109 protein-coding genes and 1 riboswitch are annotated in these 112,451 nt (G+C 61.0%); of the genes, 65 read left to right on the top strand and 44 right to left on the bottom strand.

Features of this window, described 5'->3' with window-relative positions; translation table 11 throughout:
- Positions 1-108: 108 nt before the first annotated feature.
- Positions 109-1,551 carry an aldehyde dehydrogenase family protein gene (locus HX807_RS15585; protein ID WP_177050407.1) on the bottom strand — a complete coding sequence of 481 codons (1,443 nt, stop codon included), beginning with the start codon at positions 1,549-1,551 and terminating at the stop codon, positions 109-111.
- A complete protein-coding gene (locus tag HX807_RS15580) occupies positions 1,548-3,173 on the bottom strand; it encodes a 5-guanidino-2-oxopentanoate decarboxylase (protein ID WP_177050405.1) in 1,626 nt (541 codons plus the stop codon). Before HX807_RS15580 ends, HX807_RS15585 begins: the two co-directional genes overlap by 4 nt.
- A 111-nt stretch (positions 3,174-3,284) precedes the next feature.
- On the opposite strand from HX807_RS15580, the gene HX807_RS15575 reads away from it, so the two are divergent.
- A complete protein-coding gene (locus tag HX807_RS15575) occupies positions 3,285-4,163 on the top strand; it encodes a LysR substrate-binding domain-containing protein (protein WP_008437911.1) in 879 nt (292 codons plus the stop codon).
- A 118-nt stretch (positions 4,164-4,281) separates the two neighbouring features.
- Here the strand turns inward: HX807_RS15575 and HX807_RS15570 are convergent, their stop codons facing one another.
- Together HX807_RS15570 and HX807_RS15565 are read right to left on the bottom strand one after the other, a co-directional pair.
- Complete coding sequence (locus HX807_RS15570; protein ID WP_102368311.1) at positions 4,282-4,896, bottom strand: NAD(P)-dependent oxidoreductase; 615 nt, start codon at positions 4,894-4,896, stop codon at positions 4,282-4,284.
- Between the two features lie 34 nt (positions 4,897-4,930).
- Positions 4,931-5,803 (bottom strand): MBL fold metallo-hydrolase, encoded by an 873-nt coding sequence (locus HX807_RS15565; RefSeq protein WP_102368312.1) that lies wholly within the window; start codon positions 5,801-5,803, stop codon positions 4,931-4,933.
- Positions 5,804-5,907: 104 nt separating this feature from the next.
- Between HX807_RS15565 and HX807_RS15560 the strand changes: the two genes are divergently transcribed.
- Positions 5,908-6,813, top strand: a complete 906-nt coding sequence (locus tag HX807_RS15560; RefSeq protein WP_003210653.1) for a LysR family transcriptional regulator — start codon at positions 5,908-5,910, stop codon at positions 6,811-6,813.
- Between the two features lie 100 nt (positions 6,814-6,913).
- Positions 6,914-7,090 carry a hypothetical protein gene (locus HX807_RS15555; RefSeq protein WP_162835184.1) on the top strand — a complete coding sequence of 59 codons (177 nt, stop codon included), beginning with the start codon at positions 6,914-6,916 and terminating at the stop codon, positions 7,088-7,090.
- On the opposite strand, the gene HX807_RS15550 is transcribed toward HX807_RS15555, so the two are convergent.
- On the bottom strand, positions 7,074-7,970 hold the full coding sequence (locus HX807_RS15550) for a helix-turn-helix domain-containing protein (RefSeq protein ID WP_003210655.1): 897 nt from the start codon (positions 7,968-7,970) through the stop codon (positions 7,074-7,076). The two genes, HX807_RS15555 and HX807_RS15550, sit on opposite strands and share 17 nt — an antisense overlap.
- Positions 7,971-8,159: 189 nt before the next feature.
- Here HX807_RS15550 and pobA point away from each other — a divergent pair, with 189 nt between their 5' ends.
- Both pobA and HX807_RS15540 read left to right on the top strand, forming a co-directional pair.
- Positions 8,160-9,344 carry a 4-hydroxybenzoate 3-monooxygenase gene (gene pobA / locus HX807_RS15545; protein ID WP_177046293.1) on the top strand — a complete coding sequence of 395 codons (1,185 nt, stop codon included), beginning with the start codon at positions 8,160-8,162 and terminating at the stop codon, positions 9,342-9,344.
- Between the two features lie 74 nt (positions 9,345-9,418).
- On the top strand, positions 9,419-10,930 hold the full coding sequence (locus HX807_RS15540) for an MDR family MFS transporter (protein ID WP_177050403.1): 1,512 nt from the start codon (positions 9,419-9,421) through the stop codon (positions 10,928-10,930).
- 144 nt (positions 10,931-11,074) lie between these two features.
- Here the strand turns inward: HX807_RS15540 and HX807_RS15535 are convergent, their stop codons facing one another.
- The 3 genes from HX807_RS15535 to HX807_RS15525 are packed head-to-tail and all read right to left on the bottom strand — an operon-like array spanning position 11,075 to position 13,111.
- Positions 11,075-11,914 carry a cache domain-containing protein gene (locus tag HX807_RS15535; RefSeq protein ID WP_177050402.1) on the bottom strand — a complete coding sequence of 280 codons (840 nt, stop codon included), beginning with the start codon at positions 11,912-11,914 and terminating at the stop codon, positions 11,075-11,077.
- Between the two features lie 55 nt (positions 11,915-11,969).
- A complete protein-coding gene (gene cynS / locus HX807_RS15530; RefSeq protein WP_003210659.1) occupies positions 11,970-12,440 on the bottom strand; it encodes a cyanase in 471 nt (156 codons plus the stop codon).
- 29 nt (positions 12,441-12,469) lie between these two features.
- A complete protein-coding gene (locus tag HX807_RS15525; RefSeq protein WP_008437919.1) occupies positions 12,470-13,111 on the bottom strand; it encodes a carbonic anhydrase in 642 nt (213 codons plus the stop codon).
- A gap of 112 nt (positions 13,112-13,223) precedes the next feature.
- Here HX807_RS15525 and cynR point away from each other — a divergent pair, with 112 nt between their 5' ends.
- Entirely contained in the window at positions 13,224-14,090 is an 867-nt protein-coding gene (gene cynR, locus HX807_RS15520) for a transcriptional regulator CynR (RefSeq protein ID WP_008437920.1), read from the top strand.
- Here the strand turns inward: cynR and HX807_RS15515 are convergent.
- Entirely contained in the window at positions 14,065-14,841 is a 777-nt protein-coding gene (locus tag HX807_RS15515; protein ID WP_008437921.1) for a transporter substrate-binding domain-containing protein, read from the bottom strand. The genes cynR and HX807_RS15515 overlap by 26 nt on opposite strands.
- A 387-nt stretch (positions 14,842-15,228) precedes the next feature.
- Here HX807_RS15515 and HX807_RS15510 point away from each other — a divergent pair, with 387 nt between their 5' ends.
- From HX807_RS15510 to HX807_RS15485, 6 genes are all read left to right on the top strand, one after another.
- Positions 15,229-16,602: a glutamine synthetase family protein gene (locus tag HX807_RS15510; protein WP_003210664.1), complete on the top strand. Its 1,374-nt coding sequence runs from the start codon at positions 15,229-15,231 to the stop codon at positions 16,600-16,602.
- Between the two features lie 145 nt (positions 16,603-16,747).
- Entirely contained in the window at positions 16,748-17,398 is a 651-nt protein-coding gene (locus tag HX807_RS15505) for a class I SAM-dependent methyltransferase (RefSeq protein ID WP_003210665.1), read from the top strand.
- Between the two features lie 122 nt (positions 17,399-17,520).
- Positions 17,521-18,654 carry a ribonuclease D gene (rnd, locus tag HX807_RS15500; RefSeq protein WP_008437922.1) on the top strand — a complete coding sequence of 378 codons (1,134 nt, stop codon included), beginning with the start codon at positions 17,521-17,523 and terminating at the stop codon, positions 18,652-18,654.
- Complete coding sequence (locus tag HX807_RS15495; RefSeq protein ID WP_003210667.1) at positions 18,651-18,944, top strand: YcgL domain-containing protein; 294 nt, start codon at positions 18,651-18,653, stop codon at positions 18,942-18,944. Before rnd ends, HX807_RS15495 begins: the two co-directional genes overlap by 4 nt.
- A gap of 117 nt (positions 18,945-19,061) precedes the next feature.
- Positions 19,062-19,994 (top strand): D-2-hydroxyacid dehydrogenase, encoded by a 933-nt coding sequence (locus HX807_RS15490; protein WP_177050401.1) that lies wholly within the window; start codon positions 19,062-19,064, stop codon positions 19,992-19,994.
- 209 nt (positions 19,995-20,203) lie between these two features.
- Positions 20,204-23,425: a hypothetical protein gene (locus HX807_RS15485; protein WP_256349487.1), complete on the top strand. Its 3,222-nt coding sequence runs from the start codon at positions 20,204-20,206 to the stop codon at positions 23,423-23,425.
- Between the two features lie 80 nt (positions 23,426-23,505).
- Here HX807_RS15485 and HX807_RS15480 read toward each other — a convergent pair whose 3' ends face one another.
- Positions 23,506-24,105 (bottom strand): nitroreductase family protein, encoded by a 600-nt coding sequence (locus tag HX807_RS15480; RefSeq protein ID WP_008437924.1) that lies wholly within the window; start codon positions 24,103-24,105, stop codon positions 23,506-23,508.
- A 153-nt stretch (positions 24,106-24,258) separates the two neighbouring features.
- Between HX807_RS15480 and HX807_RS15475 the strand changes: the two genes are divergently transcribed.
- Both HX807_RS15475 and HX807_RS15470 read left to right on the top strand, forming a co-directional pair.
- Positions 24,259-24,708 carry a YcgN family cysteine cluster protein gene (locus HX807_RS15475; protein ID WP_003210671.1) on the top strand — a complete coding sequence of 150 codons (450 nt, stop codon included), beginning with the start codon at positions 24,259-24,261 and terminating at the stop codon, positions 24,706-24,708.
- 12 nt (positions 24,709-24,720) lie between these two features.
- The gene (locus tag HX807_RS15470; protein ID WP_087692570.1) at positions 24,721-25,959 is read left to right on the top strand and encodes a hypothetical protein; all 1,239 of its coding nucleotides are present in this window, start codon (positions 24,721-24,723) and stop codon (positions 25,957-25,959) included.
- A 106-nt stretch (positions 25,960-26,065) separates the two neighbouring features.
- Here HX807_RS15470 and HX807_RS15465 read toward each other — a convergent pair whose 3' ends face one another.
- The 3 genes from HX807_RS15465 to HX807_RS15455 all read right to left on the bottom strand — a co-directional run bounded on the left by HX807_RS15465 (position 26,066) and on the right by HX807_RS15455 (position 27,616).
- Complete coding sequence (locus HX807_RS15465) at positions 26,066-26,416, bottom strand: DUF2892 domain-containing protein (RefSeq protein WP_003210673.1); 351 nt, start codon at positions 26,414-26,416, stop codon at positions 26,066-26,068.
- A gap of 69 nt (positions 26,417-26,485) precedes the next feature.
- Positions 26,486-26,953, bottom strand: coding sequence for an RNA methyltransferase (locus tag HX807_RS15460; protein WP_003210674.1), 468 nt, complete (start codon positions 26,951-26,953; stop codon positions 26,486-26,488).
- Positions 26,954-27,241: 288 nt separating this feature from the next.
- Positions 27,242-27,616 carry a YajD family HNH nuclease gene (locus HX807_RS15455; protein ID WP_003210675.1) on the bottom strand — a complete coding sequence of 125 codons (375 nt, stop codon included), beginning with the start codon at positions 27,614-27,616 and terminating at the stop codon, positions 27,242-27,244.
- A 148-nt stretch (positions 27,617-27,764) separates the two neighbouring features.
- On the opposite strand from HX807_RS15455, the gene HX807_RS15450 reads away from it, so the two are divergent.
- Together HX807_RS15450 and rarD are read left to right on the top strand one after the other, a co-directional pair.
- Positions 27,765-28,679 carry a ParB/Srx family N-terminal domain-containing protein gene (locus HX807_RS15450; protein WP_177050399.1) on the top strand — a complete coding sequence of 305 codons (915 nt, stop codon included), beginning with the start codon at positions 27,765-27,767 and terminating at the stop codon, positions 28,677-28,679.
- 573 nt (positions 28,680-29,252) lie between these two features.
- Positions 29,253-30,137: an EamA family transporter RarD gene (rarD, locus tag HX807_RS15445; RefSeq protein ID WP_023659097.1), complete on the top strand. Its 885-nt coding sequence runs from the start codon at positions 29,253-29,255 to the stop codon at positions 30,135-30,137.
- A gap of 34 nt (positions 30,138-30,171) precedes the next feature.
- Here rarD and HX807_RS15440 read toward each other — a convergent pair whose 3' ends face one another.
- A complete protein-coding gene (locus HX807_RS15440) occupies positions 30,172-30,858 on the bottom strand; it encodes a spermidine synthase (protein ID WP_063032534.1) in 687 nt (228 codons plus the stop codon).
- 78 nt (positions 30,859-30,936) lie between these two features.
- On the opposite strand from HX807_RS15440, the gene HX807_RS15435 reads away from it, so the two are divergent.
- The gene (locus HX807_RS15435) at positions 30,937-31,224 is read left to right on the top strand and encodes a hypothetical protein (RefSeq protein WP_003210679.1); all 288 of its coding nucleotides are present in this window, start codon (positions 30,937-30,939) and stop codon (positions 31,222-31,224) included.
- On the opposite strand, the gene HX807_RS15430 is transcribed toward HX807_RS15435, so the two are convergent.
- Together HX807_RS15430 and HX807_RS15425 are read right to left on the bottom strand one after the other, a co-directional pair.
- Positions 31,221-31,694, bottom strand: coding sequence for a cyclic nucleotide-binding domain-containing protein (locus HX807_RS15430; protein WP_003210680.1), 474 nt, complete (start codon positions 31,692-31,694; stop codon positions 31,221-31,223). The two genes, HX807_RS15435 and HX807_RS15430, sit on opposite strands and share 4 nt — an antisense overlap.
- Positions 31,695-31,776: 82 nt before the next feature.
- Complete coding sequence (locus tag HX807_RS15425; protein WP_134325909.1) at positions 31,777-33,831, bottom strand: S9 family peptidase; 2,055 nt, start codon at positions 33,829-33,831, stop codon at positions 31,777-31,779.
- Positions 33,832-33,852: 21 nt separating this feature from the next.
- Here HX807_RS15425 and HX807_RS15420 point away from each other — a divergent pair, with 21 nt between their 5' ends.
- The 3 genes from HX807_RS15420 to HX807_RS15410 are packed head-to-tail and all read left to right on the top strand — an operon-like array spanning position 33,853 to position 35,762.
- Positions 33,853-34,401 carry a hypothetical protein gene (locus HX807_RS15420; RefSeq protein WP_003210682.1) on the top strand — a complete coding sequence of 183 codons (549 nt, stop codon included), beginning with the start codon at positions 33,853-33,855 and terminating at the stop codon, positions 34,399-34,401.
- A gap of 30 nt (positions 34,402-34,431) precedes the next feature.
- Positions 34,432-35,208, top strand: coding sequence for a class II glutamine amidotransferase (locus HX807_RS15415; RefSeq protein WP_003210683.1), 777 nt, complete (start codon positions 34,432-34,434; stop codon positions 35,206-35,208).
- Between the two features lie 11 nt (positions 35,209-35,219).
- Positions 35,220-35,762 carry a DUF2937 family protein gene (locus HX807_RS15410; RefSeq protein WP_177040339.1) on the top strand — a complete coding sequence of 181 codons (543 nt, stop codon included), beginning with the start codon at positions 35,220-35,222 and terminating at the stop codon, positions 35,760-35,762.
- Positions 35,763-35,872: 110 nt separating this feature from the next.
- Here HX807_RS15410 and HX807_RS15405 read toward each other — a convergent pair whose 3' ends face one another.
- Positions 35,873-36,811, bottom strand: coding sequence for a LysR family transcriptional regulator (locus tag HX807_RS15405; protein ID WP_008437943.1), 939 nt, complete (start codon positions 36,809-36,811; stop codon positions 35,873-35,875).
- Between the two features lie 176 nt (positions 36,812-36,987).
- On the opposite strand from HX807_RS15405, the gene HX807_RS15400 reads away from it, so the two are divergent.
- From HX807_RS15400 to HX807_RS15390, 3 genes are read left to right on the top strand one after another with little or no spacing between them, the layout of a single operon-like run.
- Positions 36,988-37,731, top strand: coding sequence for a 5-oxoprolinase subunit PxpA (locus HX807_RS15400; RefSeq protein ID WP_087692567.1), 744 nt, complete (start codon positions 36,988-36,990; stop codon positions 37,729-37,731).
- On the top strand, positions 37,728-38,432 hold the full coding sequence (gene pxpB / locus HX807_RS15395; protein WP_003210687.1) for a 5-oxoprolinase subunit PxpB: 705 nt from the start codon (positions 37,728-37,730) through the stop codon (positions 38,430-38,432). Before HX807_RS15400 ends, pxpB begins: the two co-directional genes overlap by 4 nt.
- Positions 38,429-39,352, top strand: coding sequence for a biotin-dependent carboxyltransferase family protein (locus tag HX807_RS15390; RefSeq protein WP_008437952.1), 924 nt, complete (start codon positions 38,429-38,431; stop codon positions 39,350-39,352). Before pxpB ends, HX807_RS15390 begins: the two co-directional genes overlap by 4 nt.
- A gap of 136 nt (positions 39,353-39,488) precedes the next feature.
- Here HX807_RS15390 and HX807_RS15385 read toward each other — a convergent pair whose 3' ends face one another.
- The 3 genes from HX807_RS15385 to HX807_RS15375 all read right to left on the bottom strand — a co-directional run bounded on the left by HX807_RS15385 (position 39,489) and on the right by HX807_RS15375 (position 42,743).
- Entirely contained in the window at positions 39,489-40,667 is a 1,179-nt protein-coding gene (locus HX807_RS15385; RefSeq protein WP_003210689.1) for a VWA domain-containing protein, read from the bottom strand.
- A gap of 11 nt (positions 40,668-40,678) precedes the next feature.
- Entirely contained in the window at positions 40,679-41,524 is an 846-nt protein-coding gene (locus tag HX807_RS15380) for a MoxR family ATPase (RefSeq protein ID WP_003210690.1), read from the bottom strand.
- 142 nt (positions 41,525-41,666) lie between these two features.
- Positions 41,667-42,743, bottom strand: coding sequence for a DUF748 domain-containing protein (locus HX807_RS15375; RefSeq protein ID WP_134325912.1), 1,077 nt, complete (start codon positions 42,741-42,743; stop codon positions 41,667-41,669).
- Between the two features lie 123 nt (positions 42,744-42,866).
- Here HX807_RS15375 and cysK point away from each other — a divergent pair, with 123 nt between their 5' ends.
- From cysK to HX807_RS15360, 3 genes are all read left to right on the top strand, one after another.
- Positions 42,867-43,841: a cysteine synthase A gene (cysK, locus tag HX807_RS15370; RefSeq protein WP_010176514.1), complete on the top strand. Its 975-nt coding sequence runs from the start codon at positions 42,867-42,869 to the stop codon at positions 43,839-43,841.
- Between the two features lie 186 nt (positions 43,842-44,027).
- Positions 44,028-44,966 (top strand): aspartyl/asparaginyl beta-hydroxylase domain-containing protein, encoded by a 939-nt coding sequence (locus HX807_RS15365; protein WP_003210693.1) that lies wholly within the window; start codon positions 44,028-44,030, stop codon positions 44,964-44,966.
- Positions 44,967-45,382: 416 nt separating this feature from the next.
- Positions 45,383-46,243 (top strand): DMT family transporter, encoded by an 861-nt coding sequence (locus HX807_RS15360; protein ID WP_023659095.1) that lies wholly within the window; start codon positions 45,383-45,385, stop codon positions 46,241-46,243.
- A gap of 31 nt (positions 46,244-46,274) precedes the next feature.
- Here the strand turns inward: HX807_RS15360 and HX807_RS15355 are convergent, their stop codons facing one another.
- Together HX807_RS15355 and HX807_RS15350 are read right to left on the bottom strand one after the other, a co-directional pair.
- Positions 46,275-47,171, bottom strand: a complete 897-nt coding sequence (locus tag HX807_RS15355) for a DMT family transporter (RefSeq protein ID WP_177050398.1) — start codon at positions 47,169-47,171, stop codon at positions 46,275-46,277.
- A gap of 72 nt (positions 47,172-47,243) precedes the next feature.
- Positions 47,244-48,854 (bottom strand): methyl-accepting chemotaxis protein, encoded by a 1,611-nt coding sequence (locus tag HX807_RS15350; RefSeq protein WP_003210696.1) that lies wholly within the window; start codon positions 48,852-48,854, stop codon positions 47,244-47,246.
- 426 nt (positions 48,855-49,280) lie between these two features.
- Between HX807_RS15350 and aceK the strand changes: the two genes are divergently transcribed.
- The 6 genes from aceK to HX807_RS15320 all read left to right on the top strand — a co-directional run bounded on the left by aceK (position 49,281) and on the right by HX807_RS15320 (position 59,002).
- Positions 49,281-51,002, top strand: a complete 1,722-nt coding sequence (aceK, locus tag HX807_RS15345; protein WP_177035901.1) for a bifunctional isocitrate dehydrogenase kinase/phosphatase — start codon at positions 49,281-49,283, stop codon at positions 51,000-51,002.
- 70 nt (positions 51,003-51,072) lie between these two features.
- A complete protein-coding gene (gene hrpA, locus HX807_RS15340) occupies positions 51,073-54,984 on the top strand; it encodes an ATP-dependent RNA helicase HrpA (RefSeq protein ID WP_177050397.1) in 3,912 nt (1,303 codons plus the stop codon).
- Positions 54,985-55,339: 355 nt separating this feature from the next.
- A complete protein-coding gene (locus HX807_RS15335; RefSeq protein ID WP_003210699.1) occupies positions 55,340-56,461 on the top strand; it encodes a beta-ketoacyl-ACP synthase III in 1,122 nt (373 codons plus the stop codon).
- Positions 56,462-56,486: 25 nt separating this feature from the next.
- Positions 56,487-57,101 carry an RNA polymerase sigma factor gene (locus tag HX807_RS15330; protein ID WP_008437987.1) on the top strand — a complete coding sequence of 205 codons (615 nt, stop codon included), beginning with the start codon at positions 56,487-56,489 and terminating at the stop codon, positions 57,099-57,101.
- Positions 57,095-57,328: an anti-sigma factor gene (locus HX807_RS15325; RefSeq protein ID WP_003210701.1), complete on the top strand. Its 234-nt coding sequence runs from the start codon at positions 57,095-57,097 to the stop codon at positions 57,326-57,328. Before HX807_RS15330 ends, HX807_RS15325 begins: the two co-directional genes overlap by 7 nt.
- Positions 57,329-57,667: 339 nt before the next feature.
- Positions 57,668-59,002 carry an OprO/OprP family phosphate-selective porin gene (locus tag HX807_RS15320; RefSeq protein ID WP_177050395.1) on the top strand — a complete coding sequence of 445 codons (1,335 nt, stop codon included), beginning with the start codon at positions 57,668-57,670 and terminating at the stop codon, positions 59,000-59,002.
- Between the two features lie 33 nt (positions 59,003-59,035).
- Here the strand turns inward: HX807_RS15320 and HX807_RS31685 are convergent, their stop codons facing one another.
- On the bottom strand, positions 59,036-59,191 hold the full coding sequence (locus HX807_RS31685) for a hypothetical protein (RefSeq protein WP_158213529.1): 156 nt from the start codon (positions 59,189-59,191) through the stop codon (positions 59,036-59,038).
- A gap of 39 nt (positions 59,192-59,230) precedes the next feature.
- Between HX807_RS31685 and HX807_RS15310 the strand changes: the two genes are divergently transcribed.
- The 3 genes from HX807_RS15310 (at position 59,231) to HX807_RS15300 (ending at position 60,939) form a co-directional block, all read left to right on the top strand.
- On the top strand, positions 59,231-60,355 hold the full coding sequence (locus HX807_RS15310; protein WP_102605385.1) for a GNAT family N-acetyltransferase: 1,125 nt from the start codon (positions 59,231-59,233) through the stop codon (positions 60,353-60,355).
- Between the two features lie 79 nt (positions 60,356-60,434).
- Positions 60,435-60,713: a BrnT family toxin gene (locus HX807_RS15305; protein ID WP_177050393.1), complete on the top strand. Its 279-nt coding sequence runs from the start codon at positions 60,435-60,437 to the stop codon at positions 60,711-60,713.
- Positions 60,691-60,939 (top strand): BrnA antitoxin family protein, encoded by a 249-nt coding sequence (locus HX807_RS15300; RefSeq protein WP_003210705.1) that lies wholly within the window; start codon positions 60,691-60,693, stop codon positions 60,937-60,939. Before HX807_RS15305 ends, HX807_RS15300 begins: the two co-directional genes overlap by 23 nt.
- Positions 60,940-60,993: 54 nt before the next feature.
- Here the strand turns inward: HX807_RS15300 and aqpZ are convergent, their stop codons facing one another.
- The 5 genes from aqpZ to HX807_RS15275 form a co-directional block, all read right to left on the bottom strand.
- On the bottom strand, positions 60,994-61,692 hold the full coding sequence (gene aqpZ / locus HX807_RS15295; RefSeq protein WP_008437990.1) for an aquaporin Z: 699 nt from the start codon (positions 61,690-61,692) through the stop codon (positions 60,994-60,996).
- Positions 61,693-61,871: 179 nt separating this feature from the next.
- A complete protein-coding gene (locus tag HX807_RS15290) occupies positions 61,872-63,704 on the bottom strand; it encodes an ABC transporter ATP-binding protein (RefSeq protein ID WP_102605387.1) in 1,833 nt (610 codons plus the stop codon).
- 83 nt (positions 63,705-63,787) lie between these two features.
- Positions 63,788-64,351 (bottom strand): peptidylprolyl isomerase A, encoded by a 564-nt coding sequence (locus HX807_RS15285; RefSeq protein ID WP_003210708.1) that lies wholly within the window; start codon positions 64,349-64,351, stop codon positions 63,788-63,790.
- A 3-nt stretch (positions 64,352-64,354) separates the two neighbouring features.
- On the bottom strand, positions 64,355-65,158 hold the full coding sequence (locus tag HX807_RS15280) for an alpha/beta fold hydrolase (RefSeq protein ID WP_177050391.1): 804 nt from the start codon (positions 65,156-65,158) through the stop codon (positions 64,355-64,357).
- A 13-nt stretch (positions 65,159-65,171) separates the two neighbouring features.
- The gene (locus HX807_RS15275; protein WP_003210710.1) at positions 65,172-66,095 is read right to left on the bottom strand and encodes a LysR family transcriptional regulator; all 924 of its coding nucleotides are present in this window, start codon (positions 66,093-66,095) and stop codon (positions 65,172-65,174) included.
- Positions 66,096-66,144: 49 nt separating this feature from the next.
- On the opposite strand from HX807_RS15275, the gene HX807_RS15270 reads away from it, so the two are divergent.
- The 3 genes from HX807_RS15270 (at position 66,145) to HX807_RS15260 (ending at position 68,295) form a co-directional block, all read left to right on the top strand.
- Positions 66,145-66,459 (top strand): 3-phosphoglycerate kinase, encoded by a 315-nt coding sequence (locus tag HX807_RS15270; protein WP_177035903.1) that lies wholly within the window; start codon positions 66,145-66,147, stop codon positions 66,457-66,459.
- A gap of 151 nt (positions 66,460-66,610) precedes the next feature.
- Positions 66,611-67,210, top strand: coding sequence for an FMN-dependent NADH-azoreductase (locus HX807_RS15265; RefSeq protein ID WP_003210712.1), 600 nt, complete (start codon positions 66,611-66,613; stop codon positions 67,208-67,210).
- Positions 67,211-67,413: 203 nt separating this feature from the next.
- A complete protein-coding gene (locus HX807_RS15260) occupies positions 67,414-68,295 on the top strand; it encodes a carboxylate/amino acid/amine transporter (protein ID WP_087692555.1) in 882 nt (293 codons plus the stop codon).
- Here HX807_RS15260 and HX807_RS15255 read toward each other — a convergent pair.
- Entirely contained in the window at positions 68,240-69,145 is a 906-nt protein-coding gene (locus HX807_RS15255; protein WP_177040345.1) for a LysR family transcriptional regulator, read from the bottom strand. The genes HX807_RS15260 and HX807_RS15255 overlap by 56 nt on opposite strands.
- A 153-nt stretch (positions 69,146-69,298) precedes the next feature.
- On the opposite strand from HX807_RS15255, the gene HX807_RS15250 reads away from it, so the two are divergent.
- The gene (locus HX807_RS15250) at positions 69,299-69,943 is read left to right on the top strand and encodes a hydrolase (RefSeq protein ID WP_177050390.1); all 645 of its coding nucleotides are present in this window, start codon (positions 69,299-69,301) and stop codon (positions 69,941-69,943) included.
- A 50-nt stretch (positions 69,944-69,993) separates the two neighbouring features.
- On the opposite strand, the gene HX807_RS15245 is transcribed toward HX807_RS15250, so the two are convergent.
- Positions 69,994-71,292, bottom strand: coding sequence for a mechanosensitive ion channel family protein (locus HX807_RS15245; RefSeq protein WP_003210716.1), 1,299 nt, complete (start codon positions 71,290-71,292; stop codon positions 69,994-69,996).
- A 193-nt stretch (positions 71,293-71,485) separates the two neighbouring features.
- Between HX807_RS15245 and HX807_RS15240 the strand changes: the two genes are divergently transcribed.
- Positions 71,486-72,832, top strand: coding sequence for a DEAD/DEAH box helicase (locus HX807_RS15240; protein WP_063034035.1), 1,347 nt, complete (start codon positions 71,486-71,488; stop codon positions 72,830-72,832).
- A 46-nt stretch (positions 72,833-72,878) separates the two neighbouring features.
- On the opposite strand, the gene HX807_RS15235 is transcribed toward HX807_RS15240, so the two are convergent.
- The gene (locus tag HX807_RS15235; RefSeq protein ID WP_177050389.1) at positions 72,879-73,154 is read right to left on the bottom strand and encodes a hypothetical protein; all 276 of its coding nucleotides are present in this window, start codon (positions 73,152-73,154) and stop codon (positions 72,879-72,881) included.
- Between the two features lie 153 nt (positions 73,155-73,307).
- Between HX807_RS15235 and HX807_RS15230 the strand changes: the two genes are divergently transcribed.
- Entirely contained in the window at positions 73,308-73,697 is a 390-nt protein-coding gene (locus HX807_RS15230) for a hypothetical protein (protein ID WP_008438132.1), read from the top strand.
- 3 nt (positions 73,698-73,700) lie between these two features.
- On the opposite strand, the gene HX807_RS15225 is transcribed toward HX807_RS15230, so the two are convergent.
- The 3 genes from HX807_RS15225 to HX807_RS15215 all read right to left on the bottom strand — a co-directional run bounded on the left by HX807_RS15225 (position 73,701) and on the right by HX807_RS15215 (position 75,747).
- Positions 73,701-74,567 carry a DUF6279 family lipoprotein gene (locus HX807_RS15225; protein ID WP_008438133.1) on the bottom strand — a complete coding sequence of 289 codons (867 nt, stop codon included), beginning with the start codon at positions 74,565-74,567 and terminating at the stop codon, positions 73,701-73,703.
- Between the two features lie 66 nt (positions 74,568-74,633).
- A complete protein-coding gene (locus HX807_RS15220; protein WP_003210721.1) occupies positions 74,634-75,359 on the bottom strand; it encodes a TorF family putative porin in 726 nt (241 codons plus the stop codon).
- Between the two features lie 208 nt (positions 75,360-75,567).
- Positions 75,568-75,747: a hypothetical protein gene (locus tag HX807_RS15215; protein WP_003210722.1), complete on the bottom strand. Its 180-nt coding sequence runs from the start codon at positions 75,745-75,747 to the stop codon at positions 75,568-75,570.
- Between the two features lie 323 nt (positions 75,748-76,070).
- Here HX807_RS15215 and HX807_RS15210 point away from each other — a divergent pair, with 323 nt between their 5' ends.
- The 3 genes from HX807_RS15210 (at position 76,071) to HX807_RS15200 (ending at position 79,099) form a co-directional block, all read left to right on the top strand.
- Positions 76,071-76,907: a S1 RNA-binding domain-containing protein gene (locus HX807_RS15210; RefSeq protein WP_076014775.1), complete on the top strand. Its 837-nt coding sequence runs from the start codon at positions 76,071-76,073 to the stop codon at positions 76,905-76,907.
- A 142-nt stretch (positions 76,908-77,049) separates the two neighbouring features.
- The gene (locus HX807_RS15205) at positions 77,050-77,457 is read left to right on the top strand and encodes a DUF2177 family protein (RefSeq protein WP_177050452.1); all 408 of its coding nucleotides are present in this window, start codon (positions 77,050-77,052) and stop codon (positions 77,455-77,457) included.
- A gap of 199 nt (positions 77,458-77,656) precedes the next feature.
- Positions 77,657-79,099, top strand: a complete 1,443-nt coding sequence (locus HX807_RS15200) for an NCS1 family nucleobase:cation symporter-1 (RefSeq protein ID WP_087694816.1) — start codon at positions 77,657-77,659, stop codon at positions 79,097-79,099.
- Here HX807_RS15200 and HX807_RS15195 read toward each other — a convergent pair.
- A complete protein-coding gene (locus HX807_RS15195; protein ID WP_177050388.1) occupies positions 79,011-80,219 on the bottom strand; it encodes an MFS transporter in 1,209 nt (402 codons plus the stop codon). The two genes, HX807_RS15200 and HX807_RS15195, sit on opposite strands and share 89 nt — an antisense overlap.
- 104 nt (positions 80,220-80,323) lie before the next feature.
- On the opposite strand from HX807_RS15195, the gene HX807_RS15190 reads away from it, so the two are divergent.
- From HX807_RS15190 to HX807_RS15185, 3 genes are all read left to right on the top strand, one after another.
- Positions 80,324-81,217 (top strand): LysR family transcriptional regulator, encoded by an 894-nt coding sequence (locus HX807_RS15190; RefSeq protein WP_003210727.1) that lies wholly within the window; start codon positions 80,324-80,326, stop codon positions 81,215-81,217.
- A gap of 137 nt (positions 81,218-81,354) precedes the next feature.
- Positions 81,355-81,477 carry a PA1414 family protein gene (locus HX807_RS31680; RefSeq protein ID WP_003210728.1) on the top strand — a complete coding sequence of 41 codons (123 nt, stop codon included), beginning with the start codon at positions 81,355-81,357 and terminating at the stop codon, positions 81,475-81,477.
- 441 nt (positions 81,478-81,918) lie between these two features.
- On the top strand, positions 81,919-84,018 hold the full coding sequence (locus tag HX807_RS15185) for an FAD-dependent oxidoreductase (protein ID WP_177050387.1): 2,100 nt from the start codon (positions 81,919-81,921) through the stop codon (positions 84,016-84,018).
- A gap of 60 nt (positions 84,019-84,078) precedes the next feature.
- Here the strand turns inward: HX807_RS15185 and HX807_RS15180 are convergent, their stop codons facing one another.
- From HX807_RS15180 to speB, 4 genes are all read right to left on the bottom strand, one after another.
- Entirely contained in the window at positions 84,079-85,461 is a 1,383-nt protein-coding gene (locus tag HX807_RS15180) for a sodium:solute symporter (protein WP_003210730.1), read from the bottom strand.
- A 111-nt stretch (positions 85,462-85,572) separates the two neighbouring features.
- Positions 85,573-87,078, bottom strand: a complete 1,506-nt coding sequence (locus tag HX807_RS15175) for a cytosine permease (RefSeq protein ID WP_003210731.1) — start codon at positions 87,076-87,078, stop codon at positions 85,573-85,575.
- 21 nt (positions 87,079-87,099) lie between these two features.
- Positions 87,100-87,525 carry a nuclear transport factor 2 family protein gene (locus HX807_RS15170; RefSeq protein ID WP_003210732.1) on the bottom strand — a complete coding sequence of 142 codons (426 nt, stop codon included), beginning with the start codon at positions 87,523-87,525 and terminating at the stop codon, positions 87,100-87,102.
- Positions 87,525-88,475, bottom strand: coding sequence for an agmatinase (speB, locus tag HX807_RS15165; protein ID WP_003210733.1), 951 nt, complete (start codon positions 88,473-88,475; stop codon positions 87,525-87,527). The genes HX807_RS15170 and speB overlap by 1 nt, the downstream gene beginning before the upstream one ends.
- A gap of 244 nt (positions 88,476-88,719) precedes the next feature.
- Here speB and HX807_RS15160 point away from each other — a divergent pair, with 244 nt between their 5' ends.
- From HX807_RS15160 to HX807_RS15130, 7 genes are all read left to right on the top strand, one after another.
- The gene (locus tag HX807_RS15160; protein WP_003210734.1) at positions 88,720-89,613 is read left to right on the top strand and encodes a LysR family transcriptional regulator; all 894 of its coding nucleotides are present in this window, start codon (positions 88,720-88,722) and stop codon (positions 89,611-89,613) included.
- Between the two features lie 6 nt (positions 89,614-89,619).
- Entirely contained in the window at positions 89,620-90,216 is a 597-nt protein-coding gene (locus HX807_RS15155; protein WP_177050386.1) for a tRNA-uridine aminocarboxypropyltransferase, read from the top strand.
- A 100-nt stretch (positions 90,217-90,316) separates the two neighbouring features.
- The gene (cysM, locus tag HX807_RS15150; protein WP_003210736.1) at positions 90,317-91,219 is read left to right on the top strand and encodes a cysteine synthase CysM; all 903 of its coding nucleotides are present in this window, start codon (positions 90,317-90,319) and stop codon (positions 91,217-91,219) included.
- Entirely contained in the window at positions 91,219-92,571 is a 1,353-nt protein-coding gene (gene rlmD, locus HX807_RS15145) for a 23S rRNA (uracil(1939)-C(5))-methyltransferase RlmD (protein ID WP_008438175.1), read from the top strand. Before cysM ends, rlmD begins: the two co-directional genes overlap by 1 nt.
- 136 nt (positions 92,572-92,707) lie before the next feature.
- On the top strand, positions 92,708-94,951 hold the full coding sequence (gene relA, locus HX807_RS15140; RefSeq protein ID WP_003210738.1) for a GTP diphosphokinase: 2,244 nt from the start codon (positions 92,708-92,710) through the stop codon (positions 94,949-94,951).
- Positions 94,952-95,104: 153 nt separating this feature from the next.
- Complete coding sequence (gene mazG, locus HX807_RS15135) at positions 95,105-95,938, top strand: nucleoside triphosphate pyrophosphohydrolase (RefSeq protein ID WP_177050384.1); 834 nt, start codon at positions 95,105-95,107, stop codon at positions 95,936-95,938.
- Positions 95,939-95,963: 25 nt separating this feature from the next.
- On the top strand, positions 95,964-96,509 hold the full coding sequence (locus HX807_RS15130) for a DUF2058 domain-containing protein (RefSeq protein WP_177050382.1): 546 nt from the start codon (positions 95,964-95,966) through the stop codon (positions 96,507-96,509).
- Positions 96,510-96,715: 206 nt separating this feature from the next.
- Here HX807_RS15130 and HX807_RS15125 read toward each other — a convergent pair whose 3' ends face one another.
- From HX807_RS15125 to purM, 4 genes are all read right to left on the bottom strand, one after another.
- Positions 96,716-96,904 carry a hypothetical protein gene (locus HX807_RS15125; protein WP_008438187.1) on the bottom strand — a complete coding sequence of 63 codons (189 nt, stop codon included), beginning with the start codon at positions 96,902-96,904 and terminating at the stop codon, positions 96,716-96,718.
- A 253-nt stretch (positions 96,905-97,157) separates the two neighbouring features.
- Positions 97,158-97,871 carry a DUF3108 domain-containing protein gene (locus tag HX807_RS15120; RefSeq protein WP_003210742.1) on the bottom strand — a complete coding sequence of 238 codons (714 nt, stop codon included), beginning with the start codon at positions 97,869-97,871 and terminating at the stop codon, positions 97,158-97,160.
- An 8-nt stretch (positions 97,872-97,879) separates the two neighbouring features.
- Entirely contained in the window at positions 97,880-98,530 is a 651-nt protein-coding gene (gene purN, locus HX807_RS15115) for a phosphoribosylglycinamide formyltransferase (RefSeq protein ID WP_177050380.1), read from the bottom strand.
- On the bottom strand, positions 98,530-99,588 hold the full coding sequence (gene purM / locus HX807_RS15110) for a phosphoribosylformylglycinamidine cyclo-ligase (protein WP_003210744.1): 1,059 nt from the start codon (positions 99,586-99,588) through the stop codon (positions 98,530-98,532). Before purM ends, purN begins: the two co-directional genes overlap by 1 nt.
- 359 nt (positions 99,589-99,947) lie before the next feature.
- On the opposite strand from purM, the gene HX807_RS15105 reads away from it, so the two are divergent.
- From HX807_RS15105 to HX807_RS15085, 5 genes are all read left to right on the top strand, one after another.
- Entirely contained in the window at positions 99,948-100,988 is a 1,041-nt protein-coding gene (locus HX807_RS15105) for a DUF2066 domain-containing protein (RefSeq protein ID WP_177050378.1), read from the top strand.
- Positions 100,989-101,041: 53 nt separating this feature from the next.
- Positions 101,042-102,115, top strand: a complete 1,074-nt coding sequence (locus HX807_RS15100) for an AI-2E family transporter (RefSeq protein ID WP_177019653.1) — start codon at positions 101,042-101,044, stop codon at positions 102,113-102,115.
- A gap of 217 nt (positions 102,116-102,332) precedes the next feature.
- Positions 102,333-103,037: a DnaA regulatory inactivator Hda gene (gene hda, locus HX807_RS15095; protein WP_003210747.1), complete on the top strand. Its 705-nt coding sequence runs from the start codon at positions 102,333-102,335 to the stop codon at positions 103,035-103,037.
- 213 nt (positions 103,038-103,250) lie between these two features.
- Positions 103,251-103,880 carry a C40 family peptidase gene (locus tag HX807_RS15090; protein ID WP_177050376.1) on the top strand — a complete coding sequence of 210 codons (630 nt, stop codon included), beginning with the start codon at positions 103,251-103,253 and terminating at the stop codon, positions 103,878-103,880.
- A 144-nt stretch (positions 103,881-104,024) separates the two neighbouring features.
- Positions 104,025-104,567: a C40 family peptidase gene (locus HX807_RS15085; RefSeq protein WP_003210749.1), complete on the top strand. Its 543-nt coding sequence runs from the start codon at positions 104,025-104,027 to the stop codon at positions 104,565-104,567.
- 133 nt (positions 104,568-104,700) lie between these two features.
- On the opposite strand, the gene HX807_RS15080 is transcribed toward HX807_RS15085, so the two are convergent.
- Positions 104,701-106,014 carry a sorbosone dehydrogenase family protein gene (locus HX807_RS15080; protein WP_177040350.1) on the bottom strand — a complete coding sequence of 438 codons (1,314 nt, stop codon included), beginning with the start codon at positions 106,012-106,014 and terminating at the stop codon, positions 104,701-104,703.
- 99 nt (positions 106,015-106,113) lie between these two features.
- Positions 106,114-106,351, top strand: a riboswitch (cobalamin riboswitch).
- 79 nt (positions 106,352-106,430) lie between these two features.
- On the opposite strand from HX807_RS15080, the gene cobO reads away from it, so the two are divergent.
- Genes cobO through HX807_RS15050 form a run of 6 tightly spaced genes read left to right on the top strand, consistent with a single transcriptional unit; the run spans position 106,431 to position 112,412 of the window.
- Entirely contained in the window at positions 106,431-107,042 is a 612-nt protein-coding gene (cobO, locus tag HX807_RS15075) for a cob(I)yrinic acid a,c-diamide adenosyltransferase (RefSeq protein ID WP_003210751.1), read from the top strand.
- Positions 107,039-108,430 carry a cobyrinate a,c-diamide synthase gene (locus HX807_RS15070; RefSeq protein WP_177050374.1) on the top strand — a complete coding sequence of 464 codons (1,392 nt, stop codon included), beginning with the start codon at positions 107,039-107,041 and terminating at the stop codon, positions 108,428-108,430. Before cobO ends, HX807_RS15070 begins: the two co-directional genes overlap by 4 nt.
- The gene (gene bluB / locus HX807_RS15065) at positions 108,427-109,077 is read left to right on the top strand and encodes a 5,6-dimethylbenzimidazole synthase (protein ID WP_177050371.1); all 651 of its coding nucleotides are present in this window, start codon (positions 108,427-108,429) and stop codon (positions 109,075-109,077) included. The genes HX807_RS15070 and bluB overlap by 4 nt, the downstream gene beginning before the upstream one ends.
- Positions 109,074-109,982: an adenosylcobinamide-phosphate synthase CbiB gene (gene cbiB / locus HX807_RS15060; protein ID WP_087694822.1), complete on the top strand. Its 909-nt coding sequence runs from the start codon at positions 109,074-109,076 to the stop codon at positions 109,980-109,982. The genes bluB and cbiB overlap by 4 nt, the downstream gene beginning before the upstream one ends.
- Positions 109,975-110,964 carry a threonine-phosphate decarboxylase CobD gene (cobD, locus tag HX807_RS15055; protein ID WP_177050361.1) on the top strand — a complete coding sequence of 330 codons (990 nt, stop codon included), beginning with the start codon at positions 109,975-109,977 and terminating at the stop codon, positions 110,962-110,964. Before cbiB ends, cobD begins: the two co-directional genes overlap by 8 nt.
- Positions 110,961-112,412, top strand: coding sequence for a cobyric acid synthase (locus tag HX807_RS15050; protein ID WP_177050359.1), 1,452 nt, complete (start codon positions 110,961-110,963; stop codon positions 112,410-112,412). The genes cobD and HX807_RS15050 overlap by 4 nt, the downstream gene beginning before the upstream one ends.
- Positions 112,413-112,451 lie beyond the last annotated feature (39 nt).

Here is a 112,451-nt window from a genome sequence, read left to right as displayed (position 1 = left end):
GCTGGCTTGCCTGCGATAGCGGTGGCTCAGGCAACACATCTGTGTCTGATAGACCGCAATCGCAGGCAAGCCAGCTCCCACAGGGAACAGTGGTGCTCTTGAGTGTTTCTACACCGCCCGGATCACATGCTTGATCTCCTGAAACGCCTGCAACCCCCACGGCCCCAGTTCCCGGCCAATACTGCTCTGCTTGTAACCACCCCACGCCGTTTGCGGGAAGATCACCTGCGGCGCGTTGATCCACACCAAACCCACCTGCAAAGCATTGGCCACACGCTCAGCCGCTTCCAGGTTGCTGCTCAGCACGCTCGCGACCAGGCCAAACTCACTGTCATTGGCCAGCGCCACCGCCTCGGCCTCACTGGCAAAACTGCGCACGCACAGCACCGGGCCGAAGATCTCCTCGTTCCACAACGCGCTGTCCAACGGCACTTCAGTGAAGACCGTCGGGCGAATGAAATACCCATGAGGCAAATCCGCCGGGCGCCCGCCGCCACACAGCAGCTTCGCGCCGGCTTGCACGCCACGTTCGATATGCCCCAGCACCCGCTGGTACTGCGCACGGTTGACCAATGCGCCCATTTCCACGTCTTCGGCAAACGGGTCCGCCACGCGAATGCTCTCGGCCCTGGCCTGCAAGCGGGTGAGAAACTCGTCCGCCAGTTCGTCGGCCACCAACACCCGGCTGGTGGCGGAACACATCTGCCCGGCGTTGAAGAAACCACCGCCGCAGGCCAGTTCCACGGCCAGGTCGAGGTCGGCGTCCGCCAGCACCAGCAACGCGGATTTGCCGCCCAGTTCCAGGCTCACACCCTTCACCGTTTCGGCGGCGCGCTGCATCACCTGCACGCCCACGGCATTGCTGCCGGTGAAGGAAATTTTCGCGATCCGTGGGTCAGCCGCCATCGGCGCGCCCACCGCCAGGCCAGTGCCGCAGACCAGGTTGAACACACCGGCAGGCAAGCCCACCGAGGCGATGATCCGGGCCAGTTCCAGCTCTGCCAGCGGCGTCACTTCCGAAGGCTTGAGCACCACGCAGCAACCGGCCGCCAGCGCGGGGGCGAGTTTCCAGGCGGTGGTCACCATCGGGAAATTCCACGGCACAATCAGGCCGACCACGCCGCAGGCTTCACGGCGTACACGGGCGCTGAAGTCCTCAGTGGGCAGTACCACCGGACGGTCCTGGGTGGCGTCCATTTCGTCGGCCAGGTTCGCGTAATAGGCAAAGGTGGCGATCACGTCATCCACATCGATGCCGGCTTCAAACAGCGGCTTGCCGTTGTTGCTCGATTGCAGTTGCATCAGGTGTTCACGCTCTGCGCTCACACCCTCGGCGATCTTGCGCAACAGCGCGGCGCGGTCGCGGCCGGTGCTTTTTGACCAGCCCGGGAAGGCCGCGCTGGCGGCGCCGATGGCCTCAGTCACCGCGCCTGCATCACCCACGCTCACTTGGGCCAGGGTGGCCTCGGTGGCCGGGTTGATCACGTCCAGCACGTCATGGCCGGCACGCCACGCGCCATTGATAAACAGCCCATTCAATACCGCGCTCATACCGCCACCTCCTTCATCCAAAGCCCCTGGTCGATTTCAATCAGCGTCGGGCCCTGGCGATCAGTGGCGGCACGCAAGGCGCTGCGTAATTCCTCAACACCCTGGACGCGCTGGGCAGCAGCGCCGAGGGCCTTGGCCACGCCGATAAAGTCCGGGGTGTAGATGTCCACGCCCACCGGTTCGATGGCGCGGTTGACCATGTATTTCTTGATCTCCTCATAGCCCTGGTTATTCCACAGCAGCACGATTACCGGCGTGCGCGCTTCCACGGCGCTGGCCAGTTCCGGCAGGGTGAATTGCAGGCCGCCGTCGCCGATCAGGCACACCACCGGCGCGCCGTTGCCGCGCCCCAGCCACGCACCGATGGCCGCCGGCAAGGCGTAGCCGAGGGTGCCGTAGCCGGTGGAGGAGTTGAACCAGCGGCGCGGCTGGTCGAGGTTCAGGGTCAGGTTGCCGGTGTACACCGGTTGAGTGGAGTCGCCCACCAGTACGGCGTCGGGCAGTTCGTCCAGGACGGTGTTGAGGAACAGGGTTTGCGCGCGGGTGGCGGCGTCCCAGGTGGGTTCCAGTTCGCTCCACAGGCGGGCGACGCGGTGGGCGCCCCAGTTGCTGTCGCGGGCGGCCAGGGGTTTGTTGCCCAGCTCGGCAAGCAGTGCCTGCGCAGCGATTTGCGCGTCGGCTACCAGCGCGACTTGCGGCGGGTAATTGCGCACGGTCTGGTCGGAATCGATGTCGATGCGCAGCAGGGCACCGGGAATGTCGAAGCCGCCGGCGAAAGTCACGTCGTAGTCGGTTTCGGCCAGCTCGGTGCCGATCGCCAGCACCACGTCTGCCTCGGCTACCAGGGCACGGGTGGCGACCAGGGTTTGGGTCGAGCCGATCAGCAGCGGGTGGTTGGCGGCCAGCATGCCCTTGGCGTTGATGGTCAGCGCCACCGGCGCGCCGAGGGTTTCGGCCAGTTGCGTCAACTCGGGCGCTGCGTCGATGGCGCCACCACCGGCGAGAATCAGCGGGCGTTTTGCCGCCGCCAGCAACTGGCTCATCTGTTTGACCGCCGACGGCGCAGCGCCAGCGCGGGAAACGCTGACCGGTTCGCTGCCGAGCAACGCGTCGGCGTTTTCCACCAGCACGTCCAGCGGGATTTCGATGTGCACCGGGCGCGGTCGTCCGGCCTGGAACAGCGCAAATGCCCGGGCCAGTACACCGGGCAACTCGGCCGCCGACATCAAGGTATGGGAGAACGCCGCCACGCCCGCGATCATCGCGTTCTGGTTCGGCAGCTCGTGCAGCTTGCCGCGCCCGCCGCCCAGCTGGCTGCGGGACTGCACGCTGGAGATCACCAGCATCGGGATCGAGTCGGCGTAGGCCTGGCCCATGGCGGTGGTGATGTTGGTCATGCCGGGGCCGGTGATGATGAAGCACACGCCGGGCTTGCCGCTGGTGCGCGCATAGCCGTCGGCCATGAAACCGGCGCCCTGTTCGTGGCGCGGGGTGACGTGGCGGATGCTCGAGCGCGCCAGGCCCCGGTAGAGTTCCACGGTGTGCACGCCGGGGATGCCAAACACCTGGTCCACGCCGTAGCCTTCCAGCAGGTTGACCAATACTTCGCCGCAGGTCGCCATTGTCGTCGCTCTTATTGTTGATAAAGGCCCGTATTGGAACGGCTGGCCCGTAGCGGCAACAATCGATAAAAAGTCATACTAGCCATGTCCTCTCGTCATGGCTGCGCCCTTATGAAACGTCTTCCGCCGCTGCCGGCCCTGCACACCTTTTGGGTCACGGCCCAGTGCTGCAACTTCACCCGAGCCGCCGAGCAATTGCACATCACCCAGGGCGCGGTGAGCCGGCAGATCGCCGGGCTGGAAAGTCATCTGGGCTATGCGCTGTTCCAGCGCCAGGCTCGTGGCTTGAGCCTCACCGAAGAGGGCCGCGAATGGTCACTGCGGGCGCAGCAGGTGTTCGGCCTGATCGGCGAGGCGGTTGAGCAGATCGGCACCCGCCGCGAGACCTTGCAGCTCAAGGCCTCCACCTGCGTGATGCGCTGGCTGTTGCCGCGCCTGATGCAGTGGCAGCAGGAACGCCCGGATGTGCCGGTGGAGTTGACCACCACCGTGGCCTACACCGTCGACTTTCGCCGCGAGCAGTTCGATGCCGCGGTGATCTACGCGCCGATTGCCGAGCAGTCGGCCCAGGCCCGGCATCTGTTCGATGAGCGCCTGACACCGGTGTGTGCGCCGGCCTTGCTCGGTGGCTTGCACACGCCCGCCGATTTGCAGCAACAGGTGTTGTTGCACCCTACGCGGGATGAGCGCGATTGGGCGTTGTGGTTGAAAGCGGCGAATACACGCTTGAGCAATCTGGCCCAGGGGCATCATTTTGAAACCCTGGACCTGGCGATGACGGTGGCGTCCCAAGGCTCGGGCGTGGCAATTGGTGACAGTGCGCTGATTGGCGAGGACCTGAAGGCGGGGCGGTTGGCCACACCGTTTGAACTACGGGTGCCGACGGGGATGGGGTATTACCTGGTGTACCCGCCGGGCACTGAGCCCTCGGCGGGGTTGGAGCAGCTTATGGATTGGCTGGTGAGCCAGGCACAGTCGCCGTCACAATGAAGATCAAAATGTGGGAGCGGGCTTGCTCGCGAAGGCGCCGGGTCAGCCAATACATCTGTTGACTGACACACCGCATTCGCGAGCAAGCCCGCTCCCACATTTTTAGTGCGCGTCAGCCTTAGTAGCCGACGGTAAACCGCTGGCGTGAGTGCTTCGGTGTTTCCACTTCATCAATCAGCGCAATCGCAAAGTCGGCAAAGCTGATCCAGCTGCGGCCTTCACTGCTCACCAGCAATTCATCCTGGCCCAGGCGGAATGTGCCGGTGCGTGCGGTCTCGACGAACTCCGCCGAAGGCGACAGGAAGGTCCAGTCCAGGTCTTTTTCCTGGCGCAGGGTATCGAGGAAAACACTGCCGGCGCTGGCTTCGGCTTTGTATTCCTCGGGGAAGCCCGGGCTGTCGATCACTCGGCTGCCGCCCGGCAACAACAGCGAACCGGCACCGCCGACCACCAGCAGGCGCTTCACGCCGGCTTTTTTCACCGGGTTGATCACCGCTTCCGGCGGCAGGGTGGCGAAGTGCGCCGCACTGATCACCACGTCGTTGCCGCGGATGGCCTGTTCCAGCGCCTGGGCATCCAGCGCATCGACTTGCTTGGCGGTGACGCCAGGGCGCGCGCCGATCTTGTCGGTATTACGTGCGATGGCCGTGACGGTGTGCCCGCGACGCAGCGCTTCTTCCAGCAGTTGGCTACCGGCACGACCGGTGGCACCAATGATTGCGATCTTGCTCATGACGTTCTCCAGTACGGTTAAGGGTTGAATCAACTCACCACTGCATTTCGCCCTTGGCGACTTTGGCGCCCAGTTCCAGGGTGCTCTCGTCGCCCAGGTTCGGGTAACGCTTTTGCATCGCCGCAATCAGGGCGGCGGAGTCCTTGGCCTTGGCGGTTTCTTCGTCAAAGGCCTTGATGTAGTCGGCGGTGAACGCCACGGATTTGAGCGACGGCGTGCCCAGGTAGTGACCCGGAATCACCGTGCGCGGTTTCAAGTCCTGGATACGTTGCAGGGTGGCCAGCCAATCGGTGTGGGACTTCGCGGTCTGCGTATCGGCCATCCACACATGAATGTTTTCCGCGACGACTACACCACCGACCACCGCCTTGATCGACGGGATCCACACAAAGGTGCGGTCCGGTTGTGCGCCGTCGAGGCCGATCACCTCCAACTGCTTGCCTTCGAGGGTCAGGCTGTGGCCCTCAAGCACCTGGGGAATGACGGCTTTGCCAGGCTTGTCCGCGCCCAGTTTCGGGCCCCAGAACGCCAGTTTGTGTTCAACGGTGGCCTTGATATGGTCCACCACCGGCTGCGGTGCCAGGACTTTGGCCTGGGGGAAGGCGGCGGTCAGGGTATCGAGGCCGAAGTAGTAGTCCGGGTCGCCGTGGCTGATGTAGATGGTAGTCAGGCGCTTGCCGCTGGCGCGGATTTTTTGCACCAGTTGCTCGGCCTGGGTCTTGCCGAATTGGGCGTCCACCAGGATCGCATCTTTGTCGCCGCTGACCAGTACCGAGGTGACCGGCATCATCGCGGTTTCGCCCGGGTTGTAGGCGTCCAGAGTCAAGTCGGCCGCCATGGCGTGGGCGGCGAAGGCCAGGGAGGCGGCGGCCAGGGCCACGCGCTTGAGCGGGGAGAATCCAAACATGTGCAGCTCCAGTCATCGGTAAGGTGTGGACAGAGCTTAGTTGCACCAAACGCTACAAAAAATGCGATGCTTGGACATAGTTTGTTTCTAAAATCGGGCAAATCATGGATCGTCTTCAAGCAATGCGGGTGTTTGTCGCGGTGGTGGACTTGGGCAGCCAGTCGGCGGCAGCCGACCATCTGGACCTGTCGCGCCCGGTGGTGTCGCGCTACCTGGCGGAGCTGGAAGACTGGGTCGGCGCGCGCCTGATGCACCGCACCACCCGCAAGCTCAGCCTGACCGCCGCCGGCAGCGAAACCCTGCCCCGTTGCCGGCAGATGCTGGAGTTGTGCAGCGACATGCAGGCCGCCGTCAGCGAACCCGACGAAGCGCCTCGCGGCCTGCTGCGCCTGAGTGTCAGCACCTCGTTCGGCCAGGCGCAACTGGCCGATGCCATGGCCGAATACGTCAAGCGCTACCCGCTGGTCAACATCGATATGCAGATGCTTGATCGCACGGTGAACCTGGTGGATGAGCGCATCGACCTGGCGATCCGTACCAGCTTCGAACTGGACCCCAACCTGATCGCCCGCCGCCTCACGCTGTGCCGTTCGGTGATCTGCGCATCGCCCGCTTACCTGCTGGAGCATCCGCAACCGCGGCAGGTACAGGACCTGGCCCGGCACAATTGCCTGACCCACTCCTACTTCGGCAAAAGCCTGTGGCACTTCATGGAAAACGGCGAGCCGGTGTCGGTGCCGGTGCAGGGCAATATCAGCGCCAACGAGGCCAGTACCTTATTGCGGGTGACGCTGGCGGGAGCAGGGGTGTCGCGGCTGCCGAGTTATCAGGCGGGCGACTACATCCGCAGCGGCGAGTTGATCCGCTTGTTGCCCGAGGCCGAGCCGCAGCAGATGAACATCTACGCGGTGTACGCCTCGCGCAAGCATATGCCGGCGGCGCTTCGCAGCCTGCTGGATTTCCTGGTATTGAGGTTTCCGGAAGAGCCGGTGTGGGACGTCGGTCTCTAAGCCGACATAAACAGGTTGAATGTCGCCCGATAATGGCGACTTGCCCCAGCTGACCTATGCTTATCAAAGCACCTTCTTGATCGGATCAGAGGTCAGCATCATGTCGATCAAAACAAGAAAGTACCTGATGATTTTCACCCTGTGCGCCGCCGCCACCGCGCTCTATGGCACTGCCGCCTACCGCGTCGAACAGACCCGCATGCAGCCGGGCTTCGCCTCCAGCTGCAATCACGGTCAATGCGTAGGCCACATGGCCGCTTTCAGTTCGCTTCGCTAGCGTCCTGGTCGGCTTTCAACTGCTCCCGAAACGCCTTCGGGGAGAACCCGACGCGTCGGCGAAACAGCCGTGAGAAGTTGGTCGGGTCGGAAAAGCCCAACACCTCCGACATTTCATTGATGGTCATGCTGGTGTAGGTCAGCAGGCGCTTGGCTTCCAGCAACTGGCGGTCGTGCATGATCTGCAACGCAGGCTGCCCGCCCAACTCCCGACACGTACCGTTCAGGTGTGAGACCGAGATCCCGAGCTTGTGGGCCAGGTCTTCGATTTTCGGGTGCTCGCGATAGTGTTGCTCTACCAGCTGGGTGAACCGGCGGAAATATTCGCGGCCCCGCGGTGCCCGTGGATGGCGACGCTGGATGGCCTGGCGGCTGATCCACACCAGCAGCACGCTGACCAGGGCGTGCATCATCATGTCTCGCGCCGGTTGGTCGCTGGCGTACTCCTCCTGCAGGCGCGCAAACAGGCTGTTGAGGTAGTCACTGTCGTTGCCGGCAGGGTAGCTGCCCAGGGCATTCAGGCCATCCAGCGCCGCGCCCAGTTGCCCCTGCAGGTGCGCCATCAGCGGCGCGGCCAGGGTGACCACAAACCCCTCGACGTCTTCGGAAAAGCGAAAGCCATGCACGCATAACGGCGGCAGCACCTGCAGCGTCGATTCATTCAGGGTGCTGCGCTGCCCCTCGATCTCCAGTTGTGCCTGGCCTTTGTGCACGTAAAGCAACTGGCACAGGTCCGCATGCCGGTGGGGCTGGATTTCCCACTGGTACTCACGGCTGCGCCGGGAGATGGTTTCACAGTGCAACAAATCCGGGGTCGGCCATTGCTGGCTCTCACCGTAGAGTTTGAACACTGGAATCGCGGCACTGGCAGTTTTGGTCATGGCTTCATCCGATACTTCGGGAGAGTTGTGCGGTAATCGCCCCAATTGGCGAAAAGCGCAGCTTTGGGCTCAGTTTTCACCTTCTTATGCCGGGCACTCAAGTGAAAAATGCCAGCAACACCTTCAATGACAACTCTTTCACCGGATACGTTCGGATGAAGCTTGCGGGCCATAAAAATAATGAAAACGCTGAAAACCCAAGTCGCCATCATCGGCGCCGGTCCCTCGGGGCTGCTGCTCGGTCAACTGTTGCACAACGCGGGGATCGAAACCCTGATTCTTGAGCGCCAGACGCCGGATTACGTGCAAGGGCGCATCCGTGCCGGGGTGCTGGAACAAGGCATGGTCGACCTGCTGCGCCAGGCCGGCGTGAGTGCGCGGATGGATGCCGAAGGCCTGGTGCATGAGGGCTTTGAGCTGGCGCTGAATGGGCAACTGACCCATATCGACCTCAAGACGCTGACCGGCGGCAAGACGGTGATGATCTACGGGCAAACCGAAGTCACCCGCGACCTGATGGCCGCGCGCCAGGCCAGCGGCGCGACAACGTTGTATGAAGCCGGCAACGTGCAGCCCCATGATCTGAAGAGCCCGGAGCCGTGGCTGAGCTTCGAACATAAAGGCGAGCAGTACCGGCTGGACTGCGACTACATCGCTGGCTGCGATGGTTTTCACGGTGTGGCGCGCCAGTCGATTCCCACCGAGGCATTGAAAGTCTTTGAACGGGTCTATCCGTTTGGCTGGCTGGGCATCCTCGCCGACACCCCGCCGATCCACGATGAACTGGTGTACGCCAAGCACGAACGCGGTTTTGCCCTGTGCAGCATGCGTTCACCGACCCGCAGCCGTTATTACCTGCAGGTGCCGGCGGATGAGTCGGTGGACGACTGGTCCGATGCACGCTTTTGGGATGAACTGAAAACCCGCTTGCCCAGCTCACTCACCGAACAACTGGTGACCGGCCCGTCCATCGAAAAGAGCATCGCGCCACTGCGCAGTTTTGTGGTGGAGCCGATGCAGTACGGCCGCCTGTTCCTGCTCGGCGACGCCGCCCACATCGTGCCGCCCACCGGCGCCAAGGGCCTGAACTTGGCGGCCAGCGATGTCAGCACCTTGTTCAATATCCTGCTCAAGGTCTACCGCGAGGGCCGAGTGGAATTGCTGGAAAAGTACTCACAGATTTGCCTGCGAAGGATCTGGAAGGCTGAACGGTTTTCCTGGTGGATGACCTCGATGCTGCATCAGTTTCCTGAGGCAGACGGCTTCAGCCAGCGCATTGCACAGAGCGAATTGGAGTATTTCGTGGACTCAGAGGCGGGGCGTAAAACCATTGCAGAAAATTACGTCGGACTTCCTTACGAGGCTATCGAATAGTCAGCTATCTAGTACACTGACGAGCATTCCCGTGGGCCTCCTTTTCCCGCGGGCCCTTGCTCGCAGGTTCTGCCGTGACCAACCTCAATCAGCCCGCCACACCCGCCGTGCGCAGTGTCCTTGTCGCCTTGATGATGGCGATCTTTCTCGGGGCCCTGGACCAGACCATCGTCGCCGTTTCCATGCCGGCCATTTCCGCGCAGTTCCATGATGTAAACCTGCTGGCCTGGGTGATCTCCGGCTACATGGTGGCAATGACCGTGGCCGTGCCGATCTACGGCAAGCTCGGCGACCTGTACGGGCGCCGGCCAATGATGCTGATCGGCATGGGGCTGTTCACCCTCGCTTCACTGTTCTGCGGCATGGCCCAGAGCATGGAGCAACTGGTGCTGGCGCGGATCCTCCAGGGCATCGGTGCCGGCGGGATGATTTCGGTCAGCCAGGCGATTATCGGCGACATCATCCCGCCCCGTGAGCGCGGGCGCTACCAGGGTTACTTCAGCAGCATGTACGCGGTGGCGAGCGTGGCCGGCCCGGTGTTGGGCGGCTACATGACCGAGTACCTGTCGTGGCGCTGGGTGTTCCTGATCAACCTGCCGCTGGGCGCGGGCGCCTGGTGGGTGGCCCATCGCACGCTGGTGGGGCTGCCGGTGCCGCAACGCAAGCCGGTGATCGACTACCTCGGCACCTTGCTGATGATCGTCGGTTTGACGGCGCTGTTGCTGGGTATCACCGAAATCGGCCAGGGCCATCATTGGCGCGACGATGAAGTGCTGGGGCTGTTGGTCTGTGCCGTGGTGGCGTTGACGGTATTTGTGTGGCACGAGCGTCGGGCGCGGGAGCCCTTGTTGCCGATGCACCTGTTTGCCAACCGCAGCGCGGTGTTGTGCTGGTGCACGATTTTCTTTACCAGTTTCCAGGCGATTTCCCTGACGGTGCTGATGCCGCTGCGCTACCAGACCGTCACCGGTTCCGGTGCCGACAGTGCCGCCTTGCATTTGCTGCCGCTGGCGATGGGCTTGCCGATGGGGGCGTATTTTGCCGGGCGCATGACCTCGGTGACCGGGCGTTATAAACCGATGATCCTGATTGGCGCCTTCCTGAGCCCGATCGCGATTTTCGGCATGGCGTTGAGTGCGCCTCAGGCGGTGGCGGTCACCAGTCTGTTTATGTTGCTGTGCGGGATTGCCGCCGGGATGCAGTTTCCGACTTCCCTGGTGGGTACGCAGAACTCGGTGGAGCAGCGGGATATCGGGGTGGCGACCAGCACCACCAACCTGTTCCGTTCCCTGGGCGGTGCAGTTGGAGTGGCATGCATGTCGGCGCTGTTGCTGGCGTTGTTGCAGGACTCCAGTTTTGCGCACCTGGCCAGTGGGGCGCTGGTCGCGGAAGGGAGTTCGGGGAATGTGCTGCTGGATGGCTTGAATGCGGCGCCTGGGCAGGCGCAGGATGCCTTGCGGGGGGAGTTGTTGATTACCTTCAGGCATTTGCTGATGGTCAGTGCCGGGGTGTCGTTGTTGGGGTTGGCGGCGGCGATTGCCATGCCTAATCGGGTGTTGCGGGGGCGGGAAGACAAGGCCAAATAGTTGGACCAATGAAGATTAAATGTGGGAGCGGGCTTGCTCGCGAATGCGGTCTGTCAGCTGATAAATAGGTTGGCTGATACACCGCATTCGCGAGCAAGCCCGCTCCCACATTCGATTGCGTTCCAGCATTTAAATAGCTGACATTCACGGGCTGTAATACCCCACAGCCACCATGAAATGTCCGGTTTTGCGCAAATACGCATGCTTGTTCTCAACCTTTCCGGTCACCGGATTTTTCCAGCGGTACTTGTATTCCCCCTGATCCTGCTCGGCCATGACCGCCAGGATCGGCTCACCTACCGGCTTCCCGTCGGGATCCTTGATCTTGCTGAAATCCGTATTCACCAACCGCGGAGTCGTGCCATGGGCCACGTAGCGCTGGGTGTCGAGGTCAACCACAAACACATACAAATCGTCCTGTAGAAAACCACCCTGCATGGCGTTGATCGCCTTGAGCGTCCCGGCCGGGTCTTTCTCCAGCGCCTTGACGGCTTTGTTTCGCAGCGCTCTGGCATGTTCCGGCGTCGCCCGCGGCAGGTAGTAGCCAACGGCCAAAATCCGCTGCCCGACGCGCTGGTAATACACATGTTTGCGTTCCACCTTGCCGTCATTCCAGTTCTGCCACCGGTAATCGGCCTGCTGGATGCCACTGCCTTCCGGCACCGCCAACGCCTTCTTGAACGACTTGTTCAGATCCGGCCCCAGTACCTCGGAAACATTGCGCCCGATCAACGCAGAAGAGGGCCCGCCACTCGCTAGCAGTACGCCCTTGGTGTTGACCACGAACACGTAACGGTCCTGGTCGACGAATTCACCCTGGCGGCTGAACGCCGCAAAAGCCTTGTCACCATTCGTCTGGTAATACGCCAAGGCCTTTTCCAGCAAGGCCTTGGCGGCTTGGGCATCCGCCTCCTCAGCGGTGGCGGCGTGCACCTGGCCAACACATAACAGCAGCAGCCAGGTGGCTCGGAGCATTGCCTTCATTACCCGTCCCTCGATCTTGTTGGTGTGCCAAGAGCGTAGACGGTTTGCCGGCAAATCAGAACGGTTTGGTCGGCAGGTATTTGCCATCCAGGGTGATCACCGCGCGGGAGCCGCCGTCCGGGTCTTCGACCTTCTTGATGTCCAGCTTGAAGTTGATCGCGCTGATGATGCCGTCGCCAAATTGTTCGTGCACCAGGGCCTTGAGGGTCGAACCGTAGACCTGCAGCATTTCATAGAAACGGTACATGGTCGGGTCCGTCGGCACGCCGCCCGGAAAGCTGCCGCGCAGGGGCACGGTTTGCAGCAGGCGGCTGGCGTCCTGGTCGAGGCCAAGCTTGTCGCAGACCACATCGGCAGCGTCCTTGGGCAGCGGATGCTGGCCGAGCAGGGCGGCGGTAACGAACGCCAGGCTCAGGCCGGTGCCGTCGGTGAGGTCCTGCCATGACAGGTTCTTGCGCGCCTTGATGTCGATGACGGTGTCGGCCAGGGCCAGGCGTGGGGATTGGGCGAATTGGGATTGCAGCATGGTGATGTCCTCTTGGGTTTGAATAAGGTTCAGGCGGCGTAGGCACGGGTGGCCGGGTGGTCGAGCAGCGACACGAAGCGCCCGCTGCGGCCATCCAGGGCGTCGATGGCGCCGCTTTCGATGTCGTAGACCCAGCCGTGCAGGCTCAGCCGGCCTTGTTCCAGGGCCAGGGCCACGGAAGGGTGGGTCTTGAGGTTGGCCAGTTGGGCGACCACGTTTTCCCGGACCAGCGAGTTCAGCCGGTCGGCATCCGATGCGTGAGCGCGGGCGGCATTGATCACCTTGGCCGACTCGGCGTGGCGCAGCCAGTTGGCCACGGCGGGTAAGTGGTCGAGGCATTTGCAGGTGGAGATCGCGGTCATGGCACCGCAGTCGGAGTGGCCGCAGATCACGATGTCGCTGACGCCGAGAACGGCTACTGCGTATTCGACGGTGGCCGACACGCCGCCAGGCTCCGGCCCGTAGGACGGGACGATGTTGCCGGCGTTACGGATCACAAACAGGTCACCGGGTTCCTGCTGGGTCAGCAGTTCCGGGACTACGCGGCTGTCGGAACAGGACACGAACAACGTGCCGGGGTTTTGCGTGGTAGCCAGGTGTTTGAACAGGTCGCTGCGTTGAGTGAAGGCTTCACCCTGGAACTTGCGGAAGCCGTCGATGAGATCTTGCATGGTGGTTCTCCTTGCGTCGCTGATGGGGCAAGGATGGAAGTTTTCAGCTATAGCGTCCAAGACCGGCTTATTATGGTTTCTATAAGTTATGCCTATAGTTGGAGCGCCTTCCATGTTGCTGCGTCATATCCGCTACCTGCTGGCCGTTGCCGAGCACCGTAATTTCACCCGGGCGGCGGAGGCGCTGCATGTGTCGCAGCCGACCTTGTCGCAGCAGATCCGGCAACTGGAAGACACTCTCGGTGCGCCACTGCTGGACCGTTCCGGCAGAAGCGTCAGCCTGACCGATGCAGGCGAGGCCTATGTGCGGTTTGCGCGCCTGGCCTTGCAGGATCTGCAGGCCGGCACCCGCGCCATGCATGACGTGCAGGACCTGAGCCGTGGCAGCTTGCGCCTGGCGATGACGCCGACATTTACCGCCTACCTGATCGGGCCGCTGCTGGCACGATTTAACGGGCTGTATCCGGGGATTACAGTGAGTGTCGAGGAGCTGACCCAGGACCGCATGGAGGCGGCACTGACGGAGGATTTGCTGGATATCGGCATCGGTTTTACCGGCGAGCATTTGCCGGATATCGAGTGTGAAGGGGTGTTTGTCGAGGCGTTGAGCGTAGTGGTGAGCGCCGCTCATCCCGGCATTGATCGACAGTCGTGGCTCCAGCAGCCGTTGGTGCTGCTGAATGCCGGCTTCGCCACGCGTCGCTATATCGATGAGTATTTTCGCAGCCAGGCGGTGAAACCGCTGATCACCATGGAGGCCAATTCCATCAGCGCGATTATCGAAATCGTACGAAATACGCAGTTGGCGACCATCCTGCCCAGCGCGATTGCCCAGGTGCAGCCGGGGTTGCAGGCGGTGCCGCTAAGCCCGCCGTTGCCGCAACGCACGGCGGCGTTGCTCAGCCGCAAGGGAGGCTATCGCAGTGCGGCGTGCAGGGCGTTTGTCGAGCTGGTCAGGGCGCAGCCAGCCACTGATTGATGATGCCGTCATACACGCCGGTCACCGTGCTCAAGTGCAGCCACTGGTCCACGTAACTCTTCCATGCGACATCATCGCGGGGCAGCAGGAACGCTTTTTCGCTGTACTGCATGTACCGCTCGGGATTCACCGCGCACAGTCCCGGCTTGAGCTTCTGCTGATACCGCGCCTCGCTGGCGTCGGTGATCATCACGTCCGCCTTGTTCGCCAGCAGTTCCTCGAAAATCGTCACGTTATCCGGGAACAGCGTCAGTTGTGCCTTGCCCAAATGCGCCCGCGCAAATACTTCATTGGTGCCGCCCGCAGGCTCGATCACGCGTACCTGCGGCTGATTGATCTGCTCCACCGTCTGATAGCGCTGCACATCGGCGCAACGCACCAGCGGGATCTTGCCGTCGACGCCCAATGGTTGGCTGAAAAACGCCTTTTTCTGCCGCTCCAGGGACACTGAAATACCACCCACCGCAATATCACAGCGCTGGGCCAGGAAGTCCGGCATCAGGGTTTTCCAGGTGGTCGGCACCCACTTCACCTGCACCCCAAGGCTCTTGGCCAGGGACTGGGCCATCGAAATGTCGATGCCTTCGTAGCTGCCGTCCGGGCGCAAATAGCTGTAGGGCTTGTAGTCGCCGGTGGTACAGACGCTCATTTCGCCGCGCTGGAGCACTTCATCCAGGCGCGACGCAGGGCTGTCGGCCAGGGCCTGGGCAGACAGGCCGGCCAGCAGGGAAAGGGTCAGCAATGCTTTCATGCGGTCGGGTCCTTGGGCATGGGCAGGGCCGCCATTATTTGCAAATGTTTAGCCACGGCACAACCAAACTCCATCAAGACTGGATTTAACGGCTTAACCTCGCGTGTGAGGCTGCCCGGCATCTCTTTACTGTGAATCCCGCATGGACGGTTCCCCCGACACACACCCTGAGACATCGCCAGGCGCCACCGCGTCCAGCCGTCCGGATGGTCGTCGAGTCACCGCTGATGCCCTCCCTTCCGAACTCGCCTTCTGGGCGCTCTGGCACTGCCGCCACGCGCGCCCACCGGACACCTTTCTCCTACGTTGATTTGCCCGAATGGATGCCCCGCGCATCTGCCCGGCAGCGCCCGCGCGCCTGCCTGACGCGAACGTATGAGAATGCCCATGAGCACGCCCTTTGCCACCCTGCACGAAGCCCAGTCCTTTCTTGAGCAGAACCCGGATATCGAGATGTTCGAGCTGTTCATCCTCGACAACAACGGTGTGCCTCGCGGCAAACTGCTGCACCGCGATGAACTGCTGGCGGTCTATGAAAGTGGCCGGCCGCTGCCGAGTACCATCCTCGGCCTGACCATCAATGGCGACGACGTGGAGAACTCAGGGCTGGTCTGGGAAGTCGGTGATATCGACTGCCGTGCCTACCCGGTCAGCGGCAGTTTGCAGCGCATGCCGTGGCGCCTGATCCCGACGGCAGCAGTGCAAGTCAGCATGCACCCCACCGAAGGCATGCCCGCTACCGTGGCCGATCCCCGGCACCTGCTGGCCAGGGTGATTGACGACCTCAAGGCCGACGGCTATTACCCGGTGATGGCGGCGGAGCTGGAGTTCTATTTGCTCGACCAGAAACCCGACAGTAACGGCCGCCCGCAACCGGCGCGGGATGTCGACGGCGGGCGCCCGCGCTCGACCCAGGTCTACGGCCTGCGGGAGCTGGAGCAGATCGAACCGTTCCTCGCCGACCTCTACAGCGCCTGCAAACTCCAGGGCATCCCGGCGCGCACGGCGATTTCCGAATACGCCCCGGGCCAGGTGGAAATCACCCTGGAACATCGCAGCGATGCCCTGCAAGCCATGGACGAGGCGGTGCGTTACAAGCGCCTGGTCAAGGGCGTAGCCCACAAGCACGGGATGACCGCGTGTTTCATGGCCAAGCCGTTCGACGATCTGGCCGGCACCGGCATGCACATGCACGTCAGCCTGGCGGACCGCGACGGCAATAACCTGTTTGCCAGCGAAGCGCCCGACGGCACGCCGCTGTTGCGCCACGCGGTGGGCGGCATGCTCAGCACCTTGCTCGACTCGTTGCTGATGTTCTGCCCCAACGCCAACTCCTATCGACGCTTCCAGACCAACAGCTACGCGCCGCTGGCCGCGACCTGGGGCGTGGACAACCGCACCGTCACACTGCGGGTGCCCGGCGGACCGGCGTTTTCCCGGCATATCGAACACCGTATCTGCGGCGCCGACGCCAACCCGTACCTCGCGGCGGCCGCGATTCTGGCCGGTATCCACCGGGGCATCCGCGAACAGCGCGACCCCGGCGCGCCGGTGGAGGGCAACGGTTATGCCCAGGCCAAGGAGTTGCTGCCCACCGATTGGCTGACCACCTTGCGTGCGCTTGAAGGCTCGGTTTGGGCGCGTGAGGCGTTCGGCGGCGAATTCCTCGGCGTGTACCTGGCGGTCAAGCGGGCCGAATACCGTCAGTTCATGGGCGAGGTGGGCGAGCAGGATTGGCGCTGGTATCTGCACCAGGCCTGAAGATGAAGGCGCTGATCACAGACAGTTAACAGACAGGCAGCGGGCTGGATACTGGATCTGCATTAACGGCGAACAATCCTTCGACCTTTTTTTCACGAGACGGTGGTTAAGCTGCGAATGTCTGATCCATTAACAGAGTCGTGTGATGCCGTCGCAACCGCCGTCTTCCATCGAGATTGAATTTGCCGAACGCGCTGGCCAGCAGCATGCCCTGGTCTGCGCCGACACGCGTCCGCCGGGGCTGTTGCGGCGCCTGGGGTTGTGGCGCGATGAGCAATTGGTGCGCCGTGCACTGAAGATCGCCGGCGAGCCAGGGCTGATTCTCGACCTGGCGTGCGGCTCCGGGCGCTTTTGGCCGGTGCTGGCCGAGCACAGCAACCGGGTGATCCTGGCGTCGGACAACTCCCAGGACATGCTCGACCACGCCCGTACCCACCACGCGCCGGGCTTGCTCAAGCGGATCAAGACCTTCCAGGGCTCGGCATTTTCCATCGGCCTTTCGGCCAACGCGGTGGACTGCATTTTTTGCCTGGAGTTGTTTCGCCATGTGCCAACGGCAGAAGGGCGCCTGGCCCTGCTCGGTGAGTTTCATCGGGTAAGCCGCGACACGGTAATTGTTTCGGTCAACAGCGACAGCGGCTACCGGGCGTTGCAGCCTGGCCCGGCGGCAGTTGCCAGCCACCGGGCGCAAGTGGAGGCGGAGTTTCGCCTGGCGGGTTTCAAGGTCCTCGGTCAACAGGAGTTCATGCCCGGCTCAGCCATGTGGCGGGTGTATGTCCTGCGTAAGAGAGGATAAGTACCGACTGTCGGACTATTCTTCAGCTCCTATAAGAGTTTTCATGGCGGATGCTGTACTGCGAATGCTCGCAACTCCCTTTCGCGATATATACTGCGCGCCATTCTTCAAGGGAGAGCCGTGTGGCCATCGATATTCACTGGATCTGCGACAACGATAGCCTCGGCCAGCACTGCGCCGAATGGCAGCAGTTGCCATTCGTCGCCCTCGACACCGAATTCATGCGGGTCGACACTTTTTATCCCATAGCCGGGCTGATCCAGATCGGTGATGGCGCGCGCGCTTACCTGATCGACCCCCTGACCATCGACAACTGGCAACCCCTGGCCGCCTTGCTGGAGAACCCGGCGGTGATCAAGGTGGTACACGCGTGCAGCGAAGACCTGGAAGTGTTGCTGCGCCTGACCGGCAGCCTGCCGGTGCCGTTGTTCGACACGCAACTGGCGGCGGCCTACCTGAACCTCGGTTTCTCCATGGGCTATTCGCGGTTGGTGCAAGCCGTCCTCGATATCGAGTTGCCCAAGGGCGAGACCCGCTCCGACTGGTTGCAGCGGCCATTGTCCGAGACGCAAATCAGCTACGCCGCCGAAGACGCGGTGCACCTGGCAGAAGTCTACACACGCCTGCGCCCGAAGCTTTCCGACGACAAATACGCCTGGGTCCTGGAAGACGGTGCCGAACTGGTGGCCAACCTGCGCCGCGAAGTCGACCCGTACGAGGTTTATCGCGACGCCAAGCTCGCCTGGAAACTCTCCCGTGCCCAGCTCGCCGTATTGCGCGAACTGTGCGCCTGGCGCGAACAGCAAGCCCGTGCCCGTGACCTGCCGCGCAACCGGATCATCCGTGAGCACTCGTTATGGCCCCTGGCCAAATCCCAGCCGGATAACCTCGCCGCGCTGGGCAAGATCGAAGACATGCACCCGCGCACCGTGCGCCAGGACGGCGAGTTTCTGCTGGGCCTGATCAAGCGCGCCGGCAGCGTGCCCATGGACCAGTGGCCACCGGCGGTTGCCGAGCCATTGCCGGTGGACGCCGCCACGCTGATCAAGCAACTGCGCGCCCTGGGCCAGGCCGAGGCCGAACGCCTGGACATGGCGCCGGAACTGATGCTGCGCAAGAAAACCCTTGAAGCCCTGGTCAAGAGCGGCTACCCCGAGGGGCCTTACCAATTGCCAGATTCGCTGCGTGGCTGGCGCCGCGAACTGATGGGCCAGGCGCTGCTGGACAGCCTGGCCACTGCCGGAGAACAGCCTTGAAACGTATCTGCTCCATCTATCGCAGCCTCAAACGAAACGAGATGTACCTCTACGTGCTGAAAAGCGATGCACTGGAGCGCGTGCCGGAAAGTCTGCTGGCCGCCTTCGGCAAGCCGCACCACGCCTTCGACCTGGTGCTGAGCCCGGAGCGCAAGCTGTCCCGCGAGGACATCACCGTGGTTCTGGAGAACCTCGAAAAGCAGGGTTACCACCTGCAAATGCCGCCGGCCGAGGACGAGTACATCGAACACTTGCCCGAAGAGCTGCTGCGACGCAATGACCCGATGTGATCGGTCAGTGCCCCGTCCGGGGCACATTCATCAATGGAATTCAATTTTTGGCGGCGGCCGCACGGTACAGTGAACTGGACCGGCGGCCGCCTGCAGTGTTTTTGAAAGGTTTGAACCATGCGCGTTCTGATTGCTGAACACGATCACCCGCTGTACGCCCGGCTGCTGCGCGAAGCGGCGCCGGACCTTGAGGTCATGACCAGCGGCGACTCCGCCGAATTGTCGCGCCTGGCGGCCGATTGCCCGGTGTGGCTGGGCCAGCCGGATCTTCTGGCCACCTTGCTGCGCCAGGGGCACCAGCCACAATGGCTGCAATCCACCTGGGCCGGCATTACGCCGCTGCTGGCCGACGGCCTGCCGCGGGATTACCGCCTGACCCGCGCCGTGGGCATTTTTGGCCAGGTGATGGCCGAATACGTGCTGACTTACATGCTTGGCCATGAGCGTGAAGTGCTGGCGCGGCTGGTCAGCCAGGTCGAGCGCAAGTGGGATAACCGCATGGGCCAGAGCCTGGCGGGGCGCAAAGTGCTGATCGTCGGTACCGGTGATATCGGCCGCAGCGTTGCGCAATTCCTGCAGCCGTTTGGCGTTGAGCTGTACGGCATTGCCAGTGAGGCCCGTGAGCAGGCGCCGTTTGTCGAAGTTGCCGGGCTCGAGGCGTTGCCGCGCCTGGTGGGTGAGGTGGACTACGTGGTCAACCTGCTGCCCAACACACCGAACACCCATGATTTGTACAATGCTGCGCTGTTCAAGCAGTTCAAGCCGACCGGGTTGTTTATCAACGCCGGGCGCGGCGTGGCGGTGGTCGATGCAGACCTGGTGGAAGCGTTGAAGGAAGGTCATCTGGCCGGCGCGGTGATCGACGTTTGCCGTCAGGAGCCATTGCCACAGCGCCATCCGTTCTGGACTGCCTGGGGCTTGCTGTTGACCGGCCACAGCTCGGCGCCGACTTCGCCGGGGATGATGGTGCAATTATTTGTCGAGAATTTGCGCGCGTACCAGGCGCAGGAAACGTTGCGCGGCGAAGTGAGTTTCGAGCGCGGTTACTGACAGCGCGAAGGCCCGGCAACGCGTGTTGCCGGGCGCTTACAAATTTCTGCAAACACTAATCAGATGTTCGTTTCGCAGGCCGTATGTGAGGCTCGTACCCCTCTCCAGATGGGTACATTCTCATGTTGAATGCTGGCACTGTGTCTCTCCCTCCACGGGTAACTCCGCAACTTTCCCTGCTTTCTACCGAGCCGGCGGCGCTCCCTCTATTGCCCTCTGCTCTGGGTGCTACGGCCGATCGCGATACGCAGGCCCTCGCCCCAGTCCCCCGGCAATCCGGTCTCACCGCGGCGTTGGGCGACCGCGAGAATCTGCGGACACTGGGCCAGAAGCTCAACGAAATCGCCAGCCGTCTTGGCGTGAATGCCAGCCCTCAAGCGGTGCTGGCCGCGCTGCAAACGACACCGATGCAAATACACCCCGACTCGTCCTACCCGACCCAGGCGGGTAAAGCGGCGACGGTAGAGACCTTTCTCGGAAGTATCGGCTTGGGGTTGCCCACCAATCATTTTCAGCTGACCGGTCATGCCCATGCGGTGAGTGACAGGGCACTGGAGCATCCGCTCGGCAATTTTGGCGGCGGGTTGTCCTGGCCTGTTCCCATGAGCGCCGCTGAACAGCGCAGGGTACTGGCGGCGGCTACCGACCATGGCAGCCAGAACCCCAATGCACCACACATCGGCGCAAGCGTGGGTGTACTGGAATATCTGAACGCGAACCAGCCGTTGTCGGGCGAGGCATTGGCTGATCCTGCCAAGGCACTCGAAACCCTCGTCAGCTCCACCCGCGGGCAGGCACTGGGGCAAGCCATCCGGGATCAGCTCGGGGGCGTCGCCACCGATGCCAGCGTGAACGAATACGCACTGAGCGCAATCCACCTGCTGCTGGATCCCGAGTCCATTACGGCGCCGCACCGTAACCGTGTGGCAGGTTTCGACCTCGCGCAACACGCCCACTGGGGCAGGCCGGCTTCGGCAGTGCTCGAGCGCCTGAGCACTTTCCTGCACGAAAATCACCAGACCAGTCCCGAGATGGCCAAGGCCGGCGCCTATTTGTTACTGGCACGAAAGGCGCCCGAGTTTTTGATCAAGGACATCCCCGACCGCGTGACCTACGGCAGCCCTGCCTGGGTAAGCCTCGCGGTCGCAGCGGCGGCCATAGAGGCGCAGTTCCCCGGAAAGGTGGCGCACATGACCTTTGCCCAAGTCATGTCCAGCGCGGAAAACGCGATCCTGACGAATCGAGCCGCCGCCGAACATGCACAAAAGGCGGCATTGGTGGACTGGGCCGTGGTCAACGGGATCGTCACATGCCAGCCAGGTGATCGTTACAGCGACGATGAGATAGACCGTGCAAGGACGGCATTCAACGCACAACTGAAGTCGACGCTTGCGGCTACCGGTTTGTTGGAAGCCGAGATTCCAAGCCGTAAAGACATTGCGTTGGCCCATTTGAAGGAGCGGTTTGGCGAACACGTACCTTTTGAAGAGAAACGACTGAAGGTCGTTGACTCGAAACAACCGTCAGCCCAACCACTTTATGATCCGAACCGGGCGCCCGGCGGGCTTTTCTCGTTGTTGGACATCGCCATGAGCGGACTTGGCCAATACCCATGGGAAACCAGGGACTCGAGCATTGCCGAGGCAATCAGGAAAAACACTTATGAACTGGGCCTCGACTTCATCTCGAAAAAACGGCAGGGCGCGGAAAACAAACTGTGGGTCAAGGCCACCGGAAGGAATGGCAACACCGTTTATGAAATTGATTTGAACGCAGGTGCAATCAAGTCGGTGCCGGCCTCGGAGTTAACAACAAAACGTGAGCGGCAGGCCAACAAGGAGTTCAAGACGGAGCCCTTCAAGCCCAAGACCGTGAGCGAGGCTGCCCTTGGCCAAAAGAGCCAGGACGGCTTGTCAACGCCGCCCCCCAGTTTTTCCAGTGCGCGAACCCAGCACATCGCCGATGCCTTTGTTGAGCATCTTGATCTCGACAGTGATGACATAAAAACCTATGCCCGGGGTGTCACCTCGTTCGATAAACAAATGGCAACCGAGTGGAACGTCACCCACTTTTTTCTTGACCTGATTCCGCTCAGGTCAGCCATCGCGAATTTTTCCAGGGGCAACCACCTGGAAGGGGCCAGTGACCTGGCGCTGGATGTCTTTGGTTTCGTCACGGCGGGCGCGGGTGTGGCGGCGAAAGTCACGAAGGCGGGAGCCAAGGTCGCGAGCGCCGCCGCCAAGGCCATTCAAGTGGCAAAAGTCATCGGTGTGGCTGCCATTCAAGCATTCAACCCATTGGATGGCTTCAGCGAACTGGTCGCGGGCGGTGCCCGATTGCTGGGCAAAGGCGCCAACTTTGTACGCGCCACGGGTGCAGAGGTGGTCAACAAGCTCAGGGGCGCGAGCGGCAGCTATGACCTGTTGAAGGCTGCCAGTAAACACTATGACGCAGCAGCGACGGGTACCTTCAAGGTCGCCGGGCAAAGCGTTGATGGAGGCGCGGTACTCCAGAACGGTCGATGGTATGCGTTTGATGTGGACAGGATGCGGCCTTACGGCAGCCCTCTTGAAGGCTTCACCGCAAAAACGAGTGCGATGGATGGGGCGATCATCACCACGCCTGCCGAGCCGGGCAGCGCCCTGAACAACCGGTTGCTTGGCGACTACAGCGTGGCCGAATCGAAAATAGCCGGGCTTGCGCGCAACAGTCAGGGGATCTATGTGGCGGCGGACGGTCACTTGTCCCACATCCGCCATACCGATACTGCCGGCAACACTGCGGTCTACGAAGTGCGGCAAGTGACTCGCACCGCCGACGGTGCCGTACAGGCGCAGATTTATCACAACAACCGGCAAACGCCGCTGCTGGTGCAGCACCTGCAGGGGGACCAATGGCAGCGCCTGGGGGCACGCGGCGGTAACCCGCCTTCTGTGGCATCAGACCTGGGGCCGGAAATTGGCGGGGGCGGTGAGGGGACGATCTACGACAGTCTCGACGGGAAAAGTGTCTATAAGGACTATGGCCCTTCATCCATGACTTCTGCCGACGACTTTGTCGATAACGAGACCCTGTGCCTGAACAGCTATTACGGTGACGGCTTTGCAACCACGATATTTGAAAATGGTCGCCGTTATTTGAAAATGGGCAAGCTGGACGGGGTGGATGTAAATACCCTGGCAAGGGGAAGTTTGCCCCCAGAGGCCAGGCTTTTACTGGATGACGCATTTCGGCGCATGGAACAGAAAAATCTTTACCACAACGATCTGCATTTAAGTAATTTCCTGTATTCAGCGAGGGATAATAAAATCTATCCAGTGGACTTGAACGCAAACGGTCTTGAAGACATGACACCGTTTCTCGCCAATATGTACAAGCGTGATCGAGACGAGCTGCGCAGGGCCTATTACGCGCTGATCGCCAAGGCGTAGCTGCACTTGTGGCGGGTGTACCCTGCTGTGATCGCAGCAGCAGGGTTTTGACGTGACCGTCAACGACTGCCAGAGCGTGTTCAGTCCTGGTGGTTGAAGTCGCCTTCGGACACCAGCTCGTTCAATGGACGACGCGGGCTCGGGGTTTCCCGGGCTTGCAGGTAGTCGGCCAGGGTCGATTTGTCGCCGAGCTTGCCAATCGCCACCGCAGCGTGCAGGGCGTAACCTTCAGGAATCTTCAGTTCCTTGCGGGTCAGTTCCTGGTCGAAACCGGCCATGCCGTGGGTGTGCCAGCCGCTGAGGCTGGCTTGCAGCGCCAGGTGGCCCCAGGCCGAGCCGGTGTCAAAGGTGTGCCACAGGGCCGGGGTTTCTTCGGTGGCACCAGGCACGGCAAAAGTCGTCTTCGACGCGACGATCACCAGGGCTGAGGCATGCTGTGCCCAGCCACGGTTGAATTCGTTCAGCAGGCCCAGGAAACGTTCCCAGTTCGGCGTGTCGCGGCGCGCATAGAGAAAACGCCATGGCTGCGAGTTGTAGGCCGAAGGTGACCAGCGCGCGGCTTCGAAGAAGCTCAACAGGGTGTCCACCGGGATGCTTTCGCCGGTGAAGGCGCGCGGCGACCAGCGGTCGGTGAATTGTGGGTGGATCGGATAGTCGGCGACGCGTGGGTTGCTGCTCATTGGGCTGATCCTGATGAAAAACCGGGGTTCAAAACTACTTCGCCGCCGGGTGGCTGACAAGTCTTGTTCTACCGACAGTCGTAAGCGCTTGGCCCCGGGGGCCATGGGCACTAGACTGGCGGCCTTTTAACATACCGATATTGATGTAGAGCCATGGCCGCCAAAGTCGAACCTTTCTGGATCCGCAAAACCCTCGAACAACTCGACCAGGACGAGTGGGAGTCGTTGTGCGACGGCTGCGGCCTGTGCTGCCTGCAAAAGCTCGAGGATGAAGACGACAACAGCGTCTACTACACGCGCATCGCCTGCAAACTGCTGGACCTGAAAACCTGCCAGTGCACCGATTACCCCAACCGTCGCGCCTCGGTGCCCGATTGCATCCAGCTCACTCCGGGCCAGGCCGACCAGTTCAAATGGCTGCCGCCCACCTGCGGTTACCGGCTGGTCAGCGAGCGCAAGGATTTGCCGCTGTGGCACCACCTGGTCTGCGGCGATCGCGACGCTGTGCACCAGGAACGCATTTCCCAGTCCGGGCGCATGCTCAGCGAAGGCAGCGTGCCCGAGGATGACTGGGAGGATTACCTGATTTTTCGTGCAGGCTGAGAAGGAGTGTGTATGACGGTTGGAGCCAGGCTGGCGGCGAGCCTGCTGTTGTTGGTATTGAGTGCGCCGGCGTGGGCGGCGAAGAAAGTTGACCTGGACTATCACGTCAAGCTGTTGCCCCAAAGTGATCAGGCAGAAGTGCGCCTGAGCCTGTCCCAAGGCTCGGCGGTGCGCAGCCTCAACTTCGACCTGGGCCGCGACGGCGACTACAGCGACTTCAAGGCCGATGGCCAGTGGCAAGTGTTGCCGGGCAATACCCCGGGTGACAGCCGCGGCCTGTGGCAACCGAGTGCCGACAAGGCCAGCCTGACCTACCGTGTACGCCTCACCCACGCGCGCAAGAAAGGCGTCTATGAAGCGCGGATGACGCCGAGTTGGGCGCTGTTTCGCGGCGAGGACCTGGTGCCCACTGCACGTCTGGATCAACAGGACGGCATTGAACTGGTGTCGCGCCTGGTGTTTGAACTGCCTGCCGGCTGGAAAAGCGTCGAGACGTCCTGGCCGCGCATCGGCAAGAACAAATTCCGCATCGATAACGTTTCCCGCCTGTTTGACCGGCCCACCGGCTGGATGCTCGCGGGTACGCTGGGCAGTCGCAGGATGCGCCTGGGGGAAACCGAAATCACCGTGGCGTCGCCCAAAGGGCAAGGCATGCATCGCATGGATGTGCTGACCTTGCTGACGTTTGTCTGGCCGCAAGTGCAAGCGGCATTCCCACGGCACCCGGCGAAATTGCTGGTGGTGGGCGCCAGTGACCCGATGAGGCGCGGTGCGTATTCGGCGCGGGACTCGATTTACCTCAACAGCCGAACGCCGTTGGTCAGCGAGAACGGTAGCAGCCCGTTGATCCGTGAAGTGGTGCAGGCTATCGGCCGCTTCAACGACCACCAGGGCAGCGATTGGATCAGCGAGGGCTTGGCGCAGTACTACGCCATTGAGCTGATGCGCCGCGCAGGGGGGATCAGCGACGATCGTTATGCCGCCCTGCAGGCCCGGCTGGCCAGCGAAGGCAAGGACGTGACCACTCTGCGGGTCGAGCACGCCAGTAGCGCGACCGTCTCACGAGCGGTGGTGTTGTTGCAGGAGCTGGACCGCGAGATTCGTGTGAAAACCCACAACAAGCGTTCGCTGGATGATTTGACCCAGGCGGTGATGCGCTTGAACAGCATCAGCACAAAGGAATTCGTGCAGCTGGGGGAGAGCATTATTGGCGAGTCGTCGGTAGTACTCGATACCAAACTGCTGCACTGAAACCAAGGTGGGAGCGGGCTTGCTCGCGAAAGCGGTGTATCAGAAACACAGTCAGTGACTGACACTCCGCTTTCGCGAGCAAGCCCGCTCCCACTTTTGATCGGGGTTAACCCACAGTTTTGCTGGCGTTTTCAGCCGCCACTTCAGCCTTGGTCTTGAGGTTTTTCAGTTCCTCACCGGCGCGTTCGATCTTGGTTCGCACGCTGTTCATTTCCTGGCGGCTGCGCTCCAGCAACTCTTTCGCCGAGCTATGCCCGCTGATCCCGCGTGCCAGCGCTACGCCGCCAATCGCCACCTGGATCAAACCGAAAAAGCCGCCACGGCGCAGGCCTTTGCCCATCATCACCACACCGCCAGCCAGGGAGCCGATGCGTTCCCAGCCCTGGACGTTTTGCGTGGGTTGGGGCTCGAACGGGGTGGACCGGATAACGGGTCGCAGGGTTTTGCTGTCGCTCATGATCTGTCTCCAACAAGGGCTGATTGATATGCAGCTGACTGCACACAGGCCGCGGATGTTCCCAAAAAATCAGTATTTGGGGCCCGAACGGGTGTTGTTGCCCTTGGCCAGACGGTCGTAAAGCACCACGTTGACGGTGGCGGCGAGGTTCATGCAACCGGTGGTCGGGATGTAGATCACGTCTTCACACCAGTCGCGAATCTCTTTGTCGAGGGAGCCGTCTTCCGGACCGAAGATATACAGCGCACGGTCCGGATGGGTGTATTCGGGGAGAGGGCGGGCGCCTTCCACCAGCTCGACGGCGACGGGGATGCAGCCCAGGGGCAGGATCTTTTTCAGGTCGTCGATACCGATCAGCGGAATGTCGTGGTGGACCTTCTTGGTGTCGGTAATAAAGTCCCGGGCCCGCTCATAGCGCTTGCCGGTGTAGAACACCGAGGCCACGCCGTAGCAGCCGGCGGCGCGCATCACCGAGCCGACGTTTTCGGGGGATTTGGGGTTGTACAGACCGATGCAGCTGTAGCGTTTATTGCCCACGGGAAAGGGTGCCTTCGAGAAAAACCGCGATTATACGGGGATTGCTCGAAAGGCGGTCAGTTTGAGCGGCACGTGTTGCAACACTGTGGCGAGGGAGCTTGCCGTGACAAAAGAGCTTGCTGTGGCGAGGGAGCTTGCTCCCGCTGGAGTGCGAAGCGCTCCCAAAAAACGTGGGGCCGCTACGCAGCCCAGCGGGAGCAAGCTCCCTCGCCACAACAAGCCTTCTCCCACTGCGAGCCTCCTTCCACAGCGAGCCATCTCCCACAGCAGGTCGTTCATTACATCGCTTCAGTCGTCTTTCTTCATCAACCCGGCCAACGCCGCAAACGGGTTGTGCGTCGCCTTGGCGATCGTCGGGCTGCTGGTGGAGCCTTCGCCGAAATACTGCTGGTCGGTATAACGCGAGTGTTCGTTGTCGTGGCAATACAGGCACAGCAACTCCCAGTTGGAGCCGTCCTGGGGGTTGTCGTCATGGTTGTGGTTGCGGTGGTGCACGGTCAGTTCGCTCAGGCGCTTGCCGGCGAATTCACGGGCGCAGCGGCCACACACGTGGGGGTACATCTTCAGGGCTTTGTCGCGGTAGCCCATTTCCCGGTCGCGCTGGGCATCGGCGAGGATGCGGTCCAGCTTGGCGGTGTGGGAGGGCGGGTTGGTCGAGCTCATCATGGCTCCTGTCTTTTAGTGGATCACGGATAGCGTTGATTCTAGCTGCTTGCGGGCTAATAAACCTCCGGCTTTTTCAGGCGCGGTCATGCCGGTGAGGGGGATTGTTTGTAGTATCGACGAACTGAATTCATAAGGAGCGGTACTCATGCGGATGCATTCATGGTTGTGGGCGCTGCTGTTGTGCGCCATCAGTGTTCAGGTCCAGGCGTTTTCCACGCCCCAGCCGGGCGAGGTGATCGATGTGGCGCTGGAGCAGCTCCACCCGACCCAGGCCGTCATCGGTTTTGATCAGATACATTACAAGCTGGGGGTATTTGCCGAGTCGCCCAAAAAAGTGTTCGACGAATACTGTGAAACCAACGGCCAGGGCGGTGTCGACAAGGTGCCTGAAGATGCCGATCTGCATAAGCCGGGCAGCTTCACCTGCAAAGACCCGGTAGGCGCTCACCCGGCGGATATGAAAACCGTGGTGGTCGGTCCCGCTGGCCAGTTGTACCTCACCGACGGCCACCACTCGTTCAGTACCTTGTGGGACCAGCCAGGTGCCGGCGCCAAACTGAAGATGTGGGTGCGGGTCACCGATAACTTCAGCGACAGTCCCGACCTGGCGACTTTCTGGAAACGCATGGAGCAGGGCCGCAAGGTCTGGCTCAAGGACGGCCAGGGCAAGACCATCACGCCTGAGCAAATTCCGGCACACCTGGGCTTCAAGGACCTCGGCGACGATATGTTCCGCAGCCTGGTTTACTTCTCCCGCAAGGCGTCCTACGGCAAGCCGACCTCTGGTGAGGTGGTGCCGGAATTCCTGGAGTTTTACTGGGGAGGGTGGTTGCGCACGCAGATTGACCTCGGCGCGTTCAACCTGAACAAGCAAGGCGGGTATGAAAAGGCAATCGAGGCGGTAGCCAAGCGCATGGTCAGCCTGGCGCCCGAGGCACCGGTAGGGGACAGCGGCTTCAGCGCCCGGCAGTTGGGCGGCTTCACGTCACTTGACCGCAAAGAACTGAACGATACGTTCAAGAAGAAAGTGCCCTACGTTATCGACAGTAGAAGTAACTAAGTGACGAACCGGCAGGGGCGGCCTTGTGCTGTTTCTGTCGGGCGTATAACGGCTTAATATACAGTAAAGATCCGGCAAATATCGATTTAAATGCCGTGGGGCATTTAATTGGCTTCAGGGTGATAAAGTGTTGGACTAACTTTGCCAGTTTGTTTAATGTGGCGCCTCTTGGCCTACTGCCGTTAGTGTGTTCTGTGGTGGCGTCAGGTAGTCAATACGTCAGGTCTTTCCTGGCGACTGTCAGTTTCCCGCAAACCGGGCTTTCCTTTCACGATATCAACCCCCGTGGTTGACGTTGTGGCGTTTCAAATCAGAAGCGCTCATCCAGAGCGTACTGCTTCCAATAACCGAAGTCGGGTGGTTGAAGTGTCTGATGATCGTCGTGCAAATAATAAAAGATCGACGCGTTACCCTGTTGTTATAACTTGAAGGTTCGGGATAGGTGTCCCGTGCAAGTTGTAAGTTTATGGTGCCCGTTAATAAACTTCTGATGTTCATCTCACTGACATTCACACTGCGTGAATGCAACGGCCTGCTTCAATTGAATACATGCAATTTTTTGTAGAGGCTGTTGTGTCTAAAGGCGTTGTTCTGGCGGTTTCCGCTTCCTTCCTGTTTGGTGTGCTGTATTTCTTTACCTCCCTTCTTGAACCCTTGAATGGCCAGCAGATATTTGGCTGGCGAATGCTCATCTCGTTGCCCTTCATGACGTTGCTGTTGTGCCTGTCCGGGGATTGGAAGTGGGTGCCGTTGATCTACAAGCGTCTGCGGGAGAAACCCGCATTGCTGCCTTGTGTCGTGCTCACCAGTGCCCTGGTGGGTGTGCAGTTGTGGATATTCATGTGGGCGCCCCTCAATGGCCACGGCCTGGATGTGTCGCTGGGCTATTTCCTGTTACCGCTGACCATGGTCATCACCGGGCGCATCGTTTACGGCGAACGCCTTTCCCATCTGCAAAAAATTGCCGCAGCGCTGGCGGCGGTGGGCGTGGCCAACGAGCTGTATCGCACGGGCGGGTTCTCCTGGACCACCCTGGTGGTGTGCGTCGGTTATCCGCTGTATTTCGTGCTGCGCAGGCGTTGTGGCACCGACAACCTCGGCGGGCTGTGGCTGGACATGATGCTGATGATTCCGGTCGCGCTGTGGTTCGTCCTCGGTAGTGAGCCCATCAACGAGACCCTGGCGCAGCGCCCGGCGCTCTATTGGCTGGTGCCACTCATGGGGTTGGTCAGCGCGGCGGCGGGTTATTCCTACATCCTGGCCAGCCGGCTGTTGCCGTTCAGCCTGTTCGGTTTGCTCAGTTACGCAGAACCGGTGCTGCTGGTGGCCGTGTCGCTGATGCTGGGAGACGCTCTCAAACCGGGCCAATGGATGACCTACCTGCCGATCTGGCTGGCGGTGGTGGTGTTGGTGCTGGAAGGCTTGAGGCATTTGAATCGACTGCGCCGGTCGATCTGACCTACGACCCGCGCAGTGAATTCAGGCGGCTGTTTCAGCCCTTGAGTTTCTCGGCAATCCAGATGGTATGCCGCGTGCCCTTGTTGCCATGGGCAAACACTTGCACTTCCTCGGCCTTGAAGCCGGCCTTGCGCAGTTTGTCGCTGAACTGCTTGTCGGCGCTGGCCGACCATACCGCCAGCACGCCCTTGGGCCGTAGCGCCTTGGCGCAGGCGCTTAGGCCACCGGCGGAATACAGCCAGCTGTTGGCTTTTTGCGTCAGGCCTTCGGGGCCGTTGTCGACGTCCAGCATGATTGCGTCAAACCCCTGGGGCTCGGCCTGCAGCACCTTGGCCACGTCTTCCATACGGATCACGGTGCGCGGGTCCAGCAGCGGGCGGCCGGACTTTTCCCCCAGGGGCCCGCGATTCCACTCGACCACGCCGGGCACCAGCTCGGCAACCACCACTTCGGCAGTCTTGCCCAAATGCTTGAGCGCTGCCGCCAGGGTAAAACCCATGCCCAGGCCGCCAATCAACACCCTGGAGCCGGGCCGACCGGCGACTTTGCGGCACGGAATCTCCGCCAGCGCATCCTCGGAACCGTGCATGCGCGTGTTCATCAACTGGCCACCGTCACCGCCCTGAATCTTGATGACAAAATCCTCACCGTATTCGAACAGGCACAAGGCACCGCCGTTGTCGGGGATCGGAGTGGTGTCCAGCAGAACGAAACGTTTCATGGAAATCTCATTGGGAAGGGCATTCTTGCGCGGTTGGGAGTAGCCTTACGACTTTACGGTCAGGCCATGGAGCCATCGATGAAGTGCAGCATTCTAACGGTCATTGTGTGGAGCGCGCTCGCCCTTGGCGGTGTGGCCCAGGCTCAGGAGTCGCAAACCGTGCCGATTACCCCCGCGCCCACGGCGGGTTCACCGGGTACTGCAACGCCCACGCCTTACCCGCAAGTCACGCCACCGGCAACGCCAAAGGCGGCCGGCAGCGGTGAGCCATTGTTGGCGCCGATCGTGCTGCCCGCGCCGCCGAAGGACCAGACGATCCCCGGCTTGCAGCAAAACGACATCAAGCCCAAGACCCCAGGCGGCTAAAACTGCTGTGACAGCAATTGCCCGTCCGCCATGCGCAGGCGCCTGGACAGGGCGATAGCAATCGCACGAATGATCTTGGCCGCGATTTTCGGTGCATCGTTGAGCATCTTTTCCAGGGAATCCTTGCCCAGGTTCAACAGCACGCAATCGCTGGCCGCCACACAGCTGGCGGAGCGGCGCTCGCCGTCCAGCACAGCCATCTCGCCAAAGGTCCGCCCGCTGCGCAAGGTGGCGATAGTCAGGCGCTGGCCTGCATGGTTGGTCTTCTGCACCGCCACCTGGCCTGAGTGAATGATGCACATGAAGGTGCCCGCGTCGCCCTCGAGGAAAATCACCTCATCGCGGGCGATGCTGCTGATGTTGAAATAGCCCGCCGCTACGTGGAAGTCTTCCGGCAGCAACGGGTCGAACAGGCCGCAATCCATCAGCATGTCGCGGATTTCGTTATTGAGTAAGGTCGGTTCTGGCATGAGGCTTACAGTCTTTGTCCATAAATCGTGCAGGGCGCGCCCGGCGGTCAAGTGTTCAGACCGGCCCGCCAGGCGGAGTTCCTTAAATCAGCCCCAGCGCCTTGAAAACAAATGCATATTCGAGTGCTACGTCACGTAATCCCTGGTAACGACCACTCATGCCGCCGTGGCCGGCGCCCAGCTCGGTCTTGAGCAGCAACAGGTTGTCGTCGGTCCTGGTGTCGCGCAGCTTGGCCACCCACTTCGCCGCTTCCCAATACTGCACGCGGCTGTCGTTGTAGCCGGCGATCACCAGCGTGGCCGGATAGGCCTGGGCGCTGACGTTTTCGTACGGTGCGTACGCCTTGATCCGCTCATACACCTCGGGCTCCTGCGGGTTGCCCCATTCGTCGTACTCGGTGATGGTCAGCGGCAACTCGGGGTCGAGCATGGTGTTGAGCACATCGACGAACGGCACTTCGGCAATCGCCGCCTGGAACAGCTCCGGGCGTTGATTGAGCACCGCGCCGATCAACAGGCCACCGGCGCTGCCGCCGCTGATGGCCAGTTGCTTGGAGGTGGTCAGGCCCTGGGCGATCAAGTGTTGGGCGCAGGCGATAAAGTCGCTGAAGGTGTTTTGCTTGTGCTCCTGCTTGCCGCCGCGATACCAGGCCTCACCCAGTTCGCCGCCGCCGCGTACATGGGCAATGGCGAAGGCCACGCCACGGTCCAGCAGGCTCAGGCGGGCGTGGGAGAACCACGGGTCGAGGCTGTGGCCGTAGGCGCCGTAGCCGTACAGATACAGGGGCGTCGGCTTACCCAACTGGTCGCGTCGGACGACAAGACTGATCGGCACCTGAGTGCCATCGGCCGACGTTGCCCACAGGCGTTGGCTGACGTAGTCGTCGGCGTTGAACACGCCCAGCACCGGGGTTTCCTTGAGCACTTGTTGTGCGCCGCCGGCCAGTTCCAGCTGACGAACCTGGGCCGGGCGGTTCAGGGCCTCATAGCGCAGGCGGATCTTGTCGCTGGCAAATTCCAGGCTGTTTTGCACATAGAGGCTGTAGGCCGCGTCCGGTAACTCCACGCGATAAGCGGCTTGCCCCTGTGGGTGCACTTCGATGATCGGCAGGCCGCCGATCCGCAGGCTCAGGGTCATGGCCCGGGCATTGAGGCTTACGCCATCGAGCATTACCGCGTCGTCGTGGGGGATCAGGTTCAGCCAGTCGTCCTGGGTCGGCACACTGCCGGTGTCGGCCGCCTGGAACAGCGCAAAGTTGATGCCGTCACGGTTGCTGCGGATAAACCAGGTCCACTGGTCGTCCAGCTTGCCGTGGTCGACGTCATATTCATGGCCTTCGACCCGTGGCGCCATGCAGGTAAACGCCTGCTGCGGCTTTTCGGCGTCCAGGGCCCAGATCTCGCTGGTGGTCTTGCTGCCCAGGGCCAGCAGCAATTGACGCTCGGAGCTGGAGCGGTAGCAGTGCAGGAAGAAACGTCCGTCAGGCTCGTGGAACACTTCTTCGGCGGCAGTGCCGTCCAGGCGATAGCGATACAGCTTGTGCGGGCGATGGGTGTCGTCCAGCTCGGTGAAGAACAGGGTCAGGCTGTCGTTGGCCCAGGTCATGCTGCCATCGCAGTCTTCAAACTCCAGTTCGCTGACCTTGCCGGTGGCCAATTCCTTCACATAGAGGGTGTAGATCTCTTCGCCGCTGGTATCCAGGCTGTAGGCCAGGCGCTGGTGGTCCGGGCTGATGCTGAAGGCGCCGAGGGAGAAAAAGCCGCCATTGGCCAGTACGTTCGGATCCAGCAGCAGCTCTTCCGCGCTTTCGTCGACCTGTTGGCTGTCGTCCGCCGGGCGCGGGCAGCGGTAGTGGCGGGCGTATTCGTCGCCGGCGGTGGTGCGGGTGTAATACAGGTACGGGCCCCAGGGCGAGGGCAGGGACAGGTCGGTTTCGAGGATGCGGCCCTTGATCTCCTCGAACAGGGTCTCGCGCAGCGCCTGCTGGTCGGACAATTGTGCTTCTTGCCAGGCATTTTCCGCCTTGAGGTAATCGAGCACCTCGGCGCTGTCACGCGCTTGCAGCCAGGCATACGGGTCGGTGCCTGGGGCCTTGCGGGCGATCGGGGCGGCAGTGATGTGGGTCGATGGGGGCATGGATCACTCTCTGTCTGGCGGTTGGCCGACGGCATTGCAGCCTCGGCACTGAAAAGCCGTTATCATAGCGGCCTGTTTGCCTACCTTGCCATGGACACCATGACCGAGAACGACTATCTGATCGCTTGGGGCCTCTACGCCTTCGCAGCCCTGGGTTGCCTGTTGGTGTGGTTTGCCATGACCCGCTGGATGTGGCGCTGGCTGCGCGAGCCACTGCGGTTGCTGGTGGCGGTGCTGCTGTTCAGCCCGACCATCGTCGACCCGGTGAAGACCCAGTTCGCCCCGGCCGTGGCCATCACCGCCCTGGACCTGGTGCTCAAGGTCGGCAACAACGCCTGGCGGGCGATCTCCGATCTGTTCATGTATTGCATGATCGCGTTCGGCGTGTACCTGGTGTTCGTGCTGATCCGCTGGCCCATCGAGCGTGCCGCCAGGGTTCGTCGTGAGCAGAAGGCCGCCGCTGCGGCAGCCGCTGCTGCCGAGCCGGAGGATGACGACGAACCCTTCGCCGATGAGCGTTACGGTCGCCCGGCACCTGTCAGCGGTATGCGGGTCGAACCGCGCCTTTAACGTTGTACGCCCTGTATCGAGAAGCCTGGCATGTGTGAATTATTGGGCATGAGTGCCAACGTACCGACCGATATCGTCTTCAGCTTCACCGGGCTGATGCAGCGCGGCGGACGTACCGGGCCCCACCGCGACGGTTGGGGCATCGCCTTCTACGAGGGCCGTGGCCTGCGGTTGTTCCAGGACCCGGCGGCCAGCAGCGAATCGGAAGTCGCGCTGCTGGTGCAGCGTTATCCCATCAAGAGTGAAGTGGTGATTGGCCATATCCGCCAGGCCAATGTGGGCAAGGTGTGCCTGTCCAATACCCATCCGTTCGTCCGTGAACTGTGGGGCCGCAACTGGTGCTTTGCCCATAACGGTCAACTGGCGGACTTCAACCCCCGCGCCACGTTCTACCGCCCGGTGGGCGATACCGACAGCGAAGCGGCGTTCTGCGATTTGCTCAACCGAGTCCGTGAAGCGTTCCCGGAACCGGTGGACATCGAACAGGTGCTGCCGGACCTGATCGCCGCCTGCAGCGAATACCGCAGCAAGGGCGTGTTCAACTGCCTGCTCAGCGACGGTGACTGGCTGTTCTGCTATTGCTCGACCAAACTGGCACAGATCACCCGGCGTGCGCCATTTGGCCCTGCACGGTTGAAAGATGTCGACGTGATCGTCGATTTTCAGGCCGAAACCACCCCCAATGACGTGGTGACGGTAATTGCCACCGAACCCCTGACCGAAAACGAGACCTGGACCCGCTACGAACCGGGCCAGTGGAGCCTGTGGCGGCGCGGCGAATGTGTCAGCCAAGGTAAAACGGAATAAGGACGTCGAATATGTTGCTCAGCTATTTGCGACTGGTGTTGTTTGCCGTGGGGCTGTTGGTCGGTGTGCAGGTGCCGGGGTTTATCAGCGACTACGCCAAGCGCGTCGAAGCCCACTTGATCGAAGCCCAGACCGGCTTGCGCGGCTTCGATGCCACGGCGCAACAGTTCTTCAACGGTGACTTGCAGGCGCTGGTGGCCCATTACCGTGCCAGTGACGACCCGGTGTTTCGCAGCGATGCCAACAGCCTGGGCACCTTGCTCGACCGCCAGGCAGCGCTGGATAAGCAGTTCCAGGCGATGCAGGGCCCGTGGTACATCCGCGCGCTGCAAGTGGCGGTGGCCGCCGACCCGGCGATTCGCCAGGAAACCTGGAACGGCTACAGCTACATGCTGTTGCTGACCCCGGAAGCCATGGGCTGGGGCCTGGGCGGGGCGATGTTGTTGTCGTTCGGCATCGAGTGCCTGTTCCGCCTGATCGACTGGGTGGTGTTGGGCGGCAAGCGCCTGCGCCAGAGCCGACCGATTGAAGAGCGGGACCTCAAGGGGCTTTAAAGGCTGACGCGGTCAAATTGTGGGAGCGGGCTTGCTCGCGAATGCGGTGCGTCAGTGACATATGGGGTGGCTGGCACACCGCATTCGCGCGCAAGCCCGCTCCCACAGTTTTAAATCGGTTCCTTCAGTGGCATGGGTTTGCTCAACACCATCAAGTCCTCGCCCACCTTCTGCGCATACTGCTGCACCACGCTCTGGCACAGCGCCACAATCTCCTCCACCAACTCCACGCCCACTCGCCACGACACCACCACCTGCAGGTTCGGCGGCCGTTGTTCCATGGGCAGCATGGTCAATTCACCTCGTGCCAGCTCTTCACTGACCAATACGGGCGGGAACGCACCAATCCCGAACCCGTCCCGCAGCAGGCGGGTGATCGCTGACACCGAGTTCACACAGTTCATCCGTGGGGCGGATACGCCGTTAGCCTGCATCAGGCTGAGCACGTCCTGGTGCGGACAGGAGTTTTTCGAGTAGGTGATGATGCGCTCCTGGGCCAGTTCGGCGAGGGACGCGTAGTCGCGGTTGTAGATCGAGTGGCTGGCGACGATCCAGCCCATGGGGTGGCTGGCCAGTTCCAGGCTGCGCAAGGTTTCCTGGCGCAGCAGGTCGGTTTGCAGGATCAGGTCGAGAAAGCCTTTTTGCAACTGATCGCTGAGGTTCAGCGCGGTATCGGCGACCAACTCGATTTCTACCCGCGGAAAGTTGTCCGTCAGTTCTGCCACCAGCGCGCTCAGCCAAGTGTGGATCACCGTGTCCATCACTCCGATGCGGATACGCCCGACCTTGCTGCTGGTGGTTTCCAGGGACTGCTTGAGCCCTTGCATGGTCGCCATCATCTGCTCGGCATAATCGAGCACCTTCAAGCCTTCCGGCGTCAGGCTCACACCTCGGGAATCGCGCAGGAACAGCTTCACCCCCAACTCGCTTTCCAGCACGGCGATGCGGCTGGAGATCGAGGCCTGGGTGGTGAACAGCTTCTCTGCCGTGAGGCGAAAGCTCTTGAGCTTGGCCACCCAGACGAAGGTTTCGAGGAACTTCAAATTCATGGGATCAACTTTTCTTATGCATGGATTGTTTTTTATTAGTTGGACGCAGCGTGCCGCAACCGCCAAAAATCGAGCTGTCTCACGATAAGCGTCGTTGGGGCTCGGGACAACATCGTTGCGAGATCTTGGTAAAAGATCCCACACTACAAAAAAATAAAGCCTACAGGAGCCCTACCGTGAGCCGCCTGCTATTGAACTGCGACATCGGCGAAAGCTTTGGCAACTGGACCTTGGGTCTGGACGCCGAAGTCATGCCGTTCATTGATTGCGCCAACGTAGCCTGCGGTTTCCACGCCGGCGACCCGAGCATCATGCGCAAGACCGTCAGCCTGGCCTTCGAGCATGGCGTGCAGGTGGGCGCGCACCCGGCGTACCAGGACCTGCAGGGTTTCGGCCGCCGCTCCATGGCCTACACCCCGCAGGAAATCCAGGACCTGTTGCACTACCAGGTCGGCGCCCTCGACGGTATTTGCCGGGCCCAGGGCGGGCGGGTCAGCTACGTCAAACCCCATGGCGCGATGTACAACGACATGATGGCCAAGCCTGCGCAATTGCGAGCGGTGATCCAGGCCGTCGCGGCCTACGACGCCAGCCTGCCATTGATGCTGATGGCCACCCGTGACAACAGCGCCGCCCAGGCCTTGGGTGACGAATATGGCGTGACCCTGTGGTTCGAAGCCTTTGCCGACCGTGCCTACGACAGCGCCGGCCATCTGGTCTCCCGCCAGTTGCCGGGCGCGGTGCATCATGACCCGGAAAAGATCATCCAGCAGGCCTTGATCATCGCCCGGGGAGAACAGTTGGTCGCCAGTGATGGCAGTCCGTTGCACCTGCAAGCCAATACCTTGTGCGTGCATGGCGATAACGCCAGCTCAGTGGCTGCCGTGCAGCGCATCCGCGAGGCGTTGACCCCAGCATGAAGCCACGGATTGAAGTGGTGGCCATCGACTGCCTGATGGTGCGCCTGTTTGAGGTGATCGCCGAAGACAACATGCCCTGGATGCTCGCCGCCACCCGCCGTTTGCGCGAAGGTTTTGGCCCGGCGCTGGTGGACCTGGTGCCGTCCTACACGACCCTGATGGTGCACTACGACCTGCTGGCGCTGGACCCTGGCCAGGCACGGGCGTTGATCGACCAGGCGCTCAAGGAATTGCAGCCCGAACCCAAGGGCAGCGGGCGATGCCATGTGTTGCCGGTCTGGTATGACCTGAGTGTCGGCCCGGAGTTGGCGTTGCTGGCGCAGCGCAGTGGCCTGGCAGTGGAGGAGGTGATTCGCCGTCACAGCCAGCATGAGTACCAGGTATTCGCCTTGGGCTTCGCCCCGGGGTTTGCCTTTATGGGGCTGGTGGATGAACAGCTCGCGACACCGCGGCTCAACACCCCGCGCAAGCGGGTGGCGGCGGGCAGCGTGGGCATCGCCGAGCGGCAGACGGCGGCTTATCCGGTGGTCTCGCCAGGTGGCTGGAACCTGATCGGCCGCACACCGGCCAAGTTGTTTGACCGCGAACGCGACGGCTACAGTCTGATGCAGCCGGGGGACACCGTGCGTTACGAAGCGGTCAGCCATCGCGAATTCATCAACCTGGGTGGCGATGACACACCGTTGGAGGCCCAGGCATGAGCCGCTTGTTGATCGAGGCCAGCACCCCGCTCTGCTTGTTGCAGGACGCTGGACGTTTTGGCGTAAGGCACTTGGGCGTGACCCAGGGCGGCGCGCTGGATTGGGTGTCGATGTCGTGGGCCAATTGGTTGCTGGGCAATGCCCTGGATGCGCCGGTGGTGGAAATCACCTTGGGTGGCTTCACCGTGCAGGCCGAGGACTATTGCCTGCTGGCGCTGGCCGGAGCGGACTTGGGCGCGTATGTCGACGAGCGCGCGATCAGCCCGGGGCGCAGCTTTATTCTGCAAAAGGGCCAGCGCTTGCGTTTTACCCAGCCTTTCAGCGGTGCGCGGGCTTACCTGGCAGCGCCGGGCGGGTTTGATGCGCCGCAGGTGCTGGGCAGCTGCGCCACGGTGGGACGTGAAGAACTGGGCGGGCTGGATGGCTTTGGCCGGTCACTGGCCGAAGGTGCGCAACTGACCTATTCGGGCGTGGGCGGTGCGATGCAGGTGTTGTCCGCCGGGCAATTGCCGAAGCTGGATTCCAAGGCGCCACTGGAGGTGATCCTCGGGGCGCAGATCGGTCAGTTTGGCGGGCAGAGTCTGTTTGATGTGTTCAACAGCGAGTGGACCCTCGACAGCCGTGCCGACCGCATGGGCATGCGCTTGCTGGGTACGCCGCTGGAATATCAGGGGCCGTCGCTGATCTCGGAAGGCATCCCGCTGGGGGCGATCCAGGTGCCGCCGGACGGGCAGCCGATTGTGTTGCTCAATGACCGGCAGACCATTGGCGGCTACCCACGATTGGGCGCGTTGACGCCATTGGCGTTGGCGCGGCTGGCGCAGTGCTTGCCGGGGGAGAAGGTGAGGTTGGCGCCGGTGGTGCAGGAAACGGCGCATCGGCAGCAAGTGGAGTATTTGCAGTACCTTGCCAGAAACTAAAGATCGCCGCAGGACAAAATGTGGGAGCGGGCTTGCTCGCGAAGGCGGTGTATCAGCCAATATATTCGGTGACTGACACTGCGCTTTCGCGAGCAAGCCCGCTCCCACATTTGATCGTGGTTGTCTGGGAAACAACTTACTTCGACAAAAAGCGCATCCCTTCCTCAAGCCCGCGCAACGTCAACGGAAACATCTGGTCTTCGATCAAATCCCGGACAATCCCGGTGGACGCCGTATAGCCCCAGGTATCTTTCGGGTACGGATTAATCCAGATCAGCTTCTTGTACTTCTCCATGAACCGCTGCATCCACACATACCCGGGCTCTTCATTCCAGTGTTCGACGCTGCCGCCGGCCTGGGTGATTTCATACGGCGCCATGGCCGCATCGCCGATAAAGATCACTTTGTAGTCGGCACCGTACTTGTGCAGCAAATCCTGGGTCGAGGTGCGTTCCGAGCCCCGGCGCATGTTGTTCTTCCACACCGATTCATAAATGAAATTGTGGAAGTAGAAATACTCCAGGTGCTTGAACTCGGTCTTGCACGCCGAGAACAACTCTTCGCAAGTCTTCACATGGGCATCCATCGAGCCGCCGATGTCGAACAGCAGCAACAGCTTGATGGTGTTGCGCCGCTCCGGGCGCATCTGGATATTCAGCAGCCCGGCATCGCGGGCCGTATGGTCGATGGTGCCGTCAATGTCGAGCTCTTCCGCCGCACCCTGGCGTGCGAACTTGCGCAGGCGGCGCAGGGCGATCTTGATGTTGCGCGTGCCCAGTTCCACCGAATCATCGAGGTTCTTGTACTCGCGCTGGTCCCAGACCTTGACCGCCTTGCCCTGGCGCTTGCCGGCATCCCCCACGCGAATGCCTTCGGGGTTGAAGCCGCCGGAGCCGAAGGGGCTGGTACCGCCGGTGCCGATCCACTTGTTGCCGCCGGCGTGGCGTTCTTTCTGTTCTTCGAGACGTTTCTTGAATTCTTCGATGAGCTTGTCGAGGCCGCCGAGGGACTGGATCTGTGCGCGCTCTTCGTCGGTCAGCGAGCGTTCGAATTCCTTGCGCAGCCAGTCTTCGGGGATCAGCGCCTGCAGGTGATCATCGAGTTTTTCCAGGCCATTGAAGTAGGCGCCGAAGGCCCGGTCGAACTTGTCGAAATGCCGTTCGTCCTTCACCAGGATCGCCCGGGCCAGGTAGTAGAACTCGTCCATGTCGGCGAAGGTCACGCGCTGTTTCAGCGCGTTGATCAGGTCCAGCAGCTCACGCACCGACACCGGCACCTTGGCTGCACGCATTTCATTGAACAGGTTGAGCAGCATGGCAATCGCCCTTATCGGTTACCGCGACGGCTCATGAACGCCAGGCGTTCCAGCAACTGCACGTCCTGCTCGTTCTTCACCAGGGCACCGGCCAGGGGCGGGATGGCCTTGGTGGGGTCGCGCTCGCGCAGTACCGCTTCGCCGATGTTGTCGGCCATCAGCAGTTTCAGCCAGTCCACCAGTTCGGAGGTGGACGGTTTTTTCTTCAGGCCCGGTACTTTTCGCACGTCAAAGAATACGTCGAGGGCTTCGCTGACCAGGTCTTTCTTGATGTCCGGGTAGTGCACGTCGACGATCTTTTGCAGGGTGGTGCGGTCCGGGAAGGCGATGTAGTGGAAGAAGCAGCGGCGCAGGAACGCGTCCGGCAGCTCTTTTTCGTTGTTGGAGGTAATGATGATGATCGGGCGCTTCTTGGCCTTGATGGTCTCGTCGATTTCGTAGACGTAGAACTCCATCTTGTCGAGTTCTTGCAGCAGGTCGTTGGGGAACTCGATGTCGGCCTTGTCGATTTCGTCGATCAGCAGGATGACCCGCTCCTCGGACTCGAAGGCTTCCCAGAGCTTGCCCTTTTTCAGGTAGTTGCGTACGTCGTGCACCTTGTCCACGCCCAGCTGCGAGTCCCGCAGGCGGCTCACCGCGTCGTACTCGTACAGGCCCTGGTGCGCCTTGGTGGTGGACTTGATGTGCCAGGTGATCAGCTTGGCGCCAAAGGATTCGGCCAGTTGCTCGGCGAGCATGGTCTTGCCGGTGCCCGGTTCGCCCTTGACCAGCAGTGGCCGCTCCAAGGTGATGGCGGCGTTGACGGCCAGTTTCAGGTCATCGGTGGCAACGTAGGCCTGGGTGCCTTCGAACTTCATCTATCAATCCTCGAACGTGACGCCGAACGGTGCAGGACCGAAGCGGGCGAGTAATCAGCTTGGCCCGACTATACCGCGCAGCCCCGGCGACTGTGAACGCAGACGGGCTATTCAGTCTCTGAATGGGCAGTCACGTTGAAGATCAATCTGTCGAGGGCTTGGGTTGTTCATAGCGGGCGTTGAAGGCCTGGACAAAACCATTGCGCAAAATCTGCAAAAACGCCTGGAACGCGCTGATATCTTGCTGGTGCACGTTGCCGCTGAGCTCCACGCGGGTGGCGAACTGGTTTTTCTGCTGGTTCTTCAGCACGGTTTCGCTGACGCCAACCACCGCCTCCCAGATCGACCGAAAGATGCCCTTGTCCTTGTTCTCGACATCCTGCTGCCAGTTGAACACTTCGACATTGCGCAGCAAAGGCTTGATGTAGCCGGTCAACTGGCCTTTTTCGGCCTGGGCTTCCACCACCAGGTCGCCGGTGCCGGCATTGAAGTCGAACTTGCCGTAGGCCGAGGCGAAGTCATTCATGCGCTTGAGTTCGATATCCCGGGCCCGGAAGCGGAATTCGAAGTTTTCGAAATTGCTCAAGGGGTCGAACGTGGCGGTGGCTTCCAGCGGTGCCTGGCCCAGAAACAGCGCCTTGCCGTCGAAGCGCGCGTCGCGCTGGCCTTTGACATCCACCACGTTGGTCAGGTTGTAGAAGCTGGCGTTGACCTGGGTCGCGTACATATTGACCGGCGGTTTCGAACTGAAGTTATGGAACGCGATCTTGCCGTCGTTGATGCGCACCTCATTGAGGGTGATCGGCAACAGTTTGCTCAGTTGTGCCCGCCAGTCGGTGCCCTGACCGGTCTGGGACGCCTGTTTGTTGGTGCCGCCGTCGACGAAGTTCAGCTCCGGCTTGATGAACTGTGCCTCGGCCACCACTGCGTGGTCGTACCACAGCGAATGCCAGCTGACCGACAGGTCGATCACCGGCGCCTTGACGAACGGTACCGGCACCTTGCCGTCGACCTTGACGATCTGCAAGCCGTTGATCCGATAGGCGCCGCGCCACAGTGCGAGGTCGACATCGGTGACCTGGCCGCGGTAATCGCCCATGTCGGCGAGTTTGTCATTCAGGTAATTGCGCACCAGATAGGGCAGGGCGATATCCAGGACGACCAGCAGTACCACGACCCCGACGAGGGTCCAGAGCGGCCAACTGTAGCGACGTTTCATAGGAAAATTCTCCATCCGTGTAGGCGATTGACTGCTGGCGCCGCCGGACGTTCGCTTGACTGGACGCCTTGCAGCACGAGGCATACCCTTGGGGCCTTCCTGAAATTGCCTTAAGGACCCGTCATGAGCCGCATTTTTGCAGACAACGCGCACTCCATCGGTAACACGCCCCTGGTTCAGATCAACCGTATCGCGCCGCGTGGCGTGACTATCCTGGCCAAGATCGAAGGGCGTAACCCGGGGTATTCGGTGAAGTGCCGGATTGGCGCAAACATGATCTGGGATGCCGAAGGCAGCGGCAAACTCAAGCCGGGCATGACCATTGTCGAGCCGACTTCCGGCAACACCGGGATCGGCCTGGCATTTGTTGCCGCCGCCCGTGGTTACAAGCTGTTGCTGACCATGCCCGCCTCCATGAGCATCGAGCGCCGCAAGGTGCTCAAGGCCCTCGGCGCCGAACTGGTGTTGACCGAGCCGGCCAAGGGCATGAAGGGCGCGATTGAAAAAGCCGGCGAAATCCTTGCCAGCGACCCGGCCAAGTACTTTATGCCGGCCCAGTTCGAAAACCCGGCCAACCCGGCGATCCACGAGAAAACCACCGGTCCGGAAATCTGGAATGACACTGATGGCGCGGTGGACGTGCTGGTAGCGGGCGTGGGCACTGGCGGCACCATCACCGGGGTGTCGCGCTATATCAAGAACATCCAGGGCAAGCCGATCCTGTCGGTGGCGGTGGAGCCGATCAGTTCGCCGGTGATTACCCAGGCACTGGCCGGTGAAGAGATCAAGCCCAGCCCCCACAAGATCCAGGGTATCGGCGCCGGTTTTGTGCCGAAGAACCTCGACCTGTCGATGGTCGACCGGGTCGAACTGGTCAGCGACGAAGAATCCAAGGCCATGGCGTTGCGCCTGATGCAGGAGGAGGGGATTCTGTGTGGTATCTCCTGCGGCGCGGCGATGGCCGTGGCGGTGCGACTGGCAGAGAAGCCGGAAATGCAGGGCAAGACCATCGTCGTGGTGCTGCCGGACTCCGGTGAACGCTATCTGTCGAGCATGCTGTTCGCCGATTTGTTCACCGATCAGGAAAACCAGGCTTGATTCAAATCAGCGCGATGGCGTGGCCCTTATGCATAATTGGCCCGTTATCGCGCACCGCTAGATGCTGATTGTTGGAGTGCGCGGGTTTTTCCCGAGGCCCGGAGTGTTTATCATGGCCGGCTGCTACGTCTGGTTTCCCCTTAACGGGAGGCTAATGGCCAGACGCCTATTTCCAGGAGTTGCTGCATGACCTTTTCTTTGGCCGCCAAACTGTCGGTGTTGCTGCTGTTTATCGGCAGCACGCTGTATGTGCATTTGCGTGGCAAGGCCCGTTTGCCGATGTTGCGTCAGTTCGTCAACCATTCAGCGCTGTTCGCCCCGTACAACGCCTTGATGTACATCTTCTCCGCCGTGCCGTCCAAGCCGTACCTGGACCGCAGCAAGTTCCCGGAGCTGGACGTGCTCAAGGACAACTGGGAAGTGATTCGCGAAGAGGCCATGCACCTGTTCGACGAGGGCTACATCCGCGCCGCGGAGAAGAACAACGACGCCGGTTTCGGCTCGTTCTTCAAGAAGGGCTGGAAGCGTTTCTACCTCAAGTGGTACGACAAACCGTTGCCGTCGGCTGAACTGCTGTGCCCGAAAACCGTGGCCCTGGTCAGCAGCATTCCCAACGTCAAGGGCGCGATGTTCGCCCTGTTGCCAGGTGGCAGCCACCTCAACCCGCATCGCGACCCGTTTGCCGGTTCCCTGCGTTATCACCTGGGGCTGTCCACGCCGAACTCCGACGACTGCCGTATTTTCGTCGACGGCCAGGTGTACGCCTGGCGCGACGGTGAAGACGTAATGTTCGACGAGACCTACGTGCACTGGGTGAAGAACGAAACCGAGCACACCCGGGTGATCCTGTTCTGCGACATCGAACGCCCGCTGAGCAACCGCCTGATGACCCGCATCAACCGTTGGGTCAGCGCGCAACTGGGGCGCGCCACCGCGCCGCAGAACCTGGATGACGAACGCGTTGGCGGGATCAACCAGGCGTATGCCTGGAGCAAGCGCTTCAGCGACAGCTTCAGTGGCGTGGTCAAGCAGTGGAAGCGCAAGCATCCGAAGGCTTATCGCATCCTGCGGCCAGTGCTGGCGGTGGTGGTGCTGACGGCGCTGGGGTATTGGTTGTTTGGTTAAGGCTTTTGCTGGCACGAAAAAACCGCTCCGATGAGCGGTTTTTTTATGCGCCGGATTTGTGCGGGCGAAGTTATTGCAAAGCATGTCCCCAGCTGGTTATAGTCGGCCGCAGGTGTTTCCAGACACCTTGTTCATCCCTTCATAAAAGATCAGCACATGCCAGCTTCCCTGCGCATAGCGGTAGTCGATTCAGCGGTCAACGCTGCGGTCGTGCCGTGCGGGAGCCAGCAGCCTGCGCAGATCAGTCACTACCCCCCACCTGTCAGTAGCACGCCGGTGTACGCAGTCGTATCACCGCCGGGTGTTGGCATTTCGGGCTGATCAGCTGATGGCTGTTCCCCTGTGCCCGCTTGAAAAAACCTACTGAATTTCAGCTGTTGCTGAGTTGGCTTTTTGCCTGATCACAGGTGGTATCCATGTCTGTTCTTTCGAAACAATCCGTGGCCGCGGCGGCCTCGACGAGCCTGTTTGTCTTGCTGTGGAGCAGCGGGGCGATTTTCTCCAAATGGGGCCTGGCCCACGCTTCACCCTTTGCGTTTCTGCTGATCCGTTTCGCCATCGCCCTGGCGGGGTTGGTGATACTGGTACCGATCCTCAAGCTGAAGTTGCCGCGTCCCGGCAAGCCGATGCTTTACGCGGCGGCTACCGGGCTGGTGCTGTTGGGGGCCTACCAGATTTTCTATCTGCTGGCCCTGGACCTCAAAGTCACGCCCGGCATGATGGCAACCATCATGGGCGTGCAGCCGATCCTGACCGTGGTGTTGATGGAGCGCCGGCGCTCCTGGAGCCGGATGTTCGGCCTCGCGCTGGGATTGGCGGGGTTGATCATGGTTGTGTACCAGGGCATCGGGATGTCCGGCATGTCCTTGGCAGGCATGCTTTTTGGCCTGTTGGCCCTGGCCAGCATGACCTTTGGTTCGATCATGCAGAAGCGCATCACCGATAACCCGTTGGGCACGTTGCCTGTGCAATACCTGGCCGGCTTGCTGTTGTGCTCGGTGTTTGTGCCGTTCCAGCCGTTCCACTTTGAACACAACACCGGCTTTTTCGTGCCGGTGCTGTGGATGGGGCTGGTGGTGTCGTTGCTGGCGACGCTGTTGCTGTACCGGCTGATTGCCCGGGGCAACCTGGTGAATGTCACCAGCTTGTTCTATCTGGTGCCCGCGGTGACGGCGGTGATGGACTACCTGATCTTCGGCAACAAGCTGGCAATGTTGAGCTTGCTGGGGATGGGCTTGATCATCGTCGGATTGGCTTTCGTGTTCCGTAAGGGCTGATAAACCCAATGCTGTAGGAGCCAAAAAGCTCCTACAGCTTGCTGGCCAATTTCCCCGGCCGAAGCACCAGCCACAACGCCCCCGCAATCAACAACCCGCCATACAGATGCGCCATGGACAACGGCTCATCCAGCAGCAACGCGCCCCACAACACCCCGAATGGCGGAATCATGAAGGTCACGGTCATCGACTTCACCGGGCCGATGGACGTCAGCAAGCGGAAGTACAGGATGTAGGCAAACGCTGTGCATACCAGCCCCAACCCCAGCAGCGACAACCATACAGGCCAGCCACCCCAGCTGACCGGTGGATGGCTGATGGCACTCCAGGCAAACAGCGGCAGCAGGAACAGCGTGGCCCCGAGCATGCTGCCCAGGGCCGCCAGGCGACTGTCCAGCCCGCCCTGTTGATCGAGCCAGCGGCGTGCCAAAAAGCCGGCAAAGCCATAGCAGGTGGTCGCCAACAGGCATGCCAGCGCACCCTTCAGCAGTTCCATGTCGAAGGCCACCGGCCCGGCGCGGGTCAGGATGCCAACGCCGAACAGGCCCAGGCATACCCCGGCGATTTTCGACGGCGTGAGGCGCTCACTGAAGAACAACCCGCCAATCAGCACGCCCATCAGTGGCGTCGTGGCATTGAAGATCGCCGAGTAACCGGCCGGCAGCACTTGGGCCGCCACTGAATACATGGTCGCGGGAATGCCCGAGTTGATCACCCCGAGCAACAGGACCGTCTTGAACTTGCCCTGGAAATCCCAACTCACCCGCATCATGGCGAGGATCACCAGCAGGCCGGTGGCAGCAATCGACACCCGGAAAAACGCGGTAGGAAGGGTGCCGATTTCCGGCGCGATAATTCGCATGAACAAAAAACTCGCGCCCCAGATAGCGGCCAGCACCAACAGGTGCAGGGTGTCGACAGGTCTCACGGAGGAACTCCAGTTTGATAAGGGCGGAAGTGTTGCCCACCGACCTGTCTGACACAATCGCTAATACATGTTTTACAGCACGAAACGCGTCACCAAGCCATTGAGGTCCACCGCCAGCCGCGACAGTTCCTGGCTGGCCGCCGAGGTCTGGGTGGCACCGGCGGCGGTTTGCGTCGACAGGTCCCGGATGTTCACCAGGCTGCGGTCCACCTCACGAGCCACCAACGCTTGCTGCTCGGCGGCGCTGGCGATCACCAGGTTGCGCTGGCTGATCTGCGAGATCGCCGCCGTGATTTTCTCCAGTGCACTGCCGGCGCTGTTGGCCCGCTGCAAGGTCTGGCCAGCGTGTTCGGCGCTGCTGTTCAGGGCGCCGACGGTGTCCTGGGTGCCTTGCTGGATACCGTTGATCATCTGCTCGATTTCTTCGGTGGAGTCCTGGGTGCGTTGTGCCAGGGAGCGCACTTCGTCAGCCACCACGGCAAAACCACGACCGGCCTCGCCCGCGCGGGCCGCCTCAATCGCCGCGTTGAGTGCCAGCAGGTTGGTCTGCCCGGCAATCCCGCGAATCACTTCAAGCACCTTGCTGATGTCCTGGGCCTGCGCCGCCAGGCCCTCGGCCTTGGTCGAGGCACCGAGGACTTCGTCCACCAGGTTCTGGATCGAGCTGATGGTTTCGCTGATCTGGTAGTGACCGTGCTTGCTGTCTTCGTCGGAGGCCTTGGAGGCTTCGGCGCTGGAAACCGCATTGCCCGCCACTTCATCGACTGCCGCGCTCATCTGCGTCACGGCGGTGGCAGCCTGTTCGATCTCGTCGTTCTGCGCTTGCAGGCCGCGGGTGCTCTGCTCCATTACCGAACTCATCTCTTCCGCCGCCGAGGCCAACTGCTGCGACGATTCGCTGATGCCACGGATGGTTTCCTGCAGGTTGGCCTGCATGGTGGCCAGCGCGGTGAGCAGTTGCGCCGGCTCATCCTTGCCCTCCACGACGATCGGCCGGCTCAGATCGCCGGAGGCGATGGTGCGGGCCACTGTCAGTGCCTGGCCAATGGGCGCGGTGATGCTGCGGGTCAGCAGCCAGGCCAGCAACAAGGTGGCCAGCAGGGCGGTGATGATGATCAGGCCTACGATCCATTGGGCGCTGTAGTACATCTGCGCCGCCGACTCTGCGGCTTCCTGGACGCCTTTCTGGTTGAAGGTGATCAGGTCTTCCAGGCTCTTGTTGAGCACCAGGCCCTGGGGCGCGAGGCGGCTGTTGAGCAGGTCCATGGCCTGCTGCTGTTGATCCTGGTCCACCAGCTGAATCATCTGGCCCATGATGCTCATGTACGTCGATACGGTACTTTTCAGCTGGTTGAGCATCTCGGCGTCCTGCTCGTTGACCACCAGTGTTTCGTATTGCTTGAAGCTTTCCTGCAGGTCTGCCTGTTCCTTGCTGATCAGGCTCTTGCTGTTGTCGCGCACCCTGGATTCGTCGGTGGTCAACAGGCGCAGTGCTTCCAGGCGGATGCTGGCGATAAAGGCCGCGCTGTCGTGGACCGTCTCGATGCTCGGCATCCAGGAATCCTCAATCACGGTGGCGCTTTCCCGCAGCTTGGCCATTTGCCCCAAGCCAAACAGACCCACCACTACCAGCAAGCCGGCCAGTACCGCAAAACTCAGACTGGCGCGCAGGCCGATCCCCATATTCCTCAATGACATCTCAATGCTCCTTTGGCGGTTAGAACCTGATCCCGGATCGGTCTTCTGACCTTGTTAGGTGGGAGAGGGCGCGCTATATAGCAAAGTGCCACTAGCTAGGGTAGTCAGGGTTTCCCTTACGTTGGATCCAATGGTCGAGAAGCCACCAGTACCGGAGCAGTAGAGCAAAGACTCTTATTTACCCCGGCTCTCACAGGCAGGCCACGTCACACAAGGCCTGTAGATGAAACGTTTAATGCGGGGAGGGTGACGCGCGGGTTTTTTGTTGACCAGTTAGTCGAATTAAATAAAGAGTAAATAAATGTACGAAATGAACAATCTTGTACAAGTCTGAATGATAAATGATCCTTCTCCTGTTCCCGCACACTGGCTAAGCTCAGCTCACTCCAAATGCCCGCAGAGGTTTCCCGAATGCCGCAGCCAACGCCCGCCCTCGACATTGCGCAGATGATCCTCGACGGCTTCGACGACTACCGCGAGCACTTCCGCCAGATCACCGACGGCGCCCGGGAGCGTTTTGAAAAGGCGCAGTGGCAGCAAGGGCAGGCGGCATCGGCTGCGCGCATCAATCTTTACGAAGAGAAGGTCAGCGAAGTCACGGCGCGGCTGCGGGCGGCTTTCGATGAAGCCGTGTTGCTCGACATTGCCGCCTGGCCGCTGGTGAAAAGTGCCTACATCAGCCTGATCGACCTGCGGTTTGACGATGAGCTGTCCGAGACCTGGTACAACTCGACGTTTTGCGGCCTGTTCAGCCATGACCTGATCAGCGACGGCTGCATGTTCATCCATACCACCCGGCCCAGCCTGCGCCGCGCCCGGGCGGCGCAAACCCGCACCTACAAGCCGGGCGGCAAGCTGGCGGGCATGCTGGAGCAGATTTTCGCCGACTACAGTTTCAGCGAACCCTACGCCGACTTGCCCGCCGACCTGCGCCGCCTGGAGGCGCAATTGCGCGAAAACCTGCCGGACTGGGTGTGCAAGGACCCGGACCTCAACGTCGAACTGTTTTCCTCGGTGCTGTACCGCAACAAAGGCGCGTACCTCGTAGGGCGCATCTACACCCGCGACGAACAGTGGCCGCTGGTGATCCCGCTGCTGCACCGCGAAGGGCGCGGCATCCAGATCGACGCGCTGATCACCGACGAGGCCGATGTGTCGATCATCTTCTCGTTCACCCGCTCCTATTTCATGGTGGACGTGCCGGTGCCGGCAGAGTTTATCGGTTTCCTCAAGCGCATCCTGCCGGGCAAGCACATCGCCGAGTTGTACACCTCCATCGGCTTCTACAAACACGGCAAATCCGAATTCTACCGGGCGCTGATCAACCACCTCGCCACCACCGATGACCAGTTCATCATGGCGCCGGGCGTGCGCGGCATGGTCATGAGCGTGTTTACCCTGCCGGGCTTCAACACCGTGTTCAAGATCATCAAGGACCGGTTTTCACCGTCGAAAAACGTCAACCGCGCCACCGTGATCGAGAAGTACCGGTTGGTGAAAAGTGTCGACCGGGTAGGGCGCATGGCCGACACCCAGGAGTTCGCCGACTTCCGTTTTCCGTTGAGCAAATTCGAGCCTGAATGCCTGGCCGAACTGCTGGAAGTCGCCGCCGGTACCGTCGAAGTCGAAGGCGATACGGTACTGATCCGCCACTGCTGGACCGAGCGGCGCATGACCCCGCTGAACCTCTACCTGGAAAACGCCAACGAAGCCCAGGTGCGCGAAGCCCTGGAAGACTACGGCCTGGCGATCAAGCAACTGGCGGCGGCGAATATTTTCCCGGGCGACATGCTGCTGAAGAATTTTGGCGTCACCCGCCACGGTCGCGTGGTGTTCTACGACTATGACGAAATCTGTTTCCTGACCGAGGCCAACTTCCGCCACATCCCGGCGCCGCGTACCCCGGAAGATGAAATGGCCTCCGAGCCCTGGTATTCCATCGGTCCGCTGGACGTGTTTCCCGAGGAGTTTCCGCCATTCCTGTTTGCTGATTCCGGCCAGCGCCGCCTGTTCGACGAACTGCACGGCGAGTTGTACAACGCCGACTACTGGAAAGGCCTGCAAGAGGCGATTCGCGCCGGCAAGGTAATCGATGTGTTTCCTTACCGGCGCAAGGGCCTGGACAATGAATGAGGGGAGCGCGCGGCGGCGCTTTTCTGCGACAATCCGCCCCCTGCCTACATAGACGACCTTTGCGTACCTGATGACTGACCAAGCGCCCGCTATCGACCAACTGCTGAAAAACCTCGATCACGCCATGCTCGCCGACCGCCACCGCCTGCGGCGGCAGCTGCTTGAGCTGCGCAAGAAACCCGATGAGGAAAAACTTGCGCAGTGGGTGACGCGGATGCAGGCCTCCTGCGCCCAGGTGACGGCGCGGCGCGCCAGCCTGCCGGTGATTCGCTATGACGACAGCCTGCCGATCGCCGCCAAGCGTGACGAGATCAAGGAAGCGTTGCTCAAGCATCAGGTGCTGATCATTGCCGGTGAGACCGGTTCGGGTAAAACCACCCAGTTGCCGAAAATCTGCCTGGAAATCGGCCGCGGCCAATACGGGCTGATCGGCCACACCCAGCCGCGGCGGATTGCGGCGCGCAGCGTGGCGAGCCGGGTCGCGGAAGAGTTGGCGACGCCGCTGGGTTCCCTGGTGGGTTATCAGGTGCGGTTTGAAGACCAGAGTGATTCCAACACCCTGATCAAGCTGATGACCGACGGTATCCTGCTGGCCGAAACCCAGAACGACCGCTACCTCGAACGCTACGACACGATCATCGTCGACGAAGCCCACGAACGCAGCCTGAACATCGACTTCCTGCTGGGTTATCTGAAAACCCTGCTGCCGCGTCGCCCGGATCTCAAGGTCATCATCACCTCGGCCACCATCGACCTGGAGCGCTTTTCCAAGCACTTCGACGATGCGCCGATTGTCGAGGTGTCGGGCCGCACCTTCCCGGTGGAGACCTGGTACCGCCCGCTGACCCTGGAGCAGGACGAGGAGGGCAACCGCGTCGAGGACGACCTGACCGTCGACCAGGCGATTCTCGCCACCCTCGATGAGATCGCCGCCTTCGAGCGCAGCGAGCGCAAGAGCCCCGGCGATGTGCTGGTGTTCCTGCCCGGCGAGCGCGAGATTCGCGACGCTGCCGACATGCTGCGCAAGGCCCAGCTCAAGCACACTGAAATCCTGCCGCTGTATGCGCGCCTGTCACCGGCGGAGCAGCAGCGGATTTTCCAGTCGCACCCGGGCCGGCGTGTGGTGCTGGCGACCAACGTCGCGGAAACCTCGCTGACCGTGCCAGGCATTCGTTATGTGATCGACAGTGGCACCGCGCGCATCAGCCGCTACAGCTACCGGGCCAAGGTGCAGCGACTGCCGATCGAGGCGATTTCCCAGGCCAGTGCCAACCAGCGTAAAGGCCGGTGCGGGCGGGTCGAACCCGGTATCTGCGTGCGCTTGTACAGCGAAGAGGATTTTATCGGGCGCCCGGAATTTACCGACCCCGAGATTCTTCGCACAAACCTCGCGGCCGTAATCCTGCAGATGCTGCACCTGCGCCTGGGCGAGATCACCGATTTTCCGTTTATCGAGCCGCCGGACGGCAAGGCCATCAGCGACGGTTTCAACCTGCTGCAAGAGTTGTCCGCCGTTGACCGCAACAGCCAGCTGACACCGATGGGCCGCCAGTTGGCGCGTCTGCCGGTGGACCCACGCATGGGCCGCATGTTGCTGGAGGCGGCCAAGCTTGGCAGCCTGCAGGAAGTGCTGATCGTCGCCAGCGCCATGTCGATCCAGGACCCGCGCGAGCGTCCGCCGGAGCGCCAGCAAGCCGCCGACCAGGCTCACGCACAATGGAAGGACGCGGATTCGGACTTCGCCGGGTTGGTGAACCTGTGGCGTGGTTTTGAAGAGCAGCGCCAGGAATTGACCGCCAGCCCGCTGCGCAATTGGTGCCGCAAGAATTTCCTGAACTACCTGCGCCTGCGGGAGTGGCGTGACTCCCACCGCCAGTTGAGCCTGATCTGTCGCGACATGCAGTTGACCGTCAACAAAGAACCGGCGGACTTCCCCAAACTGCACAAGGCGGTGCTGTCCGGCCTGCTCAGCCAGATTGGCCAGAAGACCGAAGAGGGCGATTACCTCGGCGCGCGTCAGCGGCGTTTCTGGATTCACCCTTCATCGGGTATTGGCAAGAAGCGTCCGCAATGGCTGATGACCGCCGAGCTGGTGGAAACCACCAAGCTGTACGCGCGGATGGTGGCCAAGATCGACGCCGACTGGATCGAGCCGTTGGCCGGGCACCTGATCAAGAAAAACCACTTCGAACCCCATTGGGAAAAGAAGCGCGGCCAGGTGGTGGCGTTTGAGCAGATCACCCTGTTCGGGTTGATCATCGTCGGGCGCCGGCCGGTGCATTACGGGCCGATTGATCCGGTGACGTCTCGCGAGCTGTTTATCCGCGAAGGCCTGGTGCGCGGCGAGATCCAGTCCCGGGCCCGCTGCCTGACGGCCAACCAGCAATTGCTGGAGCAGCTCGACGAACTGGAAGCCAAGGCCCGCCGGCGCGACATCCTGGCGGACGAAGAAACCCTGTACGCCTTCTACGACGCGCGCCTGCCGGCGGAGATTCACCAGACCGCGACCTTCGACAGTTGGTACAAGGTCAACAGCCAGAAAGACCCGCAGCTGTTGATCATGCGCGAAGAAGACGTGCTGGCCCGCGAGGCCAGTGAAGTCACCGCCGCCCATTACCCCGACACCTTGCACCTGGGCGACCTGGCCCTGGCCTTGAGTTATCACTTCGAACCCAACCATCCACGGGACGGTGTGACCCTGCGCGTGCCGGCGCCGCTGTTGCCGGCCTTGCCACCCGAGCGCCTGGAATGGCTGGTGCCGGGTGTGATCGAGGCCAAGTGCATTGCCCTGGTGCGCAACTTGCCCAAGGCCCTGCGCAAGAACTTCGTGCCGGTGCCGGATTTCGTCAAGGCGGCGTTGCAACGTATCGAGTTCGGCCAAGGCTCGTTGCCTCAGGCCTTGGGGCGTGAGCTGCTGCGCATGACCGGGGCACGGGTCAGCGATGAAGCCTGGGCCGAGGCTGCGCAGCAGGTGGAGAGCCACCTGAAGATGAACCTGGAAGTGGTCGACGGCCAGGGCAAGTTCCTCGGTGAAGGCCGCGACCTGGCCGAGTTGACCGCGCGTTTCGCCGAGGCCAGCCAAGCTGCGTTGGCGGTGCCGCAGACTGCGAAGAGCCAGCAGCCGGTGGAGGCCAAGGTGTTCGCGGCGGTGGCCGAGAAAACCCAGCAAAACATCGCCGGGCTTTCGATGACGGTGTATCCGGCCTTGGTCGAAGAAAACGGCACGGTCAAGGAAGGGCGTTTCTCTACCGCTGCCGAGGCTGAGTTCCAGCACCGTCGAGCCTTGCAGCGCCTGCTGCTGCAACAACTGGCCGAGCCGGCAAAGTTCCTGCGGGGCAAATTGCCGGGCCTGACCGAGTTGGGGTTGATGTACCGCGAGCTGGGGCGTATCGAAGCCCTGGTGGAAGACATTCTGTTGGCCAGCCTCGAAAGTTGCGTGCTGGAAGGCGAAGCCAGCCTGCCGCGGGACGGCGCCGGCCTGGCCGCCCTGGCCGAGCGCAAGCGTGGCAGTTGGACCGAGCACGCCGAGCGCCAGGCGCGCCTGACCCTCGAAATTTTGAAACTGTGGCATGGCCTGCAAAAACGCTTCAAGGGCAAGATTGACCTGGCCCAGGCGGTGGCGCTGAATGATATCAAGCAGCAACTGAGCAATCTGGTGTATCCCGGTTTCGTACGGGAAACCCCGGCGCAATGGTTCAAGGAACTGCCGCGCTTCCTCAAGGCCATCGAGCTGCGCCTGGAGAAATTGCCAAGCCAGGTGCAGAAGGACCGGGTCTGGAGTACCGAGTTGGGCGGCTTGTGGAGCCAGTATCAGAACCGCCTGAACAAACACGCCCAGGAAGGCAAGCGCGACCCTCAGCTGGAGCTGTATCGCTGGTGGCTGGAGGAATACCGGGTTTCGCTGTTTGCCCAGCAGTTGGGCACCAAGGTACCGATTTCCGACAAGCGCCTGAGCAAGCAATGGAGCCTTGTCGAAGCGTGACCGACGTGCGGCAAGCAACTGTGGCGAGCGAGCTTGCTCGCGCTGGGCTGCGAAGCAGCCCCATAAGGTCTCTCTGAAACACCCGGGTCACTTTATTGGGGCCGCTTCGCGACCCAGCGCGAGCAAGCTCGCTCGCCACAGGGAAGGTGTTTGCGCGGGATAGGCGCCAAGTGTCCGATGTTGTGGCAAACTTCGCGGTTATAAATGCCGGGATCGTCGAGTTGGGCTGGTGCAGCCGTGGCGCGATGGAATAAAGCGTTTCCAGTTTGAAGGCCGCTGGGCGGCATAAAACTACTTACGGTTTGGTACGACGGTACCAATACCCTTCTGCCTGAACAGATTTAGAGGAACGACCGTGCATAACGTCGTCATCAGCGGCACAGGCCTGTACACCCCGGCCAACAGCATCTCCAACGAAGAGCTGGTGCAGTCTTTCAATGCTTACGTGCAACAGTTCAACCTGGATAACGCCGCCGCCATTGAACGCGGTGACGTGGAGGCCCTGACCGAATCCAGCGCCGCCTTTATCGAGAAGGCCTCGGGCATCAAGAGCCGCTTTGTCATGGACAAGGCCGGCATTCTCGACCCGCAACGCATGGCGCCACGCCTGCCCGAGCGCTCCAACGACGAATGGTCGATCCTCTGCCAGATGGCCGTCAGTGCTGCCGAGCAAGCGTTGCAGCGTGCCGGCAAGACCGCCGCCGATATCGACGGTGTGATCGTCGCCTGTTCCAACCTGCAGCGGGCGTACCCGGCGATTGCCATCGAAGTCCAGGAAGCGCTGGGTATCCAGGGTTTTGGCTTTGACATGAACGTGGCGTGTTCCTCGGCGACCTTCGGTATCCAGAACGCCGCCAACAGCATCCAGCTGGGCCAGGCGCGGGCGATCCTGATGGTCAACCCGGAGATCTGCACCGGCCACCTGAACTTCCGCGACCGCGACAGCCATTTCATCTTTGGCGATGCGGCCACCGCCGTGATCCTGGAGCGGGCCGACCTGGCCACTTCCGAGCATCAGTTCGATGTGGTGAGCACGAAGTTGCTGACCAAGTTCTCCAACAACATCCGCAATAACTTCGGCTTCCTCAACCGCGCGGCGGAAGAGGGGATTGGTGCCCCGGACAAGCTGTTCGTGCAGGAAGGCCGCAAGGTCTTCCGTGATGTCTGCCCGATGGTCGCCGAGTTGATCGGCAAGCACCTGTCGGAAAACCAGCTGAATGTTGGCGATGTGAAGCGTTTCTGGCTGCACCAGGCCAACCTCAGCATGAATCACCTGATCGTCAAGAAACTGCTGGGCCGCGAGGCTTCTGTGGAAGAGGCGCCGGTGATCCTCGATACTTACGCCAACACCAGTTCGGCGGGTTCGGTGATTGCGTTCCACACCTACCAGGACGACTTGCCGAAGGGCGCTGTGGCTGTGCTTAGCTCGTTTGGCGCAGGGTATTCGATTGGTAGCGTGATCCTGCGCAAACGCTGATCATGTTTTGAAATCGAGGTCTTGAATGGCAGCAGCGGACGACGCGCACCTGCTTGAACGATTGCTCAAGGGTGAGCAGCGGGCCTACAAGGAGCTGGTCACCACTTACCAGAGCGCTATGCGCGCGGTGGCCTATGCCATTGTTGGCCAGCGCCATGCCGACGAGGTGGTGCAGGACGCCTGGCTGTCGGTGGTGCGTAACCTGGCGAAGTTCGAGGGGCGTTCCAGCCTCAAGACCTGGCTGCTGACCATTACTGCCAACTCGGCAAAGGGCCGCTACAAGCAGAACCGCCGGGAAGTACTGCTCGATGACTTGCCGGCGCCCCATGGCACCATCGGTGATGATCGCTTCGTGCCCGACGATGGCCACTGGGCCGTCGCGCCGTTTGCCTGGCATCAGGACACTCCCGAAGCGCTGCTAACCGAAGACGAACTGCGTAATTGCCTGGAGCACACGCTGGCCAGTCTTTCCGAACTGCAAAGCAGCGTACTGCTGCTGCGTGAGCGCCAGGGGCTGGAGTTGGAGGAGATTTGTAATCTTCTGACGCTATCGCTCTCCAATGTTCGTGTGCTGTTGCATCGAGCACGGCTTAAAGTCTTCGCCACGGTGGAGCATTTTGAGGAAACCGGCGAATGTTGACCTGTAAGGAACAAGTGGCACGTTCCAGTGACTATCTCGATGGGCAACTGACCTTTCGCGAGCGCCTGCTGGTGCGCCATCACCTGATGTTCTGCCCCAACTGCCGGCGCTTTATCCGGCAGATGCGCTTGATGCAGGCGACGCTGAAGATCCTGCCCGAGCCACCTATCGCCGATGTTGATGCGTTGGCCGAACGCCTGGCCGCCGAGCGCTCCCGCGACCAATAATATCCATCACTTTTCACACTGAAACGAAGCCCGCATCGATAAAAGATGCGGGTTTTTTTTTGCTCAAAAAACAACCAAGATGAAAAATATTTCATTTTTCTCGGGTGTTTTTACATTTTGTATCATCTGCCATTTTCACCAGTTTCCGGGGCTGGAGCCTTGATTTCCGTAGGCTCTGGCTTATTTCGAATGGCTATTAAAAAGTTCCCGAGTAACAAAATCTTTATGTTCCAGCAACCCGGCTGAAATATCCCCTCGCCAAGATCGCCCCCCAACACCAGCGGCTCTAAACCGCGTGTTTTACCAATGCACAAGACCATCAATTAGGGGAATTCTTCGATGATCCGCAAGCACTTCGCCGGTTTCGCGGCCAGCGCCTTGGCCCTGGCTGTCACCGCCCAGGCTTTCGCCGGTACTGTCACAACTGACGGCGCCGATATCGTTGTCAAAACCAAGGGCGGCCTTGAGGTTGCAACCACCGACCAGAATTTCAGCTTCAAGCTGGGTGGTCGTTTGCAGGCCGATTACGGCACGTTTGATGGCTTTTACACCAAGAATGGCAACTCGGCGGACGCCACGTATTTCCGACGCGCCTACCTCGAATTGGGCGGCACGGTGTACAAAGACTGGAAATACCAGATCAACTACGACTTTTCCCACAACTCCGGCAATGCCGATGATGGCTACTTCGACGAAGCGTCCTTCTCGTACGTAGGCTTCAAGCCAGTGGTGATCCGCGCGGGTCGTTTCGACCAGGACTTCGGCCTGGAAAAAGCCACCAGTTCCAAGTGGGTGACCGCCATCGAGCGTAACCTCGGTTATGAAGTCGCCGACTGGATCAACTCCCACGAGAACGGCATGGGCCTGCAGGTCAGCGCCGTGGTGGCTGACATGGCCTACCTGTCCTCCAGCGTGTCGTCCAAGGACATCAACGACAAGGACGGCAAAGGCGTGAAGCAGTTCAACGGCCGTGCCGTGTTTGCGCCGATGCACGACAGCGGCAACGTTTTGCACCTGGGTGTGGACGTGGCGGTGCGTGACCTGAAGGACACCTCGTTCGACTCGCGGATCCGTCCTCGCCTGGACGCTCGTGGCGTTGCCACCAACGGCGGTAACGATGCCGGGGCCAACGGCAACCGTGCGACCTTCGGCGGCGGTGTAGGGCTGGACTCCGGCAACCTGACCGCGAACGACGCCTACGACACCGACACGGTGTTCGGCGGCGAATTTGCCTTCGCCCGCGGTCCGCTGTCCCTGCAGGCCGAATACCTGAACCGCAAGATGAAGGCCGACAGCAGCGCTTATCAGGATGTGAAGGCCACGGGTTTCTACGGCCAGGTGGCCTACACGCTGACCGGCGAGTCCCGGGTCTACAAACTCGACGGCGCCAAGTTCGACACCATCAAGCCGCAGAACAAGCAGTTCGGTGCGTGGGAAGTGTTCTACCGCTACGACAACATCAGCGTTGACGACAAAAACGTGGTGCGTAACAGCGCGACCCGTGAAGTGGGTGACGCCAAGGCAAGCCTGAACACCATCGGTGTCAACTGGTACGCCAACGAAGCGGTGAAGGTGTCTGTCAACTACCTCAAGGTCAGCACTGACAAGATCCAGAACGCCAATGGCGACGACAGCGGCGACGCCATCGTGGCCCGCGTGCAATACGTGTTCTAGGCACCTGTAATACCGCTCCAAAGCGCTCTTTCTTCATCCGTCAAAGCGCTCCTCATTTGGTTTGCCCCGCCGTTTGGCGGGGCTTTTTTTTGCGCCGAGTCCTGTAGGCGCGAGCTTGCTCGCGAAGAACCCGAGATCACCGCGTTCTGTCAGAATGGTCGCGTTGTCGTTAACGATCATCGCGAGCACGCTCGCTCCTACACAAAGCCGTGACCGTCGGGGAATGGGATGCCGTTACAACGTTTGAATAACCTGTCCGAGATTGCGCCCGATGAATGGAACGCGTTGGTCCCCGTCGATCAGCCGTTTCTGCGCCATGCGTTCCTCAGTGCCCTGGAAGACAGCGCCAGCATCGGCCCGCACTCCGGCTGGCAGCCCGAGCATTTGCTGCACTATGAAGGTGGACGGCTGATTGCCGCGTTGCCCAGCTATCGCAAATGGCATTCCTATGGCGAGTACGTGTTCGACCACGGTTGGGCCGATGCTTGCGAGCGGGCGGGCATCGACTACTACCCGAAATTGCTGACGGCCGTGCCCTTCAGCCCGGTCAGCGGCCCGCGCCTTTTGGCCGCCAGCGCCGAGGACGGTTTCGAATTGCTTAAAAGCCTGCCCGGTTACCTGGAAATCGAAGGCCTTTCCAGCGCCCATATCAACTTTACCGACGCCCTCGCAGACACCGCACTGGCCCGGCAGCCGGGTTGGCTGCAACGCCTGGGCTGCCAGTTTCATTGGCAAAACCGCGGCTACCGCGACTTCCAGGACTTTCTCGACGCGCTGAGTTCGCGCAAGCGCAAACAGATGCGCAAGGAGCGCGAGCAAGTGGCGGGGCAGGGCATCGATTTCGAGTGGCTGCAAGGTCATGAGTTGAGCGAGGCGCAGTGGGATTTTGTCTACGCCTGTTACGCCAATACCTACGCCATACGCCGACAATCGCCGTACCTGACCCGGGCGTTTTTCAGTCTGCTGGCCGAGCGCATGCCCGAGGCGATTCGCGTGGTGCTGGCCAAGCAAGGCTCACGGCCGGTGGCCATGGCCTTCAGCCTGATCGGCGGCAACAGTTTTTATGGGCGTTACTGGGGCTGCCTGGCCGAGTTCGACCGGCTGCATTTCGAGACTTGCTTCTACCAAGGCATGGATTACGCGATTGCCCATGGCCTGCAGCGTTTCGACGCCGGCGCCCAGGGCGAGCACAAGTTGATTCGCGGGTTTGAGCCGGTGATCACGCACTCCTGGCATTACCTGCGGCACCCGGGATTGAAGACCGCCGTGGCGGATTTCCTGGAGCGCGAAAGCGTGGGGATCCTGGCATATGCCGAGGAGGCGAGGGCAGCCCTGCCTTATCGGCAGGGCTGAACCACTGATCGGTTGACAGGTGCCGAGGGCGGGAGCACTTCGCTATAGTGTATGTACAAAAGTAAATACAGGATGCACCATGCGTTTTGAGTGGGATGAATCCAAAAACCAAATAAACATCCGCAAGCACGGCATAGACTTCAACGACGTATCGGATATTTTTCAACATCCAATATTGTCACAACGTGATACTCGAACGGATTATGACGAAGAACGCTGGGTCAGCATTGGCTGGATAAAATTACTGGTAGGTGTAGTTGTATACACCGAGAGGCGGGGTGACGTAATTCGCATTATTTCCGCCCGAAAAGCAACCAAACAGGAGGCCAAATACTATGTCGAAAGCATCGAAAACTGACTGGGAGCGCCTGGCTAAGATGGACGATCGGGAGATCGATACCAGCGACATCCCCGAGTTGGGAGAAGACTTCTTCCGTCGTGCCGAATTGCGTGTGCCGGTCAAGCAGGCAGTTACTATCCGTCTGGATGCTGACGTTCTTGAGTGGTTCAAGGGGCAAGGGACTGGCTATCAGACGCGCATCAATCAGTTGCTGCGCCAGTATATGCAGGCACATCAAGGCTGATAGAGCACTGGCGAGGGCAGCCCTGCCTTATCGGCAGGGCTGAACCTGTCTGGCTCAGGCGGTTTTTTCCGCGCCCAGCCATCGATAGGTAATGCCGCCGACCACTGCACCGAGGATCGGCGCCAGCCAGAACATCCACAACTGCTGGAGCGCCCAACCGCCGACAATCAGCGCCGGGCCGGTGCTGCGGGCCGGGTTGACCGAGGTGTTGGTGACCGGGATCGAGATCAGGTGGATCAGCGTCAGCGCCAGGCCAATGGCAATGGGCGCGAAGCCCGTCGGCACACGACGGTCGGTGGCGCCGAGGATGATCAACACGAACATCGCCGTCATCACCAGCTCGCACACAAACCCCGCTGCCATCGAATAACCACCGGGTGAGTGCTCGCCGTAGCCGTTGCTGGCCAGGCCCGAAGCCAGTTCGAACCCCGGCTTGCCGCTGGCTATGAAGTACAACAATGCAGCGGCAACGACGCCGCCGATTACCTGGGACACGATGTACGCCGGTAACTCCCTGGCCGGAAATCTTCCGCCCACTACCAGCCCCACCGACACTGCAGGGTTCAGGTGACAACCGCTGATGTGCCCGATGGCAAATGCCATGGTCAGCACCGTGAGCCCGAACGCCAGGGCCACACCGAGCACACCGATCCCGACCGGGGACGATGCGGCCAGTACCGCACTGCCGCAGCCACCCAACACCAGCCAAAACGTACCCAGTCCTTCCGTAACGGAACGTTTGAACAGTGACATGAACACATCCTTAATAGATTGCTCTATCTGATTAACGGGTCTGTGATGCATCCCTGCTGCCTTAAATCAGGGCCCTCCTGGGGCCTGATTGGAGTACAGCAGGATTGTGTCGCAAGACCAGCGGGATAGAGAAAACTGTCAGAATTGTTCGGAATTGAGGTCGCGGTTAACCAACGGAATCAGTCTATTCCGACGAAGCCACCGGTCTGGTGTTGCCACAATCGCGCATACAAACCGCCGTGTGCGAGCAATTCGGCATGGCTGCCGGTCTCGGCGATCTGGCCTTTTTCCAGCACCACCAGCCTGTCCATTCTGGCAATGGTGGACAGCCGGTGGGCGATGGCGATTACCGTCTTGCCCTGCATCAGGGTTTCCAGGCTTTCCTGGATCGCCGCTTCGACTTCCGAATCCAGCGCGGAGGTGGCTTCGTCCATGATCAGGATTGGCGCATCCTTGAGCAGCACTCGCGCGATGGCGATGCGCTGGCGTTGCCCGCCGGAGAGTTTCACCCCGCGTTCGCCGACGTGGGCGTCCAGGCCAGTACGGCCCTCAGCGTCCGACAGCAACGGGATGAACTCGTCGGCGCGGGCCTTGTGCACGGCGGCCCAAAGCTCTTCGTCGGTGGCGTCCGGCTTGCCATACAGCAAGTTGTCGCGGATCGAACGGTGCAGCAGCGAGGTGTCCTGGGTGATCATGCCGATCTGTTCGCGCAAGGTTTCCTGGGCGACGTCGGCGATGTTCTGGCCGTCGATCAGGATACGGCCGCCTTGCAGGTCGTACAGGCGCAACAGCAGGTTGACCAGGGTGGATTTGCCCGCGCCGGACGGACCGATCAGGCCGATCTTTTCACCCGGTTCAATCGCCAGGTTCAAGCCGCTGATGATCCCGCTCTTCTTGCCGTAGTGGAAATCCACCTGATCGAACCGCACCTCGCCATGGGGCACTTCCAGGCGCGGGGCATTTTCCCGGTCGGTCACTGCCAGCGGCTGGGCGATGGTTTTCAGGCCGTCCTGGACCATGCCGATGTTTTCGAAAATGCCGTTGACCACCCACATGATCCAGCCGGACATGTTGACGATACGAATCACCAGGCCGGTGGCCAGGGCGATGGCGCCCACCGAAATCAGGGATTGGGTCCACAGCCACAGGGCAAGGCCGGTGGTGGTGACAATCAGCAGGCCGTTCATGGTGGTAATCACGATGTCCATGCTGGTCACGACGCGGCTGGCCAGCTGGGTTTTCTCGGTCTGCTCGACGATCGCTTCCCTGGCGTAGTTCTGCTCGAAATTGGTATGAGCGAACAGCTTCAAGGTGGTGATGTTGGTGTAGCCGTCGACGATCCGCCCCATCAGTTTTGAGCGTGCCTCGGAGGAGATGACCGAGCGCTCCTTGACCCGTGGCACGAAGTACCGCAGGGCCAGGCTGTAGGCGACGATCCAGGTGATCAGCGGGATCATCAGGCGCCAGTCGGCTTCGGCGAACAGCACCAGGGCGCTGATGGCGTAGATCGCCACGTGCCAGATCGCGTCCACGGCGGCCACTGCGGAGTCGCGCAGGGAGTTGCCGGTTTGCATGATGCGCTGGGCAATGCGCCCGGCGAAATCGTTCTGGAAGAAGTTCAGGCTCTGTTTGAGCACATAGCTGTGGTTTTGCCAGCGGATCAGGCTGGTCATGCCGGGGCTGATGGTCTGGTGCACCAGCAGGTCATGCAGGGCGCCGAAGATCGGGCGCAACAGCAGGGCGACCACGGCCATCCAGATCAGCTCGGTGGCGTGGATCTGGAAGAAGTTGGCGGGCGGCGTGCCCTGGGCCAGGTCGATGATGCGGCTCAGGTAGCTGAACAGCGCCACTTCGATCAGCGCGCCGATCAGGCCCACCACCAGCAAGGCGGCAAAGCTTGGCCATACCTGGCGCAGGTAATAGACGTAGAAGGGCAGGACTTTGTCTGGAGGGGCCGCGCTGGGAGGTTCGCGGAAGATGTCGATCAGTTGTTCAAAACGACGATAGAGCATTAGGTCTGACGCCCGCGCGGCGGGCTCTCCTGTTCAAATGCGCGCGACGCCTTGCGGGCCCCGCGCGAAACTCCCTGTAGCCTTCAGTCGATGCGCTTGGCCGACTTGATCAGGACAGGATCGATTGGCACGTTCTGCATGCCCTGTTTGGTGGTGGTCTGCGAGTTGACGATGATGTCGACCACGTCCATGCCCTTGACCACTTTGGCGAACACCGCGTAACCGGCATCACGGCCCGGGTCGAGGAAGGCATTGTCCGCAACGTTGATGAAGAATTGGCTGGTGGCGGAGTTCGGGTCGTTGGTACGCGCCATCGACAGGGTGCCGCGCACGTTATGCAGGCCGTTGCTGGCTTCGTTCTTGATCGGTGCTTCGGTCGGCTTTTGCGACATTTGCTGGGTAAAACCACCGCCCTGCACCATGAAGCCCGGGATTACCCGGTGAAAAATGGTGTTGGTGTAGAAGCCCTTGTCGACATAGGCCAGGAAGTTCTTGGTACTGATCGGGGCTTTGACCGGGTCCAGTTCGATCTCGATGTCGCCATTGGTGGTGGTGATCAAGACGTGGGGTGCCTTGGCGGGTTCGGCCGCCATCAGGTTGGCAGCGAACAGTACGGAACCGGCAAAGAAGGCGATTTTTTTCAGCATGGGTCAGTGATCCTGGGTTGTGGTTTCGACTGTCTTGAGAAAATCGAGCAGGGTGTTGTTGAAGCGTTCGGGTTGGTCCAGCGGCGTGGCATGGCGGGAATCCTCGATCACCACCAGCCGCGCATCGGGCAGCAGTTTTACATAGATTTCTTTCTGCGCCACGGGGGTGTAGTCGTGGTCGGCGCTGATGACCAGGGTTGGACAGGATATTTTCGAAAGTTGTTCCTGTACGCCCCAGCCAACAATCGCATCGAAGCTGGCGAGGTAAGCACGTTTGTCGTTTTTTGCCCAGCGTTCGGCCATCTTGCGCCGCAGTTCGGCCTGTTCGGGCTTGGGAAACAGCAGGCTGCCCAGGGCTTTGCCGATGGTGGTCAGGCTGAGGATGCGCGCCAGGCTCCAGCGCTTGGCCCACTGCCAATAGTCGCTGGCGCTGCGAACCTTGACCTGGGGCGCACTGTTGACGATGCACAGGCTCTTGAGCATTTGCGGCTCATCCACTGCCAGTTGAAAGGCGATCATGCCGCCCATGGACAGGCCGACCACGTGGGCCGGCGGCAAACGCAGGTGTTCGATCAAGGCCACCAGGTCGGCGGTGAAGCCGGCGATGCTGTAGCGCTCACGGGGTTTGTCGGAGCGGCCGTGACCGCGCACATCCACCACCACCAGGCGATAGTGTTGGGACAGCACGGGCACTTGCAGTTCCCAGTCCAGGCAACTGGAGCCCAGGCCGTGGATCAGGATCAGCGGCGCGCCGTGGCCATATTCCTCGTAATGCAGGGTGCAACCTTCATGTTCGAAATAGGCCACGTGAACTCCTTGTTCAGGCTTGCTGCGGTGCGGCGAATGGCGCGTCCAGTGGTGCAGTGTCGAAGGTGCGCAGCAACTCGACGAGAATCTGCGTGGCCGGGCCCAGGGGTTTGTCCTTGTTCGAGTAAAGATAGAAGGTCGGGTTGCGGCTGCCACCCCGTTCCAGGGGCAGTAGCTTGAGCAGGCCTTCCTTGAGTTCGCGTTCGATCAGGTGTCGCGGCAGCCAGGCGAAGCCCAGGCCGCTGCTGACGAAGGTGGCGGCGGTGGGCAGGCTGCCGACGGTCCAGCGCTGCTCGGCGCCGAGCCAGCCGACGTCCCGTGGCTGCTGGCGGCCGGAGTCGCGGATCACCACCTGCATGTGGCTTTCCAGATCCTGGAAGCTCAGTTCGCGGTGCAATTGATGCAGCGGATGTTCGGGGTGGGCCACGGCGACAAATTCGACGTCGCTCATTTCCGTACCGAGGTAACCGGGAATGATGAACCCGCTGATGGCGAGGTCGGCCATGCCGTCCATCAACAGCTCTTCGACGCCGGACAACACCTCTTCGCGCAAACGCACCCGGCAGCCACGGCTTTGCGGCATAAAGGCAGTGAGGGCGCGCACCAGGCGGGCGTTGGGGTAGGCCGCGTCGACCACCAGCCGCACCTCGGCTTCCCAGCCTTGTTCCATATGGTGGGCCAGGTCTTCCAGTTGGCTGGCGTTTTTCACCAGTTGCCGGGAGCGGCGCAGCAGCACTTCACCGGCTTCGGTGAGCACGGCTTTGCGCCCGTCAATGCGCAGCAGCGGCACGCCGAGCTGATCCTGCATGCGGGCCACGGTGTAGCTCACCGAGGATTGCGAGCGGTGCAGCGCTTCGGCCGCCTGGGCGAAGCCGCCATGGTCGACCACGGCTTGCAAGGTGCGCCATTGATCAAGGGTAACGCGGGGCGCTTTCAAGATGAGCTCCTCTTGTCCTAAGCTGGCGGTCCTTATTGGAGACTGCCGAATGAGAAAATTCTGTTGTGTGCTGCTGGCGTTGCTGCCGTTGAGTGCGTTTGCATTCAGTACCGATGTGACGAAAGACATTCAGGGCGTGAAGATCGATTACAGCGCGTCAGACGTCGACAGCACTATCAGTTCGATCCAACTCACCAACTACGGCCCCAATGACGCGGAGTGCAAGGTACGCTTTACCAATGGTCCGGAAGCCCCGCGTACGCGCAAGGTCACGGTCGCGGCAGGGAAAACCACCAACACCACGGCCAATTTCAGCCGCGCCATCATCAAGATGCGTATCCAGCTGACCTGCGCACCGAAATAAGGCAAAAGCGGAGCTTGCGTACAGCAATACTCCGCTTATAAACAAATTTCTAGATGGGTTATAGCAGTTTTTTACGCTTTTTAATCGAACGGACCCTGTCTAACCTTTACTCCATCGCCTTACAGCATTCACCGATGGAGCTTACATAATCATGGCCCGTGTTCTGATCATCGAAAGCAGCGCCCGTCAGCAGGACTCAATCTCCCGCCAGCTGACCCAACAATTCATCAGCCAATGGAAAGTAGCCCATCCGGCTGATCAGATCACCGTACGAGACCTCGCCATCAACCCGGTTCCGCACCTGGATGCCAATCTGTTGGGCGGCTGGATGAAACCTGCCGAGCAGCGCAGCACGGTTGAACAGGCCTCCCTGGACCGCTCCAACGAACTGACCGATGAGCTGCTGGCCGCCGATGTATTGGTGATGGCCGCGCCGATGTACAACTTCGCGATTCCCAGCACCCTCAAAGCCTGGCTCGACCATGTGCTGCGTGCCGGTGTGACCTTCAAATACACCGCCACCGGGCCCCAAGGCCTGTTGACCGACAAGCGTGCCTTTGTGCTGACCGCCCGCGGCGGCATCCACGCCGGTGGCAGCACCGACCACCAGGAACCCTACCTGCGTCAGGTCATGGGCTTTATCGGCATCCATGACGTCACGTTCATTCATGCCGAGGGTGTGAACCTGGGCGGTGATTTCCAGGAGAAGGGTTTGAACCAGGCCAAGGCGTTGTTGGCCCAAGTGGCGTGAGATGTTAATCGTCAGATAATCGCCCGCTGTTTAGATAGCTCCACGCAACCCTTCAAGTACGCGTATCGAACCTCCCTTTGCACTTTTTGCTCCTGAGTGCTCCCGCCCGACTGACGCTTTTAGCGAGGTCGGGTTTTTTTTGCCTTGAGTTTCGTAACGCGCGGAAAACCGCTAATGTCGCGCCCATTCAAAATGAGGCGAGCATGGGCTATCTACTTGTTGTGACGCTGATCCAGGCGTTTTCCTTCAGCTTGATCGGCGAATACCTGGCCGGTCACGTCGACAGTTATTTCGCGGTGCTGGTGCGTGTACTGTTGGCCGGGCTGGTGTTTATCCCGCTGACCCGCTGGCGCTCGGTGGAGCCGGCGTTCATGCGCGGCATGCTGTTGATCGGCGCACTGCAGTTCGGCGTGACCTACGTGTGCCTGTACCTGAGCTTTCGCGTACTGACGGTGCCGGAGGTGTTGCTGTTCACCATCCTGACACCGTTGCACGTGACCTTGATCGAAGACGCCCTGAACCGCCGCTTCAACCCGTGGGCGCTGGTGGCCGCACTGGTGGCGGTGGCGGGGGCAGCGGTGATTCGCTTCGACCAGATCACCCCGAACTTCTTCATGGGCTTCCTGCTGCTGCAACTGGCCAACTTCACCTACGCCGCCGGGCAGGTGCTTTATAAGCATCTGGTGGCCCGTCATCCGAGCGACCTGCCGCATTACCGGCGCTTTGGCTACTTCTACCTCGGCGCGTTGGCGGTGGCGTTGCCGGCGTTCCTGATGTTCGGCAAGGCCAACTACCTGCCGGAAGCGCCGTTGCAGTGGGGCGTGCTGGTATTCCTCGGGCTGGTCAGCACGGCACTGGGCATGTACTGGTGGAACAAGGGCGCTTGCCTGGTCAACGGTGGCACATTGGCGGTGATGAACAACCTGCATGTGCCGGTGGGGTTGTTGCTGAACTTGCTGATCTGGAATCAGCATGAACCGTTGGGCAGGTTGCTGCTGGGCGGGTTGGTGATTCTCGGGGCGGTGTGGATCAGCCGGCTGGGCCTGCGGTCGTCGGCGCCAATTGCGTCAGCAAAAAATCAATGAATGCGCGGGTCTTTTGCGGCACGCGTCGCGCTGACGAATAAACCGCATTGATGGTGATTGCCGGCGCCTGCCATTCGCAGAGCACCGGCACCAGGCGCCCGGCGCTCAGGGCGTCTTCGACGATAAAGTCCGGCAACAGCGCGATGCCCATCCCGGCCTCTGCCGCCTGGGCCAGCAGGTCGCCGTTGTTGGCGTGCAGAGGGCCGGTAACGTTGACCCGCTGGGTTTCCTGGCCCTTGCTCAATTGCAGGCTGACGCCGCTTTGCAGATACCCATAATTGAGGCATTGGTGGTGGCGCAGGTCTTGCGGGGTCTGCGGTGTGCCCGCGCGTGCCAGGTAGGCTGGCGCAGCCACCATGATCCGTGGCGCAGGTGCCAACTGGCGGGCGATCATCGTTGAGTCGGGCATGCTGGCGATGCGGATGGTCACGTCGAACCCGCCGCGTACCGGGTCGACCTGTTGGTCGCTGAGCACCAGTTGCAGCTCGATATGCGGATGCTGTTCATGGAACAGCGGAATCAATCTTCCCAGGCGATGCAGTCCGAATGACATCGGCGCATTGACCCGCAACACTCCCCGTAACTCCCCGATGCCGTCTCTGGCTCGCTGTTCGGCCTCGTCCAGGGCGGCCAGTACTTCACGCGCCGCTTCAAAATACTCGGCCCCGGCCTCCGTCAAATGCAGGCTGCGGGTGGTGCGCTGAAGCAGTTGCACGCCTATGGCTTCTTCCAGCGCCTGAATCTGTTTGCTGACTTTTGAGCGCGGTACGTCCATGGCTCGCGCGGCGGCCGCGAAGCCGTTCTCGCCGACCGTGACGACAAACGCCCGCATGCATTCAATACGGTCCATGATTGTCCCTTTTTTAGAATCAATGATTCTCGATTTTAGGTAATTGTCTCGATTTTATCCATCCCATAAAGTTACTTCCAAGCCGCCAGCCAAGCTTCACAGCGGCGCTGAACGCACCCCTTACCGAATCGAAACCATTAAAAGGAAGTCACCATGTCTATTCGCGAATTGCTCAACCCAGCCAACTCCACCCTGATCCTGATCGACCACCAGCCGCAGATGGCCTTTGGCGTGCAGTCGATCGATCGCCAGACCCTGAAGAACAACACGGTGGCGCTGGCCAAGGCCGCCAAGATCTTCAACGTACCGACCATCCTGACCTCGGTTGAGACCAAGAGCTTCAGCGGCTATATCTGGCCGGAGCTGCTGAATGTGTTCCCGGACCAGCAGCCAATTGAGCGCACTTCGATGAACTCCTGGGAAGACAAGGCGCTGGTGGCCGCGGTGAAGGCCACCGGGCGCAAGAAGCTGATCATGGCGGCCCTGTGGACCGAGGTGTGCCTGAACTTTCCGGCCCTGGAAGCCCTGGCCGAAGGCTACGAGGTGTACATCGTCACCGACGCCTCCGGCGGCACCAGCAAAGAAGCGCATGACATGTCGGTGCAACGGATGATTCAGGCGGGCGCGGTACCGGTCACCTGGCAGCAAGTGCTGTTGGAATACCAGCGTGACTGGGCTCACAAGGAAACCTACGACGCGGTGATGGGCCTGGTACAGGAGCACAGCGGCGCTTACGGCATGGGCGTGGATTACGCCTACACCATGGTTCACGGCGCGCCGCAGCGTCAGGTCAAGTAAGGTCCAACGCAAAAAAAACGGCACAACTCGGGTTGTGCCGTTTTTTGTTGTTACATCACTGCCTTTTCCGCCGGGGGCAGGTGACTGGCCCCCAGCACCGCCGGCAACATCCCCGCCCGCAAGTCACCGCCGCTGGGCTGCTGGTACAGGCTCAAACCAAATTCCGGCAGCACCGCCAGCAGGTAGTCGAAGATATCGCCCTGGATCCGCTCGTAGTCGGCCCATGCGGTGGTGCGGGTGAAGCAGTAGATCTCCAGCGGAATGCCCTGGGCGGTGGTCTGCATCTGCCGCACCATGCAGGTCATGTTCGGTTGGATCTCCGGATGGCTTTTCAGATAGGCCAGGGCATACGCGCGGAAGGTGCCGATATTGGTCATGCGTCGGCGGTTGGCGGACATCGCCGCGACATTGCCCTGAGCTTCGTTCCAAGCCTTGAGCTCGGCCTTCTTGCGGCTCATGTAGTCGGTCAGCAGGTGTACTTGGGTGAGCTTCAGCTCTTCGTCGTCGCGGATGAAACGCACGCCGCTGGCGTCGATATACAGGCTGCGCTTGATCCGCCGGCCACCGGAGGCCTGCATGCCGCGCCAGTTCTTGAACGACTCGGACATCAGGCGCCAGGTGGGAATCGAGACGATGGTCTTGTCGAAGTTCTGCACTTTGACGGTGTGCAGGGTGATGTCGACCACGTCACCGTCGGCGCCGACCTGGGGCATTTCGATCCAGTCGCCGACCCGCAGCATGTCGTTGCTGGTCAGTTGCACGCTGGCGACGAACGATAGCAGGGTGTCCTTGTAGACCAACAGAATCACCGCCGACATTGCACCCAGACCGGAAAGCAGCAGCAATGGCGAGCGGTCGATCAACGTGGCGACGATGATGATTGCGCCAAACACGAACAGCACCATCTTCGCCAACTGCACATAGCCCTTGATCGAGCGGGTGCGGGCGTGTTCGGTGCGGGCATAGATGTCCAGCAGGGCGTTGAGCAGTGCACTGATCGCCAGCACCATGAACAGAATGGTGAACGCCAGGGCGACATTGCCGATGAACAGGGTGGCGGTCTTGCTCAGGTCCGGCACCAGGTACAGGCCGAACTGGATCACCAGTGACGGCGTCATCTGTGCCAGGCGATGGAAGACTTTGTTGTGCCGCAGGTCATTGAGCCAGTGCAGCGCGGGTTGCCGGCCCAGCAGCTTGACGGCGTGCAGGATGAGGTACCGGGCCACTCGTCCGAGCAGCAATGCCACTACCAGCAACACCATCAGCGCGAGGCTGGAATGCAGCAGCGGGTGTTCGTCGAGGGTGCCCCAAAGGTCTTTGACGTTGAGCCAGAGCTGTTTGATATCCATGGGTAAACGCGATTCTTCTGTAAGACGTGACGGGCCGATTAGAGCATTTAAGTACGTCAAAGTTGTGGTTGTGGACAAATCCCCTGACAAAAAAGCGCCTGATTAACGCAGTTCGCGTAAAGAAACTCGGCCTCGGCGCCCGAAACCGTTACCCTATGCAGCTGTTTTTTTGTATTTCTTCGAGGTAGCACCCGTGTTTTCCCAATTCGCCCTGCACGAACGCCTGCTCAAAGCCGTGGCCGAGCTTAAATTTGTCGAGCCAACGCCTGTGCAAGCAGCGGCCATCCCGCTCGCGCTCGAAGGGCGTGACCTGCGGGTGACGGCTCAAACCGGGAGTGGCAAGACCGCCGCTTTCGTCCTGCCGATCCTTAACCGTCTGATCGGCCCGGCGAAAGTCCGTGTCAGCATCAAGACCCTGATCCTGCTGCCGACCCGCGAACTGGCCCAGCAGACCTTGAAGGAAGTGGAGCGCTTCTCGCAGTTCACTTTCATCAAGTCCGGCCTGATCACCGGCGGCGAAGACTTCAAGGTCCAGGCCGCCATGTTGCGCAAGGTGCCGGACATCCTGATCGGTACTCCGGGCCGGATGATCGAGCAATTGAACGCCGGCAACCTGGACCTCAAGGAAGTTGAAGTGCTGGTGCTCGACGAAGCCGACCGCATGCTCGACATGGGTTTTGCCGACGACGTGCAGCGCCTGGTGCAAGAGTGCGTGAACCGCCAGCAGACCATGCTGTTCTCGGCCACCACCGGTGGTTCGACCCTGCGCGACATGGTCGCCAAGGTCCTGAACAACCCTGAGCACCTGCAGGTCAACAACGTCAGCGACCTGAACTCGACCACCCGTCAGCAGATCATCACCGCTGACCACAACGTGCACAAAGAGCAGATCCTCAACTGGTTGCTGGCCAACGAGACCTATCAGAAGGCTATCGTGTTCACCAACACCCGGGCCATGGCCGACCGCATCTACGGTCGCCTGGTGGCTCAGGAGTACAAGGCGTTCGTCCTGCACGGTGAGAAAGACCAGAAGGACCGCAAGCTGGCCATCGACCGCCTCAAGCAAGGCGGCGTGAAGATCCTGGTCGCCACCGACGTTGCCGCCCGCGGCCTGGATGTTGACGGCCTGGACATGGTGATCAACTTTGATATGCCCCGTAGCGGCGACGAATACGTACACCGTATCGGCCGTACCGGGCGTGCCGGCAACGATGGCCTGGCGATCTCGCTGATCTGCCATGGCGACTGGAACCTGATGTCGAGCATCGAGCGCTACTTGAAGCAGTCGTTCGAGCGCCGCACCATCAAGGAAGTCAAAGGCACCTACGGCGGGCCGAAGAAGGTCAAGGCGTCGGGCAAGGCTGTTGGCGTGAAGAAGAAAAAGGTCGACGCCAAGGGCGACAAGAAGAAGGCCGGTGCCAAGTCGCCGACCAAGCGCAAGATTGCCAACCGTCCAAAGACCGACAACCTGTCGTTGGTCAGCAAGGACGGCATGGCGCCTCTGAAGCGCCGCAAGCCGGAAGCACCGGCTGCCGAGTAAAGCTTGAGCCACAAAAAAACCGGACAATGTCCGGTTTTTTTTCGCCTCAGTTTTTGGTTTTGTCGGTCGCTTCTTTCAGTTCCGTGAGGCGCTGGTCGATCAGTTGGCACTTGTCGGGCAGGTCTGCGCTGGCGGTTTCCAGCTTCATGTTCTGCAGTTCTTCGTTGATCTCCTTGGCCTTCTCTGGATTCTGCTGGGTGAGCTCGGTCACCTTCTTGGCCAGTTGCTCACGTTTGACGGTGGCCTCTTCCGGCGTGCAGGCCCAGGCGGGCAGGGCGGCAAGCAGCGTGGCCGCCACGGTCATATTCAGCAGGGTTTTCATAATTCGGACCTCCATGGCGATGATGTTCGGTTGAGGGCCGCGAGCGCTTAAAAGTTCAGCGAAATTGCGCCTGTCCACTAGGCTGAACGGACGATGGCCCGGCATGTCACACCTTTGAAGGGCCTATTTCGTGTGCCTTCAGGAGGAATCAGGATGACGACTTACGATTGGGATTTGATCGAACGATTGCTGCATGAGGTACAGAACGGTGGCGCCAACTTCGCCCCGCGCAAATATGCCGAGGAGGAAGCCGCTGAAAGGGCTAATGCTAGAGAGCCCATCGGTAACCTTGATAAGTTCAAAAAGACCGCAGCGGATTACGAGGCGTTGTTGTTCAAGCACGGCTTTATTGAGTCGAGGTCAGAGGAAGAGTGCGGCAATGGGGAGAATTTCAAATTGACCCCGCGCGGCTCACAGCTGCTGAGCCTGATCGACAGCAGCATCCCCGGCAATAATCACCCCCGGCAGGTGCTGGACGAACAGGCGGATGCGCTGGATCCGGCGACGTTTGATGAAGTGGCTTCGAAAGCACAGATTGCCTGATGTCTACGGGGTGCCAGCCTTCAGGCATTTAAGGGCCTTGAAATCGCTGCGCACCTTGTCGATCTTCTGCGTGAGCTTCTGGCGTTGCGGCACTGTGCTTTCCGCCATCAGGTCGACGATCAGGCTGCGGGCTGCGGTTTCGGTCTGGGCGTAGGCCTGGCGATATTCAGGAGTCCACAGGCTTTCGCGGTTCACCAGCAGTTGCTCGATCTTCTGAGGGAAATCGCTGCTGTGGCGATCTTTGACCGCTGCGATAAAGAGCGTTTGCCAGTGGGCGCGGTTGCCAATCCATTGTTGGTTCTGCTCACCCAAGGCGATCGACCAGGCGGTGACGCGATTCTGCTGGCTGGCGCTTAACGGCCCGAGCCACGCATCGAGGCGCTTGTTCATGCGCTCGGCGCGCTCTTTGATCTGCTGCTCGAGGGGTGGTTTCAGGTATTCGTCCTGACGCTTGCGCAGGTCCTTGGCGAATGCTTGCTCCATATCCTGTACTTGCTGGTCGTCCAGCCCCTGCAGTAGCTCGACGGCGGACGGCGTGATCGCCCGGGCGCTCTCGGCAATGGCTTGTTTGGCTTCGGCGGTACGGGTTTGCAGGGCGGCGTCGGTCACCTGGTTGGTGTCGACCATCTGTTGCAGGCGATCGAGCCAGTCCAGGTAGCCCGGCAACTGGGTGGTGCAATGCCAGGCCAGGTGTTCCTTGAGTGTGTCGTTGAACCAGCTCTTCTGCCCGGCGTTCATTTCCAGGTAGTCGCTGAGGGTCCAGGGGATGATCACATCCAGATTGCGATAGGCCAGGCCCACCCGATTGCAGCCGGCAAGCACCAGGCTGAGGGTCAGCAACATCACCAGAAATTTTAACCGACGCAGCATGAGCGAGTCCTTGCGCAGACGAGAGTATTGCATCTGAACCCGTCAGGGCAGCGACAGTTCAGCTCATCAATAAAACGCTCGCTCGGCCTTCAGGGTCAACAGCCCGTCGCATTGCGAGTTGTGTCCGGAGTAGGCCGAGCAATCGCCGCCGCTGAGGCTGGAGTCGCTGTAGATCAGGTTCAGGTCGACGCCCATCCATGGCCTGGAAAATTGTACCGACCAGTCGCTGAAGCTGCGGATCGAGCTGCCATCGGCCACCGAGACCGGGGTGCCGAGCTGGTGGGTGGTGTACTTCATGCTGACGCCGATGCCGAATGGCTTGGTGCCGCCGAGGTCGGCGAACAGGGTGCTGTCCTGCCGGTCCGGGTCGTTGCTGAAGGAGGCGCCGAAGCGATTGCCCAGCAAGGTCAGGCCGCCGTAGAACTCCTGGCTGTCGAGGGGGCTCAGCTTGGGATAGCTGTAGTGAATCATCCCCAGTTCATAACCCAGGGTCTGGTCGAAGGGGCGTTTGAAACCCAGGTAGGAGTCGACTTCCAGGTTGCTGGTCGGGGAAATGCCCATGCTCGGTGAGAATTGGCCGAGGTACAGGCCGCTGCCGTGGCTCAGGTCCAGGCCGCCATGGAACGAGTCGCTCCCGGGTGCCGTGGGCTTTACCAGGCCTTGAGCCATGCTTCGGCTGGGTGTCGTGCCCAATTTCAGGTCGAAATCACCCAATTCACGCTGGAAAACCTGCGCTTCGGCGAGGGGGCTGGCCAACAGGGCACCGGCCAGGAATATGCAGGATTTGAGCATGCTTCACTCCATGAAAAGCGAGGAGCAGTAACGGGAAATATCAGGCAAATGCCCGATCTAGACGTGTGCAAGCATACCGGCGATGGTTCGCAGATGAGGCCCGTTCGTCGATTGGCGTAATAAAGGGGTGTATCAGAGGGTAGTGCGGGCTCTAGTCCTAGCGCCTTGAAAGGCAAAGCGCATAGGGACCAGGTGTAATGCGCGAGTCTTACTTTTTACCCAGGGTGATCTGCTTGGACGGGCCGAAAGTCTGGCCGCTTACGCCTTTGGCAATCTGCTGGATTTCGCCGCCCTGCTTGAGGAATGCAGCAATTTGGCTGTTGATCGATTCGCTGGTTTCAACGGCGGGAGCTGGCTTTGCTTTGCTGTTGGATGCTTTTACGCGCATGGCGGCCACTAACCTGTAGAAAATTAACTTGGCCATGCATCGTACATGAAATGCTTGACAATTGCTTGGCAAATATCCCCCTGAAATATACGCAGGGTTTATGAATCGCCTGGATTATTAAGTGAAATACTCACCTAACTTGCTGTTTTAACTCGAATCCCTCGAGGAAATCCGGCCGTGGGTACTGGCCGGATTCAGCCCGATGACCTGACGAGCGGGGCGCTTCTCGGCAAACCCATGATTTTTCAGACCTGTACGCCGGTACGCGGGACCGCCGTCGTCAACTCGGGTAGAATGCCGCCCACGCAATGAGGGTATTTGAGATGGCTTTAGTCGGGCGCTACAACAGCTTGCAAGTGGTTAAACACACTAACTTTGGTTTGTACCTGGATGGTGATCAAGAGGGCGAAATCCTCTTGCCCAACCGATATATCCCCAAAGATATTCCCAGTGAAGATGAAGACTGGCTCAACGTTTTCATTTATCTGGACAGCGATGACAAACTTATCGCGACCACCGAAAAACCAAAAGTACAGGTGGGTGAATTTGCCAGTCTGAAAGTGGTTGAAGTCAACAGTATCGGTGTATTCCTCGATTGGGGCCTGCCCAAGGATCTGCTGCTGCCTTACTCCGAAGAAAAGCGCCAGCTGACCGCCGGTGAGTATTGCGTGGTACACGTCTACCTCGACAAACACACCAAGCGCATCACCGCCACCGCACGCCTTGACCGCTACCTGGACAAGACCCCGGCCACCTACAAGGTCGGCCAGGAAGTTGACTTGCTGGTGGCCGAAGCCACCGACATGGGCTTCAAGGCCATTATCAACAACAAGCACTGGGGCCTGATCCACAAGAACGAAGTGTTCAAGTTCCTGCGCCCGGGCAAGGAAGAGAAAGGCTTCATCAAGGAAATCCGCGCCGACGGCAATATCAGCCTGAGCCTGCAGCCTGTGGGTGAAGAAGCGGCCTCCAGCCTGAACTCGAAGATCCTCGCCAAGTTGCGCGACAACAACGGCACCTTGCCGGTCAGCGATAAAAGCGACCCGGCACTGATCAGCAGTTTGTTCGGTGTCAGCAAAGGCAACTTCAAGAAGGCCATCGGCGCCCTCTACAAGCAGGGTCACATCGTGATCCACGCGGATCGCATTGAACTAAGCTGATCGCGGTTTGCTCTTTTGTAGGAGCGAGGGGGACGCCTGGTTCTTGCTCGCGAAGAACGTCAAGGCAACGTGTTCATTCAGACTGGGCGCGTTATCGTTGACGACCATCGCGAGCAAGCTCGCTCCTACAAAGGTCACGACGATGTGCAGGAAAACACTCTTCGCCTACCTCGGCACCTTGCTCGCCTTTCTGATTCTTGACGGCCTTTGGCTTAGCGTCCTCATGGGGCCGACCTACAAAGCGCTGCTCGGCCCGCTGATGCTCGATCAGCCGCGCCTGTTCCCGGCTGTGGCGTTCTATCTCCTCTATGTATTTGGTTGTCTGGTGTTTGTCGTCCTTCCGGCTTCGGCGAGCGGCGGCTGGCAACGTGCCGCGCGGCTTGGCGCGTTGCTGGGGCTGGTGGCTTACGGCACCTATGACTTGAGCAATTGGGCGACCTTGCAAGGCTGGTCTGCCGGGCTGGCCGTTATGGACATCGCTTGGGGCACCTTTCTGAGTGCGGTTTGCTGCACCGTGGGCTATCAATGTGCACGCAGGGTGCACAATTGATTGTGTACAGGAATCATCTGCACCATCCCTGAGCGAAGCTGCACTGTCTATCTCCGGATAGTCCCGCGTACCAGAGGGATTGTGCCGAATTTCATTCGATTGGCACGCATTCTGCTCATCAACTCGTATACAAACCATGCCGCCTCCCGTACGCACTCCCGTCGCGGGTGGCAGGCCGGTATTTACGAGGAGCCCTGCGATGACCGAACAATTGCCCAAAGGCTACAGCCCGCGCCTGTACAACCAGGACCTGGGACCGCTGCCGCAAAAATGGAACTGGTACAACATCTTCGCCTTCTGGATGAGCGACGTGCACAGCGTCGGCGGCTACGTATTCGCCGCCAGCCTGTTCGCCCTGGGGCTGGCCAGTTGGCAGGTATTGATCGCCTTGCTCGCCGGGATTTGCATTGTGCAATTGATCGCCAACCTGGTGGCCAAGCCGAGCCAGCAGGCGGCAGTGCCGTACCCGGTAATCTGCCGGTTGGCCTTTGGGGTATTCGGGGCGAATATCCCGGCGGTGATTCGTGGGTTGATCGCAGTGGCCTGGTACGGGATCCAGACATACCTGGCGTCCAGTGCATTGATCATCGTGGTGCTGCGCTTTTTCCCACAGATGGCGGTATACGCAGAGCCGCACTTTGCCGGCCTGTCGTACCTGGGCTGGTTCGGTTTCCTCAGCCTGTGGACGCTCCAGGCGCTGGTGTTCTGGGCGGGCATGGAGTCCATCCGTCGTTTCATCGACTGGGCGGGGCCTGTGGTCTATGCGGTGATGTTTGCCCTGGCAGGCTGGATCGTCTGGAAGGCTGGCTGGGCCAATATCAGCTTCACCCTGGCGGAAAAATCCCTCTCAGGCTGGCAGGCATTTGGCCAAATCATCGTGGCAACCGCGTTGGTGGTGTCGTACTTTTCCGGGCCGACCTTGAACTTCGGTGATTTCAGCCGCTACTGCCGCACGATGAAAGACGTGCGTCGCGGAAATTTCTGGGGCTTGCCGGTAAATTTCCTGGCGTTCTCCCTGGTCACCGTGGTGATCGTCTCGGGCACCTTGCCGGTGTTCGGCGAAATGCTCCACGACCCGATTGCCACCGTTTCGCGCATCGACAATGACATGGCTGTGTTGCTGGGGGCGTTCGCCTTTGTCACCGCGACTATCGGCATCAACATCGTGGCCAACTTCGTCTCGCCGGCCTTTGACTTCGCCAACGTGGCACCGAGCAAAATCAGCTGGCGTGCCGGTGGAATGATTGCGGCGGTGGCCTCGATCTTCATCACCCCATGGAACCTGTTCAACAACCCGCTGATGATCCACTACACCCTCGATATCCTCGCCGCGTTTATCGGGCCGTTGTTCGGGATTCTGCTGGTGGATTTCTACCTGATCAAAAAACAGAAGATCGACGTGGATGCGCTGTTCGATGACAGCCCGAGCGGGCGCTACTACTTTGACGGCGGCGTGAACTGGACGGCGGTCAAGGCGCTGGTGCCCGCGACGCTGGTGGGCGTCGCGATTACCTTCACCCCGGTGCTGCAGGGAATGGCCAATTTCGCCTGGTTTACCGGCTGCTTCCTGGGTGGGCTGTTTTTCCTGGTGTTGGCGCGGCGTGAACAGGTTCGCGCGCCTGTGTCGATGGTTGCCGGCTGACCAGCACCGATCCGGCCACCAACAAACCGGCGCCTGCTACCACCAGCGCCGGTTGCAGGCCGCCGCTGAGGTGGCTGCTCACCGACGCCAGCAACGGACCGCTCAATTGGCCGATCGCAAAGCTGGCGGTCAGCAACCCGGTGCTGCGCTGGTAGCCGTGGGGGGCGACCTCACGCAAGCGCGCCATCACCAGTTGCATGCACGCCAGGAATGGCCCACCGCACAGCAACACCCCCAGCGCCAGCCCCCAACCGTTGCCCAGCAGGCAGGCAAACACGCCTGCCGCTTGCAGCCAAAGGGTTGTCATCAGCCAGCGACGGGTGGTTTCCGGGTCCTTGCGGCGCAAACTTGCCGCCACCACGCCAATCGCGGCAGCCAGGCCAAAGCAGGGCCAGAACAGGTCTGCTTGCCATGCGCCCTTGAATTGCGCGCTGGCCATCTGTGACAGGAATGTCGCCGGGATGATGTAGCCAAGGCCATACAACACGTAGATCCAGCACAGATGTGTGATGCTGCCGTTGCTGGCCACGTCGGTGTGGCTGGCAGCGGGCGAGTCGGCAGCGGAAGGCTTGGGCAGGAACGGCAGGATTGCCAGCAGCATGACCAGGGCGACTACCCCATACACCAGCCACAAGGTTGCAGAGTCTTGCCCCAACAGGTTGGAGCCCAGCGCCAGCAACCCGGTCAACAGAATTCCCAGCCCCGGCCCCGCAAATACCAGCGCACCCAGGCGTGGGCGCCCGGCCGCAATGGCCAGCGGCTGGCTCAGGCTGGTAATCATCACCAGCGCCCATGCACTGGCTACACCGGTACCAAAGCGCAACAACAGATGCGGCCAGAACCCGTGGGCCCAGTACGACGCCAGGGTCAGCAGCACACACAGCCACAGCCCACCGTACAAACGCCCGCGTACATGGTGATGGCTGCGGGCAAAGATCGAATCCACCGCACCGACGAAATAACCCAGGTAGTTGGCCGCCGCAATCAGGCCGGCGCCGGTCAGGTCGATCTGCCCTTCACTGAGCAAATGCGGCATTTGCGGGGTGAGCGCGAATCGACCTATGCCCATGGCCATCATCAGGGCGATAAAGCTGGCGAGTAAGCGGATCAGCGGTGACATGGAGGTTTTTCCTGGGAGCAGCGAGTGACCATCAGGCTAAAGCGGATTGACTTTCTTTAAAAATGAATAATAGTGAGTAACTTGTTCAGTTTTGGAGAATGGTGATGGAGTTCAGTCAATTGCGGATTTTCCAGGCCGTGGCCGAGGAAGGCTCCATCACCCGTGCCGCTGAGCGCTTGCACCGGGTGCCGTCCAACCTGTCGACCCGGCTTAAACAGATGGAAGAACAACTGGGCGTCGAACTGTTCGTGCGCGAGCGCCAGCGCTTGCAGCTTTCTCCTGCAGGCAAAGTGCTGCTGGACTACAGTGCGCGCCTGCTGGCCCTGCATGACGAAGCCCATGGCGCGGTGCAGGGCGGGCAACCGGCTGGAGACTTTGTGCTCGGCAGCATGTACAGCACGGCGGCGATTCATTTGCCCAAGCTGCTGGCGCGTTACCACAAGGCGTATCCGATGGTGAACCTGCAGGTGCAGTCAGCTCCCAGCGGTGAACTGCTGGAAGGCTTGATCACCGGGCGCCTGGACGCCGCATTGGTGGATGGGCCGTTGACCCTGGCCACCCTCGACGGCGTGCCGCTGTGCGAAGAGCGCCTGCTGCTGATCTGCGAGGCGGATCATCCGCCGGTGCGTGGGCCGCAGGATGTTGCCGGCCGTTCGGTGTTCACTTTCCGACGCAGTTGTTCTTATCGGGCGCGCCTGGAAGCCTGGTTTTCCCACGATCGCGTGGCCATGGGCCGGGCCATCGAGATCGAGTCCTACCAGGGCATGCTGGCCTGTGTAATCGCCGGTTCCGGCGTGGCGTTGATGTCGGAATCGATGCTCGACAGCCTGCCGGGCAAGGACAGCGTGTCCATTCATCCGCTGGCCGAGCCTTTTGCCAGCGCCACCACCTGGTTGATGTGGCGCAAGGGCATGCTCGGCGCTAACCTCAATGCGTGGATTGACCTGCAGCAGGAGGGCAAGGTGCTACCGGAAACCGAAACCCGAGCGATTGCTTGAACGATCCGTCAGGATTTTGATCAATTCAGTAATAGTTCGTTGTGGTTTCGTTCAAGCAATACGTAAGACTTAAGACTACTATCTGTAGGAAGCGGCCACAGAATTCCAGCCGCTCAGCATTACCCCAAGGGGGCACCATGAAAGAGAAACTGCAAAACTGGCTGCACGACCTCGGCGTCGCACTCGGCTTGATCGAGCCACCGCTGCAACCGGTGCCAATCCGCACCGATGACGAGCAGCGTCGCCCGCGTCGCAGGTAAGTCCTGGAAAGCGCTCAAGCATGTTTGTTTGGGCGCGGCCAGGAGGTTTGCCTATGTATTGGAGTCATGATTGATCATGACCCGTTGCTGTGTACTTCAATTCTTCGTCTGGCTTTGGCCGGACGTTTTCATTTCCGGGGTTTGGTGATTTTCTCAAGACACCTGCTTTCGGAATAATCCTTCAAATATTTAATTTAACAATGCCACGGTAATACCGATTGGTAGTCCGGACGTGTGCGCGTCAGTCGAGTTTTGCCATTAAGTATCGGAATTGGACTACCTGTTTGTCAGAGTCGACGGGCTTATTTGATTATTAGGATAGGCGTAGGTTGAGTTTCATCACGAAAAGATTTGTATCGTTTGCAGTTCTTACAAGCCCCCAACTTCATTGAGTTGCGCTCTCCGGAGTATGAGCCAGTCAGAACTGTTGGAGACAAAACCATGATGTTCTCTTCCGTTCCGCCAGTCGCCGCGTCACTTATTGCCACCACCGAAAACATCTTGCATATCGCCCCTGCATCGCGTGGCTGGAAAGCTGATGCACCCGGCAACGTGGTGTTTTTCCCGCCGACGTTAACCAAGCAGGCTCTGCTTATACAGATTGCACTGCTGCGCCCATCAACGATCATTGTCGCAGACCAGGTTATTGATGCCGACGTCATCAACCAATGGCGTATATCCCACCCATTTGGGGAACTCTGTTTGGTCCGCAGAGGTACAAGTCTGGATAAGATCCGATTGGATCTGTGCGAGCGCAACAATGTTCGAGTGATTAACACGCCAGGGGTCAATGCGCCGCATGTTGCTGCCTATATTGCGCACTGGCTGACGCTGGCAGATGGCTCCTTGCCCCATGATATCTGTGTACTGGGATACGGCAATGTAGGGAAAGAGCTTGTTAAGTTGTTGCTTGCTCGAGATCCGGATGTTCGGATTAAGGTGTTGGGTCGACGCGATCGAGTGTCGGACAGTTTCGGGAAAGCCTCTTCCGATTGCAGGGTTTCATTGGTTGGCGACTGGCTCGAGGCGCTCGAGGGGGCCAATGCAGTCGCCCTATGCTTATCCCTGAATGATGAATCCATTTATCGCATTGATCGGACCCTCATTCAGTGCCTGCACAGAAAGGCTCGCCTTGTCTGTGTCGCCAAGCCGGATGTCTTTAGCGACGATGCGTTGCAGACCCTGGCAGTCTCCGAAGATATCCAGCTCATATTGGACTACGGCCCCAGGACACTGGATGCGTTTCGGGTGCGCACACAAGCGCTCGGCTGCAGTGTCTCCAGGTGGTACAAGCCGGCGACGCTGACGACACAGGCGGCCACCACCGAAGCCTGCCATTGCGACCTCGACTATGCGGTCTCGGTGCAACTGAGCTTGATGGCCTTGCGCGGCCTTGTCCGGCGCAAACTCGCACACTCATTGGCGATCCCCTCTCGGCAAGCCGATGCCGGTGCGCCGCGTGTGTCGATCATCGGCAGAGGTATCAACGGGCTGCTCCAAGCCGTGATGTTCCGCCTGGCAAATTATCAGGTCACGGTTTATGGAGGAAATCAGCAGCGCGATGGTGCCAGTCACAAGCAGGTGAACATGCGTCATCTGTCAGCAACGGAGACGACTGCAAAACCGCTGCCTAACGATTACCTGACTCCCGCAAATCAGTACCTGGCCATTGAGTGCAATCGCGCAGGCATCGAGCTGTTTGAAAAATTCCTGGCCGACAACCCATCGCTGGCACGATTTGCACGATCGCGAATTGTACGAGCCTATGTGGACGACTCCAGTGGCACGGAGGCCGCGATCCGCGAGCAATGGGATATTGAAAACAGGCCTTGGCCGAGTGGCAAGCCGGGGCGAGAGCTTGCAGAGATCAGTCAGCTGCAATTCCAGGCAATGTATGGAGTTCCCGAGGTCGGGCGGGCGATTGAGGTGTCGGGCTACGATCTGGAATTTATCCATTTAATGGATGAGATGGTGACGCTTTTGCAGCGCTCAGGGGTTGAGTTCCTGCCACGGCACCTGAGTCCGGTCCAAATTGCCGATCTGAGTAGAGAGCACTTTGTCGTCACGGCCATGGGGGTGGACGAGCCAGAGGTCATCCCGATCATTGGCTGGTTTTTCAAGCTGCGCGCCGTTGATGATGAAGGTGTCGACATGCGCGGACTCAAGCTGCAGTACGACCTGCCAATCGGCGTCATGAATTGCCGCCTGGACGGGAACTGCATCCTTGTCTCCGCCGGGCAGGTGCCGCCCGATTCGACGCCGCAGTACAAGGAGCAGATACGGGCGGCGTGCCTGGCTGCCGTTTCTCGACACTTTCCAAAGTCCTGCAGCCGTGCGATCGAACGTGGCGACTTGCAACAAATCGAATGTGCCAGGCCCGGCACCGCAGATGGACTTTCAATCGTGCATTGGTCCGCCTACAACCGCATTGTCGCGGGGGCAACTTATGCCGGGGGCACCACGCAGGGATTGGTATGGGCTTCTTTGGTCCAGGAAGTCATCCAGGCCAGAGCGCCGGGGGTTTCGGCAGTGTGGGAATAAAAAAACGGGTGCGACATCCGACGTCGCACCCGCTGAAGAAAGCTACTTTCAACTATTCGTTCAGATCGCCCGAGCCGCAACAGCCTCCGGACGACGGGACAGCAAACTCACCAGCACAAAACTCACCAGGCCCACACCCAGGCTGTAGTAGATCGGCGTATTGGCGTCCAAACCATCCTTGATCATGAACACCAGCGCGGTCACAAAACCCAGGGTCATGGAGGTGATCGCCCCGGAAGTTGTCGCACGCTTCCAGAAAATCGCCCCGATCAGCGGGATCAACATGCCGCCCACCAACAGGTTGTATGCCAGGGTCAGTGCGCTGATCACATCACTCACCACCAGCGCGATACCCAACACGGCGATACCGGTCAGCAAGGTAAACAGACGGTTGATCTTCAAGCTCGACTGCTTGCCACCACGCAGGCGCGGCAGCAGGTCTTCGGTCAATACGGTGGAAGCGGCGAGCAAGCCGGCGCTGGCGGTGGACATCATCGCGGCCAGTGCAGCGGCGATCACCAGGCCGCGGATACCGTCGGGCAGCGAGACTTTGACGATGGCGGCGAACGCATTGTTGACGTTGTCCAGGTCCGGGATCAGTACGTGGGCGGCCATGCCGATCAGCGCACAGGCCAGGCCGTAGAGGATGCAGTAGAAACCGGCGAAGGTGCCTGCGTACTGGGCGACCTTTTCGTCGCGGGCGGTGAACACCCGTTGCCAGATGTCCTGGCCGATCAGGATGCCGAAGAAGTAGATCATGAAGTAGGTGATGATGGTGTCCCAGCCGATTTCAGTGAAGCTGAAATTCGACGCGGGCAGTTTGGCCACCAATTCATCCCAACCGCCGACGCGGTACAGGCAGATTGGTAGCAGGATAAACATCAGGCCGACCGTCTTGATCACGAACTGCACGATGTCGGTCAGGGTCAGCGACCACATGCCGCCAATGGTCGAGTACACCACCACCACGCCACCGCCTACCAATACCGACATCCAGAACGGCAGGTCGAACAACACTTGCAGCACGGTGCCGATGGCCAGGATCGAGGTCACGCCGATCATCAGCGCGTAGGCCAGCATGATCACCGCACTGGCCTGGCGGGCCATGGGGTTGTAGCGTTTCTCCAGGACCTGGGTCACGGTGAAGATTTTCAGTTTCAGCAGCGGCTTGGCCAGGAACAGGTTCAGCGCAATGATCCCCGCGCCCAGCGCGGCGCACAGCCAGAAACCGGAAATACCATGTACATAGCCCAGGCGCACGGTGCCGACGGTGGACGCACCGCCCAGCACCGTGGCAGCCATGGTGCCCATGTACAGCGTCGGGCCGAGGTTGCGGCCGGCCACCAGGTAGTCTTCATGGGTCTTGGCGCGGCGCATGCCGTAGTAGCCGAGCACCAGCATGCCGGCGGCGTAGATGAGGACGACGAATAGATCTAAGGCCATGACGGCGAGTCTCCGATTATCTTTTTTATGTGGGGCTAAAGGGGGCTGTGTGGCGAGGGAGCGTGCTCCCGCTGGGCTGCATTGCAGCCCCAATCCATTCCACGCAATTCATCAGGCGGCCTCCCGACTGCTGCGCAGTCGAACGGGAGCAGGCTCCCTCGCCACAGTCGGTCCGTAGACGGCAGCCGGTTCAGGGAACACGCGAAGCAGTGTCAGGTACACCAGCGAGGCCAGGCCCAGGGTCACCGGCAAGCTGATGTCGATGCCGTCGGCGAGGTTGCCCAGCGGCCCGACAAACTGCCCCGGCAGGTTGACGAAGCACAGGCCCACCAGCGCACTCGGGATCCAGGCCCCCAGGCCGCGCCAGTTCCAGCCATGGCTGAACCAGTAGCGCCCGCCGGTTTCGCCGCGAGTGAACACTTGCAGGTCATCCGGGCAGTAGTAACCCCGGCGCACGATCAGGCCGATGATCATCATCACCATCCAAGGCGTGGTGCAGGTGATGATCAGCACGGCGAAGGTCGACACGCTCTGCACCAGGTTGGCGGCGAAACGTCCGATAAAGATGAAGGCAATCGACATCACCCCGATCAGCAGCGTTGCCTTGACCCGGGACAGCAGGCGCGGGAATACGCTGGACATGTCCAGGCCGGTGCCATACAGCGAGGTGGTGCCGGTGGACATGCCGCCGATCACCGCGATCAGGCACACCGGCAGGAAGAACCAGCTCGGTGCCACCGCCAGCAGGCCGCCGACATAGTTGTTGGCCGCGATATAGTCCGGTGCCTTGACTGCCACGATGGTCGCGGTGGCCAGGCCGAACAGGAACGGGATCAAGGTGGCGATCTGCGCGAACACCACCGCCAGCATGATCCGCATCTTCGAGGTTTCCCGCGGGATGTAGCGCGACCAGTCACCGAGGAACGCGCCGAAGGAAATCGGGTTGCTCATGGCCACCAGTGCTGCACCGATAAACGCCGCCCAGAAGCCGGTCTGGCCGAGGGCAACGGTGCCGGCGAAGTGGCTGTCGAAGGCCGGCGCGAAGGCGAAGATCCCCAGCAGGAACAGCAGGCTCGCCGCCCACACTGCGATGCGGTTGACCCACAGCATGAAGCGAAAGCCGTAGATGCACACCGTCAGCACGAGAATGGCGAAGACGCCGTAGGCCAGGCCCAGGGTCAGGTCGGTTTCCGGCAAGCCCACCAGACGTTTCGCACCGCCCACCAGCGCATCGCCTGAACTCCACACCGACAGTGAGAAGAACGCAATAGCGGTCAGCAGCGACAGGAACGAGCCGACAATCCGCCCGTGCACACCAAAGTGCGCACCGGAAGACACGGCGTTGTTGGTGCCATTGATCGGACCGAACAGACCCATGGGGGCGAGGATCACCGCACCCACCAGCACGCCCAGCACAATCGCCCAGACGCCGGCCTGGAACGACAAGCCAAACAGCACCGGAAAGCTCCCCAGCACGGCGGTGGCGAAGGTGTTGGCACCGCCGAAAATCAGGCGAAACAAATCCTTCGGCCCGGCGGTACGTTCGTGGTCCGGGATCTGTTCGACGCCGTTGGTTTCTATGTTGCGAATACTGTTTTCGTTGTTTTTATTATTCATGATCTGCTCCGATCACATTGGCTAATGGGGCGGCAGCCCTTCCGGCATAGCGGACAAATGTTCGTGACAGGCCAGCCACAGGCCTTCTTTTTGTTGTGTGCGATCCCCTTGCCGCTTGAAGACAATGGTCTCGCGTTCCTGGCTAAAGAATTGCTCCCCGTTCATGCGCAGCTCGGTGGCCACGTCATGCACAAATACCGCGACGTCACCGTGCAGGCTGACGAAAGCGTTGCTTGAGGTGCAGGAAAGCACCTCAAATCCCTCGTCCCGGCGCCAGCTGTCCCACAACACCTGGTAGGCATCGCGACTCAGCAGCGGCTGGGGGAGGGTGTAGAACACGAAGCTGGCATCGGCACTGAACGCACCGAAGTAGGCGTCGCGGTCATTGCGGGCGAAGGCCGACACCAGGTCGGCCGCGGCTTTTAATACCTCGGCCTGGGCGCTCATCAGCGGTGCGCCACGCCCGGCAATACGCAGAGCATTTCGTACAGCAGGTTGGCGCCCAGCAGCGAGGTGTTGCCGGTGGTGTCGTACGGCGGCGAAACTTCTACCAGGTCGCAACCAATCAGATCCAGGCCTTGGCAGCCGCGGATGATTTCAATCGCCTGGATCGTGGTCAAGCCACCGATTTCCGGGGTGCCGGTGCCGGGCGCCCAGGCTGGGTCGATGCCGTCGATATCGAAGCTCAGGTACACCGGGCCACCGCCGACTTTCTCGCGCACTTCAGCCATCAGGGGCGCCAGCGAGTGATGCCAGCATTCTTCGGCCTGGACCACGCGGAAGCCCTGTTTGCGGCTCCAGTTGAAGTCTTCGGCGGTGTAGCCCTGGGCGCGCAGGCCGATTTGCACCACGCGGTCGCAATCCAGCAAGCCTTCTTCCACCGCGCGGCGGAAGGTGGTGCCGTGGGCGATTTTCTCGCCGAACATGTGGTCGTTGACGTCGGCGTGGGCATCGATGTGCACCAGCCCGACCTTGCCGTGTTTCTTGTGGATCGCCCGCAGGATCGGCAGGGTGATGGTGTGGTCACCGCCCAGGGTCATCGGGATCACATTGTGTTCGAGGATCTCGTCGTAGGCTTCTTCGATGATGCGCACAGCGTCCAGCAGGTTGAAGGTGTTGATCGCCACGTCGCCGATGTCGGCAACCGACAGCGAGTCAAACGGCGCGGCGCCGGTGGCCATGTTGTAAGGGCGGATCATCACCGATTCGGCGCGAATTTCCCGCGGCCCGAAACGGGTGCCGGCACGCAGGGAGGTGCCGATGTCCAGGGGCACGCCGACGAAGGCGGCATCCAGGCCCTTGGCCGATTGCAGATGGGGAAGACGCATCATGGTGGCGATGCCGGCGAAGCGCGGCATTTCGTTGCCGCCCAGTGGTTGGTGGAAAATCTTGTCCACGGGATTGCCTCATCGTTTTGTTTATTAGAAGCCGATTCTGCGAAATGCATGGGAAGGGAAGAATCGGCAGGGGCAAATACTTAGTTCAGATTTTTCTAAACTAATGCCTGAGGTAAACTCGGCTCAAATGTGGGAGCGGGCTTGCTCGCGAATACGGTGTGTCAGTCACGGAGGGTTCGATTGATCCACCGCATTCGCGAGCAAGCCCGCTCCCACAGGTTTTATGTTTGCCTCTGGAGAGCCCATGGCCAACGCCTTGCCCGACCTGAAACTCCTGCGCATCTTCGTCAGCGTCGTGCGGCACCAGGGTTTCGCCAATGCCCAGCACGAACTCAACCTGTCGACCTCGGCCATCAGCACTTACATGAGCCAGCTGGAAGCCGCGTTGGGCCTGGTGCTGTGCCATCGCGGGCGGGGCGGGTTCAGCCTCACCAGCAAGGGCGAGTTGTTCCATCAGGAAACCCTGCGCCTGCTGGGCGAGCTGGAAGGCTTCGAGCAATACGCCGCCGCGCTCAAAGGCGAACTGCGCGGCACCCTGAAACTCGGCGTACTCGACTCCACCGTCAGCGACAAGGCCTTGCCGTTTGCCGAAGTGATCGGCGCCTACAGTCAGGAACACCCGGCGGTGCATTTGCACCTGTCGGTGATGAGTCCTTACGAGTTGCAACTCGGCGTCCAGGACAATCGCCTGGACCTGGCCATCGGTGCGTTTTCCAACCGGATGAGCGGGCTGATCTATATGCCGCTGTACCGCGAACAGCACTGGCTGTATTGCAGCACCCGTCACCCATTGTTCAACGAGCGGCGCATTCCCGAACAAGTCATCACCCAGCAACGCATGGTCGGTCGTGGTTACTGGAGCCAGGCCGAACTGGCGCGTCACGGCTTCAAGCACAGCGCCGCCACGGTGGAAAGTATGGAGGCGCAATTGATCCTGGTGCTGTCCGGCGCCTACATCGGCTACCTCCCGGAGCACTACGCCCAGGCCTGGGCCGACAAAGGGGATTTGCGGGTACTGCTGCCGGCAACCTTTGGTTACCAGGCGCCGTTCTCGATGATCATGCGCCGGGGCCGCAGCCGCGAACCCCTGATCCAGACCTTCCGCGATTTACTCAAAGCCCAGCTCAACCAGGCCTGAAAACCCATGTCCAGACCCCAATGCTCCCGCTGCCTGCGGCCCACCACTCACTGCCTGTGCGCGCTGATTCCCCGGCTGGATAGCCGAACCCGGGTGTTGCTGTTGCAGCATCCGAGTGAGGTCAATCACGCCTTGAATACCGCGCGGTTGGCGGCGCTGGGCTTGGTGAATGCGCAGTTGGTGGTGGGGGAGGTGTTTGAGGATTTGCAGGCGTTGTTGAATCCGCCGGGTTATCAGGCGCATCTGTTGTTTCCGGACGAAAATGCCCAACCCTTGCAGGCCTATACGCCATCCGACGAACCGTTGCTGTTGGTGGTGCCGGACGGTACCTGGCGCAAGGCGCGCAAGTTGCTGCACCTCAATCCTTTATTGGCGGCGCTGCCTCGGGTGACGCTGGCGGAAGGCGCCGTGTCCCGTTATCGGCTGCGCAAGGCACCGGGGCCCGGGGCGTTGTCGACGGTGGAGGCCATCGTGCAGGCGTTGCAGGTGCTTGAAGCGCCCACCTCATTTGAGCCGCTGCTGAAACCGTTCGAGGCATTGATCGAAGGACAGATTGCCGCGATGGGCGATGAAGTGTTCCAGAGAAACCACGGCCCCGCCTGACTTATTCCATTAAGCGATAAGCACCACACTTTGCGTGATATGGCCCGCCAGCCTTTCCCGGTATGATAGTCGCCCCCGCAGTCTGGATTGCGAATACGCCATGACCTTGCAGTACCCCACCATCGCCGATTGCGTCGGCAACACCCCGCTGGTCCGCTTGCAGCGCCTGCCGGGCAACACCAGCAATACCTTGTTGCTCAAGCTCGAAGGGAACAACCCGGCCGGCTCGGTCAAGGACCGCCCGGCGTTGTCGATGATCACCCGCGCCGAGTTGCGTGGGCAGATCAAGCCCGGCGACACCCTGATCGAAGCCACCTCCGGTAACACCGGGATTGCCCTGGCCATGGCCGCGGCGATCAAGGGCTACAAGATGGTCCTGATCATGCCCGACAACGGCAGCGCCGAGCGCAAGGCGGCGATGACCGCCTACGGCGCCGAGTTGATCCTGGTCACCCAGGAAGAAGGCATGGAAGGTGCCCGCGACCTCGCCGAGCGTATGGCTGCCGAAGGCCGTGGCCTGGTGCTGGACCAGTTCGCCAACGGCGACAACCCCGAGGCGCACTACACCACCACTGGCCCGGAAATCTGGCGCCAGACCCAGGGCACCATCACTCACTTCGTGAGTTCGATGGGCACCACCGGCACCATCATGGGCAATTCGCGCTACCTCAAGGAGCAGAATCCCGAGATCCAGATCGTCGGCCTGCAACCGATGGAAGGCGCAGCGATCCCGGGGATCCGTCGTTGGCCCGAAGAGTACTTGCCGAAGATCTACAACGCGGCTCGCGTCGATCGCATCATCGACATGGCCCAGCGTGAAGCCGAAGACACCACCCGCCGCCTGGCCCGTGAAGAAGGCATCTTCTGCGGCGTGTCGTCCGGTGGCGCCGTGGCCGGGATGTTGCGCTTGTCCCAGGAGTTGGAAAACGCGGTGATCGTCGCGATCATCTGTGACCGTGGCGACCGTTACCTGTCGACCGGCATTTTCGACGCGCCCAACTGATGGCCAAGCACGAGAGAGGCCTGCGCTTCCAACCGACGGGCGGCAGCCGGGCCCCACAGATTCCCGTAGGCAAGAAGCAGCGCCTGACCATCGAGCGCCTGGCCAACGACGGCCGTGGCATTGTGTTCTTTGAAGGCCGCACCTGGTTTGTCGTGGGTGCGCTGGCCGGTGAAGAGGTGGAAGCGCGGGTGTTGGGCGCCCACGGCAAAGTGGTCGAGGCGCGCACCGAGCGCGTATTTACCGCCAGCGAACTGCGCCGTCCGGCACCCTGTGTGCACGCCGGCCGCTGTGGCGGTTGCAGCCTGCAACACTTGCCCCATGACGAACAACTCGCCCTGAAACAGCGCATGCTCGCCGAGCAATTATCCCGTGTGGCCGGTGTCGAACCCCAGGAGTGGGCCGCGCCTTTGAGCGGGCCGGAATTCGGCTATCGTCGCCGCGCCCGCGTGGCCGTGCGCTGGGATGCCAAGGCGAAGAAACTTGAAGTCGGCTTTCGTGCCGTGGCCAGCCAGGACATCGTCGCCATCGACGATTGCCCGGTGCTGGTACAGGCCTTGCAACCGATCATGCAGCGTTTGCCCAACATGCTGCGGCGCTTGAGCAAGCCTCAGGCATTGGGGCATGTGGAATTATTCAGTGGTTCGTCGATTGCCGTGTTGTTGCGACACATGGCGCCCTTGTCCGAAGCGGACCTGACGATCCTGCAGGAATTTTGCACGTTCCATGAAGCCCAACTGTGGCTGCATGGCGAGGGCCAGCCGCAACCGGTCGAACCAGACCAGGCCTTGGGCTATCGTCTGGAACCGTGGGATTTGCAGTTGGCGTACCGCCCGGGAGACTTTGTGCAGGTCAACGCCGGGGTCAACCAGGCGATGGTCGCCCAGGCGCTGGATTGGCTGGCGCCGAAGCCCGACGAGCGGGTGCTGGATTTGTTTTGTGGCTTGGGCAACTTCGCCTTGCCGCTGGCCCGCCAAGTGCGGGAAGTGGTGGCGGTGGAAGGCGTGCAGGCCATGGTGGACCGGGCGGCACAGAATGCCGTCAGCAATAATTTGCATAATGTTCAGTTTTTTCAGGCCGATTTGTCCCAGCCTTTGACCGACGCGGAATGGGCCAAACAGGGCTTTTCTGCGGTACTCTTGGACCCACCCCGCGATGGTGCCCTGGAGGTTGTGCGCAAGCTCGCTACCCTGGGGGCTGATCGCCTGGTGTATGTGTCCTGCAATCCGGCAACGCTGGCGCGGGACACGGTCGAGTTGGTCAAGCAAGGCTACCGGCTAAAACGTGCCGGGATCCTCGACATGTTTCCCCAGACGGCCCATGTCGAGGCCATGGCGTTATTTGAAGCGGGCTAGGATGCCCGTTTAATCCGACTGGCCTGCATCTCCTGGGCCTGTGACCTGCCAGGGAGCGTGCACAAGCTTTTTTTGTAAAGCAGGTCAGCGATGATTTTGACGCACTAAAAGGTGCGTCGTAGGGAAGGTAAGCAAGATGGTACAGGTGAGAGCACACCAGCCGATCAACACCGACGGCAGTATCAATCTCGAGGCATGGCTGGATCATGCCATCAGTGTCGACCCGGCACTGGACCGTGAAGCCTTGAAAGCAGCCTGCGAGTTCGCTCGTGAGTCTGAACAGCAAGACAATGCGGCGAAGAACCTGTGGGCCGAAGGCACTTCAAGCTTTCGCACCGGGTTGGAAATCGCCGAGATCCTCGCCGATCTCAAGCTCGATCAGGATTCGCTGATCGCGGCGGTGCTGTATCGCGGCGTGCGTGAGGGGCATATTCAACTGCCCACCGTCAGCCAGCGTTTCGGCACCGTGGTGGCCAAGCTGATCGACGGCGTGCTGCGCATGGCGGCGATCAGTGCCAGCCTCAGCCCGCGCCAGTCGATGGTGCTGGGTACCCAGGGCCAGGTGGAAAACCTGCGCAAGATGCTGGTGGCGATGGTCGACGACGTGCGCGTCGCCTTGATCAAGCTGGCCGAGCGTACCTGCGCGATTCGGGCGGTGAAAACCGCCGACGACGAAAAGCGCAACCGCGTCGCCCGCGAGGTGTTCGACATCTACGCGCCGCTCGCCCACCGCCTGGGCATCGGCCATATCAAGTGGGAACTGGAGGACTTGTCCTTCCGTTACCTCGAACCCGATCAATACAAACAGATTGCCACGCTGCTCCATGAGCGGCGGCTGGACCGTGAGCGCTTTATCGCCGACGTGATGAGCCAGTTACGCACGGAATTGCAGGCCACCGGCGTTGAAGCCGACATCAGCGGCCGGGCCAAACACATCTATTCCATCTGGCGCAAAATGCAGCGCAAGGGCCTGGCCTTCAGCCAGATCTACGACGTGCGCGCCGTGCGTGTGCTGGTGCCGGAAATGCGCGACTGCTACACCGCGCTGGGTATCGTGCACACGCTGTGGCGGCACATCCCCAAGGAATTCGACGACTACATCGCCAACCCCAAGGAAAACGGTTACCGCTCATTGCACACGGCAGTGATCGGCCCCGAGGGCAAGGTGCTGGAAGTACAGATCCGCACCCACGCGATGCACGAAGAGGCGGAGCTGGGCGTATGCGCTCACTGGCGCTACAAGGGCACCGACGTCAAGGCCGGGTCGAACCAGTACGAAGAGAAAATCTCCTGGTTGCGCCAGGTGCTGGAGTGGCACGAAGAGCTGGGCGACATCGGCGGTTTGGCCGACCAGCTGCGGGTAGATATCGAACCTGACCGGGTCTACATCTTCACCCCCGACGGCCACGCGATCGACCTGCCCAAGGGCGCCACACCGCTGGATTTTGCGTACCGGGTGCACACCGAGATCGGCCACAACTGCCGTGGCGCCAAGATCAACGGGCGCATCGTGCCGCTCAACTACAGCCTGCAGACCGGTGAACAGGTCGAGATCATTACCAGCAAGCACGGTACGCCGAGCCGCGACTGGCTGAACCCGAACCTGGGCTACATCACCACGTCCAGGGCGCGGGCGAAGATTGTCCACTGGTTCAAATTGCAGGCGCGCGACCAGAACGTCGCCGCCGGCAAGACCTTGCTCGAGCGCGAATTGGCACGCCTGGGCCTGCCGCAGGTGGACTTCGACAAGCTGGCCGAAAAGGCCAACATGAAGATCGCCGAAGACATGTTCGCCGCCCTCGGTGCCGGCGATCTGCGCCTGGCGCAGTTGGTCAACCTGGCCCAGCAACTGGTTGAGCCGGAGCGTGGCAGCGAGCAGCTGGAACTGATTCCACGCAAGGCCACCGGCTACAAGCCGGGCAAGCGGGGCGATATCCAGATCCAGGGCGTCGGCAACCTGATGACGCAAATGGCCGGCTGCTGCCAGCCATTGCCGGGCGACGCCATCGTCGGTTACATCACTCAGGGCCGCGGGGTGAGCATTCACCGCCAGGACTGTGCCTCGGTGTTGCAACTGGGCGGGCGCGAGCCGGAGCGGATCATCCAGGTCAGTTGGGGCCCGGTGCCGGTGTTGACCTATCCGGTGGACATCATCATTCGTGCCTACGACCGTTCCGGGCTGCTGCGTGATGTGTCGCAGGTGCTGCTCAATGAGCGGATCAACGTGCTGGCGGTCAACACCCGCTCGAACAAAGAGGACAACACGGCGCTGATGTCCCTGACCATCGAGATTCCGGGGCTGGACGCGTTGGGTCGGTTGCTGGGGCGTATTTCCCAGTTGCCGAACATCATTGAGACCCGGCGTAATCGCACGCCATGAGTAGCTGGATGAGCGCGGACTGAAATGTGGGAGCGGGCTTGCTCGCGAAGGCGATGTGTCTGTCAAATATCAGGCAACTGACACGACGCCTTCGCGAGCAAGCCCGCTCCCACATTTGATCCTCAGCGTTCCCACTTCTGCGGAAAGAGACTGATGTATTCACTTGAAGACCTGCTGCACCTGATGAACCGCCTGCGCGACCCGCAATACGGTTGCCCGTGGGACATCAAGCAAACCTACGCCACCATCGTCCCCCACACCCTGGAAGAAGCCTACGAAGTCGCCGATGCGATCGAGCGCGGGGATTTTGATCACCTGCAAGGTGAGCTGGGCGACCTGTTGTTCCAGGTGGTGTATTACAGCCAGCTGGCGCGGGAAGAAGGGCGCTTCGAATTCGCTGGGGTGATCGACAGCATTACCCGCAAGTTGATTCGCCGTCACCCGCATGTGTTTCCCACGGGAGACTTGTACGCGCCGCTGGATATTCCGCAGCTGAGCGAAGAGCAGGTCAAGCAGCGTTGGGAAGAAATAAAGGCCGAGGAGCGTGCGGAAAAGTCCGACGTCCCACAGCAGTTATCCCTGCTGGATGATGTGCCCACGGCCTTGCCGGCGCTTTCCCGCGCCGCCAAATTGCAAAAGCGCGCCGGGCAGGTGGGTTTCGACTGGCCGTCCGCGTTGCCCGTGGTGGATAACGTGCGCGAAGAGCTGGATGAAGTGCTCGAAGCCATGGCCGATAACGACCCGGCAGCCATCGCCGATGAAGTAGGTGACCTGCTGTTTGCGGCGGTCAACCTGGCCCGTCACCTCCAGGTCGACCCGGAAGCAGCCTTGCGTTTAGCCAACGCTAAATTCGAACGACGTTTCCGATTTATCGAACAGGCATTGCGCGAGACCCACCGTCCCATAGAAGATTGCACCCTCGAAGAGTTGGACGCCCTGTGGGGCGAAGCCAAACGCCAGGAAAAGAATCTGTCCAGCTGCGGCTGAGCCGTTGCCCAAGTGAGTAAGCACCATGAGCATTTCCCTTCGCGACCAGTTGCTCAAAGCAGGCCTGGTCAACCAAAAGCAGGCCAAGCAGGTCGGCAAAGAGAAACAGAAACAGCAGCGCCTGGTGCATAAAGGCCAGGCCGAAGCGGACGACAGCCAGGCGCGCCAGGCCATCCAGGCGCATGCCGAAAAGGTCAAGCGCGACCAGGAGCTGAACCGTCAGCAGCAGGAAAAAGCCGAGGCCAAGGCCCGCGTTGCGCAGGTCAAGCAATTGATCGAAACCTCGCGCCTGCCCAAGCTGACCACCGAGGACTACTACAACTTCGTGGATGACAAGAAGGTCAAGCGCCTGTCGGTCAACACGCTGATGCGTAACAAGCTGAGCAACGGCTCCCTGGCGATCGTGCATCACGGTGGCGGTTACGAGGTGATCCCGCGCGAAGCCGCGCTGAAGATCCAGGAGCGGGCGCCAGAGCGCATCGTCCAGATGAACGTCCTGACCGAAAGCCAGGTGCCGGATGAGGATGATCCGTACGCCGCCTACCAGATCCCTGACGACCTGATGTGGTAATGCGTTAGAAACACACATTGTGGCGAGACGGCTTGTTGTGGCGAGGCAGCTTGCTGTGGCGAGGGAGCTTGCTCCCGCTGGGGCGCGAAGCGCCCCCAAAATCCCAAGCCCCAACCCCAAAAACACAAACCCCGCTCAAAAGGCGGGGTTTGTGTTTATAGACACTCCAGCTGCGTGGGGCTGGTTATCTACAGGATTTCAGAGTTTCAGGAGCTTTGCGCCTGGCGTTTCATCTCAAGGGTCTCGAGCTCGTTTTTATAATTATGAGCTTCGGTCTCGTCGTGAAACATGCCGACCAGCAGGTCTTGCTGGTGTACATCCCAGATGTGAATCCCGTGGGCTACTGCTTCATGGGACATATGTTCATCGTCGCGTTCAGTTACTTTTACAGTCATCTGCTTGCTCCAATCTCTGGTTGATCTGCGGCAAGGCGTCGCAGGCCTTTGTTATATGATTTGTTAGCTTGCTAAGTAAATAACCAGGAATTGCAACACACCTTTACAGAAACTGGAGTAATCCCGCGAGCCCACGGAAACCGCGACATTGCGTCGCAGGGCGCTGAGTTTTATGACAAAAGTTTCATGTTGGCGTCAGGCGACAGGCGAAAAAAAGCCCCGCGTACGCGAGGCTCTTTCATTGCGCAGAGGATCAGCTGCCTTTGACAGCCTTGCCGTCAACGGTACCGTCTTGCAGCATGATGTTGTATTCCTTGCCGTCAGTCTCGACCTGGCGCAGGGCAACCAGGATGCCGCCCCAGTCCTTGGCAAACCACATTTGGGTAATGCGCTTGCTTTGAGTCGGGTCACGCACGCGCTCGACCTTGATCGCATCGATGGAGCCGGCTTTGGTCTGGACCTTTTCCGGGCCGATCACGCGGAAGTCGTAGGTATCGACATCAGTGCCTTCGACGACGTTGTAGCTCATGCTTTTCTTGCCGGCTGCCACATCGCGCTGCAATGCCAACTGGTAGGTCGACTTGTCGAGCATGCCGCTTTGAAGGGCCACGTTGACCGGGTCCTTGTTTTCAAAGCCGGTGACTTTCTTGGCCGTCTGATCGAAGTCGAGGTTGATCTTCTTCGTCTTGCCCAGGCCACCGCGTTCGAAGGTGTAGCTCACCGGTTGCAGGGCGTCTTTGTCGAAGCGGATCACGCTGGTTTCAGTCAGGCTGGCGATCATCATGGAAGCCTTGAAATTCAAGGTCCAGCTGCCGTTGTCATTCTTGGTCAGGCTGCGTTCTGCCGAACCACTCATGGGCAACTGTTTCCAGTCGGCGGTGTAGCTGGCGGAGAAAGGGTGAAGGTCTGCCGCTTGCACGGCAGGCAAGGCGAACAGCGCAAAAGCGAAGAGCAGGGCGCGACGCATAAAGTCTCCTAGGTTCGAATCAAGTGGCCGCTGGCCGCAAGTAACTGACCGTCCAATAATGCACCGTGGTCGCCAAGAATCAACCGTCCCTCAGCGAACCAGCGAACAGCCAGCGGGTAAATCCTGTGTTCCTGGGCGTGAACCCGTTGCGCAAGCGTCTGCGCAGAGTCCGCAGACTCTACCGGAACTACTGCCTGTACGACCAGAGGCCCGCCATCGAGTTCCTCGGTGACAAAGTGCACGCTGCAGCCGTGCTCGGTGTCGCCGGCCTCCAGGGCACGCTGGTGGGTGTGTAACCCTTTGTATTTTGGCAGCAGGGACGGGTGGATATTCAGCAGACGCCCGTTGTAGTGACGCACGAAGTCAGCGTTGAGAATGCGCATGAAGCCGGCCAGTACCACGAGTTTGGGGTTGAAGGCGTCGATCAGTTCGATCAAGGCGCTGTCGAAGGCCTCGCGGCCTTCAAAAGCCTTGTGATCCAGGGAGCGGGTGTCGATACCTGAGTCCCTGGCGCGTTGCAGGCCGTAGGCGTCGCTGCGGTTGGAAATCACCGCAGCGATGCGCACCGGGCTGTCGCCGGCGCGCGTGCTGTCGATCAGGGCCTGCAAGTTACTGCCGGTGCCGGAGAGCAGCACCACGACATCACAGGTTGCAGGCATCAGTGCGCCTTAAGGTTCTTCAGTTCAACCTGAGCCGCGCCTTCAGGGGCGGTAGCGATCTGGCCGATGACCCAAGGCTGTTCGCCGGCTTCACGCAATACGTTCAGCGCGCTTTCAACGTGCTCTTGAGCCACGCAGATGACCATGCCCACGCCGCAGTTCAGCACGCGGTGCATCTCGGTTTCGTTGACGTTGCCTTTCTCTTGCAGCCAGTCGAAGACTGCCGGGCGCTGCCAGCTGGCCACGTCGACAATCGCCTGGGCGCCTTCAGGCAGTACGCGCGGGATGTTGTCCAGCAGGCCGCCACCGGTGATGTGGGCCATGGCCTTGACCGCGCCGGTGTCCTTGATCAGCTTGAGCAACGGCTTCACGTAGATGCGGGTCGGGGCCATCAGCAGGTCGGTCAAGGGCTTGCCGTCGAGCTGGATGGTTTCGATGTCGGCGCCGGACACTTCGATGATCTTGCGGATCAGCGAGTAGCCGTTGGAGTGCGGGCCGGACGATGGCAGGGCCAGCAGGGCGTCACCGGCAGCCACCTTGGAACCGTCGATGATTTCGGATTTTTCGACAACGCCGACGCAGAAACCGGCCAGGTCGTAGTCTTCGCCTTCGTACATGCCTGGCATTTCAGCGGTTTCGCCGCCGACCAGGGAGCAGCCGGACAGTTCGCAGCCAGCGCCAATGCCGGTGACCACCTGGGTAGCGGTCTCGACGTTGAGCTTGCCGGTGGCGTAGTAGTCAAGGAAGAACAGCGGTTCGGCGCCGCACACCACCAGGTCGTTCACGCACATGGCAACCAGGTCGATGCCGATGCTGTCGTGCTTGTTCAGGTTCAGTGCCAGGCGCAGCTTGGTGCCCACACCGTCGGTGCCGGAGACCAATACAGGCTGCTTGTAGCCGGCCGGGATCTCGCAGAGGGCGCCAAAACCGCCCAGGCCGCCCATGACTTCGGGGCGCGCAGTGCGCTTGGCGACGCTCTTGATGCGTTCGACCAATGCTTCACCGGCGTCGATGTCTACACCGGCGTCCTTGTAGCTCAGGGAGGGTTGCTTGCTCATGATCCAGGCCTTTAGGGGGGATTCAGGGGTAACGACCGAATGCGGCGGGTGTACCGAAACCTGAAGTTTCAGCACGGCCTGCCATTGACGGTCTGCGAAGGCGCGCGATTTTATCAGGCTTGAGGGGCAGCGGCCATCCTCGGGCCGACGGGCAGGGGCAATAGCTGTTAAAAAAATCGCTAATCGAGTCGGTCACAGGCCCTATTAAGGTATAGCCTTTAACTCGCTATCGTTATGACAGTACAAAAACTTGCCGAGACCCTGTGAATGTTTTGCTGGTCGCTGTGGTCACAGCCTTGCTCAACAGTGTTCACGCGGTCTGTTCCAACCGCTTATTTGCCGTTCGGGAATCTTCTTTCATGGGTCTGAGTAAATATTTTTTTGTGGGCTGCTTGTCGTTGGTCAGCCTGGCGAGTTATGCCGAAACCCTCAATGGTCTCTATCAAGTGCTGGAGCCGGTCAGCAGTCAGTCTCCCCAGGAGCGCGACCAGGCGACCCAGCGTGCCCTGCAAACCCTGGTGATCCGCCTGACCGGCGACGCCAAGGCCGCCGATGGCCCGGGCCTGGCGGCGATCCGCAAAGACCCGCAACAAATCATCAGTCAGTACGGCTACGACGCCGGCCCGCCGGAAAGCCTGCAGGTGGATTTCGACCCGGTCAGCACCGACCGCGCGTTGCGTGGCGCGGGCCTGGCGCTGTGGGGCAGCAATCGGCCATCGATCCTCGGTTGGTGGCTGAACGACTCCGTGGAAGGCAGCAGCCTGGTCGGTGATGGCCAGGCCGTCGCCCAGCCGCTGCGCCGCGCGGCCCAGCACCGTGGTTTGCCGCTGCGTCTGCCATTGGGTGACCTGGACGAACAGATCGTCGCCACCGCCCCGAATCTTGAAAGCCCTGACGCCACACCGCTGCGCGCCGCGTCCGAGCGTTACGGCGCCGATGCCTTGCTGGCGGTGCATGCTCGCGAAGACGGCGGCCAATGGTCGGCCAAATGGCGCCTGTGGCTGGGGGATAAAAGCGAGCAGGGCACCGCCACCGGCACTGATACCGCCGCTTTGGCCGACGCCGTGCTGCTGGCCGTCAGCGAACGCCTGGCACCACGCTTTGCGGTCAAGGCCGGTGCTGCCACCAGTGATCAGTTGCTGGAAGTGCAGGGCATGAATCTCGAGCATTACGCCGCCCTCGGCCATCTGCTGGAACCGTTCGGTGCCCAGCCAGTGCGCGTGGACGGCACTCGCATCGTTTATCGGGTGAATGGCAGCGCCGAGCAGCTGCGCACCCAGTTGAGCCTGGCCAAGTTGCAGGAAATCCCGGCAGGTGAAGCTCCGGCTCCGCAGCCGGTGGTAGAAGGCGCGCAACCGGCACCGGTCGAGCCGACGCCGCAGCTACGTTTTCATTGGTAAGTGTTCTTCCTTCTTATATAGAAGCAGGAAGCAAATAACAGAGGGAGTGGTTTATGGCGGATACGCGTCGTTGGGTGTGGCTTGGCGGGATTGTCCTGCTGTGCGTTTTTGTGTTCCTGCTGCATTCGATCCTGACGCCGTTCCTGGTCGCGTTACTGCTGGCCTACCTGTTCGATCCGGTGGTGGATCGCCTGGAAAAGCTCGGCCTGTCACGTACCTGGGGCGTGGTGGCGGTGTTTGCGTTGTTCACCTTGATCATCACGGCGCTGGTCCTGGTGCTGGTGCCGATGTTGGCCAAGCAGCTGTTCAAGCTCTATGAGCTGGCGCCGCAGATGCTCGACTGGCTGCAACACACGGCCATGCCGTGGGCGCAGGCCAAGCTGGGGCTGGCAGACGGCTTCTGGAAGTTCGACAAGGTCAAGGCGGCCATCAGCGAGCACATGGGCCAGACCACCGACATTGTCGGCGTGGTGCTGAGCCAGGCGACGGCGTCGAGCCTGGCACTGATTGGCTGGCTGACCAACCTGGTGCTGATCCCGGTCGTGGCGTTCTACCTGCTGCGGGACTGGGACATCATGATGGCCAAGATCCGCGGCCTGCTGCCGCGCGACCGTGAGGAGCGCATTGTCTCCCTGGCCGAGGAGTGTCATGAGGTGCTCGGCGCCTTCGTCCGTGGCCAGTTGCTGGTGATGCTGGCGCTGGGGATCATCTACGCGGCGGGGTTGATGGCGATCGGCCTGGAACTGGGGCTGTTGATCGGCCTGATCGCCGGCCTGGCAGCCATCGTGCCTTATATGGGCTTCGTGATTGGTATCGGTGCGGCGCTGGTGGCCGGGTTGTTCCAGTTCCACGGCGACCTATACCCGATGCTCGGGATCGTCGCGGTGTTCATGGTCGGCCAGGCCCTGGAAGGCATGGTGCTGACGCCGTTGCTGGTGGGCGACCGGATCGGCCTGCACCCGGTGGCGGTGATCTTTGCGATCCTGGCGGGCGGCGAGCTGTTCGGCTTTACCGGCATCCTGCTGGCGCTGCCGGTGGCGGCGGTGATCATGGTGCTGGTGCGCCATGTGCACGACTTGTACAAGGACTCGGACATGTACGCCGGAACCGACGAACCGGAGTTATAACCGCAGCATCACAAACCCGGCTCAAGGCCGGGTTTGTCATTTATCGGCTCTGGCGTTTCGCCATTGCGTCAAACATTCCTCACCAAATCCAACAAGTTAACGCAAACCTTTGATTTTGCTTGTGGTCTGCTGCATTGTGCGCCCGGCGTCACGGGTATAAACTTTGCAAACTTTACACAGAGGTCACTAACGGTTCGATTGGAACCGTTCAGTCAGCATGAAACCGATTCAGCTGCCCCTAGGTGTGCGTCTGCGTGACGACGCCACCTTTATCAATTACTACCCAGGCGCCAATGCCGCTGCACTCGGCTATGTCGAGCGGCTCTGCGAAGCCGACGCCGGGTGGACCGAAAGCTTGATCTACCTCTGGGGCAAGCACGGCGTGGGGCGTACCCACTTGTTACAGGCCGCTTGCCTGCGCTTCGAACAGATGGGTGAACCGGCGGTGTACCTGCCGCTGGCGGAGCTGCTGGACCGCGGTATCGAGATCCTCGACAACCTTGAACAATACGAACTGGTCTGCCTGGACGATTTGCAGGCAGTGGCGGGGCGGGCAGATTGGGAAGAGGCACTGTTCCATCTGTTCAACCGCTTGCGTGACAGCGGCCGGCGCTTGTTGATTGCCGCCTCCACCTCGCCACGTGAGCTGCCGGTGAAGCTGGCGGACTTGAAGTCGCGGCTGACCCTGGCGCTGATTTTCCAGATGCGCCCGTTGTCCGACGAAGACAAACTGCGGGCCCTGCAACTGCGTGCTTCGCGCCGCGGGTTGCACCTGACCGATGAAGTCGGGCATTTTATTCTCACTCGCGGTACACGCAGCATGAGCGCACTGTTCGACTTGCTCGAACAGCTCGACCAGGCTTCCTTGCAAGCCCAGCGCAAGCTGACTATTCCCTTCCTTAAAGAAACCCTGGGCTGGTAGCCAGCCCTTTAAAACCGGGGCTTTCGGCAAATTACAGGCGCCAGAAAACCTGCGTTTGGGCCGTTTTGGCCACGCAAATGGCTGGCATAGGGTGTTAAGGGCTTAGATGTCATAGTCCAAACAAGAAGTCACATAGATCACGATTGAATTTGCAAATCGATGTGATAGAAGGCATAGTCTCGGCTTCTTTACACATCAGCCACGGTCGTGCCCATGCTAAATCGCTTCGCACCCCTCGTGCCTCTCGCACTCGTTACCCTGTTGTTTGGTTGCGCCACCCACACTCAAAACGTGGCTGAGCAGCAAAAACCAGTACAGCAGTCCCAGGCAAAATTCGTTGCGTCGCAGTCTTCCACTGTTTATCAGGAAGAGATCGCAACTGAAAAAGAACTCGCCGACTTCGCCGGCGCCAAGCCTTACCAGCTTCCCGTTCTGGCCGACAGCATTCTCGAACGCGGCATGTCCCTGATCGGTACCCGTTACCGTTTCGGCGGTATCTCTGAAGCCGGTTTCGACTGCAGCGGTTTCATCGGCTACCTGTTCCGCGAAGAAGCCGGCATGAACCTGCCGCGTTCCACCCGCGAAATGATCAACGTGGATGCACCGTTGGTCGCGCGGAACAACCTCAAGCCCGGTGATCTGCTTTTCTTTAGTACGGCTGGCCGTGGTCGTGTCAGCCACGCCGGTATCTACCTGGGCGACAACCAGTTTATCCACTCCAGCAGCCGCCGCAGTGGTGGTGTGCGAGTCGACAACCTGGGTGACAGCTACTGGAGCAGAACCTTCATCGAAGCCAAGCGCGCCCTGGCGATGGCCCCGACTACCGTTACCGCCAGCAAGTAAAGTTAAAGTGATACTTGAAGTTTGACGTGTAAGCGCTAGAATCCCTGGACATTGTTGTAAATTGATCGCGCGAGCTTTGCTTGCGCGTTCTGTTTTTCAACGTTCGGCAGCGAAAGCCGCATCCAGATCAGGATTGTTCTGCCCATGTCGACCTCGGCCCGCCTAATTCTTCTCGTTTGCGCCGCGCTGCTCAGCGCCTGCGCAAGTCGTCCTCCGCCTGCTCCCGTGGCCGTCAAGCCCAAGCCGGTGTTCAACACCTATGCCACCCAAAGTTTCTCGCCTGCAGCCGAAGACGTGCTTTTTCGTGCGCTGGGCCTGGTCGGCACGCCTTATCGTTGGGGCGGCAACACGCCGGACTCGGGGTTTGATTGCAGTGGCTTGATCGGTTTCGTCTACCGTGACGCGGCGGGCATCTCCTTGCCACGTACCACCCGCGAGCTGATCGTGATGCGCGCCCAGGACGTGAGCGAAAACAACCTGCAAACCGGCGACCTGATCTTCTTCGCCACGGGTGGCGGCTCGCAGGTCAGCCACGCCGGGATCTACGTGGGAGAAGGGCGCTTTGTGCATGCGCCGCAGACCGGCGGTACGGTGAAGCTGGACACGCTGTCCAAGGCTTATTGGCAGAATGCCTACCTGAGCGCCAAGCGTGTGTTGCCAGCCGAGCACCTGGCACGAAACCCCTAGGAAAACACGAAACCAAATGTGGGAGCGGGCTTGCTCGCGAATGCGGTGGATCAGTCGACAACAAGCTGACTGACACACTGCATTCGCGAGCAAGCCCGCTCCCACATTTGTTTTGCGGTGTTTGCGAAGCTGGCTATTTAGCCGCCGACACTCGCCACACCTTGTTCCCCACGTCATCCGCCACCAGCAAATCCCCCTGCTTGTCGATCACCACGCCGACCGGGCGGCCCATGGCTTTCTCATCGCTATTGAGGAACCCGGTCAGCACATCCACCGGCTGGCCTTTGGGTTTGCCGCCTTCAAACGGCACGAAGATCACCTTGTAGCCACTGTGTGGCTTGCGGTTCCACGAACCATGCTGGCCGATAAACGCGCCATTGCTGAATTGCGCCGGTAGCTTGCTGCCCTCGGCAAAGGTCAGTCCCAAGGAGGCTGTGTGCGGGCCCACCGCGTAGTCCGGGGCAATCGCCTTGGCTACCAGTTCCGGGTTCTGCGGACTCACCCGCACATCCACGTGCTGCCCGTAGTAACTGAAGGGCCAGCCATAGAACGCGCCATCCTTGACCGAGGTGATGTAGTCCGGCACCAGGTCGCTGCCGATTTCATCGCGCTCATTGACCGCCGTCCACAGCCTGCCGCTTTGCGGTTCCCAAGCCATGCCGTTGGGGTTGCGCAGGCCGGAGGCGAAGATGCGGTGCTGGCCGGTAGCACGGTCCACTTCCCAGATCGCGGCGCGGCCTTGTTCGGCTTCCAGGCCGTTTTCCGCGACGTTGCTGTTGGAGCCCACGCTGACGTACAACTTGCTGCCGTCCTGGCTGGCGACCACGTTCTTGGTCCAGTGATGGTTGATGCTGCCGCCCGGCAAGTCGGTCACCGTGGTGCCGGCTTCCTTGATCGAGGTTTCGCCTGGCTGATAGGGGAAGCGCAGCAGCTTGTCCGAATCGGCCACATACAGGTCGCTGCCCACCAGTGTCATGCCGAACGGCGAGTTCAGGTTCTCCAGGAACACCGTGCGGGTTTCGGCTATGCCGTCGTGGTCGGCGTCCCGCAGCAGGGTGATGCGGTTGGGGCTCGGCACGGCGGCCCCGGCGCGGCCCATGACTTTCTCCATCACCCAGCCACGAATACCCTTGGAATCGTCCGGCTTGGGTGGCGCATTGGTTTCTGCCACCAGCACATCGCCATTGGGCAGCACATACAGCCAGCGCGGATGGTCCAGGCCTTCGGCAAACGCCGCTACTTGAGTGCCTGCCGCCGCCGTTGGCTTGGTGCCTTCGGGCCAGCCGATGGCCGGGGCGATATTCACCGTGGGGATCAGGGTTTTATTCGGTTCCGGCAGTTTGGGCGAGGGCCCGGTGCCGTCGGACACTTGCAGGGTAGAGCTTTCGCCGCAGGCGGCGAGGGTGCCGGCGAGCATGATCAGTAGGGCAAGTCGGGTCTTGTGCATGGTTTTCTCCTTAATACCTGTAGCGGTAGAGGCACGCAGCGGCCCGATGGTTCACGCGCATGTCCGGCTTTAATTGACGCTCCACCCCCAACCCACTAACCTTCGCGGCTTGTTTCAGGTGCTCTGTGGCGTACGCGCCGACTGAGTGAAACAGGGAAGCCGGTGAGTGAGCGCATTTTTCTACAGTGCTGCCACGATCCCGGCGCTGCCCCCGCAACGGTAAATGAGTCAAGACGGTGCCTTAAGCCACTGTATCGCCCGCGATATGGGAAGGCGCACCTTCGGCATCCAATGCCACTCATGAGCCCGGAGACCGGCCTGATCCATCCAACAGCATCACGGTGGGCGATGCTTGGCTGTCTGTATGTGTCTTTTTCCTGCCCGCCGTTTTTGTCCAGCCCCAACGGAGAGCTGCCATGACTGAATCCCCCGATCGTGACGAACGCCACCTGGCGCGCATGCTGCGCAAAAAAGCCGTGATTGACGAGCGCATTGCCAATTCACCGAACGAGTGCGGGTTGCTGCTGGTGCTTACCGGCAATGGCAAAGGCAAGAGCAGCTCGGCCTTTGGCATGCTCGCCCGGGCCATGGGCCACGGCATGCAGTGTGGCGTGGTGCAGTTCATCAAGGGCCGCAACAGCACTGGCGAAGAACTGTTCTTCCGCCGTTTCCCCGAGCAGGTGCGCTTCCACGTGATGGGCGAAGGTTTTACCTGGGAAACCCAGGACCGCGCCCGCGACATCGTGGCCGCCGAAGCCGCCTGGGCGGTCTCCCGGGAAATGCTGCAGAACCCGGCCATCGGCCTGGTGGTGCTGGATGAACTGAACATCGCCCTCAAGCACGGCTACCTCGACCTGGACCAGGTACTCAGCGACCTGCAGGCCCGCCCGCCGATGCAACACGTGCTGGTCACCGGCCGTGGCGCGAAACCCGAATTGATCGAAATGGCCGACACCGTAACTGAAATGGGCATGCTCAAGCATGCGTTCCAGGCGGGTATCAAGGCGCAGAAAGGCATCGAACTTTGAATCAGCCCCGTCACTGTCCTGCTGTGCTGATCGCCGCACCGGCGTCCGGCCAGGGCAAAACCACCGTCACCGCCGCGCTCGCCCGTTTGCACCGCAACCTGGGGCGCAAGGTGCGAGTGTTCAAATGCGGCCCGGACTTTCTCGATCCGATGATTCACGAGCGCGCCAGTGGTGCGCCGGTCTATCAATTGGACATGTGGATGGTCGGCGAGCAGGAAAGTCGCCGATTGCTGTGGGAAGCGGCGGGGGAAGCCGACCTGATCCTGATCGAAGGCGTGATGGGCCTGTTCGACGGCACGCCGTCCAGCGCCGACCTGGCGCGGCATTTTGGCGTGCCGGTACTGGCGGTCATCGATGGCACGGCCATGGCTCAGACCTTCGGTGCCCTGGCATTGGGCCTGGCGCGTTACCAGCCGGACCTGCCGTTTGCCGGCGTACTGGCCAACCGCGTCGGCACATTGCGCCATGCGCAACTGCTTGAGGGCAGCCTGACCGAAGGCCTGCGCTGGTACGGCGCACTGTCCCGGGAAACCGGGATCGAATTGCCCAGCCGCCACCTTGGCCTGGTGCAGGCCAGCGAATTGAACGACCTCGACTTGCGCCTCGACGCCGCCGCCCAGGCCCTGGGCAGCAGCTGTGAGGTAGCGCTGCCACCGCCGGTGGAATTCGCTGCGCCCGAGGTAATCGAGGCCCAACCGTTGCTGGCCGGCGTGCGCATCGCCGTGGCCCGCGACGAAGCCTTCGCGTTTACCTACGGCGCCAGCCTCGACCTGTTGCGAGCGATGGGCGCCGAGCTGCGCTTCTTCTCGCCGATTCGTGACCGCGCATTGCCCGAAGCTGACAGCCTCTACCTGCCCGGCGGTTATCCGGAATTGCATCACCAGGCGCTGTCAGAAAATACCGCGATGCTCGACGCCATCCGCGCCCACCACGCTGCTGGCAAGCCACTGCTGGCCGAATGCGGCGGCATGCTCTATCTGCTGGACTCGCTCACTGATGTCGACGGCACCCGTGCCGAACTGGTCGGCCTGCTCCAGGGCGACGCCGTGATGCAAAAGCGTCTGGCGGCACTGGCCCTGCAAAACGTCGAACTGCCCGAAGGCCTCTTGCGCGGTCACACCTACCATCACTCGCTGACCAGCACCGAGTGGCAGCCGATTGCCCGGGGCCTGAGCCCGAATGGCGGGCGCGGTGCCGAGGCGGTTTATCGTCAGGGCCGGATGACGGCTTCCTACGTGCACTTTTATTTCCCGTCCAACCCGATGGCGGTGGCTGCCTTGTTTGCGCCAAGCCTTGAGACCGCCATCGCAGGCAAGCCCGCTCCCACAGTTGACCGAGTTGAAACGCAATCTACTGTGGGAGCGGGCTTGCCCGCGATGAGGCCATGACTGACAACGCCTTTCCGGAAGCCGACCGCGAAGCCGTCTACCGTGCCATCGCCGAACGCCGCGACATGCGGCACTTCAGCGGTGGCAGCGTGGCGCCGCAATTGCTCCATCGCCTGCTGCAAGCCGCGCACCAGGCGCCGAGCGTCGGCTTGATGCAGCCCTGGCGTTTTATCCGCATCAGCGACCGCAACCTGCGCGGCCATATCCAGCAGCTAGTGGAAGAAGAACGCGTACGCACCGCCGAGGCTCTCGGCCAGCGCTCCGACCAGTTCATGAAGCTCAAGGTCGAAGGCATCAACGACTGCGCCGAAGTGCTGGTGGCTGCCTTGATGGACGACCGCGAGCGGCATATCTTCGGGCGCCGCACCTTGCCGGAAATGGACATGGCATCGTTGTCCTGCGCGATTCAGAATCTATGGCTGGCGGCTCGTGTCGAAGGGCTGGGCATGGGCTGGGTCTCGCTGTTCGAGCCCCAGGCCCTGGCCGATCTGCTGGGCCTGCCGCCCGGTGCCAAGCCGTTGGCCGTGTTGTGCCTGGGCCCGGTGGCCGAGTTCTACCCGGCACCGATGTTGCAGCTCGAAGGCTGGACCGAACCACGGCCGCTGAGTGACATGTTGTACGAGAATGTTTGGGGAGTGAGTCAATGAGTGTGGCCTTGCTGAGTGTCGCTGCCGTGGCGCTGGATGCGCTGCTGGGCGAGCCCAGGCGCTGGCATCCGCTGGTGGCGTTCGGTAATTTTGCCGGGCGTATCGAGCAGCGTTTCAACTCCGGCGGCCGTGGCTGGCGCAGCCATGGCGTTACCGCCTGGGTGATTGCGGTGGTGCCGCTGACCCTGCTGGCCACGGCCCTCTCGTGGGCGCCTTACATCGGTTGGGTCCTGGAAATCCTCGCGCTGTATTGCGCCCTCGGCATGCGCAGCCTCGGCGAACACGTGCTGCCGGTGGCGCAAGCGTTACGCAGTGATGATCTGGACGAGGCCCGCAAGCGTGTCAGCTATCTGGTGAGCCGCCAGACCAGCGAGCTGGATCGCACCGAAGTCGCCCGTGCAGCCACCGAATCGGTGCTGGAAAACGGCAGCGACGCGGTATTTGCCGCCTTGTTCTGGTTTGTGGTCGCTGGCGTGCCCGGCGTGGTGCTCTATCGCCTGAGCAACACCCTGGATGCCATGTGGGGCTATCGCAATGAACGCTTTGAGCGTTTCGGCTGGGCCGCAGCAAAGATCGATGACGTGCTCAACTACATTCCGGCGCGCCTGGTGGCGTTGACCTACGCGCTGCTGGGCAAAACCCGCCTGGCTCTCAAATGCTGGCGCACCCAGGGCCCGACCTGGGACAGCCCCAACGCCGGCCCGGTGATGGCTGCGGGTGCCGGTGCCCTTGGCGTGGAGTTGGGCGGTGCAGCGATTTATCACGGTGAGCTGCACCAGCGCCCGCCACTGGGCGAAGGCCCGCCGGCGGATGCGGATTCCATCGAGCGTGGCTGGCAACTGGTGCAACGCGGCGTGTGGCTGTGGTTGCTGATCCTGTGTGTGGGGGCTGAGTTTTATGCTTGAGCACGGTGGCCGCTTGCGCAAGGCGGCGATGCAGTACGGCATTCCAGAAGCAGAATGGCTGGACCTGTCCAGCGGCCTGGCGCCATGGCCGTTTCCGATTCCGGAAATCCCGCTGCGGGCCTGGGCGCGCCTGCCTGAAAACGACGACGGCCTGGAGCAGGCTGCCTGTGAATATTACGGCACGCCCCATGTATTGCCGGTGGCCGGCTCCCAGGCCGCGATCCAGTTATTGCCGCGCCTGCGCCGGGCCGGCAAGGTCGGTGTGCTGTCGCCGTGTTACGCCGAACACGCTGAAGCCTGGCGTCGCGCCGGCTACATCGTGCGCGAAGTGCTGGAGCAGGAAGTCGACTTCTTCCTCGACAGCCTCGACGTGCTGGTGGTGGTCAACCCCAACAACCCCACCGGCCTGAGCCTGACGCCGCAACGCCTGCTGGACTGGCATGCTCGCCTGGCCCAACGCGGCGGCTGGCTGGTGGTGGATGAAGCCTTCATGGACATCACCCCGCAACTGAGCCTGGCGGGCCAGGCCCATCAAGTCGGCCTGATCGTGCTGCGCTCGTTCGGCAAATTCTTCGGCCTGGCCGGAGTGCGGCTGGGGTTCGTGCTGGCCGAGCGCAAGCTGCTCAAGCTGCTCGCCGAACAGGTGGGGCCGTGGGCCGTCAGCGGGCCGACGCGGGTGCTTGGGCAAGTATGCCTGCGCGATACCGCCGGCCATGCGCAACAGCGGCTGCGTTGCGAATCGGCCAGCCAGCGCCTGTTTGATGTGCTTGAACGCCACGACTTGCGGCCCCAGGGCGGCTGCGCGTTGTTCCAGTGGATGATCACGGACCGGGCTGAGCAGCTGCATGAATTCATGGCCCAGCGCGGCATTCTGCTGCGCTTGTTTGTCGACAACAGCAGCCTGCGTTTCGGCCTGCCGGATACCGAGGCCGACTGGTTGCGGCTGGAACAGGCACTGAAGGCCTACAAGGAAGCCTCATGAGTACCTTGATGGTGCAGGGCACCACCTCTGACGCCGGCAAAAGCACGCTGGTGACCGCACTCTGCCGCTGGCTGGTGCGCCAGGGCATCCCGGTGGTGCCCTTCAAGCCGCAGAACATGGCGCTCAACAGCGCCGTGACTGCCGAAGGCGGCGAGATCGGCCGGGCCCAGGCGGTGCAGGCCCAGGCCGCGAACCTGGCGCCCCATACCGACATGAACCCGGTATTGCTCAAGCCCAACAGTGACACGGGCTCCCAGGTGATTATCCATGGGCGCGCCGTGACCACCATGAATGCGGTGGCCTACCACGACTACAAAGCCATCGCGATGCAGGCGGTGCTTGCCTCCCACGCGCGCTTGAGTGCGGCGTATCCGGTGGTGATGGTCGAGGGTGCGGGTTCACCGGCCGAGATCAACCTGCGGGCGAATGATATTGCCAACATGGGCTTTGCCGAGGCGGTGGACTGCCCGGTACTGCTGATTGCCGACATCAATCGTGGCGGGGTGTTTGCGCACCTGGTGGGTACGCTGGAATTGTTGTCGCCGACCGAGCAGGCGCGGGTCAAAGGTTTCATCATCAACCGGTTTCGCGGGGATATTGCGCTGTTGCAGCCGGGGCTGGATTGGCTGGAAGCGCGCACGGGCAAGCCGGTGGTGGGGGTGTTGCCGTATGTGATGGATTTGCACCTGGAGGCCGAGGACGGCATCGACCAGCGCCAGATCGACAAGGCGGCGCAGGTGCTCAAGGTGGTGGTGCCGGTGTTGCCGCGGATCAGTAATCACACGGATTTTGATCCGTTGCGCTTGCACCCGCAGGTGGATTTGCAGTTTGTGGGGCCGGGGCAGGCTATTCCTGCGGCGGACCTGATTATTTTGCCGGGCTCGAAGAGTGTGCGCAGTGATTTGGCGTATTTGCGGACCAACGGGTGGGATACGGCGGTGGCGCGGCACTTGCGGTATGGCGGGAAGGTGCTGGGGATTTGTGGTGGGTTGCAGATGCTCGGCGAGCAGGTGCACGACCCGCTGGGGTTGGAAGGGCCTTGTGGTTCTAGCGCTGGGCTGGGGTTGTTGGCGTTCAGTACGACCCTGGAGGAGGAGAAGCAGCTGCGTAACGTGCGGGGGCGGTTGTTGCTGGAGGAGGCCGAGGTGAGTGGGTATGAGATCCACGCGGGTGTAACCAGTGGCGCTGGCTTGGTGCGGGCTGCGGTGCAGTTGGACGATGGGCGCCTGGATGGGGCTCAGAGTGAGGATGGGCAGATCCTTGGGACCTATTTGCATGGATTGTTTGAGGCTCCGGCGGCCTGTAGTGCTTTGTTGCGTTGGGCCGGGTTGGAAGATGTGCAAGAGGTGGATTATCACGGGTTGCGGGAGCGGGATATTGAGCGGTTGGCGGATCTGGTAGAGCGGCATTTGGATACTGGGTTACTGCGTTCGTTGTGTGGGGTTTGAGTTGTTTGTAATGGACCGTGTACATATCCGTTGCTGCGG

The organism is Pseudomonas sp. D8002, from assembly GCF_013385695.1.
Lineage (GTDB): Bacteria > Pseudomonadota > Gammaproteobacteria > Pseudomonadales > Pseudomonadaceae > Aquipseudomonas.
This window is presented reverse-complemented; position numbering and strand designations above follow the sequence as displayed.

What these genes read in the sequence shown, in the direction of transcription:
- HX807_RS15585 (WP_177050407.1), bottom strand. Translation starts at nt 1,551, where the DNA reads ATGAGCGCGGTATTGAATGGGCTGTTTATCAATGGCGCGTGGCGTGCC.
- HX807_RS15580 (WP_177050405.1), bottom strand. Translation starts at nt 3,173, where the DNA reads ATGGCGACCTGCGGCGAAGTATTGGTCAACCTGCTGGAAGGCTACGGC.
- HX807_RS15575 (WP_008437911.1), top strand. Translation starts at nt 3,285, where the DNA reads ATGAAACGTCTTCCGCCGCTGCCGGCCCTGCACACCTTTTGGGTCACG.
- HX807_RS15570 (WP_102368311.1), bottom strand. Translation starts at nt 4,896, where the DNA reads ATGAGCAAGATCGCAATCATTGGTGCCACCGGTCGTGCCGGTAGCCAA.
- HX807_RS15565 (WP_102368312.1), bottom strand. Translation starts at nt 5,803, where the DNA reads ATGTTTGGATTCTCCCCGCTCAAGCGCGTGGCCCTGGCCGCCGCCTCC.
- HX807_RS15560 (WP_003210653.1), top strand. Translation starts at nt 5,908, where the DNA reads ATGGATCGTCTTCAAGCAATGCGGGTGTTTGTCGCGGTGGTGGACTTG.
- HX807_RS15555 (WP_162835184.1), top strand. Translation starts at nt 6,914, where the DNA reads ATGTCGATCAAAACAAGAAAGTACCTGATGATTTTCACCCTGTGCGCC.
- HX807_RS15550 (WP_003210655.1), bottom strand. Translation starts at nt 7,970, where the DNA reads ATGACCAAAACTGCCAGTGCCGCGATTCCAGTGTTCAAACTCTACGGT.
- HX807_RS15535 (WP_177050402.1), bottom strand. Translation starts at nt 11,914, where the DNA reads ATGAAGGCAATGCTCCGAGCCACCTGGCTGCTGCTGTTATGTGTTGGC.
- cynS (WP_003210659.1), bottom strand. Translation starts at nt 12,440, where the DNA reads ATGCTGCAATCCCAATTCGCCCAATCCCCACGCCTGGCCCTGGCCGAC.
- HX807_RS15525 (WP_008437919.1), bottom strand. Translation starts at nt 13,111, where the DNA reads ATGCAAGATCTCATCGACGGCTTCCGCAAGTTCCAGGGTGAAGCCTTC.
- cynR (WP_008437920.1), top strand. Translation starts at nt 13,224, where the DNA reads ATGTTGCTGCGTCATATCCGCTACCTGCTGGCCGTTGCCGAGCACCGT.
- HX807_RS15515 (WP_008437921.1), bottom strand. Translation starts at nt 14,841, where the DNA reads ATGAAAGCATTGCTGACCCTTTCCCTGCTGGCCGGCCTGTCTGCCCAG.
- HX807_RS15510 (WP_003210664.1), top strand. Translation starts at nt 15,229, where the DNA reads ATGAGCACGCCCTTTGCCACCCTGCACGAAGCCCAGTCCTTTCTTGAG.
- HX807_RS15505 (WP_003210665.1), top strand. Translation starts at nt 16,748, where the DNA reads ATGCCGTCGCAACCGCCGTCTTCCATCGAGATTGAATTTGCCGAACGC.
- HX807_RS15490 (WP_177050401.1), top strand. Translation starts at nt 19,062, where the DNA reads ATGCGCGTTCTGATTGCTGAACACGATCACCCGCTGTACGCCCGGCTG.
- HX807_RS15480 (WP_008437924.1), bottom strand. Translation starts at nt 24,105, where the DNA reads ATGAGCAGCAACCCACGCGTCGCCGACTATCCGATCCACCCACAATTC.
- HX807_RS15475 (WP_003210671.1), top strand. Translation starts at nt 24,259, where the DNA reads ATGGCCGCCAAAGTCGAACCTTTCTGGATCCGCAAAACCCTCGAACAA.
- HX807_RS15470 (WP_087692570.1), top strand. Translation starts at nt 24,721, where the DNA reads ATGACGGTTGGAGCCAGGCTGGCGGCGAGCCTGCTGTTGTTGGTATTG.
- HX807_RS15465 (WP_003210673.1), bottom strand. Translation starts at nt 26,416, where the DNA reads ATGAGCGACAGCAAAACCCTGCGACCCGTTATCCGGTCCACCCCGTTC.
- HX807_RS15455 (WP_003210675.1), bottom strand. Translation starts at nt 27,616, where the DNA reads ATGAGCTCGACCAACCCGCCCTCCCACACCGCCAAGCTGGACCGCATC.
- HX807_RS15450 (WP_177050399.1), top strand. Translation starts at nt 27,765, where the DNA reads ATGCGGATGCATTCATGGTTGTGGGCGCTGCTGTTGTGCGCCATCAGT.
- HX807_RS15440 (WP_063032534.1), bottom strand. Translation starts at nt 30,858, where the DNA reads ATGAAACGTTTCGTTCTGCTGGACACCACTCCGATCCCCGACAACGGC.
- HX807_RS15435 (WP_003210679.1), top strand. Translation starts at nt 30,937, where the DNA reads ATGAAGTGCAGCATTCTAACGGTCATTGTGTGGAGCGCGCTCGCCCTT.
- HX807_RS15430 (WP_003210680.1), bottom strand. Translation starts at nt 31,694, where the DNA reads ATGCCAGAACCGACCTTACTCAATAACGAAATCCGCGACATGCTGATG.
- HX807_RS15425 (WP_134325909.1), bottom strand. Translation starts at nt 33,831, where the DNA reads ATGCCCCCATCGACCCACATCACTGCCGCCCCGATCGCCCGCAAGGCC.
- HX807_RS15415 (WP_003210683.1), top strand. Translation starts at nt 34,432, where the DNA reads ATGTGTGAATTATTGGGCATGAGTGCCAACGTACCGACCGATATCGTC.
- HX807_RS15410 (WP_177040339.1), top strand. Translation starts at nt 35,220, where the DNA reads ATGTTGCTCAGCTATTTGCGACTGGTGTTGTTTGCCGTGGGGCTGTTG.
- HX807_RS15405 (WP_008437943.1), bottom strand. Translation starts at nt 36,811, where the DNA reads ATGAATTTGAAGTTCCTCGAAACCTTCGTCTGGGTGGCCAAGCTCAAG.
- pxpB (WP_003210687.1), top strand. Translation starts at nt 37,728, where the DNA reads ATGAAGCCACGGATTGAAGTGGTGGCCATCGACTGCCTGATGGTGCGC.
- HX807_RS15390 (WP_008437952.1), top strand. Translation starts at nt 38,429, where the DNA reads ATGAGCCGCTTGTTGATCGAGGCCAGCACCCCGCTCTGCTTGTTGCAG.
- HX807_RS15385 (WP_003210689.1), bottom strand. Translation starts at nt 40,667, where the DNA reads ATGCTGCTCAACCTGTTCAATGAAATGCGTGCAGCCAAGGTGCCGGTG.
- HX807_RS15380 (WP_003210690.1), bottom strand. Translation starts at nt 41,524, where the DNA reads ATGAAGTTCGAAGGCACCCAGGCCTACGTTGCCACCGATGACCTGAAA.
- HX807_RS15375 (WP_134325912.1), bottom strand. Translation starts at nt 42,743, where the DNA reads ATGAAACGTCGCTACAGTTGGCCGCTCTGGACCCTCGTCGGGGTCGTG.
- cysK (WP_010176514.1), top strand. Translation starts at nt 42,867, where the DNA reads ATGAGCCGCATTTTTGCAGACAACGCGCACTCCATCGGTAACACGCCC.
- HX807_RS15365 (WP_003210693.1), top strand. Translation starts at nt 44,028, where the DNA reads ATGACCTTTTCTTTGGCCGCCAAACTGTCGGTGTTGCTGCTGTTTATC.
- HX807_RS15360 (WP_023659095.1), top strand. Translation starts at nt 45,383, where the DNA reads ATGTCTGTTCTTTCGAAACAATCCGTGGCCGCGGCGGCCTCGACGAGC.
- HX807_RS15350 (WP_003210696.1), bottom strand. Translation starts at nt 48,854, where the DNA reads ATGGGGATCGGCCTGCGCGCCAGTCTGAGTTTTGCGGTACTGGCCGGC.
- aceK (WP_177035901.1), top strand. Translation starts at nt 49,281, where the DNA reads ATGCCGCAGCCAACGCCCGCCCTCGACATTGCGCAGATGATCCTCGAC.
- hrpA (WP_177050397.1), top strand. Translation starts at nt 51,073, where the DNA reads ATGACTGACCAAGCGCCCGCTATCGACCAACTGCTGAAAAACCTCGAT.
- HX807_RS15330 (WP_008437987.1), top strand. Translation starts at nt 56,487, where the DNA reads ATGGCAGCAGCGGACGACGCGCACCTGCTTGAACGATTGCTCAAGGGT.
- HX807_RS15325 (WP_003210701.1), top strand. Translation starts at nt 57,095, where the DNA reads ATGTTGACCTGTAAGGAACAAGTGGCACGTTCCAGTGACTATCTCGAT.
- HX807_RS15320 (WP_177050395.1), top strand. Translation starts at nt 57,668, where the DNA reads ATGATCCGCAAGCACTTCGCCGGTTTCGCGGCCAGCGCCTTGGCCCTG.
- HX807_RS15310 (WP_102605385.1), top strand. Translation starts at nt 59,231, where the DNA reads ATGCCGTTACAACGTTTGAATAACCTGTCCGAGATTGCGCCCGATGAA.
- HX807_RS15305 (WP_177050393.1), top strand. Translation starts at nt 60,435, where the DNA reads ATGCGTTTTGAGTGGGATGAATCCAAAAACCAAATAAACATCCGCAAG.
- HX807_RS15300 (WP_003210705.1), top strand. Translation starts at nt 60,691, where the DNA reads ATGTCGAAAGCATCGAAAACTGACTGGGAGCGCCTGGCTAAGATGGAC.
- aqpZ (WP_008437990.1), bottom strand. Translation starts at nt 61,692, where the DNA reads ATGTCACTGTTCAAACGTTCCGTTACGGAAGGACTGGGTACGTTTTGG.
- HX807_RS15290 (WP_102605387.1), bottom strand. Translation starts at nt 63,704, where the DNA reads ATGCTCTATCGTCGTTTTGAACAACTGATCGACATCTTCCGCGAACCT.
- HX807_RS15285 (WP_003210708.1), bottom strand. Translation starts at nt 64,351, where the DNA reads ATGCTGAAAAAAATCGCCTTCTTTGCCGGTTCCGTACTGTTCGCTGCC.
- HX807_RS15270 (WP_177035903.1), top strand. Translation starts at nt 66,145, where the DNA reads ATGAGAAAATTCTGTTGTGTGCTGCTGGCGTTGCTGCCGTTGAGTGCG.
- HX807_RS15265 (WP_003210712.1), top strand. Translation starts at nt 66,611, where the DNA reads ATGGCCCGTGTTCTGATCATCGAAAGCAGCGCCCGTCAGCAGGACTCA.
- HX807_RS15260 (WP_087692555.1), top strand. Translation starts at nt 67,414, where the DNA reads ATGGGCTATCTACTTGTTGTGACGCTGATCCAGGCGTTTTCCTTCAGC.
- HX807_RS15255 (WP_177040345.1), bottom strand. Translation starts at nt 69,145, where the DNA reads ATGGACCGTATTGAATGCATGCGGGCGTTTGTCGTCACGGTCGGCGAG.
- HX807_RS15250 (WP_177050390.1), top strand. Translation starts at nt 69,299, where the DNA reads ATGTCTATTCGCGAATTGCTCAACCCAGCCAACTCCACCCTGATCCTG.
- HX807_RS15245 (WP_003210716.1), bottom strand. Translation starts at nt 71,292, where the DNA reads ATGGATATCAAACAGCTCTGGCTCAACGTCAAAGACCTTTGGGGCACC.
- HX807_RS15235 (WP_177050389.1), bottom strand. Translation starts at nt 73,154, where the DNA reads ATGAAAACCCTGCTGAATATGACCGTGGCGGCCACGCTGCTTGCCGCC.
- HX807_RS15230 (WP_008438132.1), top strand. Translation starts at nt 73,308, where the DNA reads ATGACGACTTACGATTGGGATTTGATCGAACGATTGCTGCATGAGGTA.
- HX807_RS15225 (WP_008438133.1), bottom strand. Translation starts at nt 74,567, where the DNA reads ATGCTGCGTCGGTTAAAATTTCTGGTGATGTTGCTGACCCTCAGCCTG.
- HX807_RS15220 (WP_003210721.1), bottom strand. Translation starts at nt 75,359, where the DNA reads ATGCTCAAATCCTGCATATTCCTGGCCGGTGCCCTGTTGGCCAGCCCC.
- HX807_RS15215 (WP_003210722.1), bottom strand. Translation starts at nt 75,747, where the DNA reads ATGCGCGTAAAAGCATCCAACAGCAAAGCAAAGCCAGCTCCCGCCGTT.
- HX807_RS15210 (WP_076014775.1), top strand. Translation starts at nt 76,071, where the DNA reads ATGGCTTTAGTCGGGCGCTACAACAGCTTGCAAGTGGTTAAACACACT.
- HX807_RS15205 (WP_177050452.1), top strand. Translation starts at nt 77,050, where the DNA reads ATGTGCAGGAAAACACTCTTCGCCTACCTCGGCACCTTGCTCGCCTTT.
- HX807_RS15200 (WP_087694816.1), top strand. Translation starts at nt 77,657, where the DNA reads ATGACCGAACAATTGCCCAAAGGCTACAGCCCGCGCCTGTACAACCAG.
- HX807_RS15195 (WP_177050388.1), bottom strand. Translation starts at nt 80,219, where the DNA reads ATGTCACCGCTGATCCGCTTACTCGCCAGCTTTATCGCCCTGATGATG.
- HX807_RS15190 (WP_003210727.1), top strand. Translation starts at nt 80,324, where the DNA reads ATGGAGTTCAGTCAATTGCGGATTTTCCAGGCCGTGGCCGAGGAAGGC.
- HX807_RS31680 (WP_003210728.1), top strand. Translation starts at nt 81,355, where the DNA reads ATGAAAGAGAAACTGCAAAACTGGCTGCACGACCTCGGCGTCGCACTC.
- HX807_RS15185 (WP_177050387.1), top strand. Translation starts at nt 81,919, where the DNA reads ATGATGTTCTCTTCCGTTCCGCCAGTCGCCGCGTCACTTATTGCCACC.
- HX807_RS15180 (WP_003210730.1), bottom strand. Translation starts at nt 85,461, where the DNA reads ATGGCCTTAGATCTATTCGTCGTCCTCATCTACGCCGCCGGCATGCTG.
- HX807_RS15175 (WP_003210731.1), bottom strand. Translation starts at nt 87,078, where the DNA reads ATGAATAATAAAAACAACGAAAACAGTATTCGCAACATAGAAACCAAC.
- HX807_RS15170 (WP_003210732.1), bottom strand. Translation starts at nt 87,525, where the DNA reads ATGAGCGCCCAGGCCGAGGTATTAAAAGCCGCGGCCGACCTGGTGTCG.
- HX807_RS15160 (WP_003210734.1), top strand. Translation starts at nt 88,720, where the DNA reads ATGGCCAACGCCTTGCCCGACCTGAAACTCCTGCGCATCTTCGTCAGC.
- HX807_RS15155 (WP_177050386.1), top strand. Translation starts at nt 89,620, where the DNA reads ATGTCCAGACCCCAATGCTCCCGCTGCCTGCGGCCCACCACTCACTGC.
- cysM (WP_003210736.1), top strand. Translation starts at nt 90,317, where the DNA reads ATGACCTTGCAGTACCCCACCATCGCCGATTGCGTCGGCAACACCCCG.
- rlmD (WP_008438175.1), top strand. Translation starts at nt 91,219, where the DNA reads ATGGCCAAGCACGAGAGAGGCCTGCGCTTCCAACCGACGGGCGGCAGC.
- relA (WP_003210738.1), top strand. Translation starts at nt 92,708, where the DNA reads ATGGTACAGGTGAGAGCACACCAGCCGATCAACACCGACGGCAGTATC.
- mazG (WP_177050384.1), top strand. Translation starts at nt 95,105, where the DNA reads ATGTATTCACTTGAAGACCTGCTGCACCTGATGAACCGCCTGCGCGAC.
- HX807_RS15130 (WP_177050382.1), top strand. Translation starts at nt 95,964, where the DNA reads ATGAGCATTTCCCTTCGCGACCAGTTGCTCAAAGCAGGCCTGGTCAAC.
- HX807_RS15125 (WP_008438187.1), bottom strand. Translation starts at nt 96,904, where the DNA reads ATGACTGTAAAAGTAACTGAACGCGACGATGAACATATGTCCCATGAA.
- HX807_RS15120 (WP_003210742.1), bottom strand. Translation starts at nt 97,871, where the DNA reads ATGCGTCGCGCCCTGCTCTTCGCTTTTGCGCTGTTCGCCTTGCCTGCC.
- purN (WP_177050380.1), bottom strand. Translation starts at nt 98,530, where the DNA reads ATGCCTGCAACCTGTGATGTCGTGGTGCTGCTCTCCGGCACCGGCAGT.
- purM (WP_003210744.1), bottom strand. Translation starts at nt 99,588, where the DNA reads ATGAGCAAGCAACCCTCCCTGAGCTACAAGGACGCCGGTGTAGACATC.
- HX807_RS15105 (WP_177050378.1), top strand. Translation starts at nt 99,948, where the DNA reads ATGGGTCTGAGTAAATATTTTTTTGTGGGCTGCTTGTCGTTGGTCAGC.
- HX807_RS15100 (WP_177019653.1), top strand. Translation starts at nt 101,042, where the DNA reads ATGGCGGATACGCGTCGTTGGGTGTGGCTTGGCGGGATTGTCCTGCTG.
- hda (WP_003210747.1), top strand. Translation starts at nt 102,333, where the DNA reads ATGAAACCGATTCAGCTGCCCCTAGGTGTGCGTCTGCGTGACGACGCC.
- HX807_RS15090 (WP_177050376.1), top strand. Translation starts at nt 103,251, where the DNA reads ATGCTAAATCGCTTCGCACCCCTCGTGCCTCTCGCACTCGTTACCCTG.
- HX807_RS15085 (WP_003210749.1), top strand. Translation starts at nt 104,025, where the DNA reads ATGTCGACCTCGGCCCGCCTAATTCTTCTCGTTTGCGCCGCGCTGCTC.
- HX807_RS15080 (WP_177040350.1), bottom strand. Translation starts at nt 106,014, where the DNA reads ATGCACAAGACCCGACTTGCCCTACTGATCATGCTCGCCGGCACCCTC.
- cobO (WP_003210751.1), top strand. Translation starts at nt 106,431, where the DNA reads ATGACTGAATCCCCCGATCGTGACGAACGCCACCTGGCGCGCATGCTG.
- bluB (WP_177050371.1), top strand. Translation starts at nt 108,427, where the DNA reads ATGACTGACAACGCCTTTCCGGAAGCCGACCGCGAAGCCGTCTACCGT.
- cbiB (WP_087694822.1), top strand. Translation starts at nt 109,074, where the DNA reads ATGAGTGTGGCCTTGCTGAGTGTCGCTGCCGTGGCGCTGGATGCGCTG.
- cobD (WP_177050361.1), top strand. Translation starts at nt 109,975, where the DNA reads ATGCTTGAGCACGGTGGCCGCTTGCGCAAGGCGGCGATGCAGTACGGC.
- HX807_RS15050 (WP_177050359.1), top strand. Translation starts at nt 110,961, where the DNA reads ATGAGTACCTTGATGGTGCAGGGCACCACCTCTGACGCCGGCAAAAGC.